The organism is Maribacter caenipelagi (assembly GCF_004364175.1).
Classification (GTDB): Bacteria; Bacteroidota; Bacteroidia; order Flavobacteriales; family Flavobacteriaceae; genus Maribacter; species Maribacter caenipelagi.
This window is the reverse complement of record NZ_SNZW01000015.1, coordinates 1-115,343: the sequence shown is the minus strand read 5'-3', so window position 1 is coordinate 115,343 and position 115,343 is coordinate 1. Positions and strand designations below refer to the sequence as shown.

At 35.4% G+C, this 115,343-nt stretch carries 99 protein-coding genes (1 of these 99 running past the window's edge); 43 read left to right on the top strand and 56 right to left on the bottom strand.

The genetic code is table 11. The features are described 5' to 3' along the window. On the top strand, window positions 1–1,346 hold the 3' portion of the coding sequence (locus DFQ03_RS11030; RefSeq protein WP_133673245.1) for a xanthine dehydrogenase family protein molybdopterin-binding subunit. Its footprint begins 913 nt before the window's first position; the window shows 1,346 of its 2,259 coding nt (coding positions 914–2,259); its start codon lies beyond the left edge, outside the window; it ends in the stop codon at window positions 1,344–1,346. Window positions 1,347–1,607: 261 nt separating this feature from the next. On the opposite strand, the gene DFQ03_RS11025 is transcribed toward DFQ03_RS11030, so the two are convergent. The 5 genes from DFQ03_RS11025 to DFQ03_RS11005 form a co-directional block, all read right to left on the bottom strand. Then, window positions 1,608–2,948 carry a hypothetical protein gene (locus DFQ03_RS11025; protein ID WP_133673244.1) on the bottom strand — a complete coding sequence of 447 codons (1,341 nt, stop codon included), beginning with the start codon at window positions 2,946–2,948 and terminating at the stop codon, window positions 1,608–1,610. Further along, a complete protein-coding gene (locus tag DFQ03_RS11020; RefSeq protein WP_133673243.1) occupies window positions 2,948–9,139 on the bottom strand; it encodes a protein kinase domain-containing protein in 6,192 nt (2,063 codons plus the stop codon). Before DFQ03_RS11020 ends, DFQ03_RS11025 begins: the two co-directional genes overlap by 1 nt. Before the next feature lie 3 nt (window positions 9,140–9,142). Then, complete coding sequence (locus DFQ03_RS11015) at window positions 9,143–9,772, bottom strand: 4Fe-4S single cluster domain-containing protein (RefSeq protein WP_133673242.1); 630 nt, start codon at window positions 9,770–9,772, stop codon at window positions 9,143–9,145. A 5-nt stretch (window positions 9,773–9,777) separates the two neighbouring features. Next, a complete protein-coding gene (locus tag DFQ03_RS11010; RefSeq protein WP_133673241.1) occupies window positions 9,778–11,601 on the bottom strand; it encodes an AAA family ATPase in 1,824 nt (607 codons plus the stop codon). Between the two features lie 370 nt (window positions 11,602–11,971). Continuing rightward, entirely contained in the window at window positions 11,972–12,154 is a 183-nt protein-coding gene (locus DFQ03_RS11005; RefSeq protein ID WP_133673240.1) for a hypothetical protein, read from the bottom strand. On the opposite strand from DFQ03_RS11005, the gene DFQ03_RS11000 reads away from it, so the two are divergent. The 3 genes from DFQ03_RS11000 (at window position 12,149) to DFQ03_RS10990 (ending at window position 14,628) form a co-directional block, all read left to right on the top strand. After that, the gene (locus tag DFQ03_RS11000; RefSeq protein ID WP_262711564.1) at window positions 12,149–12,409 is read left to right on the top strand and encodes a hypothetical protein; all 261 of its coding nucleotides are present in this window, start codon (window positions 12,149–12,151) and stop codon (window positions 12,407–12,409) included. The two genes, DFQ03_RS11005 and DFQ03_RS11000, sit on opposite strands and share 6 nt — an antisense overlap. Window positions 12,410–12,522: 113 nt before the next feature. Then, entirely contained in the window at window positions 12,523–13,968 is a 1,446-nt protein-coding gene (locus DFQ03_RS10995; protein WP_133673238.1) for a tetratricopeptide repeat protein, read from the top strand. A gap of 30 nt (window positions 13,969–13,998) precedes the next feature. Beyond that, window positions 13,999–14,628, top strand: coding sequence for a sensor histidine kinase (locus DFQ03_RS10990; RefSeq protein WP_133673237.1), 630 nt, complete (start codon window positions 13,999–14,001; stop codon window positions 14,626–14,628). A gap of 357 nt (window positions 14,629–14,985) precedes the next feature. Here the strand turns inward: DFQ03_RS10990 and DFQ03_RS10985 are convergent, their stop codons facing one another. The 3 genes from DFQ03_RS10985 to DFQ03_RS10975 form a co-directional block, all read right to left on the bottom strand. After that, entirely contained in the window at window positions 14,986–16,257 is a 1,272-nt protein-coding gene (locus DFQ03_RS10985) for an MgtC/SapB family protein (RefSeq protein WP_133673236.1), read from the bottom strand. A 12-nt stretch (window positions 16,258–16,269) separates the two neighbouring features. Next, window positions 16,270–17,952 carry an ABC1 kinase family protein gene (locus tag DFQ03_RS10980; protein WP_133673235.1) on the bottom strand — a complete coding sequence of 561 codons (1,683 nt, stop codon included), beginning with the start codon at window positions 17,950–17,952 and terminating at the stop codon, window positions 16,270–16,272. A 92-nt stretch (window positions 17,953–18,044) separates the two neighbouring features. Next, window positions 18,045–18,260 carry a hypothetical protein gene (locus DFQ03_RS10975; RefSeq protein ID WP_133673234.1) on the bottom strand — a complete coding sequence of 72 codons (216 nt, stop codon included), beginning with the start codon at window positions 18,258–18,260 and terminating at the stop codon, window positions 18,045–18,047. 371 nt (window positions 18,261–18,631) lie between these two features. On the opposite strand from DFQ03_RS10975, the gene DFQ03_RS10970 reads away from it, so the two are divergent. The 5 genes from DFQ03_RS10970 (at window position 18,632) to cls (ending at window position 23,547) form a co-directional block, all read left to right on the top strand. After that, window positions 18,632–18,817: a hypothetical protein gene (locus DFQ03_RS10970; protein WP_133673233.1), complete on the top strand. Its 186-nt coding sequence runs from the start codon at window positions 18,632–18,634 to the stop codon at window positions 18,815–18,817. Window positions 18,818–19,026: 209 nt separating this feature from the next. Then, a complete protein-coding gene (locus tag DFQ03_RS10965; protein WP_133673232.1) occupies window positions 19,027–20,109 on the top strand; it encodes an efflux RND transporter periplasmic adaptor subunit in 1,083 nt (360 codons plus the stop codon). Further along, entirely contained in the window at window positions 20,106–21,368 is a 1,263-nt protein-coding gene (locus DFQ03_RS10960) for an ABC transporter permease (protein WP_133673231.1), read from the top strand. Before DFQ03_RS10965 ends, DFQ03_RS10960 begins: the two co-directional genes overlap by 4 nt. Window positions 21,369–21,378: 10 nt before the next feature. Continuing rightward, window positions 21,379–22,068 carry an ABC transporter ATP-binding protein gene (locus tag DFQ03_RS10955; RefSeq protein ID WP_133673230.1) on the top strand — a complete coding sequence of 230 codons (690 nt, stop codon included), beginning with the start codon at window positions 21,379–21,381 and terminating at the stop codon, window positions 22,066–22,068. Window positions 22,069–22,137: 69 nt separating this feature from the next. Beyond that, window positions 22,138–23,547, top strand: a complete 1,410-nt coding sequence (cls, locus tag DFQ03_RS10950; RefSeq protein WP_133673229.1) for a cardiolipin synthase — start codon at window positions 22,138–22,140, stop codon at window positions 23,545–23,547. Window positions 23,548–23,558: 11 nt separating this feature from the next. Here cls and DFQ03_RS10945 read toward each other — a convergent pair whose 3' ends face one another. The 7 genes from DFQ03_RS10945 to DFQ03_RS10915 form a co-directional block, all read right to left on the bottom strand. Next, on the bottom strand, window positions 23,559–24,197 hold the full coding sequence (locus tag DFQ03_RS10945; protein WP_073245405.1) for a hypothetical protein: 639 nt from the start codon (window positions 24,195–24,197) through the stop codon (window positions 23,559–23,561). A gap of 110 nt (window positions 24,198–24,307) precedes the next feature. Further along, window positions 24,308–25,678 (bottom strand): MBL fold metallo-hydrolase RNA specificity domain-containing protein, encoded by a 1,371-nt coding sequence (locus DFQ03_RS10940; RefSeq protein ID WP_133673228.1) that lies wholly within the window; start codon window positions 25,676–25,678, stop codon window positions 24,308–24,310. Between the two features lies 1 nt (window position 25,679). Continuing rightward, window positions 25,680–26,525: an ATP cone domain-containing protein gene (locus tag DFQ03_RS10935; protein WP_133673227.1), complete on the bottom strand. Its 846-nt coding sequence runs from the start codon at window positions 26,523–26,525 to the stop codon at window positions 25,680–25,682. Between the two features lies 1 nt (window position 26,526). Further along, window positions 26,527–27,426 carry a mechanosensitive ion channel family protein gene (locus DFQ03_RS10930; protein WP_133673226.1) on the bottom strand — a complete coding sequence of 300 codons (900 nt, stop codon included), beginning with the start codon at window positions 27,424–27,426 and terminating at the stop codon, window positions 26,527–26,529. 112 nt (window positions 27,427–27,538) lie between these two features. Further along, on the bottom strand, window positions 27,539–28,378 hold the full coding sequence (locus tag DFQ03_RS10925) for a universal stress protein (RefSeq protein WP_133673225.1): 840 nt from the start codon (window positions 28,376–28,378) through the stop codon (window positions 27,539–27,541). A gap of 64 nt (window positions 28,379–28,442) precedes the next feature. Continuing rightward, window positions 28,443–29,291 carry a universal stress protein gene (locus DFQ03_RS10920; RefSeq protein ID WP_133673224.1) on the bottom strand — a complete coding sequence of 283 codons (849 nt, stop codon included), beginning with the start codon at window positions 29,289–29,291 and terminating at the stop codon, window positions 28,443–28,445. Window positions 29,292–29,295: 4 nt separating this feature from the next. Beyond that, window positions 29,296–30,129 (bottom strand): universal stress protein, encoded by an 834-nt coding sequence (locus DFQ03_RS10915; RefSeq protein ID WP_133673223.1) that lies wholly within the window; start codon window positions 30,127–30,129, stop codon window positions 29,296–29,298. A 112-nt stretch (window positions 30,130–30,241) separates the two neighbouring features. On the opposite strand from DFQ03_RS10915, the gene DFQ03_RS10910 reads away from it, so the two are divergent. After that, window positions 30,242–30,541 carry a thioredoxin family protein gene (locus DFQ03_RS10910; RefSeq protein WP_133673222.1) on the top strand — a complete coding sequence of 100 codons (300 nt, stop codon included), beginning with the start codon at window positions 30,242–30,244 and terminating at the stop codon, window positions 30,539–30,541. A 32-nt stretch (window positions 30,542–30,573) separates the two neighbouring features. Here the strand turns inward: DFQ03_RS10910 and DFQ03_RS10905 are convergent, their stop codons facing one another. The 3 genes from DFQ03_RS10905 to DFQ03_RS10895 are packed head-to-tail and all read right to left on the bottom strand — an operon-like array spanning window position 30,574 to window position 33,150. Beyond that, window positions 30,574–31,413: a universal stress protein gene (locus DFQ03_RS10905; protein ID WP_133673221.1), complete on the bottom strand. Its 840-nt coding sequence runs from the start codon at window positions 31,411–31,413 to the stop codon at window positions 30,574–30,576. Window positions 31,414–31,445: 32 nt separating this feature from the next. Then, window positions 31,446–32,288, bottom strand: a complete 843-nt coding sequence (locus DFQ03_RS10900; RefSeq protein WP_133673220.1) for a universal stress protein — start codon at window positions 32,286–32,288, stop codon at window positions 31,446–31,448. A gap of 16 nt (window positions 32,289–32,304) precedes the next feature. Continuing rightward, window positions 32,305–33,150 carry a universal stress protein gene (locus DFQ03_RS10895; protein ID WP_133673219.1) on the bottom strand — a complete coding sequence of 282 codons (846 nt, stop codon included), beginning with the start codon at window positions 33,148–33,150 and terminating at the stop codon, window positions 32,305–32,307. Window positions 33,151–33,466: 316 nt separating this feature from the next. On the opposite strand from DFQ03_RS10895, the gene DFQ03_RS10890 reads away from it, so the two are divergent. After that, window positions 33,467–34,228, top strand: a complete 762-nt coding sequence (locus DFQ03_RS10890) for an SDR family NAD(P)-dependent oxidoreductase (protein ID WP_133673218.1) — start codon at window positions 33,467–33,469, stop codon at window positions 34,226–34,228. Between the two features lie 107 nt (window positions 34,229–34,335). Continuing rightward, window positions 34,336–34,989, top strand: coding sequence for a uracil phosphoribosyltransferase (upp, locus tag DFQ03_RS10885; protein ID WP_133673217.1), 654 nt, complete (start codon window positions 34,336–34,338; stop codon window positions 34,987–34,989). Here the strand turns inward: upp and DFQ03_RS10880 are convergent, their stop codons facing one another. Next, on the bottom strand, window positions 34,990–37,497 hold the full coding sequence (locus tag DFQ03_RS10880) for a cation-translocating P-type ATPase (protein WP_133673216.1): 2,508 nt from the start codon (window positions 37,495–37,497) through the stop codon (window positions 34,990–34,992). A gap of 152 nt (window positions 37,498–37,649) precedes the next feature. Here DFQ03_RS10880 and DFQ03_RS10875 point away from each other — a divergent pair, with 152 nt between their 5' ends. Continuing rightward, window positions 37,650–38,408, top strand: coding sequence for an RNA polymerase sigma factor (locus DFQ03_RS10875; RefSeq protein WP_133673215.1), 759 nt, complete (start codon window positions 37,650–37,652; stop codon window positions 38,406–38,408). Between the two features lie 63 nt (window positions 38,409–38,471). Here the strand turns inward: DFQ03_RS10875 and DFQ03_RS10870 are convergent, their stop codons facing one another. After that, window positions 38,472–38,933 carry a pyridoxamine 5'-phosphate oxidase family protein gene (locus DFQ03_RS10870; RefSeq protein ID WP_133673214.1) on the bottom strand — a complete coding sequence of 154 codons (462 nt, stop codon included), beginning with the start codon at window positions 38,931–38,933 and terminating at the stop codon, window positions 38,472–38,474. Between the two features lie 223 nt (window positions 38,934–39,156). Between DFQ03_RS10870 and DFQ03_RS10865 the strand changes: the two genes are divergently transcribed. From DFQ03_RS10865 to DFQ03_RS10790, 16 genes are all read left to right on the top strand, one after another. Next, entirely contained in the window at window positions 39,157–41,421 is a 2,265-nt protein-coding gene (locus tag DFQ03_RS10865; protein ID WP_243834479.1) for an alpha-L-fucosidase, read from the top strand. A gap of 275 nt (window positions 41,422–41,696) precedes the next feature. Further along, window positions 41,697–43,844 (top strand): VIT and vWA domain-containing protein, encoded by a 2,148-nt coding sequence (locus tag DFQ03_RS10860; protein WP_133673213.1) that lies wholly within the window; start codon window positions 41,697–41,699, stop codon window positions 43,842–43,844. 294 nt (window positions 43,845–44,138) lie between these two features. After that, window positions 44,139–44,702 (top strand): hypothetical protein, encoded by a 564-nt coding sequence (locus tag DFQ03_RS10855; protein ID WP_133673212.1) that lies wholly within the window; start codon window positions 44,139–44,141, stop codon window positions 44,700–44,702. A gap of 21 nt (window positions 44,703–44,723) precedes the next feature. Beyond that, window positions 44,724–45,617, top strand: coding sequence for an SH3 domain-containing protein (locus DFQ03_RS10850; RefSeq protein WP_133673211.1), 894 nt, complete (start codon window positions 44,724–44,726; stop codon window positions 45,615–45,617). A gap of 9 nt (window positions 45,618–45,626) precedes the next feature. Continuing rightward, window positions 45,627–46,658 carry a hypothetical protein gene (locus DFQ03_RS10845; RefSeq protein WP_133673210.1) on the top strand — a complete coding sequence of 344 codons (1,032 nt, stop codon included), beginning with the start codon at window positions 45,627–45,629 and terminating at the stop codon, window positions 46,656–46,658. Between the two features lie 41 nt (window positions 46,659–46,699). Next, window positions 46,700–49,732: a sensor histidine kinase gene (locus DFQ03_RS10840; RefSeq protein WP_133673209.1), complete on the top strand. Its 3,033-nt coding sequence runs from the start codon at window positions 46,700–46,702 to the stop codon at window positions 49,730–49,732. 6 nt (window positions 49,733–49,738) lie between these two features. Then, the gene (locus DFQ03_RS10835) at window positions 49,739–50,488 is read left to right on the top strand and encodes a LytR/AlgR family response regulator transcription factor (RefSeq protein WP_133673208.1); all 750 of its coding nucleotides are present in this window, start codon (window positions 49,739–49,741) and stop codon (window positions 50,486–50,488) included. Between the two features lie 123 nt (window positions 50,489–50,611). Beyond that, window positions 50,612–51,241, top strand: a complete 630-nt coding sequence (locus DFQ03_RS10830) for a hypothetical protein (protein WP_133673207.1) — start codon at window positions 50,612–50,614, stop codon at window positions 51,239–51,241. A 286-nt stretch (window positions 51,242–51,527) separates the two neighbouring features. Beyond that, entirely contained in the window at window positions 51,528–53,168 is a 1,641-nt protein-coding gene (locus DFQ03_RS10825; protein WP_133673206.1) for a TldD/PmbA family protein, read from the top strand. A 25-nt stretch (window positions 53,169–53,193) separates the two neighbouring features. Beyond that, entirely contained in the window at window positions 53,194–54,510 is a 1,317-nt protein-coding gene (locus DFQ03_RS10820; protein WP_133673205.1) for a TldD/PmbA family protein, read from the top strand. Window positions 54,511–54,603: 93 nt separating this feature from the next. Continuing rightward, a complete protein-coding gene (locus DFQ03_RS10815; protein WP_133673204.1) occupies window positions 54,604–55,224 on the top strand; it encodes a DUF4159 domain-containing protein in 621 nt (206 codons plus the stop codon). 12 nt (window positions 55,225–55,236) lie between these two features. Then, complete coding sequence (locus DFQ03_RS10810) at window positions 55,237–56,241, top strand: AAA family ATPase (RefSeq protein ID WP_133673203.1); 1,005 nt, start codon at window positions 55,237–55,239, stop codon at window positions 56,239–56,241. Window positions 56,242–56,263: 22 nt separating this feature from the next. After that, a complete protein-coding gene (locus DFQ03_RS10805) occupies window positions 56,264–57,163 on the top strand; it encodes a DUF58 domain-containing protein (protein WP_133673202.1) in 900 nt (299 codons plus the stop codon). 1 nt (window position 57,164) lies between these two features. Then, complete coding sequence (locus DFQ03_RS10800) at window positions 57,165–58,460, top strand: BatA domain-containing protein (RefSeq protein ID WP_133673201.1); 1,296 nt, start codon at window positions 57,165–57,167, stop codon at window positions 58,458–58,460. 23 nt (window positions 58,461–58,483) lie between these two features. Beyond that, window positions 58,484–60,694 (top strand): tryptophan-rich sensory protein, encoded by a 2,211-nt coding sequence (locus DFQ03_RS10795; protein WP_243834478.1) that lies wholly within the window; start codon window positions 58,484–58,486, stop codon window positions 60,692–60,694. Continuing rightward, entirely contained in the window at window positions 60,687–62,441 is a 1,755-nt protein-coding gene (locus DFQ03_RS10790; protein ID WP_133673199.1) for a hypothetical protein, read from the top strand. The genes DFQ03_RS10795 and DFQ03_RS10790 overlap by 8 nt, the downstream gene beginning before the upstream one ends. 8 nt (window positions 62,442–62,449) lie before the next feature. On the opposite strand, the gene DFQ03_RS10785 is transcribed toward DFQ03_RS10790, so the two are convergent. The 12 genes from DFQ03_RS10785 to DFQ03_RS10735 form a co-directional block, all read right to left on the bottom strand. Beyond that, complete coding sequence (locus tag DFQ03_RS10785; RefSeq protein WP_133673198.1) at window positions 62,450–62,863, bottom strand: DUF6691 family protein; 414 nt, start codon at window positions 62,861–62,863, stop codon at window positions 62,450–62,452. 1 nt (window position 62,864) lies between these two features. Continuing rightward, window positions 62,865–63,425, bottom strand: a complete 561-nt coding sequence (locus tag DFQ03_RS10780; protein WP_133673197.1) for a YeeE/YedE family protein — start codon at window positions 63,423–63,425, stop codon at window positions 62,865–62,867. Window positions 63,426–63,524: 99 nt separating this feature from the next. Next, window positions 63,525–63,710: a YgaP family membrane protein gene (locus DFQ03_RS10775; RefSeq protein WP_133673196.1), complete on the bottom strand. Its 186-nt coding sequence runs from the start codon at window positions 63,708–63,710 to the stop codon at window positions 63,525–63,527. 70 nt (window positions 63,711–63,780) lie between these two features. Then, the gene (locus DFQ03_RS10770) at window positions 63,781–67,002 is read right to left on the bottom strand and encodes an efflux RND transporter permease subunit (RefSeq protein ID WP_133673195.1); all 3,222 of its coding nucleotides are present in this window, start codon (window positions 67,000–67,002) and stop codon (window positions 63,781–63,783) included. 124 nt (window positions 67,003–67,126) lie between these two features. Continuing rightward, the gene (locus tag DFQ03_RS10765; protein WP_133673194.1) at window positions 67,127–68,209 is read right to left on the bottom strand and encodes an efflux RND transporter periplasmic adaptor subunit; all 1,083 of its coding nucleotides are present in this window, start codon (window positions 68,207–68,209) and stop codon (window positions 67,127–67,129) included. 32 nt (window positions 68,210–68,241) lie between these two features. Continuing rightward, window positions 68,242–69,546 (bottom strand): TolC family protein, encoded by a 1,305-nt coding sequence (locus tag DFQ03_RS10760; RefSeq protein ID WP_133673193.1) that lies wholly within the window; start codon window positions 69,544–69,546, stop codon window positions 68,242–68,244. Between the two features lie 1,014 nt (window positions 69,547–70,560). Beyond that, window positions 70,561–70,701 (bottom strand): hypothetical protein, encoded by a 141-nt coding sequence (locus DFQ03_RS18815; RefSeq protein WP_166637462.1) that lies wholly within the window; start codon window positions 70,699–70,701, stop codon window positions 70,561–70,563. Between the two features lie 53 nt (window positions 70,702–70,754). Next, window positions 70,755–72,209 (bottom strand): NAD(P)/FAD-dependent oxidoreductase, encoded by a 1,455-nt coding sequence (locus DFQ03_RS10755; protein ID WP_133673192.1) that lies wholly within the window; start codon window positions 72,207–72,209, stop codon window positions 70,755–70,757. Window positions 72,210–72,717: 508 nt separating this feature from the next. Next, complete coding sequence (gene cydB / locus DFQ03_RS10750) at window positions 72,718–73,755, bottom strand: cytochrome d ubiquinol oxidase subunit II (RefSeq protein ID WP_133673191.1); 1,038 nt, start codon at window positions 73,753–73,755, stop codon at window positions 72,718–72,720. 9 nt (window positions 73,756–73,764) lie between these two features. Next, window positions 73,765–75,120 (bottom strand): cytochrome ubiquinol oxidase subunit I, encoded by a 1,356-nt coding sequence (locus DFQ03_RS10745; RefSeq protein WP_133673190.1) that lies wholly within the window; start codon window positions 75,118–75,120, stop codon window positions 73,765–73,767. 216 nt (window positions 75,121–75,336) lie between these two features. Next, window positions 75,337–76,677, bottom strand: coding sequence for an MBL fold metallo-hydrolase (locus tag DFQ03_RS10740; protein ID WP_133673189.1), 1,341 nt, complete (start codon window positions 76,675–76,677; stop codon window positions 75,337–75,339). A 65-nt stretch (window positions 76,678–76,742) separates the two neighbouring features. Further along, on the bottom strand, window positions 76,743–77,408 hold the full coding sequence (locus tag DFQ03_RS10735) for a peroxiredoxin (protein ID WP_133673188.1): 666 nt from the start codon (window positions 77,406–77,408) through the stop codon (window positions 76,743–76,745). A 228-nt stretch (window positions 77,409–77,636) separates the two neighbouring features. Between DFQ03_RS10735 and DFQ03_RS10730 the strand changes: the two genes are divergently transcribed. Together DFQ03_RS10730 and DFQ03_RS10725 are read left to right on the top strand one after the other, a co-directional pair. Further along, window positions 77,637–78,014, top strand: a complete 378-nt coding sequence (locus DFQ03_RS10730) for a hypothetical protein (protein WP_133673187.1) — start codon at window positions 77,637–77,639, stop codon at window positions 78,012–78,014. A gap of 83 nt (window positions 78,015–78,097) precedes the next feature. Next, a complete protein-coding gene (locus DFQ03_RS10725; RefSeq protein WP_133673186.1) occupies window positions 78,098–80,395 on the top strand; it encodes a TonB-dependent receptor domain-containing protein in 2,298 nt (765 codons plus the stop codon). A 38-nt stretch (window positions 80,396–80,433) separates the two neighbouring features. Here the strand turns inward: DFQ03_RS10725 and DFQ03_RS10720 are convergent, their stop codons facing one another. Together DFQ03_RS10720 and DFQ03_RS10715 are read right to left on the bottom strand one after the other, a co-directional pair. After that, on the bottom strand, window positions 80,434–81,027 hold the full coding sequence (locus DFQ03_RS10720) for a class I SAM-dependent methyltransferase (protein WP_133673185.1): 594 nt from the start codon (window positions 81,025–81,027) through the stop codon (window positions 80,434–80,436). Between the two features lie 10 nt (window positions 81,028–81,037). Continuing rightward, entirely contained in the window at window positions 81,038–81,565 is a 528-nt protein-coding gene (locus DFQ03_RS10715; protein WP_133673184.1) for a DsrE family protein, read from the bottom strand. Between the two features lie 186 nt (window positions 81,566–81,751). Here DFQ03_RS10715 and DFQ03_RS10710 point away from each other — a divergent pair, with 186 nt between their 5' ends. Further along, complete coding sequence (locus DFQ03_RS10710) at window positions 81,752–82,789, top strand: c-type cytochrome (RefSeq protein ID WP_133673183.1); 1,038 nt, start codon at window positions 81,752–81,754, stop codon at window positions 82,787–82,789. A gap of 5 nt (window positions 82,790–82,794) precedes the next feature. Continuing rightward, window positions 82,795–84,129 (top strand): OprD family outer membrane porin, encoded by a 1,335-nt coding sequence (locus DFQ03_RS10705; RefSeq protein WP_133673182.1) that lies wholly within the window; start codon window positions 82,795–82,797, stop codon window positions 84,127–84,129. A 43-nt stretch (window positions 84,130–84,172) separates the two neighbouring features. Here DFQ03_RS10705 and DFQ03_RS10700 read toward each other — a convergent pair whose 3' ends face one another. Both DFQ03_RS10700 and DFQ03_RS10695 read right to left on the bottom strand, forming a co-directional pair. Further along, entirely contained in the window at window positions 84,173–85,483 is a 1,311-nt protein-coding gene (locus tag DFQ03_RS10700; protein ID WP_133673181.1) for an NAD(P)/FAD-dependent oxidoreductase, read from the bottom strand. Between the two features lie 137 nt (window positions 85,484–85,620). Further along, window positions 85,621–85,824, bottom strand: coding sequence for a YgaP family membrane protein (locus tag DFQ03_RS10695; protein ID WP_133673180.1), 204 nt, complete (start codon window positions 85,822–85,824; stop codon window positions 85,621–85,623). Between the two features lie 226 nt (window positions 85,825–86,050). On the opposite strand from DFQ03_RS10695, the gene DFQ03_RS10690 reads away from it, so the two are divergent. Next, window positions 86,051–86,926 carry a sterol desaturase family protein gene (locus DFQ03_RS10690; protein ID WP_133673179.1) on the top strand — a complete coding sequence of 292 codons (876 nt, stop codon included), beginning with the start codon at window positions 86,051–86,053 and terminating at the stop codon, window positions 86,924–86,926. Between the two features lie 37 nt (window positions 86,927–86,963). Here DFQ03_RS10690 and DFQ03_RS10685 read toward each other — a convergent pair whose 3' ends face one another. The 8 genes from DFQ03_RS10685 to DFQ03_RS10650 all read right to left on the bottom strand — a co-directional run bounded on the left by DFQ03_RS10685 (window position 86,964) and on the right by DFQ03_RS10650 (window position 93,433). Further along, window positions 86,964–87,233, bottom strand: a complete 270-nt coding sequence (locus DFQ03_RS10685) for a cation transporter (protein ID WP_133673178.1) — start codon at window positions 87,231–87,233, stop codon at window positions 86,964–86,966. Between the two features lie 3 nt (window positions 87,234–87,236). After that, the gene (locus DFQ03_RS10680) at window positions 87,237–87,866 is read right to left on the bottom strand and encodes a Tll0287-like domain-containing protein (protein WP_166637461.1); all 630 of its coding nucleotides are present in this window, start codon (window positions 87,864–87,866) and stop codon (window positions 87,237–87,239) included. Between the two features lie 97 nt (window positions 87,867–87,963). After that, entirely contained in the window at window positions 87,964–88,308 is a 345-nt protein-coding gene (locus DFQ03_RS10675; protein ID WP_133673176.1) for a rhodanese-like domain-containing protein, read from the bottom strand. 89 nt (window positions 88,309–88,397) lie between these two features. Next, window positions 88,398–89,807, bottom strand: coding sequence for an MBL fold metallo-hydrolase (locus tag DFQ03_RS10670; protein WP_133673175.1), 1,410 nt, complete (start codon window positions 89,805–89,807; stop codon window positions 88,398–88,400). 229 nt (window positions 89,808–90,036) lie between these two features. Then, window positions 90,037–91,452 (bottom strand): MBL fold metallo-hydrolase, encoded by a 1,416-nt coding sequence (locus DFQ03_RS10665; RefSeq protein WP_133673174.1) that lies wholly within the window; start codon window positions 91,450–91,452, stop codon window positions 90,037–90,039. Between the two features lie 82 nt (window positions 91,453–91,534). Continuing rightward, window positions 91,535–92,335 (bottom strand): sulfite exporter TauE/SafE family protein, encoded by an 801-nt coding sequence (locus DFQ03_RS10660; protein ID WP_133673173.1) that lies wholly within the window; start codon window positions 92,333–92,335, stop codon window positions 91,535–91,537. Window positions 92,336–92,404: 69 nt separating this feature from the next. Beyond that, entirely contained in the window at window positions 92,405–93,037 is a 633-nt protein-coding gene (locus DFQ03_RS10655; protein WP_133673172.1) for a Crp/Fnr family transcriptional regulator, read from the bottom strand. A gap of 6 nt (window positions 93,038–93,043) precedes the next feature. Beyond that, entirely contained in the window at window positions 93,044–93,433 is a 390-nt protein-coding gene (locus tag DFQ03_RS10650; RefSeq protein ID WP_133673171.1) for a DUF983 domain-containing protein, read from the bottom strand. A 186-nt stretch (window positions 93,434–93,619) separates the two neighbouring features. Between DFQ03_RS10650 and hemN the strand changes: the two genes are divergently transcribed. Both hemN and DFQ03_RS10640 read left to right on the top strand, forming a co-directional pair. After that, window positions 93,620–94,981 carry an oxygen-independent coproporphyrinogen III oxidase gene (gene hemN / locus DFQ03_RS10645; RefSeq protein ID WP_133673170.1) on the top strand — a complete coding sequence of 454 codons (1,362 nt, stop codon included), beginning with the start codon at window positions 93,620–93,622 and terminating at the stop codon, window positions 94,979–94,981. A gap of 49 nt (window positions 94,982–95,030) precedes the next feature. Next, window positions 95,031–95,852 carry a universal stress protein gene (locus DFQ03_RS10640; RefSeq protein WP_133673169.1) on the top strand — a complete coding sequence of 274 codons (822 nt, stop codon included), beginning with the start codon at window positions 95,031–95,033 and terminating at the stop codon, window positions 95,850–95,852. 88 nt (window positions 95,853–95,940) lie between these two features. On the opposite strand, the gene DFQ03_RS10635 is transcribed toward DFQ03_RS10640, so the two are convergent. From DFQ03_RS10635 to DFQ03_RS10590, 10 genes are all read right to left on the bottom strand, one after another. Then, window positions 95,941–97,395, bottom strand: a complete 1,455-nt coding sequence (locus DFQ03_RS10635) for a vanadium-dependent haloperoxidase (protein WP_133673168.1) — start codon at window positions 97,393–97,395, stop codon at window positions 95,941–95,943. 62 nt (window positions 97,396–97,457) lie between these two features. Further along, on the bottom strand, window positions 97,458–97,949 hold the full coding sequence (locus tag DFQ03_RS10630; RefSeq protein WP_133673167.1) for a GTP-binding protein: 492 nt from the start codon (window positions 97,947–97,949) through the stop codon (window positions 97,458–97,460). A 25-nt stretch (window positions 97,950–97,974) separates the two neighbouring features. Further along, the gene (locus tag DFQ03_RS10625) at window positions 97,975–98,679 is read right to left on the bottom strand and encodes a sulfite exporter TauE/SafE family protein (protein ID WP_133673166.1); all 705 of its coding nucleotides are present in this window, start codon (window positions 98,677–98,679) and stop codon (window positions 97,975–97,977) included. A gap of 2 nt (window positions 98,680–98,681) precedes the next feature. Further along, window positions 98,682–99,128: a FixH family protein gene (locus DFQ03_RS10620; RefSeq protein WP_133673165.1), complete on the bottom strand. Its 447-nt coding sequence runs from the start codon at window positions 99,126–99,128 to the stop codon at window positions 98,682–98,684. 14 nt (window positions 99,129–99,142) lie between these two features. Then, window positions 99,143–100,561: a cytochrome c oxidase accessory protein CcoG gene (gene ccoG, locus DFQ03_RS10615; protein WP_133673164.1), complete on the bottom strand. Its 1,419-nt coding sequence runs from the start codon at window positions 100,559–100,561 to the stop codon at window positions 99,143–99,145. 47 nt (window positions 100,562–100,608) lie between these two features. Further along, entirely contained in the window at window positions 100,609–101,565 is a 957-nt protein-coding gene (locus DFQ03_RS10610; RefSeq protein WP_133673163.1) for a cbb3-type cytochrome c oxidase N-terminal domain-containing protein, read from the bottom strand. After that, window positions 101,562–101,753, bottom strand: a complete 192-nt coding sequence (locus DFQ03_RS10605; protein WP_073245241.1) for a cytochrome C oxidase subunit IV — start codon at window positions 101,751–101,753, stop codon at window positions 101,562–101,564. Before DFQ03_RS10605 ends, DFQ03_RS10610 begins: the two co-directional genes overlap by 4 nt. A gap of 12 nt (window positions 101,754–101,765) precedes the next feature. Further along, window positions 101,766–103,964, bottom strand: coding sequence for a cytochrome-c oxidase, cbb3-type subunit I (gene ccoN / locus DFQ03_RS10600; protein ID WP_133673162.1), 2,199 nt, complete (start codon window positions 103,962–103,964; stop codon window positions 101,766–101,768). Window positions 103,965–103,966: 2 nt separating this feature from the next. Further along, window positions 103,967–104,176, bottom strand: a complete 210-nt coding sequence (ccoS, locus tag DFQ03_RS10595) for a cbb3-type cytochrome oxidase assembly protein CcoS (RefSeq protein ID WP_133673161.1) — start codon at window positions 104,174–104,176, stop codon at window positions 103,967–103,969. Between the two features lie 294 nt (window positions 104,177–104,470). Next, window positions 104,471–106,867, bottom strand: coding sequence for a heavy metal translocating P-type ATPase (locus tag DFQ03_RS10590; protein ID WP_133673160.1), 2,397 nt, complete (start codon window positions 106,865–106,867; stop codon window positions 104,471–104,473). A 118-nt stretch (window positions 106,868–106,985) separates the two neighbouring features. On the opposite strand from DFQ03_RS10590, the gene DFQ03_RS10585 reads away from it, so the two are divergent. The 4 genes from DFQ03_RS10585 (at window position 106,986) to DFQ03_RS10570 (ending at window position 110,156) form a co-directional block, all read left to right on the top strand. After that, the gene (locus DFQ03_RS10585) at window positions 106,986–107,675 is read left to right on the top strand and encodes a Crp/Fnr family transcriptional regulator (protein ID WP_133673159.1); all 690 of its coding nucleotides are present in this window, start codon (window positions 106,986–106,988) and stop codon (window positions 107,673–107,675) included. Window positions 107,676–107,755: 80 nt separating this feature from the next. After that, window positions 107,756–108,628 carry a universal stress protein gene (locus DFQ03_RS10580; protein WP_133673158.1) on the top strand — a complete coding sequence of 291 codons (873 nt, stop codon included), beginning with the start codon at window positions 107,756–107,758 and terminating at the stop codon, window positions 108,626–108,628. A 131-nt stretch (window positions 108,629–108,759) separates the two neighbouring features. Continuing rightward, window positions 108,760–109,437, top strand: a complete 678-nt coding sequence (gene rpiA, locus DFQ03_RS10575; RefSeq protein WP_133673157.1) for a ribose-5-phosphate isomerase RpiA — start codon at window positions 108,760–108,762, stop codon at window positions 109,435–109,437. Between the two features lie 29 nt (window positions 109,438–109,466). After that, entirely contained in the window at window positions 109,467–110,156 is a 690-nt protein-coding gene (locus DFQ03_RS10570; RefSeq protein ID WP_133673156.1) for a VIT1/CCC1 transporter family protein, read from the top strand. Window positions 110,157–110,158: 2 nt separating this feature from the next. On the opposite strand, the gene DFQ03_RS10565 is transcribed toward DFQ03_RS10570, so the two are convergent. Together DFQ03_RS10565 and DFQ03_RS10560 are read right to left on the bottom strand one after the other, a co-directional pair. Beyond that, window positions 110,159–110,629 (bottom strand): alpha/beta hydrolase family protein, encoded by a 471-nt coding sequence (locus DFQ03_RS10565; protein WP_208295909.1) that lies wholly within the window; start codon window positions 110,627–110,629, stop codon window positions 110,159–110,161. 101 nt (window positions 110,630–110,730) lie between these two features. Further along, on the bottom strand, window positions 110,731–110,997 hold the full coding sequence (locus DFQ03_RS10560) for a carboxylesterase family protein (protein WP_166637460.1): 267 nt from the start codon (window positions 110,995–110,997) through the stop codon (window positions 110,731–110,733). 520 nt (window positions 110,998–111,517) lie between these two features. Here DFQ03_RS10560 and DFQ03_RS10555 point away from each other — a divergent pair. The 3 genes from DFQ03_RS10555 to DFQ03_RS10545 all read left to right on the top strand — a co-directional run bounded on the left by DFQ03_RS10555 (window position 111,518) and on the right by DFQ03_RS10545 (window position 115,062). Continuing rightward, complete coding sequence (locus tag DFQ03_RS10555; RefSeq protein ID WP_133673153.1) at window positions 111,518–113,548, top strand: transketolase family protein; 2,031 nt, start codon at window positions 111,518–111,520, stop codon at window positions 113,546–113,548. Between the two features lie 56 nt (window positions 113,549–113,604). Further along, the gene (fsa, locus tag DFQ03_RS10550; protein WP_133673152.1) at window positions 113,605–114,258 is read left to right on the top strand and encodes a fructose-6-phosphate aldolase; all 654 of its coding nucleotides are present in this window, start codon (window positions 113,605–113,607) and stop codon (window positions 114,256–114,258) included. A 141-nt stretch (window positions 114,259–114,399) separates the two neighbouring features. Beyond that, window positions 114,400–115,062 carry a hypothetical protein gene (locus tag DFQ03_RS10545; RefSeq protein ID WP_133673151.1) on the top strand — a complete coding sequence of 221 codons (663 nt, stop codon included), beginning with the start codon at window positions 114,400–114,402 and terminating at the stop codon, window positions 115,060–115,062. The last annotated feature ends 281 nt before the right edge of the window (window positions 115,063–115,343 follow it).

Below are 115,343 nucleotides of genomic sequence, written 5' to 3'. Positions count from 1 at the left end.
AACCCATTACCGCCTATTCGGAAACAATCGCTGGGTTTGGTGGAAAACAAACGATTAACATACCCGCAGGACTGGAATCTACCACGACCCATAAATCACAAATGGAAGCACTTGCTGCAAAACCGGGAAAAGTTGTCCGAAAAGATGGAAATCCAGAAGTAGCCTTCGAAAATGCAACAACGATTTTGGAAAGAAGTTACTCGGCGCCTTTTCTTGCTCATAATAACATGGAGCCCTTGAATGCTTTTGCCCATGTAGCAGGCGATAAGGCGAAAATTGCAGCACCAATACAGATTCCGCCTTTGATCATCCCTACCATTGCTAGTAGTCTGGGAATACCGAAAGAGAATATTGAGATGGACCTTCCAAGGATGGGCGGTGGTTTTGGACGCAAGGCCTATGCCCACTTTGTAGTGGAAGCGGCCCTGATTTCACAAAAAGTCAATGCACCTATCAAGTTAGTATATAGCCGTGAAGACGATATGACCAATGGTATTTATCGCCCAACTTATCACGCAACCTATCGCGCGGCTTTTGATGAAAACAATAATTTAACGGCATTACATGTAAAGGCTGGAGGAGTGCCGGAGAGTCCATTGTTCGCCAATCGTTTTCCGGCAGGGGCCATTGATAATTATATGGCAGAAGAGTGGACCATTGATTCCAACATTTCCATAGGAGCCTTTAGAGCTCCACGATCTAATTTTATGGCCGGTGCCGAACAAGCGTTCTTGGATGAAGTTGCTGAAACTACGGGCAAGGACGCCATTCAATTTCGCTTGGACCTGCTAAAACGCGCCAAGGAAAATCCTGTAGGCGAACGGAATGATTATGATGCTGATAGGTACGCCGGAGTCTTGGAATTGGTTCGTGAAAAATCGGCTTGGAAAGAAAATGATGCAACGAAACATCGAGGAGTGTCGGCCTATTTTTGCCATAACTCCTATGCGGCGCATGTACTGGATTTAAAGATGGAGAACGGTAAACCTGTAGTTGAAAAAGTAGTTTGTGCCATTGATTGTGGAGTGGTGGTAAATCCTGATGCAGCAACAAACATGGCCGAGGGAGCCATTACCGATGGTGTAGGCAATGCCTTTTATGGGGAATTGACCTTTGAGGGTGGGGTGCCACAGAAAAACAATTTCCACCAATACCAAATGATCCGTATGAAAGAGGCACCGAAAGAAATCGACGTACATTTTGTGCAGAATGAAATCGACCCAACGGGTATGGGAGAACCTCCGTTTCCCCCTGTTTTTGGAGCGGTGGCCAATGCACTTTACAAAGCCACGGGGCAAAGGCATTATCAGCAACCTTTTAACAAGAGTCGGGAAATTGTTGGATAGATTTTATAAAAAAATATGCTCTTTTATTATTTTGAATTACTCAAATTATATCTTTACGCCATCAGAAAGTAAGTCAATTTACTTTAAGTTCATTTAAAACACCGTCAACAAATCGGTCAACAGTTTGTTTTTGTAAACGATTGGCAACAAAAAATGAAAAGGCGATGGCCTTCATCTTGTCATTTGCAATGAGGGTTCATTAGGATTATCTAAATCGTCACATCTCAGAAATTCAAATTATGATTACCTATCATTTCTAGTTTAACTCCGTCGTTTCTTCTCAATGTTTATGTTAAGAGCAGCATAGCCACTATTTAGGGGAACTTCTTTAAGTGGTATTGCTCCAGGTTCTTCCATTTTGTCAATGATGATTTCAAGATTTTCATTAGCGAATAAAGTTTTTATTTCATCAATATTATCGCACCAAATTTCTTCTTCGTTTTTGTCAAGACTTGGCGATCTTTCATTAGTACGGTTTTCGTCGGCTACTACACGCGCTTGAATACGACTTAAGTTGGTGGGACTCATTATTTCAATGCCGTAAAGCGAATGGGTAGCTTTCTTCACGACTAGGCGTCCATTTTCTACCCAAGCAGTTTGCATTGAATCGTTTATGGTGTACCCAGCTTTCTCTAGTGCAGATTTGATAGCTTTTCCTCTGGCTTCGACAATACGGTTCTCCGAAGTTGTCTCGTAAAATTTAAGTGCTTTTGCAGCTGTTTCTATTAAATCTTCAAGTGTCGAATTTTGAAGTTTCTCTTTCCACTGAGCTACAAATTTAAAGTCTTCACCTAGTGTTTCTATAAGGAGTAAGTTATTACTTAAATCTTCACGAGTCTCTCGTAGCTCTAGTTCATTTTTAGTAAAGTCTGCAGCATCAATAATAAGAGAATCTAGTTGAAGATCATAGTTTGTTTGTCTTGAATCTAGCTGACCACAACGATTTATCAATGTCTGTATTTTTTCTTGTGACATTTCGTGGACGTGCATTTCTTTTAACGTATTCTCTAGTTTTTTTAAACGTGATCTAGTTCCTTCTAACTTTACTTTCCAAGCGGTGACAGTTAACATACTATCTCCTTGAGATAACCGCTCTTGCATCGCTAGTTGTTCTTCAGATAATTCGTCAGTTTTAGAAATTGATTTTTGCAGTAGTTCGTATAAATTATCTATTTGAGCCTGATATGTTTCTAAGTTTTTATTTGTGATACTTTGCGGAGCATTAAAGGCGTCAAAAGCAATATTTTTTTCAAATGATAAGGCTTTCAATTCATTGTGGGTACTCTTAAGATTCCTAAACCTTTCCCAATCTGATGTTCGTTTGTCGGCAACTTTTTTCTTTAACTTCTTAAGTTCTACGTTTAAGAATTCAATTTGTTGTGGAACCTCGCGTTCTATTTTTAAGTAATCATTAATAGATAAATTGGCATAATGCTCATGGGTATCAGAAAGCCCTTTCTCTAAATCGTTATCTAGAAGGTTATTTTTTTTGGCATAGTCCTCTGTTCGCTTTAAGGCATGTTTGAGTTGTGAGAGCCATCTATCTTTAATTATTTGACGTTCTTGTGGTGTAACAATACGCACTACTTTAGGTCCGCTCATTAGTCTTGAATAAGTGCCATCTCAATGGCGTTTTTTAATTTTAATTGCTCCTCATGGGTGTTCTGAAGCCACTGGTAAGATGTGGTTCTGTGTATATGTGGAATAGAACGCTTTAATACTTTAGGGCGCCATAGTTCTCTATAACGAGCTTGTTTTAAAAGATTATTATAAGGTGCATCACATTCTATACCTAGTATAAATTGACCTTGCTGCTTATCTTTAATTGCTAGATCCATATAGAAAACGGAGTTGTCACTGTCTTCTACAGTCTCATATCCCAAACTTTCAACATAGGCTTTAACAATATTTTTAAATCCATCATTTCTAATCTTAGCTATTTGTTGGTGATCACTAGTGGATAAAAGGCGTAAAGTATTAGTTGCCATTGCTATCTGATTGTTTGAGTGTATTTCAGCATAATTGAGATAGGTCTGTATATAATCCCTAGGTTTAGAAGCAAGCCTTCCAGTAGATAAGATATCGGAAATCGCTTGCGTAGGCATAGAGGTCGCAATAACTACTTTGTTTCTTGCTCTCGTAATAGCAACATTCAGACGACGTTCTCCACCGCGATGTCCTAATGCTCCAAAATTACGGCGGAAGGATCCTAATGGGTTAATACCAAAAGTGGTACTGAATAAAATCATATCTCGTTCATCACCTTGAACATTTTCTACATTTTTAACAAAGAAACCCATATCTTCTCCATCTTGCTCTTTATTACGCGCAATGGTTAGGGCACGACCAAAAGTATCATCTTGTGCGGCATGTTGTTCAATGGTGTCTTCTATTAGTTCTGCTTGCTTTTTATTGAAGGTTACAATACCCGTACTTAGTCTCTCGTGCTCAGGAAGTGCCCAATGTTCAGCGAGGTAAGCTATTAAAGTATCCGCTTCGGCGGTATTGGTTTGTTCGTCATATATTCCATTTACGCGAAGTACTTCTATAGGTTTTACAACTGAAATTTCTTCTTTAGGGTGATACGCAGGTATATGTAACATACCGTCATAAAATGCATAATTTGAGTAGTTGATTAACGCCTTGTATTTTGATCTATAATGAATCTGTAGTGTAGTGGTAGGTAAGACTGTTTTTGCCAATGAAAGAAGGTCTGGACTATCCTTAACTTCTTTCTTGTTCCACGCGTCTTCATAGTTTACCAGCTCTTCTTCAGAATGATCTTCATCAAGCTCTGTTTGATCTGTGTCATCATCATCTTCTTCCAGCTTTTTTGTAAAAAATCCTGTAGGCGGCATTTGTTTTTCATCTCCACTTATGATTACCCGTTTTCCTCTATATAATGAAGGTATTGCGTGATCCACTAACATTTGTGACGCCTCATCAAAAATAATAACGTCAAACATTCCAGATTGTAGGGGCAATGCTTGAGAAACTACCTCAGGGTTCATAAGCCAAACAGGTCTCAATTCAAGTAAACCCAAGGGTTCTCCTTCAGAAATAAATTCACGAAGTTTTTTGTAATTCTTACCTCTTAATCTTGTGATGCTGTTCCATGCTGTTTGCGATTCTATATTTTCGAAATTATAGTTCAGCGCTAAAATATTTCGATTGAGGGTTTTCATCGAATTTAGATTTTCTTCTAAATCACTTATTTGTTGAAGTACTTCCCTTTCTGCCATTAGCATTGAGGGATACGATTTCTCAATACGTTGTTTCCAAGCCAGTAACCCTTCGCGATGTAGCGAAATACTTATTAAATCTGACCAATTTTCAATCGGAAAATTAGAAATTTCATGCTCATATTTTCTAAGGATAGCGAAGATTTCAATGAGTTCATCTTGTGCAGTACTATTTTGAAAGCGTATTCTAAATTTTTGATATGCGACAAAATTTACCATATCAGATATGATGGATGCGACTGTATCTAGATCGGTGTTGTTTTGTTCTACAGCATTAGTAAATGTAGTGACCGAATGTGGGGTTAGCCATTTTTCAAGTACGTTTAATTTGCTTAGAGACTGTTGTCTGTTTTGAAAACGCCTACTTGCACTCTCTAACGCTATTGAGAAATCTTTATATGCATTCTCATCACCGGTTTCTAGTATTGTTCTTGCTTCATCTTTTGCAGGACAGCTTCGTAATACACTTACTAGTGAGATTGCTTGGGCTAACTCTCGTATAGTCGACTTAATATCGACCGCTAGTCGCCTTGGCTCTTTGACCATCACATACCGAGTCTTCAATTTTAAAAGATGTTGAGCATACTCTTTTCGATAGGCTCTAAAATTATTCTCAAGGAGTACGGCTGAGTGTAGTTCACTCACGACCTTTTCATTTAATTGTAAATGATGCTCAGTAACTACTTTTTTAAGTTGAGATTTATTAATCCAGTAGAAGGGATTAATTTTTTTAAAACTAGATGTGCCCAAGTATGTAGCGCAAGCCTTATTCAATTTTAATACTTTCTCATCATCTAATGTATCAAAATAAACTGCAAATCTATTGTCTTGATAGTTAGAGATAAGTTGTTCTACTTGCTCTAATAGTTTAACTAGGTTGTCATGAATATCATCCCCAATAGATTGATTATCAAATTTATCGTAAAGTAAATTTAACCAGAGTTGATTTTTGGTTGCCTGCGATTTTGACACATTGAGCAGTGTCTCTTTATGGATAGCTAAATATTGATTATAATGGGCGGCGTTAGGCGTATCCAGTTTGCCTGAAGTCTCTTTAATAAATTGTACACGTTCTTTTTCTGTTTCGTAAAATTCGTTTAAATCTTTATTTAACGCTGTTTCGGTAGTATGGTCAAAAGAAGTGATTTGTAAGTTTTTAAGATGATTGCCTTCATACTTAGAAGGTACCCAATCTGTTATTAAATTACTTATTTCTTCGCTAAGAATATTAAGCTTGTTTTTAGTACTATTTTCAAAAAGCAATCTTAGTTCAGGAACTTCAACATACTCCTTTGATGTAATATCAATTAATTCCGAAAGTATATTTCGGTAGCTTAATCCAGAGGTATCGTCTACAAGGTGAATTTGATGCGATAGCACATCAAGATTAGTTTCTATGCGATCTATTTTTTTTCCGAGATCCTCACGTTTCTGCACCAGATTGTCTAACGTGCGTTGGTTATTTGGTTGAGAATAATAATGCGCTACCTGTTCTCGTATACCTTGTATAATGGGTTGTCTATCTCTAGATAAATCTGTAATTAGCAACGCTCTCTTTTCTAAGCCTACAGCTTGTAATCTTTTTAATATAACCTGTATTGCCGCTCTCTTTTGAGAAATTACCAAAACCTTTTCGTTTCGCCCAATGCAATCAGAAATGATATTGACAATTGTTTGGCTTTTTCCAGTTCCAGGAGGACCTTCTATTACAATGCCAGGGCTTGATCTACTTTTTAGCACCGCATTATCTTGAGAAGGATCAATAGCCATTGTGGTATAACGACCATTTTCAGGACTGATTTCTATCGTTGAATTTATTTCAGGTTCAGAAATTTTTAAAATGGGCTCCATTGACGAGCCTGAATGTGGCAATTTTTGTAAAAGACGTAAGTCTTCACTAATTGCTTGCCCCGTGAAATTCGCATTGAAAAATACGGCCGAAGCGTGAAGCTCTGTCCCAATTTCATCTCTTTTAAAATTAACGCTAGGGTGGGCGGTAAGTTCATTTGTATGGGCAGGAAAACAGGCACTAAAAGCATCAATAACTTCAGAAACGTGAAGTGATTGCCTTCCTAAAATCTCGCGAGTTATTTTTTCTAATTTCTTGTAATTATCCGGGTCTAATGTATTTACAAGTGCCGGATTAAGCCTTATTTCACCATGTGCATAATCAAAACTAAATTTAAGAGTTGTAGCCCCTCGTGAACTAAAATCAAGATTAACTGGCCATAGCAGAATAGGCATAATACGGGGCCTATGCGTCATCTTGTGCTGAGCGATCAAAAAAGGGAATCCCATAAATAGGGAATCTAAACCTGTATCTCGCTTAAAATTATCAGCTTTAAGAAGCATACGCCGTATTCGCTGTGCCAATAAGGCTTTTGTATTGAAGGCTAATGGATCAACATTTTCGGTACCAGTAGATCTTTTAAGAATGCTGTGTACAAGTTTTTCAGATGATTTTAAGCTTGTGCCTAGTTCGCTTAAATCAATACGAGACGAGTGTTTAGATATAATCAATCTTACAAGTGGACCTCTAGAAGAAGCGTAAACGACCTTTTTCTCAAAGTGTCGTAATAAGCTAGAACCATACTCGTGTTTAGGTGGTGCTACCCATTTATTTTTTGGAATAGAAAGGCAGAGAACAGATGGTATTATGGGCAATCTTTTTTCAATTCTAAAACGATCTGCCCAGCGATCAAGCGCTGCATTATTACATCTAGAAAAACCTTCTAAATGGTTATTAAGCATTTCAAATATTTCTAATCTATACTTTACCAAGCTATCTTTATAAAAAGGGAGATTGGGTTCTAGACCATTTTTTTTTGCAAGTTTTTCCGTTTTGCTTAAAAGCTCTTCAAGTGTAATAAACTGGTTGCGCCTGGCACTTAAAACCAGTATCATATCTTCTTCTGTTAAACGAAGATTACTCATAACATCAGATAGACCAGGGTTATGTGCATCTGGATAGAGACGGCGCAAGAAATCTAATTCAGATTTAAGTTTTACTCTTGAAGAACTTAGGCTGTAAATTAAAAATTTGTCGTTATCTAATTGAATATCAAGGTTCTTTGCTTTTCTGGCAATGTTTGCTTTTCTTTCTTTGAGCTGTATGAGCCACTTTTCTCGCTGTAAACTTGCCAAATAATCTGGCACATGGCCTTCTACAAGTTTTATTGCTTCCTTTGTGTTTCCCATAAGCCATGCAGGGATTATAATTTGTCCGCGCCAAGTTAATGGTAATGCCTCGTTTAAAACCATTAAAGCTAGGGGATAGCACCATTCTAGCGGAATATCCTCTTTGTTACGAAGATTGCGAACAGCAGCGGCTTTTTTGTCATTACCAAATACTTCAGTTACCCAGCTGGCAAGAGATCCAGAATTAAATAGGGAGACTCCTTCTTCCCAATGTTCTTCTTCGGCTGCGGCCAGGGCAAAGAATGCTACATTAGTGTAATCTGCTGAGCCTAGCGTAATTTTCTTTTCTTTTTTTGTTGAAGTGCTAATTTGTTCAACAGGAACCTCAACTTCTTCTTTTTTAAGCCATTTATCAACCTGCTCCCAATTCCAGCGTTTTAAAGGATCTCGGGTTAAAAGCCCCTTAAGTAAAAGTAATATGCGTGCATCAATAGAAGATGGAATGTCAACACCTCTAGTGATCAAATGAATCATAAAAGCTTTGTCGTTTATTTTTTCAAAGAAAGTTCCTTTTGTAATGTGATCTAGAACAATCATACCTAAACTCCACCAATCTGAAGCGGGACTAATTCCACCAATAATCGCTTCCGGAGCAGTATATCTTGTGAGCTCTATAGGAGTGTCGGTATCAAGATCATAATCGGACAGACGTGCCGAGCTATAGTCAATAATAACAACATCAAAACTTGCAGAATCTCTTAAAAGTAGATTTTTAGGACATATATCGCGGTGGCGGATACCTGCTTCAGAAAGTTTATGTATAGCTCTACCTACCTCATTTACCAACTTTTCAATCTTGTCTATAGGTAAGTATCCCAGTGTATCTAATGATCCATCAGAGATTAGTTCCGAGACTTCAAAAAAACGACCGTTATAATCGCCTGTTTTTATGAGCGTTGCAATATGATCGGTATCCATTTTCTCCAATACCTTGTAAATACTCTTGTCTGGCTCACTATTCTCGAAATATAAGGTTAGAAAATATTCTTTGTCGGCTGCATCTTTAACTAGAAAACATTCTTTTGTAGTGCGTTCTGCCTTAACAGATTTTATAATCTGATATTCGTCTATTTGCTGCGCTTTAGCAATTTTTTCTGGTGTTGGTAGTACTTCAATGTCAGCACCACATTCCATACACATAAAATCACCTGCCTGCACCTCATGTCCATTTGTACAGTGGCGTGCATTTTTGACTATCGGTGACTCTTCTATTTCTATTTTACCGCCCTTTGGTGTTTGGGTAACGTTCATAAGCAACCAGCTGCAGCCTGTATCATCAACGGTATTTTGACAGTACATTTCTTGAACCGGACGTTCGCTATGACAAGCTGGACAAAGTCTTACAAATTCCATAAATTATTTAGTTTTAGTCACTGCTTGACTGTGCGACAGGTCTACATTATTATCTTTCCCCGCTTGCGTAATTTCTTTCATTCCATTGATTGGTATTCCAGCCAACCATACGGTTTCTTCGGTAATATGAATGTCTAATTCTTTTTCTAAAGGTTGTTCTAGATAGGTGGCAAATTCTCTTTTGCCTAGCGGGGTTAAAAAATGGACTTGTTGATTATCACTACCTAGAAGTCGTTTTGTCTGAGTTTCTGTATGATTATAGGGTTCTGAAATCAAAACATCTATGAATCCGTTTTGCACAAGTTCTTTTTCCTTTAAGGTTTCAAAAGAAAATCCGCTATACACTAAGATGTTCGTTTTATAGGAATTTAAAAACTCAAGAAGTTCAAATAGGGCATTTTCTTGATCAAAAGGTTCTCCGCCAGAGATGGTAATTCCATCACATTGTGGTAGCCATACTTCTAAAACTTGTTTGAGGTCGTTAAGGGGTACCTTGTTAATATTAAATTGCCAAGTATCCATTGAAATACAGCCTTTACAATGAATAGTGCATCCTTGTAACCAAATACCTATGCGTTTTCCAGGTCCTAAAGTTGTTACGGGAAAATGTACACGGGATATATGAATATCCATAACGACTATTGTTTTTGTAACGTGATTGTTGTACCAGTATTATCTACGGTAATAGTTGTTGCTTTTAAAACATCTTTAGGTAATGGGTCTAGACTGAAAAGGGATCTAGAAATAGGCGTAATAAAGTGATACTCAATTTTATTACGAATACCTCGCCCACCATTACTAAGGTCTTTTAAGGCTAATGCTTTAAGGCTATTTTTTACGGTATGGTTTAGGTCTAAAGTAATATCGAGTTGCTTTTGAATAGCCTTTAAATGATTCTCTAACATCATATTAAAAATGAGTTCTCCCACGTCTAGTCTTATGTAGTCAAAAACAATGATATTATCACCAATTCGATTTAGTAGTTCTGGACGGTTTAGCTCAAACTTAAAGTAATTCTCTATTTCGTATTTTATTTTTTCTTGAATGACTTCAAAAGGATCTTCATAAGAAGTATGGGCTACACGGCCACCAGTTGCAGTTTTCTTGTAAATACCTAAGTTAGAGGTGAAAATGATAAGGGTTTCAGAAAAATATACTTTATCACCGCGTCCGCTGGTTAAAACCCCATCATCAAGGATCTGAAGAAACTTATCTAATATACGCGGATGCGCTTTTTCAATTTCATCAAAGAGAAGTACACTAAAAGGTTTTTCACGTACCGCATTGGTAAGCTCGCCACCAACATTATAACCAATATATCCTGGAGGTGCTCCTAAAAGTCGCTGATCAGAGTGTTCAGCGGTAAACTCAGACATATCAAAACGTATGTATGCATTCTCATCACCAAAAAGCAAGCTAGTAAGTGTTTTTGCTAGTTCTGTTTTACCAACACCTGTTGGTCCTGCTAAAAATACTACACCTCTAGGGCGACTATTACGTTTAGAAGAGCCTACACCTGTAATAGCTCTTTTAACAATATCCATAATATGTTGTACAGAATGATCTTGCCCTTTTACACGAGTTTTAATAAAGGTTTCTCCCTGTACAATTTTCTCTCGGTCAATATTTATCCAAGGATCTTCCGTAACTCCAACTTTGTATCTACGTACGGCATCGGCAATATGGGTAATAGGTATAGACTCTGCTCTTGTAAGCTCTATAATTGCAACAAGATCTAAAAGTAATAGACCTTCTGTTTCATTTACAAAATCGGTAACAATTTTATCTACTTCTACTTCTTCTTTTTTACTAAAGCTTTGAATAAGTGTATCTACAAGTCTTCTACGAACAATATGGTCAGGTTTTTCTATAGGGATGTGACGTATTTTTGGATTGTTTACCACCATCCAATCAGGGAGATCTCCTTCTTTGTCTACAATCCAAATTACTGTATTATAAAATGGCGAAGGTGGAGTGCCGTGAGGTCTTGTGTTTGTCGTTTGCGATAATACATTTGCAAGGCTAAAAGTATCATGTTCTGCTTTGACCAAATTTTCTGGATTCATAAGCAGTTGCGATGCAAAGTCTACAATTAATGCAATAGGGTTGTCCTTATGGTTGACTATAGATTGGAGAACGCTGTTAAAAGTCTCTAGATTATTGTAGCTAGACGGACTACCCAGAGGAATATTGAGTTGATCAAATAATACTTTCTTTTCTTCCGCATTTCCGGTAAAAAAAGGAATTTCAAATCCCTCTAATGGATTATAATAAATGACCTCTGTATAACCTAAACTTTTAAGCTCTATATCAATCGCATTCTCTAGCCTGTGCCAGCTAAAACCGTTAAAGTCATTTTTAATCAGTTGTAAATCTTTGGTATTGCCTGAAAGTATAAATTGGCTTTTAAGTGTAACAAAACGTCTTAAGTCTTGGAGCCATCTTACTTTGGTGTCTTTCATATATTATAGACTTGAATTTATAAAGATTAGTAATCACTTATTAATTGAACGATATGAGTCGTTTTATATTTCAATTAAAAAGACAATTACAACTACATGAGGTGTACTCAAATATAATTGATTCTATTTTAAAATAGTTTGTGTAACGTAGTATTTAGGTTATGTTTTAGGGAGAGTGTAAAACAGGATACCAATAGCCAATAAGAAGTATTCTACCTAATTAGGATATGAATATGAGCTTAATAAAGTATAAACTGGGGTTGAAGAAAAATACATTTTAATATGTGGTATTATTATGGAGTTTTGCTTTATTTATATAAGCGGTAAACACAAAAAGTGAGTAGGCGAATTTTGTTGCGTAATTAATTGTTTATAAGGTAATTAAGTTGAATTTTATAAGGATGATAAGTGATGTGAAAATCAATAATGATATATAACACATAGGTATTCCTAAATCAGTTTTAGGGCATTCTGCACTAGCTATAAACTGCCGTACCGATGCCAATAAAACAATAAGTAGTGCACTACCAAATGAGAAGAAAATGAGATTCAATTTTTAAGCAAATACGAAATAAAGGGAAGTATAAAACATATTAGGATAATTAAACAGGCGGGCACAGCCCCAAATTTTGGGCACCCATTAGGTATGTCAGGTACAAGAATTTTACAAGTGGCTATTAATAAATTGATTCGGTCTGGTGGACGGTATGCATTAGCTACCATGTGTGTTGTTATGGGTTATGCGACTATTCTTGAAAACTGTTTTAATAATAGAATTATATTTAATGATCTTATAATTATAATTTAAAATCAATATTAGTTAAACTACATAAATGTAGTATTTTACCTACAGAAAAGGTTTAATGGACAACTATAATTAGTATAGTCTTTAATGAATGATAGCTTTGTATAAAGTAAAAAATGAAAACACCATTCATGCTAATAGGCAAAAGTTCAGTTGAAATAAATTATTTAGGTTTAAAGATTATACTGATGCTATGTTTGTGGCTTCCGTCGATAAATTCAAATGCCCAAATTGTTTCAAATGATAGTACAAGCACAAGACTGAAAGCTTTTAGAGCAACTCCAAATTATAAACAGGATACGCTCTACATAGATTTTTTATATGAACTAGCGAGAAAAAGTGCAATCTATGATTTAGACAGTCTATCCAAGTTGGCAAAGGAGACTATTGATCTAAGCAAATCTATAAATTATACAAAGGGAGAGGCGATAGGCTATCTAAGCATGGGGTCATATTATTCAGAAACCGGGCAACGCGAAAAGGCCATTGAAAATTTCTCAAAGGCTCTTGATAAAGCTAAATCCATAAATGAAATAACACATATATTGAGGGCTAAAAACCTTCTAGCTATTGAATATGAATACCATGAAGAATATGCAAAGGCTTTACGGGAGTATTTAGAAGGTGTTGAGCTAGCAAAACAAACCAAATCTTATAGCTATCTTTCTACTTTTTATGTAAATATTTCCAATTTATACAGCAGTCAAAAGGAAATACAGCAATGTATCTATTTTTTGAAACTAGCACAGGAAAACAATAAATTAGTAAATGACGATTATATTAAAGGTTTGACCTTGGCTAATTTAGCAGCAAGCTATATTGATATCAATGATTTGGAAACCGCTGGTAGTTACGTTGATGAAAGTATTTTCATTTTTGATAAAATTAATTTAGAAAGTTGGCAAATGTATGCTTATGAATTAAAAGCTATAATTTATAACCAACAAAACCAACCCAGTTTAGCATTACAGTGGTTTAAGAAAAGTGAAAAAATTCATGAGTCCATAGATCAAACCAGATATAAAATACCGCTATATAATGGTATTGCTAAAGCTTATTTCAAATTAGAAGATTTTAAAACTTCTGAAGGTTATGCCTTAAAAGCGTTAGAAATATCAAAAACTATGAATCTTCTAGAGGATCGTGATGTAACTCTTCAAATTCTATATGATATCAATAAGACGGTTAATGCACCTATAAAGGCATTGACCTATTTAGAAGAGTTGAAAACATTATCTGACACACTAAACATCAAAAAGAACGAAAGGGAACTACGTATATTAAAATCCAATCTTGAATTTGACCAAGAAAAAGAAAGATATATTATAGAAAACGAAAAGAAAGTTGCCCAACAAAAATATTATTTCTATAGTGCTCTTTTTGTTCTTTTATCTGCATTGGTAATAATATTTATTCTTAGAAGAAATAATACTGTTCAAAATCGATTAAATAATAAACTTACCCAACAATCTGTTCAATTAAAGAAAAAAGAAACCTTCTTAAGAAATTCTAACAATACAAAAAGTAGATTATTCTCCATTATTCTCCATTATTGCCCATGATTTAAAAGGACCTATAAACTCATTTAATCTATGTTTGATTTGGTGAATTCTGGTGATATGAGTTCTTCTGATTTTATGAATTTTGCACCATCGATGTCGAAAAACATAAACAATATTTCATTTACGCTTGATAATTTACTTTCCTGGGGTCAATCTCAAATGGATGGTATGATAACCAAACAAGAAGTTACAAATATCAAATCTATAGTTGATGAAAACATTGGGTTACTTTCAAAAAGTTTTAGTCAAAAATCAATAATTGTCGAAAGTAAAATTGATAATCAGGTTTTGACATGGTCAGATAAAAATCAAATTGGAATTGTCATTAGAAATATTCTTAGTAATGCCTTAAAATTCACCCCTGAAAATGGTACGATTACGATTGGAGCTAATGATAAAAATGAATTTTGGGAAATTTGGTTTCAAGATACTGGGGTGGGTTTAACTAAAGAATCACTTCAGAAAATATTCTTTAAGGAAGAAACATTTACCACTTACGGTACTAATAACGAGAAAGGTACCGGTTTAGGGCTAATGTTATGTAAAGAAATGGTTGAAAAAAATGAAGGGAGCCTTAGGGCTGAAAGCATTGTGGGTAAGGGCACTTGCTTTTACTGTAGTATTCCAAAAGCCATCGATAAATTAAAAGATTTAGCCTAACGGAATTTTCGATTAAGTTTTTATCTAGCGTTTCATTATTCATTTCTTATTTAGTAAAATGTTAGAAAGCATGGTTAGCGTACCAGCATATCTAAAGGTCAAAACTTTCTATATAGATAAATTCAGAATCAATATATTTCTTCTTCAAATTAACTGGTTTAGTGAATTATGATTAATAGTAACACGGTATTCTTAATTCTAATAGTTATGACGATTCAATATTCATACTATCACTTAAGCCAACATTAGGGTTTTAAAAAACTTCATAAATAAAATTTGGCAGAACATTAATGTACTCTATCTACTATTTTTTTCTTGTGGTGAAACCAGACAAAATACTTCCCTAATTAGATTACATCAATTAGCAATCATAGCATATAAAACGCCGATTACAATTATACCTAGAAAAGTATAGCCTACTATTTTACCTGTGTTTTGGGACCCTTTAAAAACAGATATGACTAGTTTAACCAACATATTGCTCATTACAGCAGTGACAACGACAGACGATGCTAATTTTATTCTTTCTCCATCAGAAGCAAATTTGGCTAGGCTAATAGTAATTGCATCGGTATCGGTCAAACCAGCAATTAGCGCTGAATAGTACAAACCGCTTTCTCCAAAGAATTGATTACTGTAAAATACAGCAATTAGTATAACCACATAAATTACACCAAACCCAATTGCGTTAAGAAGGTTCATTGGGTTGCCAAGCTTAAAATTTGTATCAGGTTTATTGGTATCCTCTTTAATTAGAATGAGGGAAATAATAAGGCACATCAGGGAGAATACAGCAAAAGGTATAGCTACATACATAAATAGCGCACTATTGAATATGTAGGTCAATAATGCGAGTCGTGGAAACATTATCGCCGAGGCAATTATAATACCAGCGGCATATTTTTTAGACAGTTCTGGAGACTCAATACTACGCGATGCATAGCTCCAAGTTACGGCGGTACTTGAAATAAGTCCGCCGAGAATAGCGGTTAATAGAATTCCTTTTTTAGAGCCTACAAATTTTACCAGAAAATAACCAATGAAGTTTAAGAAAGAAACAATGACGATAATAGACCCAATTTCAAACGGATTTATCAATTCATTAGGACCGTAATTGTTATTAGGTAAAAACGGTAGAATTAATAGAGCGATGATAGAAAACTTTATTAATGCAAAAAGTTCGTCTGATGTAATATTTCTAATAACGGTATGAAAACGTGTTTTAAGAGAAAGTAATGTTACAATAATTACAGCAGTAGCAACCGCATTTCTATAATATTCTGCCGATACCATTAACCCTAATATAAGGGTTGCAATTAAAGCTATGTTGGTGGTAAAACTTCGTTCGTATGCTGCAGTCTCTTTATATAAATGATTGAATCCTAAAAAGAAAATGAAGGCACCTAAACCAATAACAGGCAGCCAAGTTGTGTAGATTTCGGTAAGGCTACCTAATGTATAACCTAAAATAGCCACTATAGGGAAAGCTCGTATACCGGCAAATCCTTTATCTTCTTTCAGGTTATTATATTCTCTTTCTAGTCCGAGAATAAGACCTATACCTAAACTGATGAGCACACCTAAAATATAGGGGTCTAAAAACTTAATTATGTTCTCAACTTCATCCATACAATATGCTACTTAAAAATGATCATTTCTGAAAATCGAAATGATAATATACAATCCTAAAAGTGCAGAAATTACAAAGCCAATAGCACCTAAAAGTGGTATTCCATTAATTAGTGGCGGCATTTTTGCCATTACTAATAATGATGACCCTATTGAAAGTGCAGCTATGATTACAGCGAAGACTAAACGGTTTACCGCTTTACTTGTAGCAGTTTGAAATTCTTTAAGACCTTTATGTTCGTGTATAATTTCTAACTTGCCATCTTTTATTTTTTTTACGATAGTGTTTATATCATCGGGCAGGGAATCTGCTAAGGCATTGATATCTTTTAAACGATTCAGGTTCTTTTTAAACAGGTATTTTAAGCTAAATCTCTTTCGCAAAATTTTCGCGGTATAAGGTTCTAGATTTTCAGTGATATTAAATTCAGGATCTAGTTTCAGTCCCACACCTTCAATAAGAACAATACCTCTTATCATCATGTATAAGTAGTGGGGTATTATAATTTGATTCTCGTATAAAACAACTTTAAACTGAGACAAGGTATCGCCGAGTTTAATGTTTTGTATGGCGGTATTACTTACACCTTCAAGTAATTGATAAAGGTCTTGCTCTAGTTTTTTATAATCAGGTATGTTAGTTCTAATGGCAATTTTCTCTAGTAAAGTGATTATTTTTTTAACGTTTTTACTTAAAAAATATAAAAGTAAGTCATTAATGGATTCTCTTTCGTTTGGTAAAATAGTGCCCATCATTCCAAAATCTAAAAAGCAAATTTGATCGCTTTCAGGAATTATAAATATGTTACCTGGGTGCGGGTCTGCATGAAAAAAGCCAAAATCCAAGATCTGTTCAATATAAAGGTCTACACCAATTTTGGCAACCGCTTTTGGGTTTATGTTAGCGGTAATCAATGCTTTTACATTAGATACTTTAATACCATCTATAAACTCTAAACAAATAATTTTATCTGAAGAAAGTTCTTTATAGACTTCTGGAACATGAATAAATTCATTACCCGCAAAATTTTGGGCAAAACGTTCGGTATTGTCTATTTCTCTTGCAAACTGAAGTTCTTCTTTTATACTGCGTTCGAAAGATTCTATAATACGAATAGGTTGAAAAGCTTTTGCCTGTGTGCTGTATTTTTCAAGACTATCTGCGACCTGCTTCATTACCATAAGATCAGCTTCAATAATCTCGGTGATATTTGGTCTTTGAATTTTTAAAATTACCTCTTCACCATTTACGAGTTGCGCTCGATGTACCTGTGCCAATGATGCTGCTGCTAAAGGCTCTAATTCAATTGTAGCAAAATACTTGAACTTTTCAATACCTAATTCTTCTTCAACAGTATTTAAAACATCGAAGTCTTTAAGTTTAGGTACATGATCTTGTAACTTTTCTAGCTCTTCTATCAACTCAATAGGAAGCATGTCTTCGCGAGTACTAAAAATTTGTCCGAGTTTTACATAGGTGGGTCCTAATTCCTCTAACACCATTCTTATGCGTTCATATTTAGAAAAGGATAGATTTGTTTTCGTCTCTGGGTGCTTTTCTAAATATTTTTTTGGAATTATTTTAAGAATGGGACTGTGTGATAACACATCTTCAAAACCGTATTTTACCAGTACATTGAATAGGGAAGCGTACCGCTTTATTTCTTTTTGAGTTGGAATTCTTAAGATGGCCATTATAGTCGTTATATTATGCTGTGTTATTTAAAACTTGGTATTTAAAAATTTAGGAATTTAAGTCTTGATAAATTTTAGGAATAAATTAAATGCTATTTAGAACTTTTATGTTCTTCTAAATAGTGACCTAACATTTGTTTTAAGCTTTCTAAATATTCTTGCATAACAACCTTGTCCATATGTGGGTGTTGACTAATTGGTAAGGTCATTGGATTTTCATCCAATGATCGGTAGAGCTCTGGGTAATTGGTTTCTATGTTGGTAGTTAGCGCTGTAATTTCGATTAATACTTTATGTAATTTTTTCATATAGTAGGATTTTATAAGTGGATTAAAATGAATCATCAGCTTACCGTATTAAGTGTTTAGACTAAGTCGATGTAACATTTTTTACATTATATTTTTAGGATAAAGTTATAGTCAGAAGCATTGAAAAATTATGACCAAAGTCATATATGGGGAGAGGTGATAATTTTTTATAAAGTTTTTACTTATATTTTTAGAGGAATAAATAGTTGCTGCAAGGTAAATTTAACAACTTAGATTAATTGGGGTTTTAGCAAATGCGAAAGGAGATAGTACAGTAAAACATTATTTTAAGTGGAAAAAGTATTACCTAAATGATAACTTTTTAAAGAGGATTTTAAATTAAATAGCGCACATATAAATTAAGTAAAAAAATGAAAGCAGAGATTAAACAGGTTACAAAATCAGCTAAGAAAGTAGAAAGTTTAAAGAGTAAGTTAAAAAAAGCGAAAAAGAAAGACGCTAAGAAAATTAAGATTAAAAAAATGAAAAGCAAGTTAAGCGCATCGGTCAAAAGATTGAAAAATAAGAAGGCTAAACTTAGAAAGGCATTAAAATAATATAGAAAAAACCGAGTTTTTGATCTCGGTTTTTTTATACGCCATATTCATCAAGTTCTCTTGAATTTAAAGAGAATATTATTTGGGTTTTTATTTGATTTTACTCCATTGTTTTATGGTGTGTATACCTAGAATCTTCTATTCATGATTTTACTCATATAATACCTAAAAGATTTCCTTTTATTTTGAATTATAATAATCTATAATTCATGCGATATCTGAACATTAGTTTGCTATTTCTACTTTTTCTTTCTTGTGGAGAGAAACAAGAAAAGGTATTTCCGCAAAAATCTGAACTTATATCATCTGTTTATGCGTCTGCCACTATTCAACCAGATAGCATATATCAAGTTTATGCCGTTGTAGCAGGTATTTTAGATGATAATCTAGTAGAAGAAGGAGATTTGGTTAAGAAAGGAGACCCTATTTTACAGGTTAATAACCGCACTCCTAAATTAAATTCAGAAAATGCGTATTTGACCTTGCAGCAGTCCAAAGAAAATTTTCAAGGAAATGCAGCCATTTTAAAAAGTATTGAAGATGACATTTATGCAGCAGAATTAAAGTTCAACAATGACTCCATTAATTTTGCGAGACAACAACGACTTTGGGAGCAGAATATAGGATCAAAAGCAGAGTTCGACACCCAAAAGTTGGCTTATGAACTTTCAAAAAATCAACTACGTCAGCAAAAATCTAGCTACGCAAGAACAAAGAATGATTTAGAGACTGCTTTACAACAGGCTAAAAACAGTTATTCGTCCTCAAGAATAATAGCAGAAGATTATACCATTAACAGCAAGATCAATGGTAAGGTCTATGCTTTGTTTAAAGAACCTGGTGAGTTAATTAATACTTTAGAACCATTAGGGGCAATTGGTAGCGCAACCGATTTTAAAATAGAAATGTTGATAGATGAGGTAGATATCATTAAAATCAAAATAGGTCAGACAACATTAGTAACCTTAGATGCTTATCCTAAGGTGGTTTTTACGGCTACGGTAAGTAAAATATATCCCAAAAAAGACGAGACATCACAAACATTTAAGATAGAGGCCATCTTTGATAGTCCGCCAAAGGTATTATACCCTGGTCTTGCGGGCGAAGGTAATATTGTAATTTCTAAGAAAGAAGAGGCACTTACTATACCAAGAGAATATTTAGTTGAGGGCAATAAAGTTATTACGGAAGACGATACGATAATTGTTAAAGTAGGTGCTGAAAATTTAGAAAGGATAGAAATTATTTCAGGGATTACAGAAAATGATATGATTTTAAAGCCAATTAAATAATGAATTGGCCAGTAATACTAAATATTGCCAAAACACATCTTCTGACCAAGATGAAATCTACCGCAACGGCAGCGTTAGGTGTAACCTTTGGTATTGGAGCTTATATTACCATGGTAAGTTTTATGACCGGTCTAAATGAAATGTTAGATGATTTAGTATTGAACCAAACACCACATATTCATTTATATAATGAAATAGAACCTACAATAGATCAGCCAATTTCACTTTATGAGCAGTTTAATAATTCTGTTCAAATGATCAGCTCTATAAAACCGAAAAGCGGACAAAAAAAGATTCATAATGCGCTTCCTATTTTAGACCATTTAAAACAAATGGAAGAGGTAAAAGGAGCTACGGCACAAGTACGCGCACAAATATTTTATTTATCCGGTTCTATTGAATTATCTGGTAATCTGACAGGGGTAGACATTATGGAAGAAACTAGACTGTCTAACATGCGCGATTACATCATTGAGGGCTCGCCAGAAGCTTTAGATAATATGGTTAACGGAATTTTATTGGGTTCAGGTCTAGCCAGTAAAATGTCACTGAAAGTTGGCGATAGAGTACAGATAAGTACTGTACGTGGTACAGTTTTTCCATTGAAAATAGTTGGTATTTACCAAAGTGGAGTTGCAGATATCGATAACACTCAAAGCTATTGTAACTTGAAAACGGTACAGCGTATTTTAGGAGAGGCGCAAAATTATATTACCGACATAAATATAAAGTTGAACAATATTAAAAATGCCCCAATATTGGCCAAAGGTTTCGAAAAACAGTTTGAGGTTACCGCAACTGATATTAACGAGGCAAATGCCCAATTTGAGACCGGCACCAATATTCGTAATTTAATTACCTATGCCGTTTCAATTACGCTTTTAATTGTAGCAGGCTTCGGAATATATAATATTCTTAACATGCTTATTTATGAAAAGATGAAGGATATAGCCATCTTAAAAGCTACCGGTTTTTCTGGTAAAGATGTACAATACATTTTTATGAGTCAAGCAATGATAATAGGCATGGTAGGTGGTGTTTTGGGCTTGGTTTTAGGTTTTGTTTTATCAGTTATTATAGATGGAGTTCCTTTTGAAACAGATGCTTTACCTACAATGACGACTTATCCGGTTAATTTTAATTTTATATATTATGTTATAGGTATTGTCTTCGCGTTGATTTCAACTTTTATAGCAGGGTGGCTTCCCTCGAATAAAGCAAAGCATATTGATCCGGTAAAAATTATTAGAGGTACTTAAGCAGCAGTAAATGGATATTGTATTAGAAGCAAAAAATATCAATAAGCACTTTCATAAACCTAAAGATTTTCATGTCTTAAAAGATATTTCCTTTAAAATATTTAATGGGGAATTTGCTTCTATCATGGGTAAATCTGGCTCTGGTAAATCTACGTTGCTTTATATTTTGTCAACGATGGATACAGAATATACTGGCGAGTTATTTTTGAACAATAAATTAGTAACCGGTTTGTCTGCAACTGAATTGTCGCTTTTAAGAAATGAAAATATTGGCTTTGTATTCCAGTTTCATTATTTGTTATCTGAATTTAGTGTTATTGAAAATATAATGTTGCCGGCAAAAAAGTTAGCTCGAAAGAGTCACCAAGAAATTGAGCATGACGCTATTCAGAAATTAAAAATGTTGGGCATAGAGTCGTTGGCAAAACAAAAGGCGTCACGTATTTCTGGTGGAGAAAAACAGCGTGTAGCTATTGCTAGGGCACTAATTAACAACCCATCAATACTTATGGGAGATGAACCGACCGGAAATCTGGATAGTTATAATGCTGACAATGTGTTTAATATTTTTAAGCAACTAAAAGAAGAAGAAGGGCTATCATTGCTAGTTGTTACACATGATGAGGACTTTGCTAAAAGAACGGATTACATCATTCAAATGGAAGATGGGCGTATTGTAGGTAAATCGAGTAACTTGTAACAAATCACATTTAAATTCTTTTTTATTTTTACAATTAGAGCGTAATATGATTTCTTGAACACGAACTTTATGTGGACTTCAATTTTTATTGGTATTTACGTTATAATAGCCTTGGCAATTGTGCTTTCGATTTTATTATATGGAGCAAAACCTACCAAAAGTCTGGCATGGCTTTTAGCGATTTTTGCACTACCTGTTGGTGGTATTTTCCTTTACTTATTATTGGGTAGAAATAGAAGAAGGTATAAGCTTATTGAGCATCAAAAAGACCTGTTTAGCAAACTACCCAAGCCAAATACCGAGCAGATCAATGTTTTTGACGGCAAGTATGGTAAATTAATGACGCTTAGTTATAAGAATTCTCATTTTCCGCCAACTTCAGGTAATGATCTTAAAATATTAAAAGACGGGAAATCAACTTTTGAAACCATATTTCGTGCTTTAGAGGGAGCGACCAAGCGTATTCATATTCAGTATTACATTTTTGAAGATGGAGATTTGGCGACCAGATTACTAAATTTATTTGAGCAAAAGATAGCCCATGGAGTGGTCGTAAGATTAATATATGACGGTATAGGTAGTTTCTCATTAAGCAAAAAATATCTAAAGAAACTTTTAGAAATAGGGGTTGAAGTATATTCATTTCTACCCTTTAAATTCGGTAGGTATTTTTATTCATTGAATTTTAGGAATCATCGTAAAATTATAGTGGTTGACGGTGCAATTGCTTTTACAGGCGGTATTAATGTATCAGATAAGTATTTGAAAGGTCAGGTTGGTTTAGGTAAATGGCATGATATGCATTTAAGACTTATAGGACCAGCAGCCACGCAGTTAGATCAAGTATTTATGACCGATTGGTATTTGGTAAGTACAAAATTACTGGAAGCTATAGAACAACCCAAGAGTTACGCAAAACAACCTGTCTCCAATGAATTGGTCCAAATTGTTGCTGGCGGACCAGATGATGATTTTCCGGTGTTGGAGCAAACCTATTTTTCAATGATCAACATGGCAAAAGACTATATTTATATTACCAACCCATATATAGTACCAGGTCAGGCATTGATAAGGGCATTACAAACGGCAGCATTAAGTGGGGTAGATGTTAGGTTACTTGTTTCAGAAAAGGCGGACAACCAAGTGGTAAGTTGGTCAGTTCATTCTTATTTTGAGTTGTTCTTGAAAGCAGGAATTAAAATATATCTTTTCCCAGACGGCTTTCTACACAGTAAAATAATGGTGAGTGACGATGCCATATCTTCTATTGGCACGGCAAATCTAGATGACCGAAGTTTTGAACAGAACTATGAGGTAAATGCCATTATGTACCATACACAGATAGCCAAACAGTTAAAAGAAGATTTTCTTTACGACTGTAAAATCAGTAATGAACTGGTTTATGATGATTTTATACAAAGACCATGGAGCAAAAAGCTAAAAGAAGGTGTGGGCAGAGTGCTTAGTCCGTTGTTTTAATAATATTCCTTTTATTCTATTTGAGAAGTAAATACCAAATCTTGATCTTCCATAGCAACAATAATCATTTTTACATAATCTTTAATAGCTTTATTAATATTGTCAGGTTCGGTTATTTCAATGATTCCCCTCCAAATCATAGCTCTTTCTTTACCTTCACAAATGCAGTATAATGTAGTCTCTGCATGATATATGGTATACTTATCGTAATAGTTGTCATCGTAATAAATACCTTGGTGTTCTAAATAATCATCGTTGAATCTAGATTGGTGATCATCCCATCTTGTAATAGATTTTACAAAGTTCTCTCGACTTTCAGAACCTATGATCTTCGTAAGCAAAATGGCGTCAAAATCTTTGTCTAAAAGGCTTTGTTCCACATCGTCTAGTTCTTGTTCGGTCTTGCGAGAATCGGTTAGCGAAATATCGAAAATATCTATACTACGCCATGCTTCAACATCTCTATTTGTAAATTCTTTTTGTAGTTTACTTTCAAAGTTTTCTCGTGTGTCATCATTTTGTGCCATACCAACAATAAGAACTTTATTTGCGTTGAAAATAACGATATCGGGGTTTTTCCAGTTTTCAACTAAACTAATAGAAGAACAACCCATGAATATCAATGAGAATAGCAGAATCAACTTTTTCATAGGGCAGGTGTATTTATTTCTTATATATGTCGAAGATACTATATTGAAAATGTCGTAAATATGACGATTGTCAGTTTATAAGAAAAGTACAATTTGACAAAAAAAGCCGATTATAAATACAGATCTATAGTTTCTTCCAATTTTGGAATATGACAGTTCCATCCTTTGGTATCTCTTATTTTTACTTTAAAGGCATCTAAAGCACCCGGTTCACCATGAATTAAAAATACATTTTCCGGGGTATTTTTAATACCATCTATAAAATGAAGAAGTTCTGCTTGGTCTGCGTGTGCAGAAAGGCTTTCTATAAAATGAATACTCGCTTTTACGGGGTAGTATTTTCCAAATAACTTTAACTCATGTGTACCATCTAATAATTGTCTGCCCCGAGTACCCTCAGCTTGATAACCAACGAGCAAAATTCTTGTTTTTGATTGGTCTATTAATTGTTTTAAATAGGTAAGTACACGACCGCCTGTAACCATACCGCTACCTGCAATAACAATTTTGGGTCTAGGGTCGTCTATAGTTTTCCAAGTATCTGCGTATGATGTTGTAATGGTAAAGTGATCGCACATGGCTTTGAAGTCGCCTTGGCTTAGTTTATGCCAATCTGTAAATTGCTCAAATACATCAAGAACGTTACTGCCCATAGGGCTATCTATGAAAATGGGTATGTTGGGTATTTTGTTTTTTTTATATAAGTTCCAAAATAAAAACATAAGCAATTGTAGCCTTTCAACCGCAAAAGAAGGTATGATCAATGTACCTCTATCATTAATGGTTTTATGAACCAAATCGCTTAAAATATCTACAATATTTTCTTTTGGGTGTAGTTTGTTGCCATAGGTGCTTTCTAAAAACAAATAGTCTGCCCACTTAGGTCTTTCAGGGGCCATTAAAAGTTCATCGTTCAACCTGCCAACATCTCCTGAGAAAACAAAGATTTTACCGAACATATCTAATTCTATAAAGGTTGATCCAATAATATGTCCATTGTATTTAAATTTTAATTTAATGTTTTCTGAAAGTTGGATCCACTCATCTTTTTTGCATCCAGAAAATAATCTAATGGTTTTTTCAGCTTCTAAAATATTATAAAAAGGTAAAGCTACAGGGTGTTTTGAATAACCTTCCTCATTTGCTTTTTTTGCCTGTTCTTCGTGAATTTTTGCACTATCCAGTAAAATAACACGGGCTACCGCCAAAGTGGGGTAGGTGCCAATAATATTACCATTAAAACCTTCTTTCACCAACCTGGGCAAGTAACCGGTATGGTCAAGGTGACCATGTGTTAAAATAACAACATCTAATTTACTAGCATCTATAGACAGCGGTTCCCAATTTTTTTCACGTAATTCTTTAAGGCCTTGAAACATGCCACAATCTATCATGATGTTCAGTTCGGGAGTTTCTATATAAAACTTAGAACCGGTAACCGTACCTGAGGCACCTAAAAATTTTAATCTTACCTTTTTCATCTTAATGATTATTACAGAGTTGTGATATTTCGTCTAGAATTTTTGTTTTACGTGTGTTAGAAACACCAAGATGGTCTAAGTAAAACTTGTCTTTTATGAGTTGTCTGCACAGTACTACATTTCTACTTAAAAGAAATTGTTTTTCTCTATTAGAGAGTAAGCTAGAGACCGTAATAGGGTAGAGTCCAAGCCGATCTATTCTATCTTTTAGTCCGTCATTTTTTGGATAATCCCAACTTAAAAGATAGAGGTCTGCACATTTGCCATAGTCTATGGCATCTTGTGTAAATCTAGTATTGGTTACCACCCAACCTTTATTTAATGGTCTATTATTTTTATTTGTTACCCAATGCGCTTTTACATCATTATATCTAGAATGTATATAAAGCGGAATCTTAACATTGCAATTACGCCCTTCTTCGTTGTGAAATTTACATTCTATAATCGTAACGGTATCATTTTTTTCTGCTACAACATCAATTTCGTGGGTAACACAGTCACCGTTTAAAATAACACCAACTTTAACCCCGTAACCTGAGTATTTTAGTATTTCGGCAATAAAACGTTCAAATGGGAAACCGGTTGGACCCAATTCATAGATTGCCTTTTTGAGTTTGTATTTCGAGGCGAATACGGTTTTATGTTTTTTAAGTAAAGCATACGCTCTATTATAGATCTCATTAGTGGTAATGCCTTCAAAAAGCTCATCATTAACCCTACTGACAATTTCTTCTACAAGTTCATGATTTGCACCACTATGTTTTAGAGAGTTACGTAGTTTGTCTAAGGAGAACTTCATTTTTTGCCCTGAAGATTTTATAATGTCAATAGATTTTGTAGTGTCCATATTACTTTTTTAGATTAACATTAAGTGGTGGTACTTCTAGTAATTGTAATGTTGTAGACGCTAAAGTAACCTTGCCGTCTGTCTTTGAAATAGTCTGTTCTATATGTTGAAATAGTGCGTGTTTGGTATTTCTTCTTTTTTTGTAATCGGTGATATAGCGTAGGTTCAACTGAATCCAATTATCGGTTAGGTTAATAGCTATAGTTGGCTCTATTGTTGCATCTTCAATATAATAGCGGGCAACCATTTGATGCCATTTGGCTTTAGATTTTTCGGTATAATCAGATAATAGCTCATTAGCTGTATTAAGCATAATATTCTTGGCAAGTTCGGTATCAGAACCATATGTAATTAGAATGTTGAGTTCATCCCAAACAAAGGGAAAATCCATCGAATAATTTTTTATAGGACCCTTAAATACAAAGGCGTTACTAATTTTTACAATCCTACCAGAATAGTTGTCGCTACTTATCCATTCTCCCATTTCCATAATTGTGGTATAAATACTATCAATATCTATAACATCTCCCTTTATGTTGTTGATTTCAATTCGATCACCAGGTTTATATACACGAACAAAAAAAATATAGAACGACCCCGCAATACTTAGAATCAGCTCTTGAAGTGTAAAGGTGATACCTGCGGTAAACAAGCCAATAATTATGGTATAATCTTTTACGCTATCAACAGTAAAGGCCATTAACACCAAGAAGATTATAAGCACATAACCCAAAATTTCAACACCTTTTTGTGCTTTGTACCTAATAGAAATATCTTCAATTCTTTTTTTAAGAGTTTTTCTTATAAAACTTATGATAAAGACTATAAATAGTATCCAAGCAACTAGTTTAACAATCTTGATGAGTGTTGTATTTTCTAATAAGGTCGAAAATGTATCCATATATTATATTTAAAAAAACCGCCAAAGAATACATTTCGTTGACGGTTCTAATTTTAGACATCAACCAACTAAAAATGCCTAAAAATTGTCTTATCGTAATACTAACTAGTAATCAATGTAATGCCAAAATTGGTACATCGCTATCATAGCCAATTTCTTTAATTAACGGTCTTGAGAAAACATTACCAAAAAAGAAATGCTTGCGGTTAATAAACGACACCATATCACTTTCTCTACTTTCAATAAAAGTCTGAATACCTTTACCCAAATTCTTTTCGGTAAGTGTGTGAAATTGGTGTGCAGTCTCACTTAATATTGATGATAATAATTTTTTATTACTTAATTGAGCTTCAGTAAGTTCTTTATTCTTTTCTAGATGTAAAATGGCAATTTCGGCATTGTGCATTTTAGCCAATTCAATGAGATATCTAAATTCTGACCGCTTATAAACATCTTTGTAATCAGTTGGAAAAACAATTTCTTTCGGCGACATAAAAGAAACATGCTCAGGTATAGCGAGTACAGGGCATTCTCTAATCTTTTCCATAGCCATTACGGTATTACTGCCAAATAGAACACCTTTAGATCCTGTAGCTCCCTTGGTACCCATTGCAACTAGATCAATATCTTTTTCGGCAATCAGTTTTTTAATGGCTTCTGATAGATAATTAGATGTAGATTCGGTATAATAATTATGTTTCAGGTTTTCAGGGTGTAAGGCCAAGGTATCTAATAGTTTTACAAAGTTTTTTTCAGAATCCTCTTTGGCTTGTTCATATGCAGCACTACCTTCTTCGGGTATATTTAAACTATTGGTCGTATACTTTTCAAAACTGAAAACATTTAAAAAATAGAAATCGCAATTTAATTTGGCATAAAGATCAATTGTATAGCGAATTGCGTTTAAGGCGTTTTTAGAAAAATCAGTAGGTATTAGAATACGCTTGTTCATTATAAAATGATTTAGATTGTTCAATAAATATATAGTCTAGGCAATAGAATTACTATGATAAATATCAGTCCTGTACTGGTAGAATTAGAAACGGAATTGTTGCATAAATACTCAAGTCCATAATTACTGGTTCATGTAAAAAACGCTCAAAGAATTTTCTTCTATGGTATGACATTGCCAACATGTTGATTTCTCTTTCAGCTATAAAATCTTGAATGACATTAGCTTTATCGGCATAGTTCCAAATTTCATCATAACTATGCGGCGTTTGCACTAAACATTTATCTAATAGTTTTTGATTGGATACCTGTTTAGGTGTCATTATTTCTTCTTCATTAATATGCAGAACCGCTATAGATGCATCTGTTATATTGGCAATATTCAATAACATTGAAATTGTTGATTTTGTACACCCTTTTTTATAGTCGGTCACAAAAGCTATTTCTTCTATTGGTTTAAAGGCAATCTCTTTTGGTATGGCCAGTATGGGGCATGTGGTAATGGTATTAGCAATTTGAATTGTGTTACTGCCCATAAATAACTCTTTGGCACCTGTTTTACCTTTATTTCCCAAAACTACGAGGTCTATTTCATGGCTCTCAATAGTTTTTGAAATGACCGATGGCAAACTACCTTTAACAGAAATAGTATTGAATTTATGTAATTTGTTTCCCGTGTCAAGTACTATTTTGTGTACAGTTTTGGTCAAGTTATCTTGAGATGTAGTTTGTAATTTTTCTAACTCTTTCTGCCCTGTGAATAAAACATTCTTAGCATTTACAATCATATCGTCATATGCATGTATTATGTGAAAAGTACATTGCTTTGACGCAAAAATTTGGGTAGCATAATAGAGCGCATTATAAGCTTCATTCGAAAAATCTGTAGCGACTAATATATTTTTGATATTCATAATTTTATTGTGGAATTACTAAGAATGGAACAGTAACGTGAAAGCCAATTTTCTTGATTACAGGTTCAATGAACAAACGTTCTAAAAAGGTGTGTTTATTTTGTACCATAACCAACATGTTTATTTTTTGTTTTACCTGAAAATCATTGATTGCTGCGATAATTTCATTGCTGGATACTTCGTGAAAAAATCCATTTTTTGATAATACCTGGGCTAATTTTTCTTTATTTTTTTGTTGAACAGGGGTTAGGACATCGCCTGTATAAACATGCATTACGTTAACTTGAGATACATGAGAATTTACAATTTTTAAAAGCTGAGACAAGCTGTTTTTATCTAGTGATACTTCAAAATCATTCGGAAAAAGTATTTGCTCTGGAGTTTCATATTCAAATTTTGAAGGAATCACCAAAACGGGGCATTTAGAATTCTTAATGACATGTACCGTATTGGTGCCCAATAATATTTCTTTAGCACCGGTAGCGCCCTGGGTACCCATAACAACGATATCTATATCTTCAGCCTCTACCGTTCTGCTTACCTCGCTAGAAAGAACATTTAATGCAGAATGGGTAATAAAGGTATGTAAAGGATTATCAAATTCTTTTAATAATTGCTCTTTGAGGTTTTTAAGATTGTCTTGCGAGTTTTGCTGTACAATATCTCCAAGACCTATTTGCGCCGGACTCCCCATCAAATATTCTGTATGGTATACGGGTGGCATATAACTGTTTAATAGATAATAGGTACATTTTAAATCTTTGTACAATTTAAGTGCGTAACTTATTGCTGTAAAAGAGTTTTCAGAAAAATCTGTGGGTAGTAGAATACGGGTCATAATACTATAATTTGATACTTTAAAATTAAGTACGCTGAGTAATAAATAGTATGACATTCGTCATCTCGGTTCTATTAATTATTTATTATTCTTAAGTAATAAAAGCATATCTATGAAGAAGAAATTTAAAAAGAGCATAGCGTCAGATACTCCTACATTGGTTTATTTTTATGCGCCATGGTGTGCACCCTGCAAATTATTGAGGCCTGTAATAGAACAGGTAATAGAGGAGTTTGGAGAAGCAATAAAAAGCATTGAAATAGATGTAGAGGTGAAACTAGGTATAGTTAAAAGATATAAAATTAAAGGGGTGCCGACTTTAATACTTTTTAAAAACGGTACGCCTCTTTGGAGGCATACCGGTGTAATGCCGATCGAAGATATAAGAACAGTCATAAAAGAGCATATTTAAGACAATAATCAATTTTAATTGACTTTTAAATATTATTCATGAATGACCAAAAATGGCACTTTTGTATGATAGCTAATTTTCTCGACAGTAGGTCTAAACAGAATACGCTCTAAAAAATTAAGGTTTTTGGCGACCATTATCAGCATATCTAGATCTCTACTTTCTGTAAAACATTGAACGGATTCATCTAGGTTTTTTCCTGTAACTTCATGAAATGTGCATTCGTTTTCTTTATAATAATCAAGTAATAAATTTTTAATTTTTATTTGATTGGCATTTAGTTCTTCCCCTTTACTAGAAACATATAATAATCGTAGAGCAGATTTTTTTAGTAGTATAATATCCTTAATGGTGTCTAGTATTTTTACATCATAGAATAAATTTAAATCAGACGGAAAGCCTATTTCTGATATTTTTTCATAAGTAGCGTCTTCAGGTACGGCCAATAACGTGCAAGGTACTTTTGTTATAACATTACCGGTGTTACTACCTATAGACACAGATTTAAGACCAGAAGCTCCTTTTGTTCCCATAATTATAAGTTCAATGCTCTTATTCTTGACGAACTCTTTAAGCTGATCTGTGAAAAAGCCATAAATAGCTTTAAAGTGAAATTCGTGCTTAACGTTTAACGGTAGCTGTTCTATTTTTTTACTAAGAGCCTTAAGTTTTTCTTTACTTTCTGCTAGTATCGTTTTTTCTAAAATATCTGGAGAGACATACATGGCAGCTTCTCCACTCGCATTGGTGTTAATAGAATTTATGTGTACAATATGAAAGGTACAATGTGTCTTTTTAAAGAAAGAAATACCATATACTAATGCATTCCATGCATTATCTGAGAAATCTGTAGGTATTAATATATTTTTCATTAGAATAGTTTAATTATTAGAATAGTGTAATGTTATTGAGGTAAAAATAAGACCGGTATCTTAGAGTGAAATGCTACCTTTTTTACGACTGCTTCACCAATTACTTTCTCCCAAAAAGTATGCTGATGTCTTAGAATGCTTAAGAAGCTAGACTCTTTGTCTTTGGCATAAATGTCAATACTCTTAGAAATATTATTTTCAAAAGTTATATTCTTAAATTTAATATCGAACCCAGATAAACGTTCTTTTAATACTTCTTTATGGGCATCTTGGTTATCGTTCAAATTAAACTCTATGGCTACATGAACTACTTCAATGCCGGCATTCCAAATTTTGCTAAGTTCAATAATGGGATCAAATAGATTTTTCTTGTAAGAATCACTAAAATCAGTGGCGAAAAGTATGGATTTCAAACTTTGAAAATTGTAACCTGTAGGTACTACAAGAATTGGAATATTTTTTATTTGGTTCAATACTTTTACCGTATTACTGCCTAAGAAAACTTCTTTGGCACCGGTTGCACCTTGTGTACCCATGATCAATAAGTCGATATCATTTTCGTTTATGGCCGATGCTACAGAATCTTCAATGTTTCCTGGTTTAGAAAGTGTAGTAAAATGATGTTTTGTGTTTTTATGATTTATTTTAAGATATGAAAGCACCTCTTCTAGCTCTTGTACCGAATATTTTGAAAGCGAATCATAGATTACACCAAGTCTTTGTTGACTTTTAGAGCCCATTAAATTTAATGGGGAAGGTTCATAGGCATGCAGTAAATAAAATTGACAATCTACTTCTGCATAAATTTTTAATGCCGTAAAAATGGCGTTCCAGGCATTTTCTGAGAAATCTGTAGTAATCAATATTTTCTTCATGGTACAGTGATTTTAGTTAGCGAGGTAGATTTTGCATTACCAAAAACGGAATGGTAGGTGAAAGACCAATTTCATCAATGGTAGACCGGTAAAGCATATCTTCTAAAAAAGAGTGTCTTGAATTTACCATGACCAGAAGATCCATTTTGTTCTCATTGAAGTAAGTTGTTATTGCTTTAGACCTATTTTCAACACCTGTTCTAACAAATGATAATCTAGCATTAGGTAAAGATTCTTCCAAGAATTTTTTGTTATCCAATTGTCTAAGGCTCAAATCTTCAAAATCAGAAATATATAGACTATGAATTTCTGCCTTGAATTCTGCAGCCATATTATCTAGCAGTTTCAATTCTCGACGTTTATAGGGAAGCATATAGTTGCTTGGAAAAAGTATTTTTTTTGGCTGATTGTAGTCATATTGGTCAGGAACTGCTAAAACCGGACATTTTACATATTTAAAAACTTGTACCGTGTTGCTGCCAAAAGTAATTTTAGAATTAGCGGTTTTACCCTTGGTGCCCATTATTATCAAATCAATATTTTTTGAGTCTGCAAAGTCATTAATGGCATCTACTAAAGATTCAAATGAGGATACAGCTTCGTATGTGTGTAGCGGATTATGAGTTTTTGTTTGTGTATCTGTTATAAGCTTGTTTAATTTATTCTCAGAATCTTTGGCAATACTATTCTTTTGTTTATCAAAAGTTTCTTTATCCACATTATGATAAGGACCATATACTTCATCTGCATATGCATGCACAAAGAAAAAATTGGAACGCTCACATTTAAATACATTTAGGGCGTATGATATAGCGTGGTCTGCATTTTCTGAAAAGTCAGTAGGTATGAGAATATTTTTCATGGCTTATCTTTTTAATCACTCTAAAAGTATTAGACCATGTAAAAAAATCCTATGATAATTATCATGCGGTAAATAGACAAAAGCTGTATATCTGGTTAAATCTTGAAGTAAAGACATCGTATATAGGTGAATTGTAGATTAAACACTTCAGTTTTGGTTATTTGACCAATAAGAGGTGTTTTTTGGTCTATCTCTTTGACTGAGCTCACATTAAAACCCTTCAATACTGATATTCGTCATAGCCATTGTTTTTTACTGAGCGTACATTCGTAAAGCATTTTAAATATAGGATCTAAAAACAGTAAAATATCGAGCTATGAAAAGATTAGAAAATAAAGTTGCAGTTATTACCGGAGGAACCGGAGGAATTGGTCTTGCAACGGCCCACCTTTTTTTAGAACAAGGGGCAAAGGTTGTTTTAGTTGATATTGATGCAGAAGCCATTGATAAAGCCCGCACTAAATTTAATGACAAGAATATATCTTTTTTTCAAGCCGATGTTTCAAAGAAAGAGGATACCATAAAGTTTTTAAATCATACCTTAAAGACTTTTGACAAAATAGATATCTTCTTTGCCAATGCCGGTATAGAGGGTATATCAAGTCCTATTTCAGATTACCCAGAAGATATTTTCGATAAAGTAATAGCGGTAAACTTGAAAGGGGTATGGTTGGGTTGTCAATATCTTCTTCCGAAGATGGAAGCTGGTGGTAGTGTCATCATTACTTCATCGGTTGCAGGCTTAAAAGGTTTTGCGGGGTTGGGAGCATATGTTGCTACAAAGCATGCCGTTGTTGGGATAATGAAAGTTGCAGCCATAGAGAACGCAGCTCGAAAAATTCGTGTAAATACCATACATCCCGGTCCTGTTGACAATGAAATGATGCGTAGAATAGAAAGAGATATGTCACCAGATAGTCCTCATGAGGTTAAAGATAGTTTTATAGCGACAGTTCCTTTTGATCGTTACGCTACCTCAAAAGAAATAGGTGAACTTGCCTTGTTTTTAGCTTCAGATGAAAGTAAATTCATTACAGGTTGTACACATGTTGTTGATGGAGGTATGGTAAATGCATAATTTGTAATAGAATATTTTTTTGTAAAACTTGATTTTGTAAATGACAACCTTTATAATTTCAAGTTTTATTTTTGAAAGCAGTACCTTAGAAAATAAAACTAGTATAAATGACCATTCATAATTTAGGAGACGAAAATTCAATTCTCAATCAGTTTATTTCAGAAATACGAGACTCACAGATTCAAAAAGATGCTATGCGTTTTCGTAGAAATATAGAAAGAATAGGGGAGGTTTTAGGTTATGAATTTAGTAGGACTCTTTCATACAGCTCTAAAAATGTAGAAACTCCGCTTGGAGTTAAGTCTATGGATTTAATTCAAGATCAAGTGGTTATATGTTCTATCTTAAGAGCAGGTTTACCTTTGCATCAAGGACTCTTAAATTATTTTGATACTGCAGAAAACGGATTCATATCCGCATTTAGAAAACATGAAGACAACAAAGATGATTTTGAGGTCATCGTCAACTACTTTGCAGCACCATCTTTAGAAGGTAAGATTTTAGTACTTTCAGATCCAATGCTGGCAACAGGTAAAACTTTAGAAAATGTTTTAAAAGCCTTAAAAGAACATGGCAAACCCAAACAAATTCATATTGTTTCTGTTATAGGATCAAAGCAAGGCATTGACTTTGTTGAAAAAATCTTTCCAGAGCAAACACATTTATGGATCGCTGCAATAGATCCAGAATTGAATGCCCGCGGATATATTCTACCAGGTATTGGCGATGCCGGAGATTTAGCATATGGCGAAAAGCTATAATTATGACTTTTTCTTAGAACGTTTTATTCCTTTTACAAGTTCATACCAAAGTACACAAATAGCACCTATAAGTATAGTGGTGCCTAGTTGAGGTATAGATAAACGTTCAAATTCAAAAAATTGGGTTAAGGTTGGTATATAAAGCATTGCAAGCGAAAGTATGATGGTTAGACCTATGATCAATGGCACCAAATTATTTTTGTATTTCAAAGTGGTGAAAATTGAATAATAAAAAGATCGGTTTACCAAGGTTAAAAATATATTTGCCACGATCAACACCATAAATACCATGGTACGAGTACTATTTTCAGAGAACCCTTCGGTTACCGAATATTGATAAGCAGCTAGTGCACCTATAGTTATGGCTAATCCTTGTATGATACTGGTAGTCAGTTCTTTGTAATTGAAAAAAGTTGTTGTAAAAGGTCTTGGTTTTTTTATCATTAAATTTTTCTCAATCGGTTCGTTTTCAAATATAATAGAGCAGGTAGGACCCATTATCAGCTCCAAAATAATTACATGTGAAGGCGAGAATATATTTGGATAAATCCAACGTAGCGCCAATGGTATAAAAACGGTGAGGATGATGGGTATATGAATAGAGATGATATACTGAATTGCCTTTTTAAGATTGGTATAAATTTTTCTACCCATAGCAACGGCGTCTACCATTCTTGAAAGGTCATCATCAACTAAGATTAATGAAGCGGCTTGTTTGGCAATTTCAGTACCTTTTTTACCCATAGCAATACCAATGTGAGAAGCTTTTAAAGCAGGGCCGTCGTTTACGCCATCACCCGTCATTGCAACGACCTCATTATTCTTCTTCAACGCATTTACAATTCTCAGTTTCGCATCGGGGAACATTCTAGAAAATACATTGATATCTTTTACTTTTTCTTGTAGTTCAGCATCTGTAAGTTGCATTAATTCATCACCCGAAATACATTTTTCATATCCTATAAAATCAATTTGCTTGGCAATTGCCATCGCGGTATTTGCATTATCGCCAGTTACCAGTTTAACTTCAATACCAGCGCTCTCAAAATCTTTGAGTACTTGCGGAATATTCTCTTTTGGCGGATCGTAAAAGGCTATGATTCCCTTAAAATCAAATGTAAAATCTTGCTGCTTTTTCGGATAATTTTCTCCTTCAAAATTCGCTTTGCCAACCGCAAGCATTCTAAAGCCATCTTTACCTAGGTCGTCAAGTGTATTCTGAATAGTTTCAATTTCAGTAGTTGTTAGATTGGATACTGCAATTATTGCCTCTGGAGCTCCTTTTGCGGCAATAATTTGTTTGCCTTCTTTATTCTGAAAGATGTGGGTCATCATAGGCGGCTTACCACCTAAAGGGTATTCATGAACCATTTTATAATTTGGTCGCTCATCATTATCGCTCAATTTTTCGTATAAATTATGAATCGCAATTTCCATAGGATTAAAGGGTATAGGTTCACTGGCCCACATAGAAATGTCAATTAACTCTTTTTCATTAGCCCCTAAAATATCGTCAGTATTTACTATGGTGCCGGTCTTTACTGTAAACAATTTGGCCAAAGCCATTTTATTCTGTGTAATTGTACCGGTCTTATCAGTGCAGATAACAGTAGCACTACCTAGTGTTTCAACAGTTTTCATTTGCTTGACCACAATACCCATTTTCATAAGGCGCCATGCACCCAAAGCCATAAATGTGGTAAATGCTACAGGTATTTCTTCCGGTAGAATACTCATTGCCAAGGTCAATGCTTTTAATAAGCTGTCTAATACAATACCAGAACGCAGGTAATTTATACCCCATACCAATAGAAATATGATCCCTCCCCAAATAGACATTAGTTTTACGAAGTTGAAAATCTTGAGCTCAAGCGGTGTTTTTTCTTCGGTAATATCGTCAAGGCTTTTTCCTATTTTTCCAAGCTTTGTTGAGTTGCCTATTGCGGTAATTTGGGCAATGGCCAACCCACTACCTACCGTGGTTCCTGTAAAAATAAGATTGTCAGTACTTGTAGCATCTTTATAAACAGAAAGTGACTCGCCGGTTAAAATAGATTCGTTCACAGAAAAATCATTAGAATGAACAATAATACCATCCGCAGAAATGGTTGAGCCTTCTTCTACAATGATATAGTCGCCTAATACTACATCTTGACTATCAATTTCTACAACATTGCCGTTACGTATGACCTTACTTTTTGGGTGCGTTAATTTTTTTAGATTCTCTAACGCTTTTCTACTTCTTGAATCTTGAAATAACGATATAGATCCAACAAGAACAATGGCAATAGCTAAGAAAACACCATCACCAAAATTCCCCGTAATAAAATAAATTGACGAAGCAATTAATAGTAAAATAACCATGGGCTCTTTGGCGATACTCTTTAGAGCTTCTATAAAGCTATTTTCTTTTTTATAGTAGAAAGAATTGATGCCATGTTCTTTTCTAGAAGCATCGACCTGTTCATTGGTGAGTCCGGTAATTCCAAAGTCTGTAGCGTTCGTCATGAACTTATTTTGATTTTTCTTTACTGATTTTGAACATACAATAAGGTACTAAAGTATTTGAAATCTTTAGCTAACTCACTGATATTTATCATATTATTTTAATCGAAAAATGTGCAAATTTATATAACTAATAATCTTAGAATACTATTCATATGGAAAACGTAGTTAATGATGTTCGCATAATTATGAAAGAAACTTACGCTAAGTTGGTTTCTTTTAAACGCAAAGAAAATAGGGGATCTTTTAATAGTGAATTATTAAAGGTATTGCCCCAAATATATAGATACGTTTCTAAAAGACTTAATAGTGCAGTTGCCAATGGTAAATTAAATAAGGGTATGTTTGACCCAAATGATTTTACCGACCAGTTATTTATTGAAGTGTATGACAATATAGACGATATAAAGACTGAAAATGAATTACATATTTTCTTGTTTAAAAAAGTGGATGAATTGTTGGAAGACAGTTTGATAGAAGAAGAGTTTGATCATGTGTTTTTTGATAATATAGATTCCTATTCTAAGCAGGAATGGGATGCAATGGAAGAAAATTATACTCAAGATGCTGATGGCGATTTCTTGTTATTAGAAGAGTTAGATGATACATTTTTAGATAAAAGCAACTATTCACTTAGTCACGTTTTTATAACGGAAGAAGAAAAACAATTGGCAGACAAGCTCGATGCCTCTTTGAATAAAGAACGCATTTATCGTCATATTCAGTTAGTGCTCAACAAAATGAATATGCCCATGAGAACTGTTTTTGAGCTCTTTACAAATGAAGGTTTGACGACAAAAGAAATAGCTGAAATACGTAAAACAACAATTACCCAAGTAGAAGAATTATTGACTTCTGCAAGGCAACTATTAAAAGATAGTTTTGAAAAAAGGTTTTTGTTTGAAAGTAATTAAAAAAGAAAAAGCTCTCTTTAAAAATGAGAGTTTTTTTATGCAATTTCAAAAGTTATTTAATGATCAGTAGTTCGTAACTCTTATTTTTCCGTTTAGTTCAGTGATGTTTATTCTAAAAACTATTGGAGCATCTTCTGCATCAATTTTAGCGGAAAACTCGCTTATATATTTAGGATTCTCACCGTACTTATTTGATATTACTTTTTTCACTCCTTCTGAAAATTCATGTAGCATATGTTTGGCATCTATTCGGGCAAGTTCTTCAAAAGTACCATGCAGCAATACCGATTTCCAATTGGCTATAGAGGCAATTTCGTCTACGGCAAGACAAACGGTGGTGTTTTTTCTCATTTCCCGAATTTTATGTCCCTGAGAAGAATAACTTGTTATAGTGTTAGTATCCAAATCGTAGAAGTAGGTAATGGGTACAATGTGTGGACATTCGCCAGAAATATATGCAAGCCTGCCAATGTAGTTTTGCTCTAACAATGCTACACATTCTTTTACGTTCAAATTTCTTCTCATGACCTATTGTTGTTTATTAATTTTATAAATGTATACATCATTGAAATAGTTGCACATGATATTGGTCATTTATAGTTTGTTGCTATAGTTTCACTTGCAATTTTCAAAGGGGGCTTTTTTAAGGATATTCGCAAATGTGAGCCATTATTACCCTTATTTAAAATTTAGATTTGAAATTTTTAAGGTTATTTTTAATGACCAAACAACAATCAAAATTTAATCAATGACTAAATCAACATTAAAAAAAGTACCATCAATTTTAAAATTATTAATGCTCCTGTTTTTAGTAGCTTCATGTAGAGAGGAAACCACAAAAAATTTAATCTATACTACACAAAATACGATTAAAATAGATGAAGATGATTCTAGGGACTCTATAATTTTAAAGGCTGCCCATGTAGTTCCTTCAAAAAATCAAATGAATGCTTTAAAAGACGAATTTATAGCATTTGTACATTTTGGACCAAATACATTTACAAAACTTGAGTGGGGCAATGGTATGGAAGACCCTTCGGTGTTTAATCTGAAAAATCTAGATACCGATCAATGGTGTAGGGCAATGAAAGATGCGGGTATGAAAAAGGTAATCATTACTGCTAAACATCATGATGGCTTTGTATTATGGCAAAGCAGATATACAAAACATGGCGTTATGTCTTCGCCCTTTCAAAACGGTGAAGGAGATATTCTCAAAGAACTATCCAAATCATGCGAAAAATATGGCATTAAGCTAGGTGTTTATTTATCGCCTGCAGATTTATATCAGATAGAAAATAAAGATGGCTTGTACGGTAATTTAAGTGAGTATACTGTACGAACTATTCCAAGAGCAGTAGAAGGAAGACCATTTGAAAATAAAACAACTTTTGAATTTGAAGTTGATGATTATAATGAATACTTTTTAAATCAACTATTTGAATTGCTAACCGAATACGGACCAATAGATGAAGTTTGGTTTGATGGTGCTCACCCTAAGCGAAAAGGCGGACAACAATATAAATATAGAGATTGGAAAAAGCTTATCACAGCTTTAGCTCCCGACGCGGTGGTATTCGGTAAAGAAGGAACGCGATGGTGCGGCAATGAAGCCGGAGCAACGAGAGAAACAGAGTGGAATATAATACCATACGCTGAAGACCCTAGAACAATGAACTTGTTTGCCGATATTACGGGTGAAGATGTTGCAAGTGTCGATAAGCTTATGAAAGGTAAATACTTGCATTACCAGCCAGCAGAAACAAATACCTCAATTAGAGAGGGTTGGTTCTATAGAAATGAAGACGAGCAGAAAGTAAGAAATACAGATGATGTTTTTGATATCTACGAAAGGTCCGTTGGTGGCAATTCAATTTTCTTATTGAATATTCCTCCAAACAGAGAAGGGAAATTTTCAGATAAAGATGTAAAAGTTTTAAAAGAAACGGGTATTCGTATTAATGAAACCTATGGTATTGATTTATTGGAAAATGCTGATGGTCCGGCAGAATTATTGGATACCGATGAAGACTCTTTTTTAGTATTGGATAATGATAAATTAATACTCGAATTTACACTGCCAAAAGAGGTAAAGATCAATAGGTTTACAATTCAAGAAGATGTGAAGAGGCACGGTGAACGTGTATCTCGTCATGCCTTGGATGCATGGGTGGATGGCTCATGGCAAGAATTGGTTTTAAGCACGAATATTGGGTATAAAAGAATTCTTAGATTTCCGGAAGTAGCAACTAATAAGTTGCGATTACGTATACTTGATTTTAGAGCTATTCCCGTGCTTCAGAATGTATCTGCCCATTTTTACAAAAGTAGACCTCCTGTTTTAGATATTCATAGATCAGAAGCGGGCTTGGTTGATATAGCTCCTAAAATGGCAGATTTCAAATGGAAACCTCATGGTGAAAACGCAAGTGGTAATTTAACTAAGGGTATGAAAATTGTTTATACCACCAATGGTGAAGAGCCCAACGAGTCATCTACAATTTTTAGTAAACCATTTTCATTTGCCAATGGTACGGTTAAAGCATTGGCAATTATAAACCAAGATTTGGGCAGTGTTGCTCAATTGAGTCTTGGGTTGCAAAAAAATAATTGGAAGGCTGTTAAAGCCAGTAGTAATTATGAAGATCACCATGTCAATTTGTTGTTTGATGAGAATAAAGATTCGTATTGGCTATCTAAAGAAGGTGTTGACGAAGACCATTATGTTACTTTAGATTTAGGGGATGAAACTGAAATCAGCGCTTTTAAATATACACCGACTTCTACAATTTCGACAGGAATGATTGAAAAAGGAATTATTTATAGCAGTATGGACGGTATTCATTGGCAAGCTGAAGAAACATTTGAATTTGGTAATCTGATCAATGATCCAACGGGTAGACTGTTTAAGTTTAAAAAATCATTTTCTACGAGGTATGTAAAACTACAGGTAGTAGAAATTGCGGGAGGTAATTCTTCTGCAGCAATAGCTGAATTAGATTTTTTTAAGTAGTGCTATTAAGATATTCTAAAAAGGATTCTACTTCCACTTAAAAGGTAGAATCCTTTTTTAGTTATAGATAAACTATTGTGAATATAGGCTTACGGTTATTTCTCACGTACCTGTTAAATCAAAACCATAGAAGATAATCGCTAAATTTTCATATCCGGAATAACGGTTCTTCAACGAATTCTAGATAATACCCAACGAATTCTAAAAGCACCCAAAATTACCGTTCGTACCCCTTTAGATTTGACTTTAAATAGTAATAATCTAAAACTACGATCATGAAACCACTTTACACCCTTTTACTTTGCATTACCTGTTTTATAGGTTTTTCCCAAGACGGGGATAGTCCGTATTTACTGGTCGCTACCGAGAATGCCAATATACCTTTAAAATCTTCAATTACAGAAGTCAATATAGCTGGCACCATTGCCCATGTGCGGGTTACACAAGTCTATCAAAATAAGGGTGCAGAGGCAATTGAAGCCAAATATGTGTTTCCGCTTTCTACACAAGCAGCGGTTCATAAAATGCATATGATTGTTGATGAGCGACTTGTTATTGCTAAAATATTTGAAAAGCAAGAGGCACAAAAGGTGTATGATTCCGCATTGCAAGAAGGCAAACGTGCTGCTAAATTAGACCAGCACAGACCCAATGTATTTCAAATGAACGTTGGTAATATTATGCCCGGCGATGAAATTACGTTGGACATTTATTATACTGAAATTCTGGTGCCTGTAAATGGCGAATATCAGTTTGTAGCGCCAGCGGTTGTGGGACCCAGATTTACAGGTGAAAATACGGATAACGAAGAAAGTTTCAATATGCCGTATACCGCTAAAGGAATAGCAAATACGTTTAATTATGATATTTCGGTGAGGTTGAATGCGGGAATGATCATTCAAAATGTCACTAGTGCATCACACCACATAGCCGTCGATTATCCTGATGCAAAAACAGCCGAGATTATATTGTCCGAAGAAAATAAAAATCCGTCGAACAGAGATTTTATCCTAAACTATAATTTAAGGGGCAATCAAATACAAACCGGACTTTTAATGTACGAGGGTGAAGATGAAAATTTCTTTACGTTTCAAATGGAACCCAATATTAATGTGGTGTTAGATGATATTCCGGCACGTGAATATTTGTTCATCGTAGATGTATCGGGCTCTATGAACGGTTATCCATTAGAGGTGTCAAGAACATTGATGCGTAATCTTCTATGCGGATTGCGAATGACCGATACGTTCAACGTTCAGTTATTTGCATCAAGTTCAACCATTTTTAGTCCCACCCCTGTAGAAATTAACGAACAGAATATTGAAGCCGCCATTCGGTTCTTATCCGAAGGTCAAGGTGGTGGCGGTACCCAGTTATTAAGTGCACTTCAAACAGCATACAAATTACCCAGGAAAGACATGAGCGTTGCAAGGTCTATGGTGGTAATTACAGACGGTTATGTTAGCGTGGAAAAAGAAGCTTTTGAGCTTATTGCAAATAACCTGGATCAAGCTAATGTCTTCACATTTGGCATTGGTTCTAGCGTCAATAGGTATTTAATTGAAGGTGTGGCAAAGGTGTCTAATAGCGAATCTTTCATTGCCACTACCTCAGAAGAGGCTGCGGAAGTAGCCAAAGACTTTGCAAATTATATAGCAACACCATTATTGACACGGGTAAAAGTAGAGGCTAGAGGATTTGATATGTACGACCTTGCCCAAAAGAGTATACCAGATGTTTTCGCGGCAAGACCAGTTGTTGTACACGGAAAATATAGGGGTAAGGCAGAGGGTAAAATTATAATAACCGGTTACCAAGGCAAGAAACGTTTTAGGGAGGTTTATAATGTTTCTGATGGTAGTGTCAGCAAAACGAACAGGGCATTGGGCTACTTGTGGGCTAGAAAGAAAATAGCGGAGTTAGACGATTACAAAAAGTTATTTAATGAAGATGTGAAAGCTGAGGTGGTTGCACTAGGACTCAAATATAACCTGCTGACCAACTACACCTCTTTCGTAGCAGTAGATGAAACTATAGTCAATAAAGATGGTACGCTTAAGAACGTAAAGCAACCCTTGCCAATGTCTGAAAATGTAAATAATTCAGCCGTAGGTGCAGAAGCAGAGGTAAAGGAAAGTAGCAAATTCAAACGCACGTTTACCATAGATTTTGATAATGAAATTGAGAAGAATGTAAAAAGACAATTGACAATGGAGTTTAAGGTGATGTACAGCAAACTTGTGACGGACTATTTAAAAAAGTATGACAGTCTGCGCATAAAATTCAATGCAGAAGGAAAAGTGGTTTGTGTAGAAAAACTTGAAAATGGTATCTGGACGATAGATGAAACCATACAATTGGAATTGGAGAAAATCAGTTTAAAATCCGTTAAAAAAGAAATGACGTTAACCCTTAAAAAGTAGACAGAATCAGTTTTCGTTAAGCAGTTTTAATAAAAACGTCTTTGCGAGGCACGAAACAATCTGTATCAAGTTGATAGCGATTGCTTCGTGCCTTTTTATAATATCTAATGTTTGCTTTCTAAATGGTCTCTTTTTCTTTATTGAAATATCAAGTAAGAACATATAGCATCTGAATAAATACGGGTATTTCAACGAATTCTAGAGGAACAGCTACGAATACTAGAACACCCCTTTAAAAGCCCTAACTCTACTTTAATTTAGAAGTGTAGAAACAAAACAACTAAAAATAACAGTATGAAAAATTTAATCCTATTCGCCTTTTTATTCGGCATTTGTATCATCAATGCACAGGAGTTTCAATTAACGGATACCTACGATATCACGAACCAAAGAAATAGTGGTCAAGAAGAGGAAGATACATGGTTGGTAGATATTATAGTAACAAACAACCCAGAAAGTCATGTTGCGACATTGTCTATTCCAGATTTTGGTTTGTTAGATGGAATACGAATTTCGGTTTTAAGCAATCCTTATTTAGAGGATATCAATGAAATTTTAAAAGTAACGGTAGCGTATAATGCTTGCTGTTCAAGTAAGGAAGAGTACTATTATTTGGTCACCAATAAAAATGATTTTATCGCCTTGCCAAGTATAAAAAATGAGTATGCCTACGAACCAATTACAGATATACACTACATTTTTCCTAATCAGTTATTTGGCAAGGAAGGAACCATATTAAGAGCCGCGGTACAATACACACAAACAGCTACAATCAAAGATATTAAAGTACTTAGAAGCATTGCTTGGAACGATGATGACTTTGATACAGAAGACGCTATAACAGCAATTAATTATTAATAACCCTTAAAATTTAGAATTATGAAAAATTTGAAGAAAAGTGCCTTATTCCTATGCTTATTTGCATTTGTAAACATGTTCGCCCAAAGTGTAGAACAAGTAGAATTTGAAGTGATGGATAAAGATATTCCTGCAGAAGAATTAACGTATGAGTATTTATTGGCCCACAAAGTATTTCTTCGTGAAAAGCCATCGGTACGCAGTAAAAAAGTAACGCTATTGGATATTGGAACTAAAATGGTATTGTGGGAAAAGAGCTTGTACGTCAAAGAAATAGATGGTATTAAAAGTCACTGGTACCGTGTAACAACGGGTGACCAAACTGGCTGGGTATGGGGCGGAATGATCGCTCAGAAATCCTTTGGGAGTATTGCAGACAACCAAGTAAAGTTTGTGTACGGTTATGAAAGTAGTACCAAAAATGCATCCGGCGTTACGGAAACAACATACCAACTACGAGCCTTTAAAAATGGACAACAATTGGATAAAATGGTGTTAGATAGTTTGGCTGCGATTCCGGTTCATATTGAAAACCACGGTAGTTTAGGTCTGTTCAATGTAGAAGATGTGATTACAGTAGATTTAGCTGATAAAGACACAGGTTACCAAGTAGGTAAGAGCTACCTGTTTTGGAATAATGGTAGATTCAAGAAAGTGGCGGACTTAATAGATTATGCCGATACCAATTATTTAAAAACGGAGCATTTTGTTTTTCCGTCGGATATGCAAGGGGTAAAGAGTACCATTTTGTTGAAGACGACCATTACAAAGAATATTAAATCCTTAGATGATGCATTGGCTCAAGATAATGTAGAATTCATTACAACACCTTATGTGTGGAACGGTTCTAAGCTGATTAAAAAGGAAGATGTTCGTGAAATTAAGGATGATGCAGTAGTGAGTACTAATTTTTAAAGAACAGTTATGAATAAGTGTTTCATTTTAGTATTGGTTAGTGTGCTAATGCTTGGAAGTAAGAAGCCGTTTTCGCCACAGTCGGAAACGGCTCTTGCTTACCCGTTAGAAAAAGAACGAATAGTAGAATCCATCGTTTTTATTGCTGGTATTGATGAAGGTGATAACACCTATTATAACAATGCAAAACGGTATTTTGAAAAGCAAGGAATGCCAATTGTAGATAGCTTATGTACTATTGACGAGATCATAGCCTATGTAAACAAAGCAGGAGAGCAGCATATAAAATTTCAGGAAATTAACATTGTAAGCCATAGTAATGCCTGGCTGGGTATGTCTTTGAAAACTACAGTAAATGGCGAGCGTATTACGGTAAAAAGTTTACAACGTGCCATGGCTACCAATAGCATCGCATCTATTCGCGATGAGTTTATGAACGATACCAAGGTTATTTTTCACTCCTGTGGGTTAGGGAAAAACAAACAATTGTTAGAAGAATTGAAGCATGTCTTAGCGGCAGAACAAGTAATTGCTTCTCCTTATTTTAATGTTTTCGGCGGTAAGTATGCCGAACATTATTTGGCAAAACCCTACTACGGTTACTATCCAACGGCAGAGTCTAAAGGTCCGGCATACCTTGCTAAAGAGTTTGAGCAAGAATATCCCAATGTAGCAATCGAGTGGTTTACCGCGTTAAAGACCAGGCAAGAGTCTTCTTTTGGAGAAGCGTATAGTTTTAAATTCAATATTCCGGTTGAATGGGAATTTACTTTTGATTCCGTTACCGATATACCTACTTTAGAAGACAAAGAAGCTATTATGGATTGGATTTCGGAATCCCCTGAAATGGCTGAAGTGATTTATAAATTACAAATTCCGATAGAGAAATTCCGTTGGAGAAGTACGGTGAAAGGGAATAAGTTGATAATAAAAGGTAAAACAACCGTGCTGTGCATATTGGCACCTATTTTGCAGTCCAATGATGTAAATGAGTACCAAAATGCCACGGTAGAAGACCCTTCACTTTATCAAATATTATAGAGATAAAGGCGTTAATCTAAAACCTAAAATAAATCCATTTTTTGAAGTTATCTGTAAAATATGTGTTGATTGTTTTTTGTTTCTTCGGAACAATACAGTTGTTCGCGCAAAACAGTCAGCTACGCGCATATACCATTGCAGATGGTTTGCCACAGTCTCAGGTATATGATATGGTACAAGATGATATGGGTTACTTGTGGTTGGGTACACAAGGTGGCGGATTGGCAAATTTTGATGGAAATGCCTTTGAGGTATGGAATGAAAGTGATGGACTACTCTCCAACTACATAGACGCATTATACACCTCCAATGACTCGGTTTTTGTGGGTACTACGAAAGGACTTTCCATTAAAGTCAAGAATCAATTCGTCAATTTTGATGCTCCTCAAATACTTCAAATATATCCCGAGAAGCAAGTGCTGTATATTGGTACGAAAAGAGGAGTGTATACCTATACTAAGCGCAAAAAACTCAATAAAATATCCATCCATCCAGAGATAGATAAAAGTGAAATCAATTCAATTTTTTTTGATGGAAAAAACTACTGGCTAGCGACCAATAAGGCGCTATGGAAACTAAATGACTTAAACGATGCTGCCACCAAAATAAAGAAAGTTGAGGTCAATAACTTTAAGTCCGTTATTGTACATCAAAACAAAATTCTTGCGGCTACTTTTGATGATGGGGTATTTATCATCGATCAAGATAATAACGATGACCGGTTTCTAATGCCAGAACCATCACGCATAAATTCCATGTCAATTCAGAATGAAGATGAGTTGTGGATAACCACTGACAATGAAGGAATTACCGTTGTGGAAACCAATAAATTTTCAGAGATAAAAAGGTTGAATACCGCTAACGGTTTGGCTACTCCGCATATTAGAAAAGTAATTAACGACAATAATGGCAATATCTGGATTGCGACATCTGGTGGTGGTTTCTACAAATACTTTCAGAATAATTTTAAGCATTACAATCAGCGAACGGGTTTAAGGGGAAATAGAATTTACGCCGTACATAATGCTGCGGACGGACTATGGTTTTCAACTTCGGAAGCTGGTTTGGCAAAAATTGATTCTGCAGGAATACACGCCATACCTAACGAAGGTTCATTTTTTGATGTTAAAATCAAAACCATCACTAGCGATTCTAAAGGCAATATTTGGGCAGGATCAGATAACCGAGGGGTGTTGTTTAGGGAGACTAAAATGGTAGATAGTCTGGTATTCTCATCAAGCGAGACCTATTTAATACAGATAGATACGGTTGCGGTTAAAAAGACCATCAATCATATTATTGATGAAAGTAAAGGTTTTCCGTCCGATTGGGTACGAACCGTTATTGCAGCAGATGATTACGTATGGGCAGCAACCTATGCAGAGGGAATAGTGAAATTCAACTATTATTCCGATAAGGATAGCCTGGTCATAAAAAAGAAATTTACCACCCGTGATGGAATTACGGATATGCTCATCAAAGATTTCAAAAAAGACGTACAGGGTAAATTATGGTACGCTACACAAAACGGACATTTAGGTACTATTGAAAATAATAAGGTAACAAGTATTGCCACAGGTTTGGAGCAACAAACTGCAATTAATAGCATATTATTTCATGAAGATTACATTTTTCTAGGTACATCGGGTAAAGGGATTTGGTATGCGAACAGCACCAATCCTGTAAATTTTCAACAATTGAAAGGAGCTAAAAACGTATCGTCTAATAACATTTATCAGCTCATATTTGATGATCAAGGCTTTCTTTGGGCAGGTTCCGAACGGGGAGCGGATAAAATAGAATTGAGCACCGAAAATGAAATTGTAGATGTCTATCACTTTGGAAGAAATGACGGATTTTTAGGCATAGAAACGTGTTTAAATGCAGTAGATAAAGATGAAGACGGCAATTTGTGGTTTGGGGCAATTTATGGGTTAACAAAACATATTCCCAGTGAAAGCAAGAAAACGGCAGCGCCACCAACAGTATATTTTACAGGAGTAGAAGAGCGGTATAGGAATATTGATACTTTAGTTTTAAAAGATTGGACAAACAGCAACAAAGTTTTACAGTTATCTCCCGAGCAGACACAATTAGGTTTTTCCTTTAGAACGGTAGATGTAGACCACCCAAATGAGGTGGAATACAGAACAAAATTAGATGAAACGGAGTGGAGTCCGTGGGTTAAGGAGAACAAGCAGAATTTCGCTGGTCTGGCTTATGGATCTCATACTTTTCAAGTACAATCTAGAAATTACAGATGGCAAGAAAGCAAACCCATAAGATTTGGTTTTTTTATTGATAGTCCGCTATACCAAAAAGACTGGTTTCAATGGTCGATATTGGCGTTGGCGGTATTGCTGTTATTGGGAATAGGGATTTTTTATATCCGTAAAATCAAGGCAAAGAATAGAGCGGAACAAGAACGGTTAAAAACACAGAATTACTTACTTACTTTGGAGCAGAAAGCTCTGCAATTACAAATGAATCCCCATTTTATTTTTAATGTCTTGAACGGGGTAAAAGCTATGGCGGGTACCAAACCGGACAAGATGGATGCTACGATCAACAGCTTTGCCATTTTGTTGAGAGAAACTTTACAGAATTCAAGAAAAGAACACATAAGTCTAGACCAAGAAATAAAGGCGATACGACATTATATAGAAGTGGAAAAGTTGATGGCTCAAAAGCCTTTTAAATATACGGTTAATGTAGCAACCACTCCTGATGCAGAAGAGATTTTGATTCCCCCTATGTTGATTCAGCCCTTTGTGGAAAATGCCATTAGACATGGTATTTTAAAAGGCGAAAGACCTGGTAAATTGGAGATTACCTTTTCCACTACAAAAACTCATTTGCAATGTAGTATTGTTGATAACGGATTAGGTATTTTTAAATCGCAAAGCGAAAAACAAAAAACAGACCATCAATCAATGGCATTAACGGTGACCAAAGAAAGACTAGAATCAATTGCAGGTAAAAACAGCTTGCATATCAGTGAAATCAAAAATGAAGATGGTAGTATTGAAGGTACCAAGATTACCTTTAAAATACCTTTACTAACAGATTATTAAAAACCTATGCATACAGCGATAATAGTAGAAGATATGATTGACGCGTTAACCCTTTTAAAGAAGGATATTGAGACGCAACACCCAGAAATTGAAATTATCGCCACGGCGCAGAGTGTAGTGGAAGCCGCCAAGGTGCTACGTAAAAATCAGCCAGATATTCTATTTTTAGATATTATGTTGGGTGATGGTACGGGCTTTGATATTTTAGAGATTTTTCCAGACCTGAAGTCGAAAATAATCTTTGTAACCGCAAGTGATGAATTTGCCATACGCGCTTTTAAGTTTGCTGCAATCGACTATGTATTAAAACCTTATTCAAATGCCGATTTAAGTTTAGCCATTTCACGAGCAAAAGAGCAGTTGCAACCCAATAAAGAGCGTTTGCAGATTTTGAAGGAAACTATAGCAGCGCCAGAGAAAAAGCCGAACAAGATTTCGCTACATACGCTAGATCAAATTATCATTGTCAGTTTAGATGATATTATCAGATGTGAATCTGATAGTAATAATACTATTTTCCACCTTCAAGATAAACGCAAGATATTCGTAACAAAGACTTTAAAGTACTTTGCAGACCTTTTAAGTAGTCACGATTTCGTTCGTGTGCACCAAAGTCACTTGGTCAACCTACAATGCATTAGCGCCTATATAAAAACTGATGGCGGTTATTTAATGTTGAAGAATGGAGAAAATGTACCTGTATCTGTCCGCAAAAAAACCGAGATTATTGAGATTTTAGATAAGATGCATAGGTAGATTGGAAATTTGTAATAACATATTGATTTTTTCAGAATTAAAACATAATAACCACAGTTTTTCGAAGGACTTCCTGGGCAGTTAATTGTTGACACATAATTATATTTGATCAACTCTTGAATTATGGATATCCAAAAAAGTATTTTTTTCTTTGTCATTACATCACTTACCACTTTATCAATCTATTCTCAGAATAATGATGTGTCTTATTTAGAATTTATGTTCGGTAGAAGTACACATGGTTCTGCAGATATACCTGGCTATCATTACGGAATTAATTACGGTCAAGAATTAGCCAATAAACTATATTGGCAATTAGGTTTTGAAGGTACCTTAAATGATACTCCTGATTATTTTTTAACTTATGAAGATTCACAGGGTAATGAATATGATGGTTCTCTTCATACTGTAACTGCAGGATATCAATTGGTTTTGGGATTTAGGTATAATTTTATTGAATTAAATCGTCATCAATTTGGTACTTCTGTACTTTCAATGTTTAGATATCAAGCTACTTCACTTAGCGATTTTTATATTACCCTTTATCCGGCAGCTACAAATTTACCCATACCTGTAAGGGATATTACTAGATTAGAATCAGGACGTACCTTTGCTTTTGGCGGATCTTTGCGTTTGCATTATAGTTATGAAATTGCCAATTCATATTATGTTGGAGTCTTAGGAGCATTTCAAACCGATACTACTGGCGATACAGTTCCACACTATTCTTTAAAAATTGGGAGAAATTTTTAAAAAAAGAATACTGATATCAGAATATTAGTTTCTGTTTAACCCTTCCGAAGATCAAAATATCATCCCCATATTTTTACATAATTCTCAAAAGCATCAAATTAAGTTATATTTTATGTTAAGGTTAACATAATTGTTTCAAAAGCCTGTCTATTTTTAGGGAGCTAGAATTTACGGCAGAAAATTACCTACCAACTTTCTAGAAAATCGGACATTGTAAGAACTCACTATATATGTTATTCTTTAGAGTTTCATATGGTATTATAAAGAACCAATTTAAAACTAACACATGAAAAGAAGAGATTTTGTACAGTACGCCGGGTTGGGTGCCGGAGCACTAATGATGCCATCATTATTGCTAGGAAATGACATCCCCACAGAGGCTTTACTAGAACCTGGTATGGATACCTTGGTAAAAAAGAGAATGGCAGATGTGGCATTGAACACTGCCAAATCTTTAGGAGCAACATATGCAGATACCAGAATTGGTAGGTATCTGAACCAATATGTATTCACTAGGGAAGATAAAGTACAGAATGTAGTAAATACAGAATCTTTCGGTATTGGTATTCGTGTTATTGCTAATGGAACCTGGGGTTTTGCCTCTACCAATAGCGTTACCGAAGACGGTATTAAAAAAGCTACCGAGCAGGCAGTTGCCATTGCAAAAGCAAACTCTAAAATTCAAAAAGAACCGGTAAAGTTAGCTCCTGTTAAAGCATATGGAGAGGTGTCTTGGAAAACACCGATCAAAAAAGATTTTAAAGAAGTTCCTGTTTCAGAAAAGGTAGACCTATTATTAAGTGCAAATGCCGCCGCTTTGGATAATGGAGCAAACTTTGTGAACTCCGCCTTATTTATGGTTAACGAGCAAAAATACTTTGCATCGACCGATGGTTCTTACATAGATCAAGACATTCACCGTTTATGGCCTACTTTGAGAGTTACCGCAGTTGATAAATCTGCAGGTACTTTTAAAACTAGGGAAAATATGAGTGCTCCCGTAGGTATGGGCTATGAGTATCTAGACGGATTAGAATCTGAAAAACTTGAAGGTCCTGCAGGTTTACGCTTATACAGAAATAGCTACGATATGGTAGAAGATGCTACTATGGCAGCAAAACAAGCTAAAGAAAAATTAACCGCAAAATCTGTTGATGCCGGTAAATATGATTTGGTTTTAGAGCCAAATCACCTTGGGTTGACTATTCACGAATCTGTGGGTCACCCATTAGAATTAGATCGAGTATTAGGTTACGAAGCAAATTATGCCGGTACTAGTTTCGCCTCTTTAGATAAATTGAAATCGGGCAATTTTAAATATGGCAGCGATATTGTAAACCTTGTTGCAGATAAGACCCAAGTTGGTTCTTTAGGCGCTGTTGGATATGATGATGAAGGAGTGAAAGCTAAGAAATGGGATTTAGTTCGAAACGGAGTATTGACAAATTTCCAAGCCATACGTGACCAAGCACATATGATCGGAGAAGAGGAATCTCACGGTTGTTGCTATGCACAAAGTTGGGACGATGTTCAGTTTCAACGTATGCCAAACGTATCATTAGAGCCGGGCAAGGAAAAGTATTCAATTGCCGAAATGATTAAAGATGTGGAAAAAGGTATTTACATAGCAGGTCGTGGATCGTACTCTATAGATCAGCAACGTTACAATTTCCAATTTGGTGGTACTGTATTTTATGAAATCAAAAATGGTGAAATAGTAGGTATGTTAGAAGACGTAGCCTACCAAAGCAACACTCAAGAGTTTTGGAATTCATGTGTTAAGATTTGCGATAAAGATGATTACCGTTTATTCGGTACATTCTTCGATGGTAAAGGGCAGCCTTCTCAGGTAAGCGCTGTATCCCATGGTAGTTCAACTGCCAGGTTCAATGATGTAAACGTAATTAACACTGGTAGAAACATTTAATTGGTTCACCTAAAAAAGGACAACAATGGCAATTTATACAAAAGAAGAAGCAAAAAAAATATTGGAGAAGGCGTTGAGCTTTTCCAAAGCCGATACCTGCGAGATAAATCTAAGCGGTTATAATAGCGGAAATATTAGGTATGCACGTAATACAGTATCTACGGCAGGATTCAGTTCTAACCAAAGTCTGGCGGTACAGTCTAGTTTTGGTAAAAAATCAGGAACGGCAACTATAGACGAGTTTGATGATGCGTCACTTGAAAAAGTAGTGAGAAGAGCAGAAGAACTTGCACAATTATCTCCAGAGAATCCTGAGTTTATGGAGCCTTTAGGTCCGCAAGAGTATGATGAGGCAATAACGTTTAGTGAATCTACCGCCAATATAACTCCAGAATACAGAGCTGAGGTAGCAAGTAGCAGTATTGTTCCTGCAGATGCAAAAGATGTTACTGCAGCAGGATTTTTAAATGACTCGGCAGGGTTTAGCGCAATGATCAATTCTAAGGGTTTGTTCGCTTACAATAAATCTACGGATGTAGATTTTACCGTAACCATGCGCACCAATGACGGTACAGGATCTGGTTGGGTATCAAGGGATTTTAACGATGTTGATAAGTTCGATGCTGATGAAGCTGCAAAAACGGCAATCGACAAGGCAGTACTTTCTAGAGAAGCGAAAGCTATTGAGCCTGGTAAGTATACGGTAATATTAGAGCCAGCTGCATCGGCAGATTTGTTACGTAATATGTTCCGTTCTTTGAATGCCCGTTCAGCTGATGAAGGCAGAAGCTTTATGTCTGCTGCAGATGGTAAAAATAAAATAGGTCAAAAAATAGTTGACGAACGCGTTAATATTTATTCTGACCCGTTGAATCCAGAAGTACCTACAGCGACTTGGAACGGACAAGGGCAACCTTTAAAAAAGACAAGTTGGATTGAAAACGGAGTCGTTAAAAACTTGGCGTATGATCGTTTTTGGGCAAAGGAGAAAGGTGTTGATCCGGTTCCTTTTCCATCGAATGCGATTATGACCGGTGGCGATGCAAGTTTAGAAGACTTGATCAAGAGTACTAAAAAAGGAATTCTAGTAACACGTTTGTGGTACATACGTAGTGTGGATCCACAGACCTTATTATATACGGGACTAACAAGGGACGGAACGTTTTACATAGAAAACGGAGAAATTAAATATCCTGTAAAAAACTTCAGGTTTAATGAGAGTCCGATCATTATGTTGAACAATCTAGAAACCCTTGGGAAACAAGTACGTATCAATGGTAATTTAATACCCTATATGAAAGTGCGCGACTTTACGTTTACCAGTCTTTCAGATGCGGTTTAATCAATAATAATACATTAGAAACTGGTTGTTTGTGACACTTCACAACAACCAGTTTTCTTTTTTAAGCGGAATAAAAACACTAATTACTTGCCCTTGAGCAACGAATTTTTCTTTACGAGATTACAGTATGAATCCGGCGATTGGGATGTGGATCAGCGTATGCCATCCAACTTGTTAAATTCATTGGTGGAGTATACAATCTTGAAAGTTGACACCCAAGAAAAGATAATCACCCTCGCCAGCGATGATATTTTTAAGAGTCCGTTTTGCTATATCTCAGGACATAAATTGGTGGAGTTTACCAAAAAGGAACAAGAGAATTTTGAGAAATATGTCCGCAACGGAGGATTTGTTTTCGCAGATGATTGTAATCATGATATAGACGGGTTGTTCGCCAAGTCTTTCGAGCGGCAAATGGAAGAAATATTTGGTCCGTCCGCATTAAAAAAAATACCCAACGACCACGAAATCTATACCATATTCTTTGACTTTGAAGACGGTCCGCCGACCACGTCACAAGAGCTGAACGGCTGGGGAGATGATCTGGTGCACGATTATTTAAAGGCAATTGTCATCAATGGAAGAATAGGGGTATTGTACAGTAACAAAGATTACGGTTGCGAGTGGGATTATGATTTTAGAAATAAACGTTGGTACAAAATAGACAATACACGGTTTGGGGTCAACATCGTCATGTATGCCCTAACCTCATAAACACATTTTTGAATGGATAAAGAATTACAACGCATTGCAGATGAGGTAGAAATGCTTTCCGGTAAATTGAGCGCCCTAAAGCTGGAAATTGGAAAAGTAATTATTGGTCAAGAAGAAACCGTATCGCAGTTACTGATTACGTTTTTGGCCGGTGGTCATGCTTTGTTAGAAGGGGTTCCCGGTTTGGCAAAAACCTTAATGATCAGAACTTTGGCAAATGCAATCGATTTAAAGTTTAAAAGAATACAGTTTACGCCCGATCTAATGCCTTCGGATATTATCGGTACCGAAATTTTGGAGGAAGATCATACTACAGGTAAAAAGTTCTTCAAATTCAACAAGGGACCTATATTTTCCAATATTATCCTGGCGGATGAAATTAACCGTACTCCACCAAAAACACAGGCTGCCTTGCTGGAAGCTATGCAGGAGTTTGAGGTAACCTACGGAGATAAAACCTATCCGCTAGATAAACCGTTCTTTATTCTAGCAACACAAAACCCAATTGAACAGTCAGGTACATTTGTACTGCCGGAAGCTCAGCAAGACAGGTTTTTACTGTACATCAAAATTGGATATCCTACGCAGAAGGACGAAGAAGCCATCCTAAAAGCGACAACGGGTACCTTTAAAAAGAAGCTAAATAGAGTTATTTCAGGCGAAGATATCGTACGGTTGCAAGCATTGGTACGTGAAGTATCGATCAGTGATGCCCTTATTAGTTTTGTGAGTGATATTATTCGGGCAACACGTCCAGAAACCACTACGGATTCTTATGTGAAAGACTGGGTAGACTGGGGGGCAGGACCGCGTGCAGGTCAAGCAATGATCTTAACGGCAAAGGCTAACGCATTGTTAGAAGGTAGGTTAGCGGTAACTCTAAATGATATTAAAGCAGTGGCATTGCCAGTACTTCGCCATAGGGTGTTGGTCAATTTTAGAGCAGAAGCAGAAGGCATAACATCAGATAAAGTGGCTACACATTTATTGAATGCTATTGAAATAAAAGGCAAGTAAACAACGCTCCATTATCGAGTACATGGCAAAACAGGATTATCACGATTTATTAAAACCAGAGGTCATCAATACGGTTGAGGGACTTTCCTTGATATCCAGAATTGTGGTCGAGGGTTTTACCTCTGGTTTAAATAGAAGTGCCAGTGTGGGTCCTGGTATGGAGTTTAGTCAATACAGAGGTTACGAACCTGGTGACGATTTACGTTTGTTAGACTGGAAAATGTTAGCGCGTTCTGGCAGGTACTATATTAAACAGTCCGAAATTGAGAGTCAGGTAACCATTAAGTTCATTGTCGATACCAGTGCTTCAATGCTGCATAAAGAAAAAGACTTATCGAAGGTTGATTTTGTACGCGTGTTGGTGGCTACATTAGCATACATGGCTCATAAGCAAGGTGACGCTCTTGGACTTTTTGCTTTAAATGAAAGTGATGTGGTCAGTATTTACCCCAAGGCAGATAAAAAGCATTATAACAGATTGCTGCTAGAACTCATCAATCTCTCAAATACCGGCAAGTGGCCCGAAACCCATATTTCAAATAAACGCATACCCAACAGAGGAGGGAAGGAACTGATTTTTTTCCTGACGGATATGTATGAAACCAGCGAGGAGATTTCAAAGTTTATAAAAGGATTGAAATCTGCCAGAAATGAGGTAGTGGTGTTGCAAGTTATGGGTGCCGCGGAGATGGATTTTAGTTATAGATCCAACATCACCTTTGAAGATTGGGAAACAGGCGCAAGAATAAAGGTGGATACGCAGCAGGCTAAAACCGATTATTTAAATGCGCTGGAGATAAGGCTAAAAAAAATCAAGGAAGAATTGCTGTCTAACGGAATAGATCACCATGTTTTTAGAATGGATACACCATTAGGGGAAGCGCTTCAACTATTTTTAAAACAACGAAAAAGACTCGGTTAATATGTCATTCGCACATCCTTCTTATTTATGGGCTTTATTGGGACTTTTGGTTCCAATAGCAATTCATTTATGGAGTAAGAAAGAGGCAAAGACCATAAAAATTGGTAGCGTTCAATTGTTATCAGAATCAAAATCGAAGCAATCTAGTAGCATTCAATTGAATGAGTGGTGGTTATTATTGTTGCGCATAGGTATTATTTCGCTGTTGGTTGTATTGTTGGCAAAGCCACAATGGTATTCAAAAGTGAGTAACAAAACCCTCACCTATATAGTAGAACCCAAACTTGCGCAGCACTTGTCTTTTACGTCCCGTTTTAATGAATTAGATGAAAGTCAGGAAATAAGACTTTTTAAAAATGGTTTACCACTCATAGAAAACGAAGAGCAAACAATAAATGAACATGATGTACAAGACTATTGGGCATTAGCATCTGAAATGGATGGTTTACATACCGATAGCATTGTTGTTTTTACAACCGGATTGGCAAGCGGATTAAAAGGAGCAAGACCAGAAACCAAACATCATATTAATTGGATAGTAATCGACTACGCCTTATCAAAAGATCAACCATTATTAGCTTATAAAAAGGATGACGGATTACAATTGTATACGGCAAGGAGCGCTTCTGAAGAAACGAAAATCAGTAATAAGTTAATAACGCTAGGAAATGAATATGCGCTAAACGGGCAAGGCGATAGTCTTTTGATTTCTAAGGATGGAGCTAGTAAATCCGTCCCAGTGTTTACGCAAGACCCAATCGAAGTATCTATAGTTTATTCTGATAGTTTAACAGCCGATAAAACATATGTAGAAGCAGCCTTAAAAGCACTTTCTGTTTACTTGGATAGGGAAATTATGGTGGAAACGAAGTCAGATATTGAAGATTTTATAAAAGAAGAAGCCGATGTAGTTATTTGGTTGAGTAATAAGTACTATCCAAAAACTGATCAGAAGCTTTTTGTTTGGAAAGAAGATGCAATGGCGCAATCTATCATAACTGTTGGGGAAGATGATAGTCGATTTTATTTGACCAAACATATCAACTCAGAAAATGCAGTATCAGAACGGTTAACGGAGAAGTTGCTGGGTGTTTTAGATGTAAACAGCGAGGTAGAACGGCTATTGGAAGAAGTAGATCATAGATCTGTAACGGCATCAGAATTGGAAACCACTTTTACACCCAGTAAAGAGAAGCAAAAACAATTGGCAAGCTGGAATGTGAATCCGTATTTATGGTTGGTCTTATTTGTATTGTTATTGGTAGAACGCTTTGTGGCATATAAACGTAAACAGTAATGGAGCAGGGCAAAATACACTTGATGAAATTTCAGAAGCGATGGCAGTTGTTGTCATATGCTGAGGTTCTATTGTATGCCTTGGGCTTAGCGGTGCTTTGTTATTTTATTGCCAAAAATGTAGTGATTAGCTTAGTTGTTTTCCTCATTGGTTTGTTACTTTTTATACTGATAAAAAAGCCTTGGCAACATAACTTATTTTCCACAAGTACATATGTTGATGCACATGTTTCAGAAGCGTCTTTTAGTAGTGGACTCCTATTACAACCCGAAGATTCGTTATCCAATCTAGCCAAATTACAACGTTATAAAGTTGCTCAAGAGCTTTCGGTTAAGTTAGGCTTGTTGACTCCTCCCAACGCCATAAAACAAGCGCTATTAGTATTGTTAGGCTGTATAATACTTGGGTTCGTAATTGATAAGTTACAAGTATTCAGTGGGGTTGACCAAATATTGAATAATCCCAATAATTCAGAACAAATTCAATTTATAGCGACAGATAGTTTAAAAGGAAAAAGCCTAGTTCCAAAAATAGAAACACAAGAAATTAAAGTGCTTTATCCCTCTTATACCAGATTGGGCGGTACAACTACAACAGATCCCAATATTAAGGCGGTAAAAGGTTCAACAGTACAATGGAAACTTCACTTTGATCATCCGGTCAATGACCCGGTATTGGATATAATGGGAGAATTAAAGCCTTTACGGAAAGTCGGCTTAGGGTACCAAATTCAATTACCATTAACAACTTCGGGTTTTTACAGCTTTAAATTTAAAAATGAAGAAGGAACGGCGTTTACGTCCGATTTATTCTCGTTGGAAGCGATACCTGATAATCCGCCTGAAATAGAGATTCTTGGGTTGGTGCAGTACACGTATTTTGATTTTTCAGACAAAAAGGTTGTCGAACTACAAAGTGCAATTACCGATGATTTTGGAATTGATGAAAGCTACATCATCGCTACGGTAAGTAAAGGAACGGGAGAGTCTGTAAAATTTAGGGAAGAGAAATTAAGTTTTAAGGAAACCATTTCAAAAGGAACGAAATCAATGCGAGCAACAAAATCATTGGATTTAGATGCCTTAAAAATGGAAATGGGCGACGAGCTGTATTTTTATATAGAAGCGTTTGATGAAAAACAGCCCAAACGAAATGTAGCACGTAGCGAAACTTATTTTGCGGTAATAAAAGATACCGTTGGCGAGCAATTTGGTGTGGAAGGAACTTTAGGCGTAGACCAAATGCCAGATTATTTTAGAAGTCAGCGACAACTGATTATAGACACGGAGAAATTAATAAAGGATAAACCCACCATTTCAATTCAAGAATTTAAGTCGAGAAGTAATGAACTCGGGTTTGACCAAAAAGCGTTGCGTTTAAAATATGGTCAGTTCATGGGCGATGAATCTGAGATGGAGGAAGCACCTGCCGAGATCGAAAGTCATGAAGAAGGTGAAGACCATGATCATGCTGAAGATCAAGAAAGTATGTTAAAAGAATTTATGCACGACCATGATGGTGATAACGAGCATAATTTGGTAGAACAACATGAGCACGAAAATGAAAACGATTCAGAACCTGAAGATCCGTTGCACGATTACCTTCATAATCATGATGATCCAGAAGAATCTACCTTGTTTGAAGAATCACTAAAAACAAAACTGCGAAAGGCATTAAGCATTATGTGGGATGCCGAACTGTATTTAAGGTTATATGAGCCCGAAAAGTCCTTGCCATTTCAGTATGATGCTTTAAAATTTATACAAGAAATAAAAAATAGTGCCCGTATTTATGTACATCGCATAGGTTTTGATCCACCACCTATAAAAGAAGATAGTAGGTTAACCGGTGAAATAAAGGATATTAAAAATTACAATAAGAACGAGTCTAAAGAGGCAGAACAACCTTTTGAAGCCATCGAAGAAGCAGTTAGAAGACTTGAACAATTGGTGCATAAAGAAAGCGATTACAAAGAGAATGATACCGCCCTTTTTACTGCTGCAGGCAATGAGCTGGCACAATTGGCAATAGACAATCCTGGTAAGCATTTACAGGTGTTACAAGGGTTAAAAAGTATTGAGAACAATACAGGGAGAACCCTCGAGAATTATCGGTTTGTGCAAAAAGGCTTGTTATTGGCTTTACCGGATTCACCACAAAAACCCGGTGCGAAAAAAATGTATGTAGACAAAATCAATTCACTATTTCTAAAACAATTGGAAGTGTATGATTGATGGTTTCTCATTTTTGCAGCAAGAATTGTTGATACCCGTTATTTTGGGTAGTCTATTGGTATTTTTAGCTTTCGTTTTCAAGGAATGGAATACAAGAAGCAGTGGCAGATTTTTATTAAATAGTGTCGTTGCATTCGTAACTGTGCTTGCTTTAATGTGTATTGTATTAGAGCCTACGAAAGAGGTGGAAATGCAGCACCAACAAGGACTTCTTTTAACTAGTGGATTTGCAAAAGAGGAACAGGACAGCTTAGAGCGAGTTTATAAAGGCTTGGAAATACTGGAATATAATCCTAAGAAATCGATTCGTGCGAGTTTAGATTCCTTAACTAGTGTATTGGTTATTGGAAATGGTCTGGAAGAATTTGATTTTTATAAGTTGGATAGTATCCCAACAACCTATTTGCCTAATGAAGTACCATCGGGAATTACAAGGTTAAAATTCACCCAGCAGTTGAATTTAGGTGAAGACCTGATTATGGAGGGCAAATACGACCAACCCAAAAAAAGTTCTTTCTTGGTACTGCAAGACTCGAGAGGAAATGGGCTGGATTCTCTTCAGTTTAGTGATGCTTCTATACTTGATTTTTCATTGAAAGCCGTGCCCAAGGTCAGTGGTAATTTTGTATATCAATTAGCGGAAAAAGATAGTTTAGGAAATAGGATTGAGACCAACCCAATACCCATAACTATTAAAGAAAAGGAACCGGTGCGTATCTTGATTTTAAACACTTTCCCTACGTTCGAAACAAAATATCTAAAGAACTTTTTGGCTGATGAGGGCTACAAAGTAACTGTGCGTAGTCAGCTCACCAAAGGCAAGTATAAATTTGAATATTTTAACACGAAGGCATCACCGATATATCAATTTTCATTGGAATCTTTAAAGCAATATGATGCGTTAATAGTAGATACGGAAACCTATTTTAATTTTGGAAAATCCGTCAAGAGCAACTTTGAAAATAGCATTCGTGAAAACGGATTGGGATTGTTTATACAGCCAAGTGAGAAGCTTTTTAATTTAGGGGCTAAAACTTCTTATTTTAGTTTTAAAAGAGATGGTAGAAATGTATTTCAATTGCCGAATGCTAACATAACCGTGGAAAAATATCCATTTCGCTTCAATGATGCATTTGCTGTACATCCTATCAATGCTCATGAATCTGGTAATTTATCCTATTACAAACAATTGGGCTTAGGTAGAGTTGCAAGTACAACATTGCTAAATAGTTATCAGTTGCTTTTAAAAGGAGAAGAGCAAGCATATGCGAAAATATGGACCCAAATTTTAGATAAAATTGTAAAGCAAAAAGAACAAGCGGTCGATTGGGAATCACAAACTGAATTTCCCAAAGAAGGTGAGCCTTTTAATTTTGAATTACGGACAAATTTAGAAGAACTGTCGGTGGTAAATAATGAAGGTAATTGTGTTCCTTTGCTTCAGAATTCAACGGTACCTTTTAAATATTCGGCAACGACATATCCGAAGAAAAAAGGATGGAATACTTTAGCAGTGGAGGGTGATAGCACTACATCATTTTCTTATTATGTGTATGATGCCAACAGTTGGCAATCTTTAAGTGCTTCCATAAAAATAGCTGCGAACAAAAAACAATTTGGTAATGATCCTAAAGAAAATAGGACGGTTATGGTTAACCGTCCTATTTCTCTTATTCTATTCTATTTACTGTTTTTATTAGGGGCAGGGTGGTTATGGCTATCACCAAAATTATCCGCCGAAAATTAAAACGGTTATTAATGTGGTAGTTTATCTTTTAAAACGCCATATACGAAAGTGCCTAAAATAGCACTGGCAATAACGATTAAGATGGATAGGTAGCCAGCTCCGGCAAGTACATACATAGGTCCTGGGCACGCACCTGCCAAAGCCCATCCTAAACCAAAAATGATTCCGCCTATCAAATAATTGGTAACACCTTTTCTTTTTGGGTGCAAGTTCATTTCTTTTCCACCAATGGCTTTGATGTTATATTTTTTTATAACCTGAACACCAATTACCCCTAAAACAAGAGCAGAGCCAATGATTCCGTACATGTGAAAAGATCCAAATTGGAACATCTCATAAATTCGAAACCATGATGCAGCTTCTGATTTGTACATGATAATACCGAAAAATATACCTATGGTCAAATAACTTAAATATTTCATACTAACTAAAAATTAGGGGGAATAAAAGGTGAATCATAACCAAGCCGCCAATAAAGAAACCGATCACGGCAATTAAAGAAGGCAGTTGTAAATTACTTAGTCCGGATATCGCATGTCCGCTGGTACAGCCACCTGCATAACGGGCACCAAAGCCAACCATGAATCCGCCTAAAATCAACACGGCCAAAACAAAAGGATCTGAAAGGTTTTCAGTTGCAAAAAGTTCTGGAGGCAAATAAGCCTCGCCGGCACTTTCAATTCCGTAGTCCGTTGAAAGCTGTTGGGCAACATCGGGATTTATCTTTACGGTATTGTTAGACATGAATTCAGAAGCTATGAATCCGCCTATAACAGCACCTGCTACAACAACAAGGTTCCAACGTTGAGACTTCCAATCGAATTTGAAAAAATCAGCATATTTTGCACCACCACCAATAGAGCACATAGTTCTAAGGTTGGATGACATACCGAATTGCTTACCTATATAAAGTAGTACAAACATGGTAAGTGCAATTAAAGGTCCGGCTACATACCATGGCCAGGGATCGTAAATTAGATTCATTATATCGTTAATTTATTTTCAAAACTGCTAAAGGAAGTGCAAAGAAAATGAATCTTAAGTAACTTTTGTTACATAAGATTTTAATTAACGGTAAATCTATTATTTTTTCACGCCTAGTTTTTGAAGAATAGTTTCTAATAAGCACCATTTCGTAAAAGCCGACTGTATGAGATTTACACCTATGAATACTGTAAGCCAGAGCCAGTTTAAATTTACATATGCTGTTAGTACAACGCTCAGTAAAACCATTGTACCTACGATAACTCTAAAGTATGTATTTAACATGTTTGTTTTTTTTAATTGAGATTAATAATTTTCAACAGCACCAAAATAGTACTGTTGATTATAGCAGTATTTATTCAGTTATCTCATAACTTTCAGTTTCTGGATAATTTTTCTTTTCTATCATATAATAAACCAATGGAACAACCAGTAAAGTAAGCACAGTAGATACAATAGTACCGCCCATTAAAGAGATAGCCAGACCTTGAAAAATGGGGTCGAATAAGATAACGAAGGCTCCAATTACTACAGTGCCTGCAGTTAACAGAATAGGGGTTGTACGTACCGCACCAGCTTCAATGGCAGCTTGTTTAATTGGTACACCTTCAGCCAAACGTAGATTAATGAAATCTATCAACAATACTGAATTTCGTACCATAATACCTGCAAGCGCGATCATACCAATAAAAGAGGTTGCGGTAAAGAATGCACCCATAATCCAGTGACCTAAAACAATACCGATCAATGATAATGGTATGGCTACCATCATTACAATTGGAGCTTTAAAATTTTGAAACCAGCCAACTATCAATATATAAATCAAGATAATGGCACCAAGAAAGGCAATTCCTAAATCTCGGAAAACTTCAAGCGTTATTTGCCATTCACCATCCCATTTAACGGTATAGTCATCTTCGAAATCAGGCTGACCTAAATACATCTCAGTAATTTGATATCCTTTAGGCAAAGCAATTTCTTTCAACTTTTCTTCCATGCCTAATATGGCGTAGGCCGGACTCTCTAATTCACCTGCCATATCTGCCATTACATATACTACACGCTTTTGGTTCTTACGGTATATGCTCTTTGCGCTTATAGTTTCTTTAATATCTACTAAATCGGCAATAGGCACCATGTTTCCCTGCTTAGAGGTAACCTTCAATTGTGAAATATCTGTAATAGTCGACTTTTCTTTTTCATCTAATGCCAGTACCAAACCAACTTGGTCAATTGCGTTTTCATCATATAAATTTGTAATTGCTCTATTTGATAAAGCCATATTCATGGTATAGGCGATCTGCTGTGGTGCCACACCGTAAAGCATTGCTTTTTCTTTATTGATTTCGAATTTATATTCGGTTTGGTCAGCCTCTACAAGCCAATCGATATCAACTACATCATCAGTGTTTTTCAAGATATCTTGTACACTATTCGCAATTTTAATCTGTTCCTCATAATCAGGTCCATATACTTCTGCTACAATTGTAGAAAGTACAGGAGGTCCTGGCGGAACTTCTACCAATTTAACATTAGCGTTATACTTTGCCGCTATTTTTTGAATATCTGGCCGCAGTAAACTTGCAATATCATGACTTTGGGCAGAGCGTTCACCTTTATCCACAAGGTTTACTTGAATATCGGCCATATTACTACCGCCACGTAAATCGTAATGACGTACCAAACCGTTAAAGGTTATAGGGGCAGAGGTACCTACATAGTTCTGATAATTTACAACCTCTGGTCTGGTAGATAAATATTGAGCAATTTCTTGAGCAACTACACCTGTGCGCTCAAGTGTTGTGCCTTCTGGCATATCAATGACCACTTGAAACTCGTTTTTGTTATCAAATGGTAGCATTTTCACAGCAACAGATTTAGTAAAGAACAATACCATTGACCCCATTAATAAAAGAAAAGTCAAACCTAAAAACAACCAGCGTTTACTCTTGTTCTCAATAAGCGGACGTTCAAATCTGTTGTACACCTTGTAGATATAGGTGTTTTCTAAAGGTTTCTGCTCTTTCTCAGCTTCTCCTTTTTTGTCTTTTTCTCTTAAGAAAATATAGCCTAAATATGGTGTAATGGTCAATGCAACAAAAAGTGAAAGGATCATTGCAATAGAAGCCCCAATAGGCATAGGTGCCATATATGGTCCCATAAGTCCAGATACGAACGCCATGGGTAATACAGATGCAATTACGGTAAACGTTGCTAAAATAGTTGGGTTACCTACTTCATTAATGGCATAAAGTGCCGCCTGTTTAAATGGTAGGCGTTTCATTTTAAAATGCCGGTGCATATTCTCGGCTATAATAATGGAATCATCTACCACAATACCAGTAACGAATACCAAAGCAAAAAGGGTAATTCTGTTCAAGGTGTAGTCAAGCATATAGTAGCTCAACAATGTTAAGGCAAAAGTTATGGGTACAGATAAGAAGACCACCAAGCCACCACGCCAGCCCATAGCTAGCATTACTACAAGCGTTACCGCTATAATAGAACCAATTAAGTGTAATAAAAGTTCAGACACTTTATGAGAAGCCGTTTCACCATAATTTCGAGTGATTTCTACATGTACATCATCAGGAATTAAGGTGGTACGTAAATGATCAACTTTTTCAATAACGATGTCGGCAATTTTCATTGCATCGGCACCTTTTCTTTTTGCTACAGAGATAGTCACTGCAGGGTATTCAGATTTGTAATCTGCTACTTTATCACTTGCCTGTCCAAATCCCAAGGAAACATAACTTTGAGGAATTTCTGGTCCGTCGATAATATTTGCAATTTGCTTTAAATAAATGGGCTGATTTTGTTGAACACCGACAACAAGATTTTCAACATCGGTAACAGAGGCTAAAAAATTTCCTGTATTTACTAAGAACTCCGTATCATTTTTATCAAAACTACCAGAACTCAATTGGGCATTATTAGCCTTAATCATCTCAGAAACTGATAAGAAATCCAATCCGCTAGCGGCCAATTTATCTTTATCTAAGACAACACGTAATTGACGGTCTTGATTTCCTATTTTATGGGTAATAGCAACATCGTTGACCTTTTTAATCTCATTTTCCAGTTCTTGTGCCATTTGGCTTAACTGGTAACCATCATAGTTTTCGCTCCATAAGGTAAGACCCAACATAGGTACATCATCAATAGCACGGGTTTTCACCAAAGGGAAGGTTACGCCCTGCGGCATAATATCCATATGCTTGTTGATTTCATTGTATAACTTCACAAAAGAACGCTCAATATCTTCGCCTACATAAAATTGTACGATGACCATACCTTGTTCTTTCATTGATGTAGAATACACATATTCAACGCCTTTAATGTTAGAAATTAACTTCTCTAAAGGTTTGATGACCCGCGATTCTACTTCAGCAGGACTTGCACCTGGGTAACCTACAAAAATGTCTGCCATAGGCACATCTATCTGTGGTTCTTCTTCCCTTGGAATCAAAAACGAACTGTACACCCCAATGACCATGAATACGATCATTAAAAGTACCGTTAACTTACTGCCTATAAATAATTTGGCAATTTTACCTGCTAAACCTTCCTTCATTATTTCTATATTTTATTTGTGTGTTACCACCTGCCGGTTAGCAGGTGGTCGGGCTTTACGCTCATACTCCTCGGCACAAAAAGTGCCTGTGGGGTAACCGCTTCAATCCCTAACCCAGACTCGTTTATTGATTGGAGATTTTTGCTCCGTTAAATAATTTTCCTTCCGCAGAAACAATGTATTGCTCATCTGCTGAAAGTCCCGATAATACTTCAATTTGATCACCAAAAGTTCTCCCTAGTCGTAACCAGCGTAATAAGGCAGTATTACTTTGGCTTACGGTGTAAACTCCAGATAACTGACCTTTAGTAACAATAGCTTCTTCAGGAATCATTATAGCAGAACTTGTTGTTTTTCTTGTAATAGGAAATTGTACGGTTGCGTACATACCAGATAGTATTTGTACATCTGTTTTATCTAAAATTACCTTAACCAAATATTGACCACCTGTATTTTTTGATGATGTACTTACTTCGGCTACTTTTCCTTTTATATTTTTATTCAATACTTTGATTTGTACGCTAACTTCAGTATCATTTTTAACAGCAAGAATTTCAGATTCGGGCACCATAGCAAGTACTTGGTAGGTACCAGGAGATTCTACTTCCATTAAAGGCATACCTGGGTTAGCCATATCACCTGCATTAATGAATTTATTGGTTACTACACCGCTAAAGGGAGCACGAATATTTGCATAACCCATTTGAGCGTTGACACCGTTTTTCATCTGTTTTGCCGATTCTAACCTGGCTTTTGCCATATTATAATTGGCGGTAATATCATCTAGCTCTTTCTGTGAGGCACTATTTTGTTGAAATAATGCAGTGAACCGGTTAAAGTCTTTTTCAGCATTGGTGTAAGCAGCTTCAGCTTCGGTAATACTTGCATTAACTTGTGCTAATTGTGCAGAAACATCTGCATTGTTGACGCTCATTAATAATTGACCTTTATTGACCTTATCACCAACACCAACGTATATTTTATCTACGTATCCCATCATTCTAGTGCTAATATTTGCACTCTTGGCAGCTTCAATTTTACCGCTTACAGTTAAAAAAGGTCTACTACTATCTTCGGAAACTGTTTTTGTTTGAACGGCAATAGCAGGTGAATTATCAACTACTGCTTTTTTATCATCGCTGCCACAACTAGTGAGCAAGATTGTTGCGCCTAAAATAGCTGTGATTATATATTTTTTATTTTTCATCTTTAAGAATGGTATTTAGTGATTGTAGAATTTTATTCTTTTGTTAAAAACTGTACATACGCCAAGGCGTAATTATGTTGAAAAATTGTTGCGTAATATTCTAATTGCTTTTGAGAATATTGCGTTTCGGACATTAGCAAATCTGTAGTTTTTTCTAAACCCTGTTTGAACCTGTTGGTGCGTATACGCAATGATTCTTCAGATTGTTCTAGTGCCAGTTTTGTAAGCTTTAATTTATTTTTAGCATCTTTAAAACCTCTTTTAGCCTTATTGAGTTCTAATTGACTTTCAGACTTATACTGCTCTAATTGTAGTTTAGATTTGTCATATTCAGCCTTGCTTTTTTGAGATTTTCCAAAACGCTTACTACCTTCAAAAAGATTCCATTTTAATTCTGCACCAAATAAATACCCTTGAGCCTGCCCTTGAAAAATATCATCGTCATGTAGCTCATAAGTACCGAAAGCATTTAAGCGAGGTAAGAAAGCCATTTGGTCTGCTTTATGCATTTGTCTGTATGCTTCGGTAGCAGAATTCATAGCCAATATATCTTTTCTGTTTTCAGATAAGTCTACGGTAGTTGTAGTATTAAACGTGGTAATGGAAAGTGAATCAGAAGGTATTAAAATTTCACTTTCATCGGTATTCATTAATACCGATAAATAGTTACTGGCATTAAGAACATTACTCTTAGCATATTGTAACTGGTTGTTAATTTCTGTAACTCTGACTTCTACTGAAAGGACATCAGATTTTTGTAAATAACCTTGCTTATAACTATTGTCGGCAATACGTTTATTTTCTAAAGCAGTTTCTTGGGCTTTCTCTAAAACCGTTACCGTTTTGTATGCTAGCTGTAATTGCATATAAGCTTTTTCAACTTCAAGAGCTAGGTAGTCTTCTGTTCTATCAGACTGCAGTTCAGTGGCTGTCAGTTTAGCTTTTGCAGCTTTTCTTTGATAAATACCATCGAAATTTATTAGTGGTTGTTGCACTTCTACACGAGTGGCATAATCTTCTATTTGGCTTGGGTCGTTTAACAAATCTGGGTTAAAATCTGCAGCAGTTAAAATTTCTTGGTTCAGTTTAGACCCAAATGCCATTAATGGGTTGGTGGTAGCTATACCTGTATGGGAGACGCTAATATTGGGTAATAAAATAGCATTGGTCTGATTGAAATCACCCTTGGCGGACAATACATCTTGCTGTGCCATTTTCAGTGTGTTATTATTTTCTTTTACTTTAGTAAGTACTTCATCTTTCGTAATAGATTTTACTTCTTGTGATAGGCCAGAATAAAAGACGAACAACACTATCAATACTAATTTATATTTCATGGTATTCATTTATTTAAGGCAAAATTAGTGTGGTAAAATATGTTACACAGTAACAAATGTTACCGATGAACGGTTAAAGCCCTTGGGAGCCAACAGAATATTCATCTTTGCCAATTATTCCTTGAGAAACAAATATATAGGGGTGTTCTTTGGCTGTAAATGACGACCATCATGCAACCTTGGTTTTTATCAAGTTTTTACTTTAGGTCGGTGATAATTATCGTATAATAAGACCTTGCCAATGTCGAAGTGTATTTTACTACCCACGGCGAATCATATACTCTATGCCCTTTAATCAGAACCTAGAAGGTGAGATGTTGAGGCATCCACCTTAAACCCAGACGTATCAAAGCTGCATATAGAAAGGAATATATAAGATGCTATTATTGAATCGCAACTTCGCAAAAAAAAACTGCTACTCTAACGTAACTGACATCCATTAAAACATAGAACTAATCATTAAAAGATTTTTCTTTTTTGACTATTGATTGTTTTGTAAAACAACACTTCTTTTAGAAATAAATACATTAAGTAAAAATCTTGTTGTCATGACTATTACTGATTAAATAATAATAAGGGTCTTTAGTCTAACTGAGATGACAAAGACCCTTTACATTGCTATTTAGAGAACTTTTGCCATTCTTCTTTTTTACAGAAGGATTTTTAGCGCCTTTTTTAATTATTTTGTTCGCCTTCGTATTTTTTTAAACTTTACAGCATTAATATTTCTATATACTCTGTCTTGAAGACAATAGCAATACCCATTTCTAGTTGTATGTGACCCGTACGAGTTTGGAAGACAGCCATCATTTAGTGTTAATGAATCTTAAAATTAAATTTGAAGTATATCACCATCCATTTATATTAACTGGTCTTGATCTCTTCTTTGATTTTGAGGGGGTTAAAAGTTATAGAGAAAGTACCATTTAGGCGGCCGATTTCAGAATACTATGTTTAAACGGCATTAACACCGCTGACTATCTTATAGTGGTTTAGAAGAGTGTTTTTTATTTATTAATTATTTACCTTTCTGGTACCACCATGACCACCGGCAACAACTAGCATTATTTTTATGCTCAACCAGATGAACTTAAAAAATTGAACTATTGGGTTCATCATATAAAAGCGCTTAGATTTCGATATTCTTTGTGTCATTTTTTAGATTTTAAGTATTATTCTATCAAGTATTAAAGATGAAAAACCTGAAATTATTCAGGTATTAGCCACCAAAAAGGTTTCATTTTTGCTTTATAGATGAATGCATAATGAAGTGCCAATTTCAACCAGTGACCCGCTAAACCGATTTCTCCAAAAGTCTTGCCTAATTGTCTTCCCTGGGTATCAGGATACTTGTTGTAATCTGGCACAATAGGGTAGGTGGTTATACTAACACCACTTCCTTTTGTCATGCCATAACCAGCAGATGCAATACAAGCAGCACCCATATTACCTAAAGAACCTTTATGGTGTACATCTTTTTTACCATTAATGATATCAATAATATTATCTGCCACTAATTTTGCTGTTATACCAGATGGCATTCCTGTACGAGGTGGGGCAGGAGATATAGCTGTTCCATTTTTATTTACTCTTGGTTTTGAAATTGCATGCGGTGGTGCAAAGGCTATACCGGGCGCAAATATGTTTTTGTATGAAGGATTTTGATAGGTTTCGGGCCAGTCTTGAACACTCCATTCTTCATAGGGTTTAGGTGTGTAATCTGCATCAACAAGCATGAAACCTTTAAAGAGCTTTTCTGTAATTTCTGTATTGTTTTTATCAAAGGCTTTGAAACCATGCCCAGAGAACGCAGGTATTAACATGGCAAAATCGTACGTTTCAGATTTATACTCACCATCTAACGTTTCATAATGTGCAATGCCATCTTCAATTTTATTAACGCCGGCACCAATTATCCATTTTATACCACGGTCTTCAAAAACCATCTCTACCATTTCGCTAGACTTCATAATATTATTGCCGTAACTAAGAAGCATACCATCCATACCAAAATCACCTAATTTATATTCGTTGGCGATCCAAATGACTTCAGCCTTATCACGTACGTTATGTCTTCTTAACTCTTGCTCAACATTTAAAATGTACTCGAAAGCTGCACCTTGGCAAGTAGATTTTGCGTGTCCGGTTCCAATTAAAATTTTGGCTTTTTTGCCCTGTTTCATTTGCTGAATCAAGTCGTTCAAGGCATGCCATGCATGTTCGGCATGGCTATAGGTACAAACCGAATAAGCTTTGTTGGTACCAGGGTTTAGACCTTGGGTCATATCAAAAGCTAATTTGGGTCCTGTGGCATTAATAAGATAGTCATAAGTTACTTTTTCTGTCTTACCTTTTAATTCGCCATTAACGTATTTGATATTTACATATGGTTTTGTTGATTCAGTATTACCCTCTGGGTGAAAGGTAGTGACGAGAGCCTGCTTATAACCAATATTTTTTTTCTTGTATAGTGGAGCCAAAGGAAATAGTATTTCTTCAGATTTCATACGACCTATACCTACCCAAATATTAGAAGGTATCCATTGGTAATTACTATTTGGAGAAACAACCAAAACCTCATGTTGTTTTGACAATTTTCTGCGAAGATGAGATGCAGCTACATGACCTGAAATACCAGCACCTAATATTACTATTTTCGACATTATATTGAGCTTTAAATTATAAGCTAAGATCTTTTTTTTAAGTAAGTCTTACAGCAACTTTTGTTACATAAAAAGGCTTATTGCACTAGATGTAAGAGTACTTTTAGTAAATAGCTAATAATTTTTGCAAGAGCTGATATTATGTATAATATGTTTGTTTTATTTTGGGTAGTTATAATGCTTTATTAGTAAATAAATATGGGTTAGTTGATTGATATCATATTTTATTTTGGGAGGTATTTATAGTTTTACCCAAGGTTTATAAATACATAAATTATGAGGGGAAATTCTAATACCATAATCTACATAGTTGCCGGTATTATACTACTTCATTTTGTTGTAGGTTTTGTGTGGCTTATTTACAAAATGAGCAAAAAAAGGATAAAGAAGAATAGACGATAGTTCTTCTCTGGAAAGATAAATTACTTTACAATTTCTAATAGCCAAGGGTTGAATTTGAAGAAATAGTAATTTATTAATTACATAGATTTAAGTGCCTATTAAAATTTTAATAGCTAGTATCATCTAATTTTACTTTCCCGTTAAATGTTTTGTATAGAAAAATAAGATATCCTGCTAAAAGAGGCGCACCTATTACCACCATAGTTAACATTATACCTAAAGATTTTTGAGAAGATGCGGCATTATAGATAGTAACACTATAACTAGGGTCTATAGTTGAAAATAATAAAACTGGATAGAGCTGAAATGCAACAAGCATTAACAAAAAAGCCATGGTTAAGGAAGAAAAAACGATAGCTTGAAAATACTTTTTCTTGGATACCAAACGGGGCACGTTTGCAACAGCAAGAAATGCTAATATCGGTAACGCAAAAAATATAGGTTGCTCTTTGAAACTATCAGTAACTCCAGGAATAAATACAAGAGTATACATTGAGGTAACCCCAAAACTGATGATAAAAAAGATCATTCCTTTTTTTAATAAAAAAGTCAATCGCGCATGTAGTCTACCTTCTGTTTTCAATAATAAGAATATAGCTCCTTGGGTCATAAATAAAGAGAGCGTTGTAAAGCCGGTCATAATTGCATAGGGGCTAAGAAAATCAAAGATAACACCACCTTTGTAACTAAAATTTTCATGTAGTTCAAATCCTTGTAAAATGTTGCCAAGAACAACGCCTAATAAAAATGCGATTAAGGTATTAGATGCGAAGTAGATAATATCCCAAGTATTGCGCCACCATTTCATATCTTCAGAACTTCTGAATTTTATAGCTGAAGAACGTAGAACAAGCAACATTAAAAATATCATGAACGGAATGTACATAGCCGATAACATCGTTGCATACATAACAGGAAAACCAGCAAATAGCGCCCCACCACCAATTATGAGCCAAACTTGATTTGCATCCCAAATAGGACCAATGGCATTAATTGCAATACGTCTGCTCAAATCTTTTTTGAAAAACAAATGCCATGCACCTGCGCCATAGTCAAAGCCTTCTAGAATAGCGTAACCAGAAAATAATAAGCCTACAACTAAATACCAAAGCGTTGGATAGTCAATACCTAAGAATGTTTCCATATTTGTCAATTAAACGTATTTTAAAAATTCATCTGGATTCTCAGCTTCGTCATATGGCCCATGTTTTATCTTTTTATTTACTGAATAAATAAACAAAAGAAAAAGTACGGTGTAGACCACTAAGAACATTATTAGTGAAAATAAGATCTGATTGGATGAAACTTCTTGTGAAAAGCCTTCATCAGTTCTTAAATGACCATAAACGATCCATGGTTGTCTTCCCATTTCTGCCGCAAACCAGCCTACTTGATTGGCAATTTGGGGTAACAGTACGGAGAATGCAAAAATCTTTAAGAGCCATTTCTTTTCGAACAAAGTTCCACGCCACCAAAGATAACTTGCGTATAAGGTTAAACAGATCAAAAATATCCCTATTGATACCATGATATGGTAAAATTGAAAAACAGCATTTACCTGTCCGGGTCTTTCATCTTCAGGGAAGGCATTTAGCCCCGTTATAGGTTCTTCGAAATCTTGATGTACAAGAAAAGACAGTCCTTTTGGTATTTTAATTCCTGTCACTTCTTGTGTTTCATTATTGACCCAACCAAATAAATACATATCTGCAGGTGCAGATTTCTCATAATGACCTTCCATAGCTGCGAGCTTGGCAGGTTGGTTTACGGCAACACCGTCTGCAGAACTATGCCCCGATAATAACTGCGTTAACGAAACTATAGTTGCTACCGCGAGAGATATTTTAAATGCTTTAATAGAAATATCTACATATCTATTTTTTAATAAATAGTATGCATGAACGCTAAGTACCAAGAAAGTTCCTGCTAGAAACGCACCTTGCCAAACATGTATAATTCTATCAACACTAGAAGGGTTGAATACCATTGCCCAAAAATCGGTTACTTCTGCTCTTGCATTAAAGCCTTCTCCGACAATATGGTATCCGGCGGGCGTTTGCTGCCAGCTATTTGCTACTACTATCCATACGGCCGAGAACATAGAGCCAAAGAAAACCATGATGGTAGAAAAGAAATGAACTTTTGGGGAAACACGATTCCAGCCAAAAAGTAATATTCCTAAAAAGGTACTTTCTAAACCAAATGCAAATAGGCCTTCAGCTGCTAGGGCACTTCCGAATATATCACCAACATAGCGAGAATAAACAGCCCAATTTGTGCCAAATTCAAATTCCATTATAATTCCCGTAGCTACACCAATTCCGAAGGTTATGGCGAATATTTTTAACCAAAAACGAGTTAAAATTTCATATTGTTTATTTCCTGTTTTTAAATATAGACCTTCCATAATCATCATGATTAACCCAATTCCTATACTTAAAGGCGGGTATATATAGTGGAAAGCAATGGTAAAGGCGAATTGTATACGGGCTAGAATTTCAACATCCATAACAGGTGGGTTTTTACGAAATTATTTAATTTCTACTAATTGATGGGTAACATTGGTTACAAATAAAAAATATAGTTTTAATAGAGCATATTCATTGAATTTGCCTTTAAAAAATCCCTAAAACATAAAATTAATTATAGGGATTTTAGATGAATAATGTTCGTGTTATCTAAATTGAATTTAAGGTTGAAAGCATTTTATTTTTTGTTTTCTAGTTTACTTGTAATTATTGATTTTTTCGCCTAAATCGTACACTTTAGCGTTCTCGATTTCCTTAGAAACTATACTGGATCCTGCAGCACTTCTATAACCACCGGCACAATGAACTACAATTGGTTTATCTGTAGGTATTTCATTTATATGATCTCGTAATTGGTTTAGAGGTATATTGATAGCATCATCAAAGAACTTTGTTTCGTTGAATTCACTTTTATTCCTAATATCTACAATGGTATAATTTGCCTTATTCTTATCAAAATCAGTATAAACAAATTCATCAGAATGTTCTAAGTCAATAAATGGCATAGTTATTATACCCTTTATTTGACTTTCATACCCAATTTTAGCGATACGAGCTATTATTTCTTGTCTTTTACTAATGCTAGAAATAACCAGATAAAATGGTTCTTTAGGTTCAACGATAGAACCTAACCAAGTTTCAATTTTATCATCATTGTTTCTTGCCATAATATTGATCGCATTAGGCAGATGATTATTTTTAAATACTTCTTGGTCTCGTGTATCTATGATTAAAATATCCTCTTCAACTTTTGAAGAATGCATATGAAAGGGTATATCTGCGATACTACTTTCAAATTTTACCGCACCATTTTTATTAATATCAACGTCAAATCCAAAATAAGAAGGAATAAAAGGTTGGTCTTTTAGAATATGCGCTACAAATTCTTCTTCGGTCAAGTTTTTAAAAGCCCAATTGCCAATACGTTCATTTCCTAGCGTACTAGATGAATCACTACTCATATTCTTACCACATAAAGAACCTGCACCATGTGCAGGGTAAACTAAAGTGTCATCTGAGAGATGATTAAATTTGTTTTGCATTGTATGGTACATATCTTTTGCCAATTGCTCGCGTTTAGCTTTCATATTACCAGCTTTTTCCCTTAAATCTGGTCTGCCAACATCACCAATAAACAAAGTATCACCTGTAAATATTGCTTGTTTAGAATTTTTATCTTTTGCAACGATGGTAATACCATCTGGTGAATGTCCAGGGGTGTTTATAGCAGTGAAGGTTACATTGTTCATATTTAATTCATCGCCGTCATCAAATGTTACATGAGGATAATCGGCAACAACTAACTTACTCACATAAATAACAGCATCGGTTTCTTTATGAATCTGTAAATGTCCACTAACGAAATCGGCATGAGGGTGCGTTTCAAATATTGCGACAATTTTAGCTTTGTTTTCCTCGGCAAATTTATAATAGGGTAAAGGGTCTCTAGACGGATCAACAAGTGCTATTTTATTTTCGCTTAAAATGGCGTAAGAATAATGAGCTAAAGGTTTATCTTCAAATTGTTTAATGATCATAACTAAAGGTTTTATGATTAAAAATACATCGGTTCTATACTCTTAATAGAACCGATGTTATAAAGTTAAATAGATTTTTTGGCAAGGTACCAATCTACTTTTTCTAAAGTATCGTCTTCTAATCTAGCATTAAGCTCGTCTAGTGTTTTTGGAGGGGAAACAATAACTTTATCGCCTCTTTTCCAATCTAACGGCATCGCAACTTTATGTTTGTCAGACGTTTGTAGCGCATCTAAAGCACGTAATATTTCATCCATGTTTCTACCAACATTTAAAGGATAGTACATTACTAAACGTATTTTTTTCTTTGGATCAATAAAGAATACTGCTCTCACAGCAGCTGTCTCGCTCTCATTAGGTTGTAGCATTCCATAAGCCTTTGAAACCTTCATGTCAAGATCTGCAATAATAGGAAAGTCAAAGTAAATTCCGGTATTTTCCCTTACATTCTGTACCCATCCTAAGTGAGCATGTACACTGTCAATACTTAAGCCTAATAGTTCAGTGTTTAATTCGTCAAATTCACTTTTTCGTGATGCGAATCCGCTCATTTCTGTAGTACATACAGGGGTGAAATCAGCAGGATGTGAAAACATTACAATCCATTTGTCTTTTGCAAAATCAGACATTTTAATTTTACCTTTAGTAGTAACTGCTGTAAAATCAGGAGCTGTATCGCCAATTCTAGGCATTGAAATTGTTTTTTCGGATAAAAGATTTTCGTTATTCATAATAAGTAATATTTATAGTTTTATAATTTTTGATAAAATTAAATTATGAAAAAGGTTTACAATGTAACCCTGGTTACACACCTTAATTTTTAACATTTTTTTACGAAAAGAAGCGAGTTATAACCTTAAAGTATAGCTTTGGAAAATAGTATTCAGTAATGTCAAGATTAAATTAGTTATGTGACTTTAGTCACATTTTAAACCAGTTAGGGCATTTAATTTTGCAGTATGAAGTTGTCAAGCTTTATCATATCATATTTGTTTATACTTATTTCTTTGGGCAGTAGTTTTAAGACTGCTACAGTCATAGGGTATTATGCTTTATTTACAGATGATTTTGTAGAACGTTTCTGTGAGAATAAAGAGAGACCAGAATTAAAATGTGATGGTAAATGTGCCTTGTCACAAATGTTGTCAAAAGAAGCTGATAACGAGAAAACTCCAATTAATTTAGACTTCTTAAAAAACGAAACCATATTGTTTATTGGTACGTTGACTACATTTAAGTTTGTGCAACAAACTATTAAAGAGTCGCATAACTTATGGTATAGTATATTTTATGACTTCCATTTTTTGGCACGTATAATACATCCTCCGAGATTTTAGAAATTTTTATTTCCGTTTTAATTCATCCAATACCTAAACTTTAAGGTATTGGTCTGTATTTCAATTAATTAAAAATTTTAAAGATGATTATAAAATATCTTTGGGTGCTAACGGTATTCATATCGGTGCCCTTAATACATGCACAAAATTTAACAGGAAAAATAATATCGGCAAGTAACCAAGAGCCACTTAACGGTGCTCACATTTTGACTAATAACGGATCAGCAACATATACTAATTTAGATGGTGATTTTGTTTTGAAAAATGTTGAAGAAAATGTGGTGTTGACCATCTCTCACGTAGGGTATAGAACAGTACAACGACAGGTATCGCTTGTTGATGAACACATACTGATTGCTTTACAAGAAGCCCCCATTGCCATAAATGGAGTGTTGGTGACAGGGAATATGAAAATTGACCCAGTACTTACAATAGAGACCAATGATTATGTTAAGAAAATTGTACAGCCTAGAAATGTAGCAGATTTGTTTAATGATGTTAATGGATTTTCGTTAATTAAAAGAGGTAATTATGCAATTGACCCTAGTTTTAGAGCAACGCAATATGAACAGTTAAATGTGCAGTTTGATGGTGGTACTAAAGCAATGCACGCCTGTCCAAATCGTATGGACCCTATTACGACCCATGTTATTCCGGAAGAAATTGAAAAAATAGAGATTATAAAAGGACCTTATACGGTAAGATATGGTGCCACTTTTGGCGGTATCGTCAATATGGTAACACAAAAACCAATTGTTGAAGATTATGGCTTACACGGTAGTTTAAGTGGCGGCTATGAAAGTAATGGGAATTCTTTGGTATCAATGGCCAGATTGCAACAAGCAACTGAGAAATATGATATAGCTGCTAACGTAGGTATTCGTGATTTTGGTAATTATGAAGATGGTGATGGTATAGAAATTCCATCTTCATTTAGAAGTTTGGACTATGGAATTAAAGCTGGAGTTAATTTTACTGAAAACCAACGGCTACAAGCACATTGGCGACAATCTTTCGGGCGCGATGTTTTGCACGCAGGTTTACCTATGGACACCGAAGAGGATAATAGTAGTGTTCTCTCTTTAGATTATAAATTAGGGAGTATGCCAGGTCTTGTTGAAAGCATAGATTCTAAAATTTATTACAGCTATGTAGATCATATAATGACTAATTACAATAGGCCAACCTTTATGATGACATCTGCCATTTCTGCAATTGACGCTACTACGGCAGGTGGTAAAGTAGAATTAAAATTAAAACCAACAGACAATCTAGCCCTATTTACAGGTATTGATGTTTTGCATATTGCACGAGATGGCAATAGAACACGATTAGTGAAAAGAAATGCTATGGGAGTTTTAGACACACCCTTAACATTTGAAGATAAGGTGTGGCAAGATTCATATATAAATGATATTGGATTATTTGCAGAAGGTAAATACCCCTTAACAGAAAAAGCAATGTTAACTGCGGGTGTACGTTATGACAATGTTACATCTGAAGCAAAAGATCCAGAAGCTGATTTTGCCGCTTTATACACTGATTTAGATAACAGAACAGAACATAATTTTAGTGGTACAGCTTCAATTAAATATGTGTATTCTCCACAATTTATTATGGAAGTGGCGTATGGTCGTGGTGTTAGATCAGCAAATATGATAGAACGTTTTATTAATCATTTCAGCGTAGGTCAAGACGCGTATGAATATGTTGGTAATCCTAATTTAGAGGCAGAAGTAAATAATCAGTTTGAGGTAGGTTTTAAAGGAAAGATGCCTATTTCAGAAAACACTTCAGATATGTTTAGGTATAGTACTTCTTTCTATTACTCGCTTTACGAAAATTATATAGTTGCTGTAATAGACGAAACGCAAATAAGAAAATTCATGCCAATGAACCAACCATCTAATGCAAAGGTTTTTAGAAATTTAGATGATGCATACAAGACAGGTTTTGAAATTGTGGCAGGTGTAGACTTCTGTACTAATTTCAACTTCACAACCGAACTTGCTTATGTATATGCTAAGAATAATGATTTAAATGAGTCATTACCTTTGGTACCACCTTTAGTTACAAGATTTAAATTGGGCTATGAAAAAGAAAAATTTTGGTTAAATGCTGAATATAGGCTTACTACCGAGCAAGATAATATTGCATATTCTTTTGGTGAGCAGGTTACACCAGGTTATGAAATAATGGATTTACGTTTGGGTGTAATACCAATGAAGAACCTAACCTTAGGCATTGCGGCATTAAATGTTTTCGATAAAACGTATAGTAATCACCTCAATTTCGCATTTAACAATCAGGCAGAATTTGGAACGGAACCCATCAATGACCCTGGTAGAAATCTATCGGTTTTTGTTCAATATGAATTTTAATAAATGGAGATATAAAAAGGGACCAAATTTGGTCCTTTTTATATTTTAGTACCTGTAAAGCGAATAACCGAAGCATTGCCAATATGGTATAGTCCTTCGTTCAATTCTATTTCTGCCTCTTCTAAAATCTCAAAATTAATTTCATTAAACTCATCTTCAACTTCATCAATAGCATAGAGCATGTCTGTATTTTTAGGTCCACCAGAAGATTTTCCAAGTTGATTTTTAGAGAATGCCTCAAAAATGATATGTCCGTTGGGTTTTAATGATTTTAAAAGATGTTGGTTTGCTTTCTTTCTAATAGCTGCAGGAAAATGTGCATAACAGAAGGCGATTACATCAAACTTTTTAGAACTTTTAAATTTAAGAGCGTCAATTATTTGATATTCAATATTAAAGCCATTTTTTAATGCAAGTTCTTGAGCTTTGATTTTAGCAGATTCGCTAAAGTCGAAAGCCAATACTTTCCATCCTTTAGAAAGTGCATAAACGGCATTTCTGCCTTCACCTTCGGCAGGCAGTAAAATAGAACCTACTTTTAATTTATCTAGCTGTTGTTTAAAGAATTCATTTGGTGAGTTTCCGTAAGCATAGCTTTCTTCGTTGTAACGCTCGTTCCAAAAGTCTTTCATGGGTAATTATTTATGGCATAAAAGTATACCCGTCCATTTGATAATTGGCAAGAACCATCATAGCAGATAAACCTAATTCGGTATTTGGGTTTAGATCTTCAGCTCCAATACCTCTTGCTGCCGTTGCTTGTGCACAAACATAGAATTTTACTCCGTAGTCCTTTAATAATTTAATAACGGCTGCATCGGGGTTTTCTTTTTCAAATTTTTCTTGATATTTGGCATCATTTAAAGCAGTAAAAGTGGCACCACCATGCACGGCGGCTATTATGTTTACGTTATCGGCAGATACACCACCTGCACCTAGCATATTTATCATCCTGGCAATTTTAAAATAGCCTACGTTAATGCCATCCAACTCACGGTCATCTTTAAGGTCAAATACAAGATTATATTCTTTTGTAGGGTCTGCCTTAATAGCAACATCCTCAAATTCCTTTATTTTTCCATAGCCATCAATGATAGGTGTGGTCCAATCTTGGGCATTTATTGTTTGTATTCCCATAAGTACTGTTGCAATTAGAAGTGCTTTTTTCATGTATTCGTAGAATTTAAAATAGGTAGTCTTGGTTTAAATTTAGTTGTTATTTCTCTCTAATGTCCGTTATTTTTAAAAGGAATAAAAGTAAATTAAAGTTTTTAACGTAACTGTAACCTTGGTTACTTCCATAATGAAGGTTAAATTATAGATTCGTTATTTAAATTAGCCTAACATTATATTTCTATGAATGAAGTACGGGTATTGGCAAAACAACTCTTTAAGCTATTTGTAATAGTCTTTATTTTGGTAGGCATTGTATTTATATGGTTAATGACTTATGAACCAAGTTCTAAAGAGAAAATATTCAATGAAACTGAAGTTACGGTTTCTACTAACGATTGGAAACCTAAAGATGCTTTAACAGAGTTGCCAAATATGCCCAAGAAGGTTAAGGAAGGGTATTATTTAATTGCTGAGACCTCAAAGTATATGGGCCCTAATGCAGAGAATGCTGAAGATAGATTTAGCGGAAACAATTTAGCGTGTGCAAACTGTCATTTACAAAAGGGAGCACAGGCAGGTTCTGGTTCTTGGGTAGGTGTTTTGGAGCGATTTCCTCAATTTGCAGGCCGTGGCAATAAAATAGGCACTATTGAAGATCGTATTAATGGCTGTATGGAGCGTAGCATGAATGGTAGAATGCTTCCGCCAGGTTCAGATAAACTTGTGGCTATTGTTGCCTATATGGATTGGCTCAGTGAAGGATTGCCCAAAGAGAGGAAAGCTGAATTCAAGGGATATCCAAAAATTAAGATTCCTACTGTTGCGGTGAACTTGGAAATAGGGAAACAGGTATACCAAAAGGAATGCATTATTTGTCATGGAGAAAATGGAGCTGGCGTTCTTAATGCGGTCGATGGTAAAAGCTATACGTATCCGCCATTATGGGGTCCAGATAGTTATAATGATGGTGCAGGTATGAACAGGGTGATAACATCGGCAGAGTTTATAAAAAGTAACATGCCTTACTTGCAGGCCACTTGGGACAACCCTAAACTTACGGATGAAGAAGCATATCATGTTGCAGGATATATCAACAGTTTTACCAGACCACATAAATTAAATACCGAAAACGATTATCCAGATAAAAAGCTAAAACCGGTATCTACGCCGTACGGACCTTGGGTAGATGATTTTACGCCCGAGCAGCATAAATACGGACCTTTTCCACCAATAATGGATTTCTATAAAGAGAAATACGGAATTACCAAAACGAAATAACCTACATGCGATTACTATATCTGTTCATTTTTTGTTTGCCTATTTTTTCGATTTCCCAAGATTCTGTAGTTACTCAGAAAAGGGGAGCTTTTTCTGGTCAATGGCGAACATATTATATGATGACTTCTAATAAAGGGGAATTAAAAGACTTTAATGCTTTAGCAACAGGAGGTAAATTAAAATACCAGTATAATCTTTTAGAAAACTTAGAAGTAGGTGCAGCATTATATAATTCTACGAATTTAGGGCTACAAGATTTAACTATGCCAGATGCGATAACGGGAAGAATTAGTAGATATGAAGAAGGATTGTTTGATAGGTTGGATCTAGAAAACGATGCGGTATTTTTATTAGGGGAATTGTATGCGAAATATCATTTAAAACAACATTCTTTAACCCTGGGTAGAATCAAGATAAATACACCACTGATTAACCCTGAAGACGGAAGAATGATACCTACTTTAGTACAAGGTTTATGGTACAATTTTAATTCGGAGAAGTCAAAATTTCAATTGGGTGTATTAAATGAAATAGCGCCGAGGTCAACAGGAAAGTTTTATGGTATTGGGGAGAGCATTGGAACATACCCTGTGGGTAGAAATAAAAATGGGGATGCTTCTCAATATACCAATAATACAGCATCTGATTATGTTATAATGGCGAATGCAAATTTTAAAATAACACAAGACTTAAAATTGAATATATGGAATCAATTTGTAGACAATATATACAATTCGTTCTACATTAAACCCTCTTATAGGTTATCTGAGTCTGTACAAATAGAAGGGGAGTGGCTACATCAAAATAAAGTGGGCAATGGCGGTAATAGAATTGATTCTCTTCGTTATTTTAATCAAAACACTGCAGATGTTTTAGGATTGAAAATGTCGTATAAAAGTGAAGCAGGGCTAATTTCTTTAAGTTATAATAGAATTTTACCGAACGGTCAATTTCTATCGCCAAGAGAATGGGGTAGAGAAGATTTATTCAGTTTTCAAAAGCGAGAACGTAGCGAAGGTTCAGCTGATAATCATGCTTTAGTATTCAATTATAAAAAAGACCTTACCCTTTCAAAAGATCTAAATCTTATGTCAATCATAAGTATTGGAAAGCATTGGAAACCAGATGTAACCAATGCTACTTTCAATAAATATGCAATGCCAAATTACACCCATATTAATTTAGATATTTTCTTTAAAATGAAGAAACTTAAAAATCTACGACCAGAGCTATTGCTTACCTCTAAAATTGGGAATGGAGATATACCTGATAACCCTAATTTCATCTTTAACAAGGTAAATATGTTTCACTTAGATTTAATTATTAACTATAACTTTTAATAGCATAAAAAAATCCCTATTACAATAGGGATTTTTCTTTGTCTTAAACATCTTTACCTTTCATCATTTTATTCCAATATAAGTAGGGTAGACCATATTTTTTAAGCATCCATAATCTCCAATGTTCTTTAGAAGAATCGCTTATGAGCATTCTTTTCAATTTAGGATCCGGAGTAAAATTATTGTCATAATCAAATTCCGCTAACACCATTTTTCCATAGTCCGTTACCAATGGGCAAGAAGAATATCCGTTATAAGATTTAGTTCCCATTTTATGACTATTAATTAAAAGGTTTAAGTTGTCAACTACGATAGGCACCTGTTTACGGATTGCGGCTCCTGTTTTAGCAGTAGGTAAGGCAGCGACATCTCCTAAGCCAAAAATATTGGCATAGCTATTATGTTGCATAGTTTGATGGTTAACATCCAACCAACCCGCAGCGTTAACTAATGTTGAATCCTTTACAAATTTAGGAGCTACAGAAGGTGGAGCGGTATGCATCATATCATAATGAATTCCATAACGGTTGCCATCAACGCTAACTTTTACGTCCTTATAATTATATTGAAATTTTTCGTCTAATTTTAAGTCATCGACCTTGTTGCTAGAGATAACCACACAACCACCAGCGGTAATTTCTTGACCCATTTCATACCAGGCAATTTGTTTATCACCATCAACAGCCACAAGTTTGTGATGAAACCTAAGGTTAATATCCTTTCGGTCAACTACCTCCATTAAGGTTTTGGCTATTTTCTTTACACCAAAAATAACAGTACCACCAGTAGCGAAAATGACATCGGTTTTTTTACGGATTCCACTTTTTCTAAAATGACTTTCTGCCAAGTACATTATTTTTTGGGGTGCTCCACCACATTTAATAGGGGTTGTTGGTTGCGTAAAAAGTGCGGTACCGCCTTTGAAATTTTTAATAACATCCCAAGTATGTTTAGGGTTTGTATAATTACTGCATACAACACCTTTATCTATAGCTTTGCCTAAGCCAGGTACTAAACTGAAATCATATGCAAGACCTGGTGCAACTACTAAATAATCGTACGTGATATCTCCTTTAGATGCTGTGTGTACGATATTGTTTTCGGGGTCGAAACCAGTAGCCTTATCTTTTATCCAAGTAGCATTTTTAGGTATAACCGATGACATTGGTCGAGCCGTTTTGTCAAAGTCATATGTACCAGCACCTACCAGGGTCCATGCAGGTTGGTAATAATGAGTATCTGCGGGTTCGATAATTGCAACGTCTTTTGCTCTCTTTTGGGTAAGAAGTTGGGCTGCTACCATGATACCTGCAGTACCTCCCCCAATAATCAATACCTGATGATGTGATTTCATTTTGCTATTATTTTTATGAATATGATAAATATAAATGATGCAAAATAAATATAATGTAACAAATGTTACATAGAGTCATGAAGGTTATAATTCATGTCGATGTATTCGTTAATAAAAAGTATGGTATGTTAGCCTTACTATTTTATTTTACACGTATTAGCGCCGAATAAAGTATATAGAGGGCAAAAACTAACAAATGAAGTTAAGATGAAAATGGCTGCTATTGCTAATGCCACATAACCTAAAATTCCAGTAACTGCACCTGTAAAAAATGCAATCAAAAGTGCTGCGGCAATTATGAATCTTATGAATTTATCTGTGGTTCCCATATTCTTTTTCATGATACTAATTTTTAAATGTTATTTGTAATGTTGACACTATATAGTAGACATAATCAATAGTTATTGTACTTGATACATCTTATACTTTGCCAAAGTACTATAAACTAAGAAAGTGACATATGACATTGGTCAGCTCAAAACTAATGGACAACCGTGGTTTTTAATGTAACTTTAGTTACAGCAAGGCCATAATTATTACATTATTTTTGCAAAAAGCGTTACAGGAATGGAAGCATATATAGATGCGTTTTTAAATGCGATAACAGGCACATTAAGTTGGACATGGAAATCAATCATTTTTCAAGTGCCCTGGTATTTAAATTACTTTTGGGGCTTAATTTCTATATCGCTTATAGTTTGGTTCTTGGAAATTGTTTTTCCTTGGAGAAGACAACAAGGGGTATTTAGAAAAGACTTTTGGTTAGACGGCTTTTACATGTTCTTCAATTTCTTTCTATTTGCCATTGCCATAAGTGGTATTTATAAATTACTACAAGTGTTTTTTATTGATATTGGTATAAAAGCAAATAGTTTGGCTATTATAGATATATCTGGTTGGCCAATGTGGGGTCAACTGTTATTATTTTTCATCGTATTAGATTTTGTGCAATGGTTTACACATACATTATTACACAAATACGCCTTTCTTTGGAATTTTCATAAAGTACACCATAGTGTAAAAGAAATGGGCTTTGCAGCGCATTTACGTTATCATTGGATGGAGAATATTTTGTATAAACCGTTGAAGACCTTCGGCGTAATGATTTTAGGAGGTTTTGAGCCAGAACAAGCCTACATCGTACATTTTGTTGCCATAGCAATAGGGCATCTAAACCATTCTAACATAAAAATTACCTGGGGGCCTTTGAAGTATATTTTAAACAACCCGGTAATGCATTTGTACCATCATGCCTATGATTTGCCAGAAGGAACATACGGTGTAAATTTCGGAATTAGTTTAAGTCTGTGGGATTATCTATTTAAGACCAATTACATACCAGAAGATAGTGGTGATGTAAGATTAGGTTACCCAGGAGATGAGAATATGCCACAAGATTTTTTAGGGCAGATTACTCATGGGTTTAAAACAAAGAAGAAGTAATACAATGCATAATTACTTCTTCTTTATATTCTTAAAATTAGTCAGATAGTTTGCCTGTTGCACAACTTACAAAAGACTTAGCTTTAGATAGCACTGAATTTTCTTCATCGAGACTTGGGTAACCAATGGCCTTTAATTTAATTTTTGCACTAGCAATACCTTCTTGCTTTAAAGCATCAAAAGAAACTGATGATGACTCGACCGATACCGATACATTAGTTATGGTAGGTATCTCTTCTAATTTGGAAATAATTGTTTTGGCACAGCCGCCACATTTTAAATTTTGAATAGGAATTACTGATGTCATATTTTATTTATTTTGTTCGTCTTTAAAACGTATACTCCAAATACCTCTTACCTCGTTTTCTTTATAGCCAATAGCCTCGTCATAGGGGTATTTATCGATCAAAAGTTGTGTAACCTTTGGGTCGATATTTGTTTCTGGCACACCATGGCAGTTTAGGCACATGGTATTGGTTACAATAGGGGAATAGAAATTAGTTACTCCATTCTCATTCGTTAGTATAGGTTCGTAAGACTCGTTGTTATTAATTTTTGATTTAAAAAACTCAATATATTCAAGCTCTTTTTTACTTGCTTTATTATTTTGATTTCTTGGCTTATCGCTTACCCTTTTTATTTTAGCATGATGAACAATAGCCATACTATCTGTTAGAGGATATGCCTTTTCATTACAAAACGCTACAGCACCTAATGGACCATTTTTTTGAATGTTGAGCATAAGATTCTTACCTAAAACTTTTTGGGTAGTTTGGGCATACATTTTACCTTTTTCTAAAAGTAGGCTATCGTTTATTTTAGTATCTATTTCAGACAAAGAGGTACTGTCGGTATTTTCTAGAACTTCTTGCTTAACCTTTGGAGAATCTTTACAACCAATTGCAAAAATAATCGTTAACATTAAAAAGATATTTTTCATAAGTATGGAATTTAAAATATATTGATTGGCTTTGAAATAAACCATCATAACTAGATAAACCTACCAAAAGCTACCTATTAAAAGATAGCTTTTGATTTTAATTCCAAGAAGTATACCCTCCTTTAAGATCATATACTTGTGTAAAGCCCATTTTTAATAGTTTACGAGCTGCTTTTTGGCTTCTTGCACCTGATCTACAATATACATATACCGGTTTTTCTTTATTTACTTTTTCAAAGTAAGCGTTAAAGTTCCCACCGTTAAAAAAATCAACGTTTATAGCGTTTTTAATGTGACCGCCATTATATTCTGACGGTGTTCTTACATCAATTGGTTTGATATTGTTAGTTACGATTTGCGAGGCATATTCATTCTTGTTCAGTATAGTAATATTACCTGCGGTTTCTTCTTTTTTACCAAAGAGTGTACTTAAAAATGACATAATATTTTATTTAAAATTAATATTCAATAATAGAAAGAAACGGTAGTGGTGTATGACCGTTTCCTTCAATAACCAATCAATAAAAAAACTTATAATGTAGTAGGACAAACAAATTCAGTAACCGGTATACCAGCTTCTTTAATATCTTTAAATCCGCCTTTTACATCTATTAGATTATGAATACCTCTACTTTTTAAAATAGATGATGCAATCATACTTCTGTAACCACCTGCGCAATGCACGTAGAATGATTTTTTGTTTGGGAACTCGGCTAAATGATCATTTAAGAAATCTAGGGGTGTGTTTTTGGCATCAATTATATGTTCAGAAAGGTATTCAGATTCTTTACGAACATCGAATACAGGTACATGATCGGTTTCAATAACTTTCTTAAGCTCATCTGCATCAACCTGACTAACGGTATCATATTCCATTGCAGCTTTTTTCCAAGCATCGAAACCGCCTTTTAAATATCCTAGCGTACCATCAAAACCAACTCTTGATAATCGAGTTACCGCTTCTTCTTCCATTCCAATTGGGGTTACCAATAAAATAGGTTGTTTTACATCTGCAATTAAAGCACCTACCCATGGGGCAAAACTACCATCGAGGCCTATAAAAATGGATCGTGGAATATGGCCTTTGGCAAAATCGTCTTGATGACGAACATCTAAAACTATCGCGCCCGTTTCATTTGCGGCTGCTTCAAAAGCCTTTGAAGATAGTGCTCTTGTGCCACGTACCAATACCTCTTTTATATCTTCGTAACCTTCTTTATTGAGCTTTACGTTTAAGGGAAAATATTGAGGCGGTGGTAGTAAGCCATCGATTACTTCATCAATAAATTCTTCTTTCGTCATATCTGAACGTAAGGCATAATTCATTTTCTTTTGGTTGCCCAAGGTATCTACCGTTTCTTTCATCATATTCTTACCACATGCAGAACCGGCACCATGAGCAGGGTAAACGATAACGTCATCTGCTAAAGGCATAATTTTTTCACGTAGACTGTCAAATAAAAATCCGGCAAGGTCACGCTCTGTTAATTCGCCCATTTTCTGAGCAAGATCAGGTCTGCCGACATCACCTAAAAATAAAGTGTCGCCACTAAAAACAGCATAGTCTTTACCTGAAGCATCTCTTAATAAATAGGTGGTACTTTCCATCGTATGACCAGGTGTATGTAAAGCAGTGATGGTAATATCACCTAATTTGAACTCTTGATTATCTTTAGCAATAATAGCTTCGAAAGACGGATTCGCATTAGGTCCGTATATGATATCAGCACCAGTTTCTTTGGCCAAGGTTACATGACCACTAACAAAATCGGCATGAAAATGAGTTTCAAAAATATATTTGATTTTAGCATTATCTGCCGCAGCTTTTTTTATGTAAGGCTGTACTTCTCGTAGAGGATCAATAATGGCGACTTCTCCATTGCTTTCAATGTAGTAAGCACCTTGCGCAAGACAACCAGTATATATTTGTTCTACTTTCATAAGTTAATATTTATTATTGGCTCAAAATTACACTTGTAAAAGGTACTGCACAGTAACATAGGTTACATTTAGTCGATAATCGAAATTTAAATGCTCAGACGCTTACATTGAAATAATAATTATGTTTTCAATTCAATGCCACGGGGCTTTCCACGAAAATTATTTACTATTAGAAATGAAAAAGCCTTGCTGTATAACAAGGCTTTTTAATAATTTGAATATTAAAATTCTATAATAGGGTAGAAGGGCAAACATATTCCGTTTTAGGAAGATTCGTTTTTGAAATAACCTCAAATCCGCCTCTGACATCTGTAAAGTCCTTCCATCCTCTTTGCTTTAAAATAGAAGCGGCGATCATACTTCTGTAACCACCTGCACAATGTAAAACAAAAGGTTTGTCTTTTGGAAATTGAGCTAAATGCTGGTTAATTTCATTTAATGGAACGTTTATGGCGTCTATTACATGTTCAGAATCAAACTCGCTCTTTTTTCTAACATCGATGATCAAGGGTTTATCTTTAGAATATGCAGCTTCTAAATAGGGTGCATCTATTCTTTCTATTGTTTCAAAATCTTTTCCTGAATTCTTCCATGTATCAAAACCACCATCTAAAAAACCTACGGTATGATCATAACCAACTCTTGCCAAGCGGGTAATAGCCTCTTCTTGTTTGTCTTGATAGGTTACCAATAAAATTTCTTGTTTAATATCTGGTATCATTTCTCCTACCCATTGTGCAAAACTACCTTCTAAACCAATGTTGATACTATTAGGAATAAACCCTTTAGCAAAATCTTCGGCATTTCTAGTATCTAAAACTAAAGCGCCAGTTTCATTGGCAACAGCCTCAAAAGCTTCAGGAGTGTATGGGGTAGAGGCACGGTTCATAATCTTGTCTAAACTTTCGTAGCCTTGAATGTTCATTAAAACATTTTTAGGGAAATACCCTGGAGGAGTGGTCAGACCTGTCAATAGTTCTTTGATGAACTCCTCTTTGGTCATATCTGGTCTTAACGCATAGTTTACTTTCTTTTGATGCCCTAAGGTATCTGTAGTTTCTTTGCTCATCATTTTACCACAGGCAGAACCTGCGCCATGATTTGGATAAACGATCAGATCATCGCTTAAAGGCATAATTTTATTACGAAGAGAATCGAACAAATGTCCGGCAAGTTTTTCTTCGGTTAAATCTGCAACTACATGTTGTGCAAGATCAGGTCTACCTACATCGCCAATAAATAGGGTATCTCCAGTAATAATACCATGTTCCTGGTCTTTCTCATCAATTAAAAGGTAGGTGGTACTCTCCATCGTATGTCCTGGAGTATGAATTACTTTTACCTTATAATCGCCTACTTCAAATATTTGATTGTCTTTAGCCGTAGTTGCTTTATAAGCAGGTTTTGCCCCAGGACCAAATACTATTTCAGCTCCCACTTTTTTCTGTAAGTCTAAATGACCACTTACAAAGTCGGCATGAAAATGAGTTTCAAAAACGTACTTAATTTTTGCGTTATCTTTTTCAGCACGATCTATATAAGGTTGTACTTCTCGTAACGGGTCAAAAACCGCAGCTACGCCATTACTTTCTATATAATAGGCTGCATGTGCCAAACATCCGGTATAAATTTGTTCTACTTTCATGTTGTTGTATGTTTTGATTAATAACATAAAATTAGCCCCTCTTTGAAACGTGTACAGTGACATTAGTTACACAAGCGAAATTTTATTTGAAGAATTCCATATAGAAAATAAAGGCAGCCATAACAAGAATAAAATAGCCGAAACCTTTCTTGAGCTTTTTACCATCTATGAAGTTGCTGAGGTAACTACCAATAAAAATACCCACAAAAGATAGTGATGTGAAAATGGCAAGAAACTTCCAATCAATGACCATGGTCATCGCATCGCCTAAAAAGAAACCCATTAAAGATTTAATGGCAATTATGATTAAAGAGGTACCCACGGCAACTTTCATATCAACATTCGCCAATATGACCAAAGCGGGAATAATCAAAAATCCGCCACCAGCGCCAATTAATCCGGTGATGCTACCAACTAATAATCCTTCTATTAAAATTAATGGATAATTATAAGAAACATTTCCGCCTTTAATAACACTTTTTTCTTTTTTAAGCATAGCATATGCAGCGGGTATCATTAAAACAGCGAACAGACCGAACATTGCCATTCTACGTGTAAATTGAAAGTGTTCAACTTGAAATAATACATCGGGCATTGCAGGTACCACATAATGTCTAACCAGTGTAACACCAATAATTGCAGGTATACCAAAAACAATGGCAGTACGCCAATCTACGTAACCTTTTAGATGCTGTTGCCAACCACCGACCAATGCACTTGCACCAACAACAAAGAGGGAGTACGCGGTTGCAGCTTTTTCATTAATTGAAAACAGGTAGGCTAAAACAGGTACGGCCAATATAGAACCACCGCCTCCAATAAGACCTAATGAAATACCGATAACTAAGGCACTGATATAACCAAGAATTTGCAAAATTTCCATGTGATGTATTTGATATCACAAAAGTAGAACGGTGTGGAAACCTTCGCAGTAACATTGGTTACAGAGGTATTATAAATCTAATAATTCTAAATAATTGCGGTGAAGTTTAATTTTGCCCATTTCTTCAAGCTTCTTTAAAAGCCTAGAAATTACGACTCTAGAACTATGCAGGTCGTAGGCAATATCTTGATGGGTACTATGAATTATATTGTCTTTAGTTACCCTTGCTTTTTCCTTTAGATAGCCAATTAGGCGTTCATCCATCTTTTGAAAAGCGATATTATCTAAAGTGCTTAAAAGCTCATTTAGCCTAACATGATAACTATTGAAAACGAAATTTCTCCAAGATTTATATTTACCGGTCCATTCTTCCATTTTCTGAATAGGTACCATAATAAGTTTGGCATCTGTTTCGGCTATGGCCCTGATCTCACTTTTTTTGTCGCCCATACAACATGCCATGGTCATAGAGCAGGTATCACCTTTTTCTAGATAGTACAGTAATAACTCATCGCCATCTTCATCTTCTCTTAAAATTTTAATGACTCCAGATATCAATAATGGCATACCTCTAATGTAGTCGCCTATCTCCATGAATTTATAACCCTCGGGTACTTCTTTAAAAGTACCTACCTGTACGATTTCATTAATGAGCTCTTCTTCGAAGATATTTCCGTATTCTTCCTTTAAGTCTTGAATCATTCTTGGCTAATTAATTTTTTGTGCTATTTCTTTATCAAATTTAAAAAAAATATTCGCCCAAATAGATTTTGATACGGCAGCTATCCATGGCATTGTTAACACTAGCGAAGTTACGATAACAACAAACAAAGTACCTATGGACAGTTGAAGCCCGAATAGTAATGTTAATACATACGCAGCAACTGCCACGGCTATACCTACGCCGTAAGAAACGTACATTGATCCCGTATAAAAACTAGGTTCAATACTATATTTTAAATCGCACTTTGGGCAACGTTCTTTGACCTTATTAAAGTTACTTAATTTATAAGGGTTGGCTTCAAAAAATTCGCCTTTATGACATCTAGGGCATTTTAAAAATATAATACTGTACAACTTAGAACCTTTAGGTAGCATACTTCTGAATTTAAATACAAAATTATTCGATTCTGATTATTTAAAAGGTAACATAGGTTACATAACAGATTACCAAAGTCCTTTAATTTATGAAGAAAGATATTTTTTTTCAATGATTTTTAACCTGATAAAAATCATATTATATGCTGGCATAGTCATGTATGTTTGTTATCAAATTAAAAATTTATGTGTTCGCTTGTTCAAAAGTATAATGTACCAGGACCTAGGTATACTAGTTACCCCACAGTTCCTTTTTGGGATATTGACACCTTTTCAGGAAAAAAATGGGAAGCATCGGTAAAAAAGAGTTTTCACGTTAGCAACTCTGTATCGGGTATAAGTTTGTATATACACTTACCTTTTTGTGAGAGTATGTGCACTTTCTGCGGATGTCATAAGCGTATAACAAAACGACACGATTTAGAGATGCCATATATAAAATCTGTTTTAAAAGAATGGAAATTATATAGCGCAATATTTGATGAAAAACCAATTATAAAAGAGCTACACTTAGGTGGGGGTACACCAACATTTTTTACTCCAGAACACTTAAAGTATTTAATTGATGGTATTCTAAGAAAAGCCGATAAGGCCAATGATGCCGAGTTCAGTTTTGAAGGGCACCCCAACAATACGACCAAAGAACATTTACAAGCATTATACGATGTTGGTTTTAGAAGAGTAAGCTTTGGTGTGCAAGATTATAATGAAACGGTACAGAAGGCAATTAATAGAATTCAGCCTTTTGAAAATGTAAAAAATGTAACCAAGTGGGCTCGTGAAATTGGGTATAATTCTGTAAGTCACGATATCATATTCGGTCTACCTCACCAGAAGCTAGAACATGTCATTAATACGATAGAAAAGACCAAAGAATTAAAACCAGACCGTATTGCCTTTTACAGCTATGCACATGTGCCATGGTTGGCCGGTAATGGTCAACGCGGTTATAATGACGCAGATTTACCTGCAGGTGATGAAAAAAGAACTCAGTATGAAGTAGGTAAAGAGTTGCTCTTGAATTATGGGTATCATGAAATAGGAATGGATCACTTTGCCTTAGAGAGTGACAGATTGCTCAAAGCTATGCAGAATGGAGATTTGCATAGAAATTTTATGGGCTATACCAGCTCTAATACCCATTTAATGATTGGGTTAGGGGCTTCAAGTATAAGTGATAGCTGGTACGGTTTTGCACAGAATGTAAAAAATGTTGAAGAATATCAGAACCTTGTGGAAAATGATATTATTCCGCTTTATAGAGGACATATTTTATCAGAAGAAGATCAAATTATAAGAAGACATATCTTAAATTTAATGTGCCAGTTTAAAACATCTTGGAGCGACTTTAAATTGCATCTACCACAAATAGATAGTATACTAAATAGGTTAAAAGAAATGGAGGAAGATGGTTTAGTGACCATAACCGAAGGTAGTCTTCGAATTAATGAAAAGGGTAGACCGTTCGTTAGAAATGTGTGTATGGCTTTTGATTTGCCATTGCAAAAGAAGTCACCTGACACCAAACTTTTTTCAATGACTGTTTAATATTAAAAAAAGAAGTTCCTTATCTTAATAATAGCTAAATAAAATTTCCATGAAAAAAATAATCGTACTTACAGATTTTTCAAAACAGTCAGAACAAGCACTTAAGGCAGCTGCAGACTTGGCTAAAAAACATAAAGTAGAACTATTGGTAGTTCATATGTTAGAACTAAATCAAGCAATACTTTCATCGCCTGATGGTATGTACATTGAACAAACGGTTTTCTTAGTGAAATTGGCAGAAAAGAATTTAAAAGAGTTCTTAGAAAAGCCTTATTTAGAAGGTGTTTCGGTAACTCCGGTAATTAAGCATTATAAAGTATTCAGTGAGCTAGATGCCATAGCAAAAGAGCATGACGCAGACTTAATAGTAATGGGTTCTAATGGAGCAAGCGGATTGGAAGAAATGTTTATTGGATCTAATGCAGAAAAAGTGGTTCGTAACGCTACTGTACCAGTTTTAGTAATAAAGGGAGAGATAACCAATTTAAGTTTAGATCGTTTTGTGTTCGCATGCGATTTTAACGATGATAATTTACCAGCTTTTCAAAAAGCTAAGGAGTTTGCAGCGATGTTAGATGCTAACATGGAAGTTGTTTTTATTAACACGCCAAACGATGAATTTATGAGCAATAGAGATGCCTATCAAAAAATAAATAAGTTTTTAAACAAAGCTAATTCTGCACAGCAAGTTGAGATTTACAATGATTATAGCGTAGAACAAGGAATACTAAATTATGGCAATACCATATTGGCAGATGCCATAGCGATGCCAACACACGGTCGTAAAGGTATTTCGCATTTGTTTAATGGAAGCATTGGCGAAGATGTCGTAAACCATTCTCAAATACCGGTAATTACCTTTAAAATATAAATACTAACTTTTTCTATAAACAAGAATAAACCCAAGGTGAAAGCCTTGGGTTTATTTGTTTTTCAGATATCTAAAAAGTAAAGAATTTTTAGTTGCCTAAATGCTCATTGTAAAATTCCCATGCTTGTGCAGCCACATCTCTGCCTAATTGCAGTCCGGCAACATTATCAGCTTGAATGTGATAACCACCCATAACTCTAGACATACCAGCCATATTTGCTGATTCTGTAAATGTAGGAAAAGTTATAGTTACAGGTTTTCCATAGAAAGCAGAATCAATTTCAGTTAATGTGCCAGGCATTAATTCTACCGATTCACCAAAGTATTCATCGCCTGTAAACAAACGCAATACTTCTGCACAACCACCACTAATGGTACTATGCCCTGAAGTGTAGCTAGGAAATGGCGGACATAAAAAGATATCCGGTGAATAAGGTCTCCATTCTTGTCCTTTCATTTCAATTACGCCTTTACCAGGTCCGCCCCAAGCTTTAATAGTTTTATCTTTATAATATTCATGAACTAGTGCATATGGTCTGGCATAATCATAGAACATTTTAGAATCCCAAGAAGCAATAAAGGCATCCATAGCGGTTATTTCGGTTAAGAAATACATTTTTACATCTTGATCTAGGTTGTGGTTATCACGGCGAGAAACATCTTGGGCAAACTTTAACCAATGTCCTGCTTGTTGTACAGATTGTGGTCCGTCACGCATGAATTCAACCAATGCCTTATCTTCATCAGAAAGGTTGGCTTGCAGATCAACTACTTCTTTTACTTCTTTCTTCAATTGCTCAGAACCGTACATAGGTGGCGGTCCTGGTCTAAACTGGTCAGCCGATATCATGGTTATCGGTGTTACTTTTTGCCAGTAAGGCGTAAGACAACCTGGCGCGTATTGACCGCCATTTCCATCAGAAAAGTATTTAGGTTGCCAACGATTAATATCGGTGCTTTCATCTGCAGTATTTACGGGACTGTAGTTGGTATAATCAAAATATGGTTTTCCGTCAGAGCCTGCAATATCACCATATTGGTTGCTTCCATCATTTTTTCTAGCTTCTATTGTTGCCATAGCGGCTAAATTTCCTATACCTTCAGGAGTCGTTGGGTCCATAGAAGTATTATTGGGGTCTAAACCTAATTCCATCATGAATTTTCTAAACATTTCTGTATCAGAATAGTAGTATTCTTTCATAGCGCCAAAAGCGGCGTAGCTAATGGCAATTTCTTTGTTAGATAGCGTTTGTTCGTCTATAGGCCTTCTATCAATAGCTTTTAAGTAAACGGGAATAGCATTTTCGTCGTACCTAGACCATGCATCAAAAATGGAGGTGAATATCAATCCTAAATAACGAGAAGTAATCGTTGGTCTTGGTTTAAATTTTTCTGTATCTGAAGCCGTAGCATCCAATGCCATTTTCCCCCATTTATAGGCGACATTATCAACACCTTTTGGTTCTTCACTTTTATGTTGGGCAATAGTAGTTTCTACACTAAAAAATGTTAGTGTTATAACTAAAAGTAATATATGTTTCATTCGTTTATTCGTTGGTTGTTCTGTGATTTTAAATATAGTGAGGACTTTAAAAAAAATAAAATTTATGTTGTAAGAACATTCTTCATAAAATCATGTAATTGGTGCATTTGGGGCTTCCCTTTTTTCTTACCACTTCTACCGGCAAAATATAAAACGAACCATAGTGCTATTAGCATAATCATGATACCTATTTGAATATGGTAGTCTTTCCCTAAAGATGCACTTGAATATGCCCATATACCTATAACTATAAAAAGTGTTGCAATTACAAAGTGTATGAACATAAAGAATGTCCATAGGGTAGGGTTAGGTCCAAAAACTCCATGTAGGCGGCAATTGAATTTATCTACCTCGTCTATCTCTAAATGTAACTGTGGTGACCAAAAGTGATGTTCTTCTTTATTGAATTTGATGAAGATATGCTCATCTAATCTTTTGACCAAAAAAGGGGATTGTGCAGCAATTTCAAATTTAGATAGAACAGCTTCTTTAGATTGTTCCACATTCATTTGAAACCTAGGGCGAAGAACTATTTCGTTTGGTAATGGTTTCATATGATGTTTAATTAGGCCAAAGCCATTAGTTATGACACTCTATTGCACTTGAAGCTAATTGGTTAACAGGGGCAGGCGATACGTAGGGAATGCCTAAACCAAGACCTCGAAGTATAAAAAGCACACCTATAATAACTATAAATACCGGAATTGCCTTTTGTACTTTTTGACGTATACCGCCTTTTAGTAAATTACTGAAATATATGGCAGCGGTCATTAGGGGTAACGTACCCACGCCGAAAAGCATCATATATAGACTACCTTGTAAAGCATCGCCCATAGCTATAGATCCAAAAAGTGCCATATATACTAGTCCGCAGGGTAAAAATCCGTTTAAGAATCCGATTGTTAAAAACGTATCGGGCGACTTTTTCTTTAGTTCTTTACCCAGTTGGTTCTTGACTTTTGAGATGATTTTATAGATGGGTTTAGAGAGATTGTATTTGTTGAAAGTTTTATACGGAATTAGAACAATTATGATCATTAAGATACCAATACCTATAGATAATTTTTGTTGTATTCCGAAAATAGAAAGCCCTTTACCTAATAGTCCGAATATTAGACCTATGATTCCATAAGCCATTAAACGACCAAAGTGATAAATAAAAATCTGTCCGAATTTCTTGTAATTATTTGATTGATCTACTGGAAGCATAAAGGCAATGGGTCCGCACATACCAACGCAGTGCAAACTTCCCATAAGACCTAAAATGAGGGCAGATAGTAGCATATTTAAAAGATAATACTTTCTTTATGAAGAAACTCTTTTCCTTCGTGTTCCCAGGTTATTTTAATGTCCCAGCGACCATCCAACAATTGATTGTCAGGTATGAGCAAATGTGAATTGGATAAACTAATGGGCAAATTAAAATCCAAATTCTTGTTGGATGGTCTGTATAGGGACACTATACCTTTTACATTGGTATCATCATATCCACTAGGGAAAATTACGAGTAAACCCTCTGTAGATTTTTTTATTTCTATTTGTGAAGATGCATTATTTGCATTTTTTTCGGCATCTATTTCTTTTTGATAGCCCAGCTCGGCCTTGTAATACTCTTCGGTAACTAAATCATGATTAGCATCATGACTTGTAGTCATTTTAAAGACGAAAAACATAATAAAACAAATGAATGAAACTATGGCTATTACAATACCGGTACCCCAATTAATTTTCATGTTACTATGTTTATTTATTTATAACTACGTGGTGCCAAAAAGCGAGCCGTAGTGGTCTCTATTAATTTGTCATTGCTATACACCCCAATTTTAAGATTGTTCTTATCACCACTTAAAGCAGATTGGTTGATTTCAATGAACAAGGTCCCTTCTGCCAACGCTTCTGGGGCAACATCAAAATTCTCATGACGTACTAGTATAATCTCTCCTTTAGGTGAAATCAATTCAAAATGAACATCTTCTACAGCTTTGGTCGTTTTGTTCAATAATTTATAGGTGTACACATTACTAATAATATTCCCTTCTTTGTGTTCATATAATTGACCAGGTAATCTTAAAATATTTGCCTCCAAGTCATTTCTCAAAAACATCATGCCTACAAGAACACCCGTTAATATTACCAGTACAGCGGTATACCCTTTTAGGCGGGGAGTAAATTTGAATTTTTCTTTTTTGGTAATCTCATCTTCACTTGCGTAGCGAATCAAGCCTTTAGGTAGATTCACTTTTTCCATAATAGTGTCACACTCATCAATACATGCAGTACAGTTTACACATTCTAGCTGCGTTCCGTTTCTAATATCAATTCCCGTTGGGCAGACATTCACACACTGGTTACAATCAATACAATCACCATTACCTAATGCTTCACGGTCCTCATTCTTACGCCACTTCTTCCTTCCGTTTTCAGCTTCACCTCTTTCGTAATCATAGGCAACTACGATAGATTTATTATCAAGTAAAACCCCTTGCATACGACCATAAGGGCAGGCAATGATACAAACTTGCTCTCTAAACCATGCAAAAACAAAATAGAATACACCTGTAAAAATAAGAAGCGATATCATAGTACTTATATGCTGAGCTGGACCGTCGGTGATGTATTGAATTAAACGGTCACTTCCAATTAAGTACGCAAGAAAAACATTGGCGATAATGAACGAAATAATAAAAAAGATAAACCATTTTAAAGCCCGTTTTCTAATCTTTTCAGCATTCCATTCTTGTCTGTCCAATCGCATTTGAGCTCCACGATCACCATCTATCCAATACTCTATTCTACGAAAAACCATTTCCATAAAAATGGTTTGCGGGCACATCCATCCGCAGAAAATACGTCCGAAAGCAACTGTAAAAAGGGCGATAAATACTACCCCGATAATCATTGAGATTACAAAGAGGTGAAAATCTTGAGGGTAAAAAGGAAATCCGAATATATTGAAACGTCTTTCCAACACATTGAACATCAAGAACTGATTACCGTTTATTTTAACAAAAGGAGAAGCGATCAAGAAAGTAAGCAGTACATAACTTACATATTTACGATACTCGTAAAGCTTGCCACTTGGCTTTTTAGGAAATACCCAAGCTCGTTTACCATCTTCCTTAATGGTGCCGATGGAATCTCTAAAATTATCTTGATCTTGTGACATTTTATCTCTCTTTATAGGCTTTGAGAGATTTTAACCTCTCACTTTACTTAGTTCATGGTAACCGATGCAGAATCTATTTCTATTGTTGGTACTGTTTGCTCTGCTGGCGTTTCTTGTGCCGGCGCATTTGGGTCTACCCAAATATCACCCTCGGCATCTTTTGGGTTGGCAGGTGTTGTTCCTTGAAAACTTAGCACATAACTAGCTACTTGAGCCATTTCTAAGGGTTTTAAGTTTTGTTTCCAAGCAATCATACCTTTACCGTCACGACCACCTTCAGAAATGGTATTGAAAACGTTCTTGATACCACCGCCAAGAATCCAGTTTTGATCCGTAAGGTTAGGTCCGATACCTCCACCACCATCTGCCATATGGCAAGCAACACAGTTACTTTCAAAAATACCTTTACCGGCATTAATGTCTGATGCATCGGTCAACAGTTCAACCGTATTGGCATCAACAAGACCTTTAGCTGTTTTCTTGTATGCTTCAATTTCTAACTGTGCAGCAGCAACTTCTTGTTCGTATTCTAATTTTTGGTCGTAGTCGTTAAATACATGAAAACGTAGTAGGTAGACCACGCCAAATACGATAGAAGCATAGAACAAGTATACCCACCATGGTGGTAAATTGTTATCTAGCTCACGAATACCGTCATAGTTGTGGTCAAGGATGATTTCACCCTCAGCTTCCATAGGCTTACTGCCCAACATTTTGTTGTACATTTTCTTGCCCCAAGTCCATTCCCATTTATCTTCTTTGGCAGCTAGATAGCGCACCTTAGCTTCTTCGTCGAGTGTATTATAGAGTACATTTTCAATAGCTTGTACAATAAAGGCAATCGCTATTAAAAGCAATAAAATGAGTGCCATAAAGCCAAACATCATTGTAGGGTAGACCAAAAACGCCGGTTGATCACCACTATCGATATAAATTTCCATAAGTACAATGACCAAGAAAAAGGCTACTGTTATTCTTAACCACCAGGCTGTATTGTTTTTCATAATTGGTTGTTTAGTTGGTTATCTTCTTCTAAGGGCAATTCGCTAACTTCTTTGATGTATGATTTTGAGGCTGTAATTACCCACCAAAATAATAATGTGAAAAACACAAAGAAGATTAGTAATGATATCATGGGGTAGGTTGCTACGCCCTCTATAGTTTCCATGTAACCTTTTACAAATTTGAACATGATTTTTTAGTTTTATTTATCAGATAATAATTCACCAGTTTCTTTGATCTTAATGTCTGTGCCTAAACGTTGTAGGTAAGCAATCATAGATACAATTTCACGGTCTCTCATTTCTATGAATTCTTCTCCATTTTCAGCGGCATATTTTTTATCTGCCTCATAAGAGTTTGCAAAATCGGGATCACTATATAAATTCTTCTCGATCTTCTCTGCCTGAGCATCCATTAATTCGTATGCATTTGCAATGTCATCTTCGGTGTAAGGAACACCTAGGGTTACCATTGCTTCCATTTTCGTTTGAATATTACTGCGGTCATGCTCATCGCGAACAAGCCAAGAATATGAAGGCATTATAGAACCAGAAGATGTACTTTGAGGATCGTACATATGATTTAAGTGCCAGTTGTCAGAGTATTTACCACCAACTCTTAATAAATCTGGACCAGTACGCTTGCTACCCCAAAGGAATGGGTGATCGTAAACGAATTCACCTGCTTTGGCATATTCACCATAACGTTCAACCTCACTTCTAAACGGACGAACCATTTGTGAGTGACAGCTAACACATCCTTCACGTATGTATAGATCACGACCTTCTAATTCTAAAGGTGTATATGGTTTAACACTGGTAATAGTTGGGATGTTAGATTTCACCAATATAGTTGGTACAATTTGTATAATACCACCGATTAAGATAGCTACAGTAGCTAAAATTGTCAATTGAATAGGCTTACGCTCTAACCAAGTATGAAAAGTTTCACCTGCGGTTCTACGTTTAGAAACTGTAGTAAGTGCAGCTGCTTCTGCTAATTCATCTTCTATAGTACTACCAGATTTAATGGTGCGAACTACATTATAAATCATTACACATGCACCAACAATATAAAGGCTGCCACCAATGGCACGCATCCAATACATTGGCATAATCTCATTTACGGTTTCTAGGAAGTTACCGTAAACCAAAGTACCATCTGGATTAAAATCTTTCCACATTAAAGCTTGAGTGAAACCAGCAACGTACATTGGTAAAGTATAAAGTATAATACCTAAAGTGCCGATCCAGAAGTGGAAATTTGCTAACCCAATAGAGAATAATTTGTTCTTGGTCATTTTAGGTACCAAGTAGTAGATCATACCAAAGGTTAAGAATCCGTTCCAAGCTAATGCCCCAACGTGAACGTGCGCAATAATCCAATCACTAAAGTGGGCAATTGCGTTTACGTTTTTAAGAGAAAGCATTGGTCCTTCAAAAGTTGCCATACCATAACCGGTAATTGCAACTACCATAAATTTTAAAACAGGATCGGTACGTACTTTATCCCAAGCCCCACGAAGTGTTAGAAGTCCGTTGATCATACCGCCCCAAGATGGAGCTAAAAGCATAATTGAGAAGGCAACTCCTAAATTCTGTGCCCAATCTGGCAATGCAGAATATAATAAATGGTGAGGTCCTGCCCAGATATATATAAAAATCAACGACCAGAAGTGAACAATAGATAATCTATACGAGTATACCGGTCTGTTCGCTGCTTTGGGTACAAAATAGTACATAAGCCCTAAGAACGGAGTAGTCAAGAAAAATGCAACCGCATTATGACCGTACCACCATTGCACCAATGCATCTTGTACACCGGCGTATACCGAGTAACTTTTAAATGCACTTACAGGTAATTCTAAACTATTGAAAATATGAAGAACTGCTACCGTAACAAAAGTCGCCAGATAAAACCAGATGGCCACATATAGGTGACGTTGTCTTCTTTTAATCATGGTACCAATAAGGTTTACACCAAATGCAACCCATACAACAGCAATAGCTAAATCTATAGGCCATTCAAGTTCGGCATATTCTTTAGAGCTAGTATAGCCTAACGGTAAGGTAATTGCTGCTGCAACGATGATTAGCTGCCAACCCCAAAAGTTAAACTTACTAAGAAAATCGCTGTACATACGTGCCTTTAACAGGCGTTGTGTGGAGTAATATACTCCCGCATAGATAGCATTACCTACGAATGCAAAAATTACCGCGTTGGTGTGCAACGGGCGTAAGCGACCAAAACTTAACCATGATATGCCATCGGTTACGTTAGGGAACATGAACATGAAGGCTAACAATAAGCCTACAGACATACCCACGATACCCCAGAACATGGTTGCATAAAGGAAATTTTTCACGATTTTGTTATCGTAATAAAACTGCTGTACTTCCATAATTATACTTGTTTATTTAGTTGGATTTTCTCTTGTTTAAACTCTTTGGTGCTGGTTTTTTTAGGCTTGACCAATTCATCTTCAAAAAGCATTCGAACGGAAGGAGTGTAAGAATCATCGTATTGTCCTTGTTTGACAGATACAATAAAGGCGACAAAAAAGATAATTGCCACCACAAGGCTTATCGCCAATAAAATATAAATAACACTCATACCTACCTGAATTATGGTGTAAAAATAAGTGGGTTGCAAACCTTAGAAAATGACAATTGTCATACTTTAAAAATTTTCTTAAAAAAGGTAAAAATTTTGACATTTAATGAATTGATATGGCAATGGTGATGTATTTATTTTATTAGCTTTAGGGAGAGTTTTGAACAATATTTCTAATAGATTCTTTGTAAAAAAGAGTGCAAGAAGTATAGCTGAGCAACTTCATCATTTCCAGAACATTCAAGTCGATAAAAAGCGAATGTTCTGTTTAAAAATTATTTTTATTGTCGAGTTTTAAGATAGCTTTCTACCAATGAGGTTTGTCATTACAGTAGTGAAAATAACGATGCTTATAGAGCTTAAGGGCATTAGAATTGCTGCTATCACCGGTTCTAACTGACCAGAAATAGCAAAATAGAGTCCTACACAATTATAAAGTAATGATAATATAAAACTCATTTTAATAATACGCATGGCTTTTTTAGATGCTAAGATATAGCTGTAGAGTTGCTTAAATTTAGAGGCATCTAAGATGGCATCGCAAGCTGGGGAGAAGACATTGATGTTTTCGGAAATGGCAATACCTACGTTACTTTGAGCAAGTGCACCTGCATCGTTTAATCCGTCGCCTACCATCAATACTTTTTTACCTTGATCTTGCAACGATTTTATGAACTCCAGTTTCGTTTCGGGTTTTTGATTGAAGTACAGCGGAGTCAATTTTGGCAGTAATGCCTCTAATCGTTCTTTTTCCCCTTCATTATCACCAGAAAGTATCGCCAGATTAAGCGTCTCCGACATGTTTTGAAACACTGTTGAGAGTCCGTCACGATATTGATTTTGAAAAACGTATCTGCCTTTATAAGCGTTGTTGGAGCTTATATAAATAGAAGTATCCAATAGATTATCTTTCTTGGTCTTACCTACAAAATTGGCAGAACCAATTTTCATATTTATATCATCTTTAGAGCTTTCCAAGCCTTTTCCTATATGCTCTTCGTACTCGTCTAAGGTGATGATATTCTGCTCTTTAAGTAGATCATATAAAGATCTGCTTAAAGGGTGGTTAGAAGCTCTAATAGTATTTTTTAAGATAGACTCTTCTTCAGAAGTCAATGGCATACCTTCATAATGCGCCGTACTTTTTTGTGTTGTAGTGATAGTACCGGTTTTATCGAAAATGGCGGTATCAATTTTAGCCAAACGCTCAATAGTTTGTGTGTCTTTAATATAAAATTTCTTTTTGCCGAAAATGCGCAGCATATTCCCTAAGGTAAATGGTGAAGCTAAAGCTATGGCACAAGGACAGGCGATGATCAGAATAGCTGTAAATACGTTCATTGCTTTAGACGGGTCATAGTAAAGCCAAAAAGCGGTAGCAATAAATGCAATTGAAAGTACGGCAATAGTAAAACGTTTACCAATGCTATCGGTAAGGTTTTGAAAAGCAGTAACCTTATCTGTCTTAAATACAGCATTGCCCCATAATTGGGTCAAGTAACTTTGAGAGACCGATTTTAAGGCGATCATTTCAATAACACCATTCAGTTGTTTTCCGCCGGCAAATACTTGTTCTCCAATATCTTTTGCGACAGGTTCAGATTCACCTGATACAAAACTATAATCTATTTGTGCATTACCGTACACCAATGTACCGTCAACGGGAATCATCTCTTCGTTTCTAATCAAAATTCTATCTCCCTTTTCAATTTCTTGAACAGGCACGGTTTCCTCTTTTCCCTTTAGGCTCAATCTCGTAATTGCTATAGGAAAGTATGATTTGTAATCGCGCTCAAACGATAAAAAGCCATAGGTTTTTTGTTGAAAGAATTTGCCCAGTAGTAGAAAGAATACGAGACCGGTGAGGGAATCAAAAAATCCGCTACCTAAATTAAAGGCAATATCATAAGTACTTCTTAGAAATAGTACGAGTATACCAAGCGCAATGGGCACATCAATATTTAAAAGCTTAGCTCGCAGTCCTTTAAATGCAGATACGAAATAATCCCACCCTGCATAGAAGACAACAGGTAAAGAGAAGATGAACATCATCCATCTAAATAAGTCTTGGTATTTGTTCAGCCAATATTCACCACCAGAAGCGGCACTTGAATTTAAGTCAAAATATTCAGGAAAAGATAAAAACATCACATTGCCAAAAGCAAAGCCGCCAACCCCAAGTTTATAAATAAGGCTTCGGTCAGAAACTTTCTTTTTTCCCTCAAAATCTTCTAGTGAAATATAAGGTTCATATCCAATTTTTGCCAAAAGCAAGACTAAGTTTTTTAAGCTGAAATCCTCAATTTTAAAAGTAACCCTAATGGTTTTCTTAGGAAAATCAACTTGAGAATTCGTAACATTCTTATTCAGCTTGTTCAAATTCTCTAAAATCCAAATACATGAACTACAGTGAATAGTTGGTATGTATAGATTTATGATTTGTATGTTGCCATCATTGAATTCGGTTAGTTTAGATATGATTTCTTCATTATCTAGAAAATCATATTTCCCTTCAATAGCTTTAGGTGTAGAACCAGCTGCTGCTTGTAACTCATAGTAATGAGACAGATCGTTTGAAGAAAAAATTTCGTAAACGGTCTTGCAACCAGTACAACAGAATGACTTTTCGTCAAATGTTATAAGCTGCCTTTCACATGAATCTCCGCAATGAAAACATTTTTTTGTCTGCATATTTATAAACTAATATAGTATGCAAAGTTTAGAATGAAACACTTTTTAATATATGATATATATCAGTTATTACAATTATCGGCTTGTTTAGTTTTGCATCATATAAAATTTCAAAACCATGGAAAATAGATGTGAGAATTGTATAATACGACAGTTTAATTCACTCCGTGCGTTAAATAAAGACGAATTAAAAAAAGTATCCGACTCTAAAATCTCAAAAAAGATAAAAAGGGGAGAAGCTTTATTTATAGAGGGGCAGAAGCTTGATGGTGTGTTTTGTGTACGAGAAGGTGTTTCTAAATTATCTAAATTAAGTAGCAACGGTAAAGAGCAGATTGTAAAATTGACCAATAGAGGTGAGATTATGGGGCAACGCTCTGTCATTGCTGAAGATTTTACCAATTTAAGTGCTACGGCCATAAATGATATGGAAGTTTGTTTTATACCTAAAGAAATCATTACAAATACCTTAAATTCAAATCCTTACTTTTCTTTGGAGGTATTACGCCATATGGCGCATGATTTAAAAGAGGCAGATGATGTTATTGTAAACATGTCTCAAAAAACAGTGAAACAGCGTTTAGCTGAGGCATTTGTTTATTTAAAGAAAAACTATGGAGATGATGAGGAAGGGTTTTTATCATTAACACTTAGTAGAGATGATTATGCAAATATTGTAGGTGCCGCTACCGAGTCTCTAATTCGCATGATTTCTGAGTTTAAGAAAAAAGGACTTATTAAAACCGAAGGCAAAAAAATAGGTATAGTTGAAGAAGAAACGTTACAAGAACTAGCAGACGGATTTTAAATAATTTCTGGTTCTGACAAATGTCATTGTTTCAGTTCTGAAGCGATACTAAATTTATCATCAAATGATGAGTCTCATCTATGAAAAATATACTAATACCGACAGATTTTTCACCCGCTGCATGGAATGCTATACAGTATGCCTTGCTATTGTTTGCAGATTCTGAATGTATATTATACTTTTTAAATGCCTACATACCAGAAATACACAGTAATCGCTTAATGGCGGGTAATGTGCCAGATACCATCAGGGGCTGCTCAGCTCAGACGGCTTCAGAAAAAGGGTTGAGAAAAACGATAAATCGTATAAAAAAGGAGTATAAAAATCCGCTACATAGGTATACATCTATCTCTAGCTTTTCAATGTTAATTGATGAAGTTAAAGAGGTGGTAGAAGTTAAGCACATTGATTTTATTATCATGAGTGCCAGTGGAGGTGCAGATAATGAATCTATTTTCTTAGGTAGAAATACGGTAAGAATATTAAACCATGTCTATACATGTCCTGTAATGGTAATACCGCCATGGGCGGCTTTTGAAAATTTACATTCCATTTCGGTAATATCAGAATACAATCATTTATTAAAGGGCAATGAATTAAACCCTGTGGTAAACTTGGCACGGTACTTTAATAGCACGGTACAAATTGCATGCATACAAAATGCTACGCCTCAGCTGAAAGAATTACATCAGATAAATCATGAGATTATAGCAGAAAAGATGGGGTCTATTTATCATGATTTCTACAAATTAGATACTGAAGGTTCTTTAACATCCACTTTAAAAAGCTACATTGATCAAGCTAATTGCCAACTACTTGTTATGTCTAATAATACAAATAGTTATTTAAGAAACTTATGTCATGATTATATTGTAGGCAGGTCTACATTTTGTTGTCATGTGCCACTTTTATCTTTACAATTAAGTGAGGAAAACATCAGTATCAGCAGTTAAAACCTTTCTTGTTAGGGTATTTTAAAAAGGATTTATCACAAAATTTTGAATATTACTTTATACTTAGGGTAATGCTATCGATTAATTCTAAATATCTTTAGTGCCAAATAACCATAATACAACCAAAAAAAGTGAACGCGGTAAACGAGAAAAAAGTAGCAGCATTAGAAGCGGTAAAATATGTTAAGTCAGGAATGACAGTTGGACTAGGAACAGGTTCTACAGCATTTTTTATGATAGAAGCAATTGGTGAAATGGTACAAAACGGAATGGATATTAAAGCCGTGGCTACTTCTAATGAAACTGAGAAACTCGCAACCAAATTAGGTATTAATGTAATCACCTTGGCTGAAGCAAAAAGATTGGATGTTACTATTGATGGTGCCGATGAGGTAGATGAAGATTTTCAATTGATCAAAGGCGGGGGTGGGGCATTACTGCGTGAAAAAATCGTTGCCCATAATTCTGTTTTGAATATTATAATTGCAGATTCTTCTAAGAGTGTTGCTAAACTGGGTAAGTTTAAGTTGCCAATAGAAACAATTCCGTTTGCTACGCAATTGATCATTGAAGAATTGAGAGGTATGGGGCTGAGTCCGGTACAACGAAAGAAAGATGATGCGGATTATAAGACCGATGAGAATAACGATATTGTTGATATTGATATTTGGGATACGGATATAAAACTGACCGATTTGGAGCAACAATTAAAAACAATACCCGGCATTGTAGAGACCGGACTGTTTTTGACCACAACCAATTTGGTTATTATTGGTAATGGGGAGAAGGCTATAGTAAAGAAGCGATAGTAATTATCTGCAGTAAAACCATCAAAATTATGCAAAACGAAAAACATTATGGTACGCGAAGTAATTGGTTAAGAGCGGCAGTACTTGGCGCTAATGATGGTATTCTGTCTACAGCTAGTTTGGTCATTGGTGTCGCTGCAGCAAGCACAACTAGAGAGCCTGTAATTTTAGCAGGTGTTGCCGGTTTGGTAGCAGGTGCCTTGTCTATGGCGGCAGGTGAATATGTATCTGTAAGTTCGCAAGAAGATTTAGAAAAAGCAGATCTAGCTCGAGAAATGAAAGAGCTAGAAGAAATGCCAGAGGAAGAGCTGAAAGAACTAGCTCAAATTTATGAAGATCGAGGCTTAGATCCTAATTTGGCATTGCAGGTAGCTAAGCAATTAACCGCCCATGATGCCTTGGGTGCACATGCTAGGGATGAGTTGGGCATTAATGATATTACACAAGCCAACCCTTTATTAGCGGCATTATCGTCTGGCGGAGCTTTTGTTTTCGGCGGATTACTACCTGTACTGGTCGCTTATTTTGGGCCCTTGGAGCAAATGGAGTATGTACAATATGCTTTTGCCGTGGTGTTTTTGGCTGTTTTGGGAGCCGTTGCAGCCAAAGCAGGTGGTTCTAATATTTGGTTAGCCGTTTTAAGAATTAGCTTTTGGGGAACCGTAGCTATGGTGATCACTGCATTGATAGGTCATTTGTTCGGGGTAAATGTAGCGTAGTGCTATTGCTTACTATCTATGGGAGATGTAATCGATTCAAATTCTTTCATAGTAGCATCACCATGTAAAACGTCCGTTAAAAATTGATGTATCAAATCAGGAAATTTAAATCCGAGAGACGCCCATTCGTGTTCACCTTCGGCATTGTAAAAAACTTTATAATAGCCATCGATTTTAGAAAGGCGTTCGGCAATAGCTTTGGGTCCGTTAATTTGTAAATAGCCAACATCCTTAGAACTACAAAATCTATGCGGATTCGTATCATAGGGAACAACAGAATCTTTAGTTCCATGAAAAAATAATAACGGAGTTTTATTTGTAGCATCAATATAATTTTCATCTAACACAGCACCAGACAGACTTACTACTCCGGCAACGTGAGCATTAGGGTAGGGCAGTCTTTTAAAACGATAATCGTATCGCATAAATTGAAAGTTCAAAACAGTCTCGGCACCGGCACTACTACCGATCAAAAATATTTTTTTAGGATCAGCTTTAAAGGGCAATGAATCTTTCGTTAAGTAATTAATAGCCTTGGAAAGATCTGCAACCGCTTCAACGTAAGTATCGATTTTTATAGAAGTTGGGCAATCGCAGCCAAAAGATTTCCCCTTTCTAGAAAGCCTATTCCCTTTCTTGAAAGCCTATAATTTATAGAGGCCACATTAAACCCTTTGGTTGCCAGGTATGTGCTTAGTCCTTTTTCATCACCACCATTACGTTGTCCCGCTGTAAATCCACCACCATGCATTAACACGACTGTTGGTTTTAGTACCATGTCATTGGACGGAATACTATATAAATCGAGTTGTAGCGTATCGGCGTAATTATAGGTTTTCATTTGCACGGCATCCGATTTGGAGTTTGAACTTTGAGCTAACACGGGGCTTACAATAGAAATGAAACAAAGCAATATGATGAAGTACTTGAAAATATACAAAGTTGTTCTTGAGGTCATATGCGAAATTGTAGTCTTTAGAGGTACATTCGAAGTAAACAGAATAACACTAAAACGTTACATATCATAGGTTATAGTACTGCTGAAACAATGGTTTTACTAATCAACATATTAAAATCGATTTGTCGGTAAATTGAACAGCGCGTGCAAATGTAGGTTGTAAGTAACTAACTTCTAGTAATTAAAGCTGTATTGAGTCAAAAAATGTTTCATGGAAAGTTTTCGAAAACCCTTTCGCAACAATATAAATGCGAAACTAGTGGAGAATGAGGGCTTATGACTTGAATTCTATAGAATTATGTTGGTCGAAATATTTTAATTAGCGCCTTATATAAAGTATCTTTGTGGAGATTTTAGTAGATATTAAAATAAACACGAACCTGAAAAATAATCTAATAATATAATGAACAACGAACTAGATCAATTAGCAGCCGACAATATAAGGGCACTAGCTGTAGCGATGGTAGAAAAGGCAAACTCTGGACACCCAGGTGGGCCAATGGGAGGAGCAGACTACATGCACATTTTATATTCTGAATTTTTCAATTACGATCCTTCTGATATGAAGTGGCCGTTTCGTGATCGTTTTTTCATGGATGCTGGGCACTTATCTACTTTAATGTACGCTCAGTATTACCTATTGGGTAATTACTCTAAAGATGATGTTTCTAATTTTAGACAATGGGGATCGGTAACTCCGGGCCACCCAGAGGTAGATGTTGCTAGAGGAATTGAAAATACATCTGGACCATTAGGTCAAGGTCATACAATGGGTGTTGGTGCTGCAGTTGCGGCCAACTTTTTGAAGGCACGTTTTGGAGATTGGATGAACCATAAAATTTATGGTTTTATTTCTGATGGTGGTGTTCAAGAAGAAATTTCACAAGGTGCAGGTAGAATTGCAGGTCACTTAGGTTTGAGCAATTTTATCATGTTCTACGATTCTAACGATGTTCAATTATCATCTAAAACAGATGAGGTAACTTCAGAAGATACTGCTAAGAAATATGAAGCATGGGGATGGAAAGTCGTTACTATTGATGGTCATGATCATGATCAAATTAGAAAAGCATTAACAGATGCCAATGCAGAAACAGAAAAGCCAACTTTAATAATCGGTGAAACGATTATGGGTAAAGGTTGTGTAACTGCAGATGGTACTCCGTACGAAGGGTATACAGAACTACACGGTAAGCCAATTGGCGATACAGGTGCAGATTATGAAAAGACTTTATTGAACTTAGGTGCCGATGTAGCTAACCCTTTTGACATTTATTCAAAAGTAGAAGAGTACTACGAAGGTATTATCAATAAAAAGAAAGACGAAGCACAAGCTAAGAAAAGAGAGATTGATGCATGGCGTTCAGAAAATGCTGAGCTGTCTGCAAAATTAGACGGTTTCTTAGAAGGTAAACTGCCAAACCTAGACTTTAGTTCTATAGCACAGAAAGAAGGTCAGGCAACACGTGCAGCTTCATCTAACGTTTTAGCGTATTTGGCGCAGAATGTAGAGAATATGATCGTATCGTCTGCAGATTTATCTAACAGTGATAAAACAGACGGTTTTTTAAAGAAAACTAGCGTTTTAAAGAAAGGTGATTTTTCTGGGGCATTTTTACAGGCTGGGGTTGCAGAATTAACAATGGCGACTATGGCAAACGGTATTGCGCTACACGGCGGGGTAATGGCAGTAGTGGCAACATTCTTTGTATTCTCAGATTATATGAAGCCAGCTATTCGTTTAAGCTGTATTCAAGAATTACCCGTAAAGTTTGTTTGGACACATGATGCCTTTAGAGTAGGTGAGGACGGACCAACACACCAACCAATTGAGCAAGAAGCTCAAATACGTTTGTTAGAGAAATTAAAGAACCATAGCCACGAGCAAAGTTTCGTAGCATTGCGTCCGGCAGATTCTCAAGAAACAAATGTAGCTTGGAAAATGGCAATGGAAAACCAAAAAACACCTACGGGACTTATTTTATCTCGTCAAGGGATAAAAGATCTTCCTGCGAAGAGCGGTAACCGTTATGAAGAAGCATTAGGAGCAGAAAAAGGTGGTTACTTGGTACAAGAAGTAGCCGATCCAGATGTAATCTTGATCGCTAATGGTTCTGAAGTTGCCACATTGGTAGCGGCAACAAAATTATTAGAAGAAAAAGAAGGTTTAAAAGTGAACATCGCTTCTATACCATCAGAAGGTATATTTAGACAACAGTCAGAGGCTTACCAAGAAGCAGTGATTCCGCCAAACAAACCAGTTTTCGGACTTACGGCAGGTTTACCAGTAAACTTAGAAGGCTTAGCAGGACCAAACGGTAAAGTGTTCGGTTTAGAGCATTTCGGTTATTCGGCACCAGCAACGGTACTTGATGAAAAATTCGGATTCACCGGTGATCAAGTATACCAACAAGTAGTAGATTTTTTAAAGTAAACGATCTTTAGGGGGTGCCCAAAAGACATTCATAATAAATTTAAAATTAGAAAAAGATGAAATTTTTTATAGATACAGCGAATTTAGACGAAATCAAAGAAGCTCAAGATATGGGTATTTTAGATGGTGTTACAACTAACCCGTCTTTAATGGCAAAAGAAGGAATTACTGGTGCAGACAACATTTTGGCGCATTACAAGAAAATATGTGATGTAGTTGACGGTGATGTTAGTGCTGAGGTTATTTCTACAGATTACGAAGGTATGATCGCAGAAGGCGAGAAGTTGGTTAAAATAAGCCCACAGATTGTAATTAAAGTGCCTATGATCAAAGAAGGTGTAAAAGCAATTAAATATTTCTCAGATAAAGGGTATAGAACAAACTGTACGTTGGTATTTTCTTCTGGTCAAGCATTATTGGCTGCTAAAGCGGGTGCAACATATGTATCGCCTTTCATAGGTCGTTTAGATGATATCTCTACAGATGGTTTAGGCTTAATTGCTGATATTCGTTTAATCTATGATAACTACGGTTACCAAACAGAAATATTAGCAGCATCTGTACGTCACGTAATGCATATTATCGACTGTGCTAAAATTGGTGCTGATGTTATGACTGGTGGTTTAAGTTCAATTGTTGGACTATTGAAGCACCCATTAACGGATAGCGGTTTAGAGAAGTTTTTAGCTGATTACAAAAAAGGAAACTAAGTCGTAAGATTTAGCCTATTTAATATAGAAACCATCACTGAAAAGTGATGGTTTTTTTTGTGTTATATTAGTAGGGATATAAAAGATGTAAAGTAACTTGTTACCTTATACAATTGTTAGCATACATTTAAAAAAACCATATTGAATATCAAAAACATTTTCAAAAAAAAGAAGAACTTAACTGAGGACGAAAAAGCGGAAAGGTTCTGGAGTTGGTTTCAAAAAAGCCAAAATCGGTTTTTGTTTCTATCAGATATTGACGGAGAGGAAAAAGAAAATTTACTGGACGAATTTCTGACTGAAATACATAAGTTCAATGAAAATGTTTACTTCGAAATTGGAGGACATAAGGACGATGAAAAAGTGGAACTAATAATTTCCGCAGAAGGTGATATAGATTATTTTCCAGCAGTAGAGAAATTAACAGAACTAGCACCAAATTTCAAAAACTGGAAGGTTATTGCTTTTAAACCCGCAATGGGAACTGGATTTAGTTTGGACTATAGAGATAAAAAATTTGACCCAGAAAAAATAATTTTCATTCCATTAAACTCTAAATCGAATCCCGAATCAGTTGGACTAAATGTTTGCTATCCTGATTTCGAAGAATCTGACGAAGAAATTTTCGTTAACGGAACTTATCTAATTTTGGACACGATTCTTGGAGAAAAATCGACTACAATGGATATTGATTATCTTAAAGTTATAAAAACGCCTGAAAATATAGCGGACTATAATTTTGGACATCTTTCTGATATAGCTGAACATATTGCGGAGAAAAAAACGTATGCTAACAATGGCTAAACGTAATGCGGACTTAAGGGCAAAACCGAAAGGTCTGTGTATATTTATTGTGTCGCTAAATCTTATGGATTTAGCTTTGGACAAGAAAAAATAAAACTAAACAATAAGCTTTAGCTTAGTGTGCAGACGGAAACGAAAAGTTTCCTTGCCTCCGCACTACGCTTAGCCCAACCGTTGTAGCTAATTTGGTACGATATACAAACATCCTTTACAGAGTTATAGAAACATCGTTTACACTTTTTAAGTTGCATTTGAAACCAAAATTCAGATGCTATGCCTTG

What these genes read in the sequence shown, in the direction of transcription:
- DFQ03_RS10980 (WP_133673235.1), bottom strand. Translation starts at nt 17,952, where the DNA reads ATGGCCATCTTAAGAATTCCAACTCAAAAAGAAATAAAGCGGTACGCT.
- hemN (WP_133673170.1), top strand. Translation starts at nt 93,620, where the DNA reads ATGTGTTCGCTTGTTCAAAAGTATAATGTACCAGGACCTAGGTATACT.
- DFQ03_RS10610 (WP_133673163.1), bottom strand. Translation starts at nt 101,565, where the DNA reads ATGAAAAACAATACAGCCTGGTGGTTAAGAATAACAGTAGCCTTTTTC.
- DFQ03_RS10930 (WP_133673226.1), bottom strand. Translation starts at nt 27,426, where the DNA reads ATGGATACATTTTCGACCTTATTAGAAAATACAACACTCATCAAGATT.
- DFQ03_RS10920 (WP_133673224.1), bottom strand. Translation starts at nt 29,291, where the DNA reads ATGAATATCAAAAATATATTAGTCGCTACAGATTTTTCGAATGAAGCT.
- DFQ03_RS10895 (WP_133673219.1), bottom strand. Translation starts at nt 33,150, where the DNA reads ATGAAAAATATTCTCATACCTACTGACTTTTCAGAAAATGCAGACCAC.
- DFQ03_RS10830 (WP_133673207.1), top strand. Translation starts at nt 50,612, where the DNA reads ATGGATATCCAAAAAAGTATTTTTTTCTTTGTCATTACATCACTTACC.
- DFQ03_RS10680 (WP_166637461.1), bottom strand. Translation starts at nt 87,866, where the DNA reads ATGAAAAATATCTTTTTAATGTTAACGATTATTTTTGCAATTGGTTGT.
- DFQ03_RS10640 (WP_133673169.1), top strand. Translation starts at nt 95,031, where the DNA reads ATGAAAAAAATAATCGTACTTACAGATTTTTCAAAACAGTCAGAACAA.
- DFQ03_RS10910 (WP_133673222.1), top strand. Translation starts at nt 30,242, where the DNA reads ATGAAGAAGAAATTTAAAAAGAGCATAGCGTCAGATACTCCTACATTG.
- DFQ03_RS10655 (WP_133673172.1), bottom strand. Translation starts at nt 93,037, where the DNA reads ATGATTCAAGACTTAAAGGAAGAATACGGAAATATCTTCGAAGAAGAG.
- upp (WP_133673217.1), top strand. Translation starts at nt 34,336, where the DNA reads ATGACCATTCATAATTTAGGAGACGAAAATTCAATTCTCAATCAGTTT.
- DFQ03_RS10660 (WP_133673173.1), bottom strand. Translation starts at nt 92,335, where the DNA reads ATGGAAATTTTGCAAATTCTTGGTTATATCAGTGCCTTAGTTATCGGT.
- DFQ03_RS10880 (WP_133673216.1), bottom strand. Translation starts at nt 37,497, where the DNA reads ATGACGAACGCTACAGACTTTGGAATTACCGGACTCACCAATGAACAG.
- DFQ03_RS10590 (WP_133673160.1), bottom strand. Translation starts at nt 106,867, where the DNA reads ATGCAGACAAAAAAATGTTTTCATTGCGGAGATTCATGTGAAAGGCAG.
- DFQ03_RS10720 (WP_133673185.1), bottom strand. Translation starts at nt 81,027, where the DNA reads ATGAAAGACTTTTGGAACGAGCGTTACAACGAAGAAAGCTATGCTTAC.
- DFQ03_RS10820 (WP_133673205.1), top strand. Translation starts at nt 53,194, where the DNA reads ATGGCAATTTATACAAAAGAAGAAGCAAAAAAAATATTGGAGAAGGCG.
- DFQ03_RS10620 (WP_133673165.1), bottom strand. Translation starts at nt 99,128, where the DNA reads ATGAAAATTAATTGGGGTACCGGTATTGTAATAGCCATAGTTTCATTC.
- DFQ03_RS10945 (WP_073245405.1), bottom strand. Translation starts at nt 24,197, where the DNA reads ATGAAAAAGTTGATTCTGCTATTCTCATTGATATTCATGGGTTGTTCT.
- DFQ03_RS10825 (WP_133673206.1), top strand. Translation starts at nt 51,528, where the DNA reads ATGAAAAGAAGAGATTTTGTACAGTACGCCGGGTTGGGTGCCGGAGCA.
- DFQ03_RS10705 (WP_133673182.1), top strand. Translation starts at nt 82,795, where the DNA reads ATGCGATTACTATATCTGTTCATTTTTTGTTTGCCTATTTTTTCGATT.
- DFQ03_RS10805 (WP_133673202.1), top strand. Translation starts at nt 56,264, where the DNA reads ATGGCAAAACAGGATTATCACGATTTATTAAAACCAGAGGTCATCAAT.
- DFQ03_RS10870 (WP_133673214.1), bottom strand. Translation starts at nt 38,933, where the DNA reads ATGAGAAGAAATTTGAACGTAAAAGAATGTGTAGCATTGTTAGAGCAA.
- DFQ03_RS10935 (WP_133673227.1), bottom strand. Translation starts at nt 26,525, where the DNA reads ATGGACACTACAAAATCTATTGACATTATAAAATCTTCAGGGCAAAAA.
- DFQ03_RS10845 (WP_133673210.1), top strand. Translation starts at nt 45,627, where the DNA reads ATGAATAAGTGTTTCATTTTAGTATTGGTTAGTGTGCTAATGCTTGGA.
- DFQ03_RS10860 (WP_133673213.1), top strand. Translation starts at nt 41,697, where the DNA reads ATGAAACCACTTTACACCCTTTTACTTTGCATTACCTGTTTTATAGGT.
- DFQ03_RS10965 (WP_133673232.1), top strand. Translation starts at nt 19,027, where the DNA reads ATGCGATATCTGAACATTAGTTTGCTATTTCTACTTTTTCTTTCTTGT.
- DFQ03_RS10905 (WP_133673221.1), bottom strand. Translation starts at nt 31,413, where the DNA reads ATGAAAAATATATTAATACCTACAGATTTCTCAGATAATGCATGGAAT.
- ccoG (WP_133673164.1), bottom strand. Translation starts at nt 100,561, where the DNA reads ATGTCACAAGATCAAGATAATTTTAGAGATTCCATCGGCACCATTAAG.
- DFQ03_RS10765 (WP_133673194.1), bottom strand. Translation starts at nt 68,209, where the DNA reads ATGAAAAATAAAAAATATATAATCACAGCTATTTTAGGCGCAACAATC.
- DFQ03_RS10915 (WP_133673223.1), bottom strand. Translation starts at nt 30,129, where the DNA reads ATGACCCGTATTCTACTACCCACAGATTTTTCTGAAAACTCTTTTACA.
- DFQ03_RS10760 (WP_133673193.1), bottom strand. Translation starts at nt 69,546, where the DNA reads ATGAAATATAAATTAGTATTGATAGTGTTGTTCGTCTTTTATTCTGGC.
- DFQ03_RS10730 (WP_133673187.1), top strand. Translation starts at nt 77,637, where the DNA reads ATGAAGTTGTCAAGCTTTATCATATCATATTTGTTTATACTTATTTCT.
- DFQ03_RS10740 (WP_133673189.1), bottom strand. Translation starts at nt 76,677, where the DNA reads ATGATCATTAAACAATTTGAAGATAAACCTTTAGCTCATTATTCTTAC.
- DFQ03_RS11015 (WP_133673242.1), bottom strand. Translation starts at nt 9,772, where the DNA reads ATGGATATTCATATATCCCGTGTACATTTTCCCGTAACAACTTTAGGA.
- DFQ03_RS10795 (WP_243834478.1), top strand. Translation starts at nt 58,484, where the DNA reads ATGAAATTTCAGAAGCGATGGCAGTTGTTGTCATATGCTGAGGTTCTA.
- DFQ03_RS10675 (WP_133673176.1), bottom strand. Translation starts at nt 88,308, where the DNA reads ATGTCATTTTTAAGTACACTCTTTGGTAAAAAAGAAGAAACCGCAGGT.
- DFQ03_RS10855 (WP_133673212.1), top strand. Translation starts at nt 44,139, where the DNA reads ATGAAAAATTTAATCCTATTCGCCTTTTTATTCGGCATTTGTATCATC.
- DFQ03_RS10890 (WP_133673218.1), top strand. Translation starts at nt 33,467, where the DNA reads ATGAAAAGATTAGAAAATAAAGTTGCAGTTATTACCGGAGGAACCGGA.
- DFQ03_RS10995 (WP_133673238.1), top strand. Translation starts at nt 12,523, where the DNA reads ATGAAAACACCATTCATGCTAATAGGCAAAAGTTCAGTTGAAATAAAT.
- DFQ03_RS11010 (WP_133673241.1), bottom strand. Translation starts at nt 11,601, where the DNA reads ATGAAAGACACCAAAGTAAGATGGCTCCAAGACTTAAGACGTTTTGTT.
- DFQ03_RS10775 (WP_133673196.1), bottom strand. Translation starts at nt 63,710, where the DNA reads ATGTTAAATACATACTTTAGAGTTATCGTAGGTACAATGGTTTTACTG.
- DFQ03_RS10745 (WP_133673190.1), bottom strand. Translation starts at nt 75,120, where the DNA reads ATGGATGTTGAAATTCTAGCCCGTATACAATTCGCCTTTACCATTGCT.
- DFQ03_RS10685 (WP_133673178.1), bottom strand. Translation starts at nt 87,233, where the DNA reads ATGACATCAGTAATTCCTATTCAAAATTTAAAATGTGGCGGCTGTGCC.
- DFQ03_RS10690 (WP_133673179.1), top strand. Translation starts at nt 86,051, where the DNA reads ATGGAAGCATATATAGATGCGTTTTTAAATGCGATAACAGGCACATTA.
- DFQ03_RS10605 (WP_073245241.1), bottom strand. Translation starts at nt 101,753, where the DNA reads ATGTTCAAATTTGTAAAAGGTTACATGGAAACTATAGAGGGCGTAGCA.
- DFQ03_RS10875 (WP_133673215.1), top strand. Translation starts at nt 37,650, where the DNA reads ATGGAAAACGTAGTTAATGATGTTCGCATAATTATGAAAGAAACTTAC.
- DFQ03_RS11025 (WP_133673244.1), bottom strand. Translation starts at nt 2,948, where the DNA reads ATGAGCGGACCTAAAGTAGTGCGTATTGTTACACCACAAGAACGTCAA.
- cydB (WP_133673191.1), bottom strand. Translation starts at nt 73,755, where the DNA reads ATGGAAACATTCTTAGGTATTGACTATCCAACGCTTTGGTATTTAGTT.
- DFQ03_RS10560 (WP_166637460.1), bottom strand. Translation starts at nt 110,997, where the DNA reads ATGAAAACCTATAATTACGCCGATACGCTACAACTCGATTTATATAGT.
- DFQ03_RS10810 (WP_133673203.1), top strand. Translation starts at nt 55,237, where the DNA reads ATGGATAAAGAATTACAACGCATTGCAGATGAGGTAGAAATGCTTTCC.
- DFQ03_RS10725 (WP_133673186.1), top strand. Translation starts at nt 78,098, where the DNA reads ATGATTATAAAATATCTTTGGGTGCTAACGGTATTCATATCGGTGCCC.
- DFQ03_RS10635 (WP_133673168.1), bottom strand. Translation starts at nt 97,395, where the DNA reads ATGAAACATATATTACTTTTAGTTATAACACTAACATTTTTTAGTGTA.
- DFQ03_RS10900 (WP_133673220.1), bottom strand. Translation starts at nt 32,288, where the DNA reads ATGAAGAAAATATTGATTACTACAGATTTCTCAGAAAATGCCTGGAAC.
- DFQ03_RS10580 (WP_133673158.1), top strand. Translation starts at nt 107,756, where the DNA reads ATGAAAAATATACTAATACCGACAGATTTTTCACCCGCTGCATGGAAT.
- DFQ03_RS10990 (WP_133673237.1), top strand. Translation starts at nt 13,999, where the DNA reads ATGTTTGATTTGGTGAATTCTGGTGATATGAGTTCTTCTGATTTTATG.
- DFQ03_RS10755 (WP_133673192.1), bottom strand. Translation starts at nt 72,209, where the DNA reads ATGTCGAAAATAGTAATATTAGGTGCTGGTATTTCAGGTCATGTAGCT.
- DFQ03_RS10780 (WP_133673197.1), bottom strand. Translation starts at nt 63,425, where the DNA reads ATGAATCTAATTTACGATCCCTGGCCATGGTATGTAGCCGGACCTTTA.
- DFQ03_RS10975 (WP_133673234.1), bottom strand. Translation starts at nt 18,260, where the DNA reads ATGAAAAAATTACATAAAGTATTAATCGAAATTACAGCGCTAACTACC.
- DFQ03_RS10800 (WP_133673201.1), top strand. Translation starts at nt 57,165, where the DNA reads ATGTCATTCGCACATCCTTCTTATTTATGGGCTTTATTGGGACTTTTG.
- DFQ03_RS10585 (WP_133673159.1), top strand. Translation starts at nt 106,986, where the DNA reads ATGGAAAATAGATGTGAGAATTGTATAATACGACAGTTTAATTCACTC.
- DFQ03_RS10630 (WP_133673167.1), bottom strand. Translation starts at nt 97,949, where the DNA reads ATGAAACCATTACCAAACGAAATAGTTCTTCGCCCTAGGTTTCAAATG.
- ccoN (WP_133673162.1), bottom strand. Translation starts at nt 103,964, where the DNA reads ATGGAAGTACAGCAGTTTTATTACGATAACAAAATCGTGAAAAATTTC.
- DFQ03_RS10785 (WP_133673198.1), bottom strand. Translation starts at nt 62,863, where the DNA reads ATGAAATATTTAAGTTATTTGACCATAGGTATATTTTTCGGTATTATC.
- DFQ03_RS10970 (WP_133673233.1), top strand. Translation starts at nt 18,632, where the DNA reads ATGAAAGCAGAGATTAAACAGGTTACAAAATCAGCTAAGAAAGTAGAA.
- ccoS (WP_133673161.1), bottom strand. Translation starts at nt 104,176, where the DNA reads ATGAGTGTTATTTATATTTTATTGGCGATAAGCCTTGTGGTGGCAATT.
- DFQ03_RS10770 (WP_133673195.1), bottom strand. Translation starts at nt 67,002, where the DNA reads ATGAAGGAAGGTTTAGCAGGTAAAATTGCCAAATTATTTATAGGCAGT.
- DFQ03_RS10710 (WP_133673183.1), top strand. Translation starts at nt 81,752, where the DNA reads ATGAATGAAGTACGGGTATTGGCAAAACAACTCTTTAAGCTATTTGTA.
- DFQ03_RS10670 (WP_133673175.1), bottom strand. Translation starts at nt 89,807, where the DNA reads ATGAAAGTAGAACAAATATATACTGGTTGTCTTGCGCAAGGTGCTTAC.
- DFQ03_RS10700 (WP_133673181.1), bottom strand. Translation starts at nt 85,483, where the DNA reads ATGAAATCACATCATCAGGTATTGATTATTGGGGGAGGTACTGCAGGT.
- DFQ03_RS10735 (WP_133673188.1), bottom strand. Translation starts at nt 77,408, where the DNA reads ATGAATAACGAAAATCTTTTATCCGAAAAAACAATTTCAATGCCTAGA.
- DFQ03_RS18815 (WP_166637462.1), bottom strand. Translation starts at nt 70,701, where the DNA reads ATGACACAAAGAATATCGAAATCTAAGCGCTTTTATATGATGAACCCA.
- DFQ03_RS10695 (WP_133673180.1), bottom strand. Translation starts at nt 85,824, where the DNA reads ATGAAAAAGAATATGGGAACCACAGATAAATTCATAAGATTCATAATT.
- fsa (WP_133673152.1), top strand. Translation starts at nt 113,605, where the DNA reads ATGAAATTTTTTATAGATACAGCGAATTTAGACGAAATCAAAGAAGCT.
- DFQ03_RS10625 (WP_133673166.1), bottom strand. Translation starts at nt 98,679, where the DNA reads ATGCTACTATCTGCCCTCATTTTAGGTCTTATGGGAAGTTTGCACTGC.
- cls (WP_133673229.1), top strand. Translation starts at nt 22,138, where the DNA reads ATGTGGACTTCAATTTTTATTGGTATTTACGTTATAATAGCCTTGGCA.
- DFQ03_RS10555 (WP_133673153.1), top strand. Translation starts at nt 111,518, where the DNA reads ATGAACAACGAACTAGATCAATTAGCAGCCGACAATATAAGGGCACTA.
- DFQ03_RS10665 (WP_133673174.1), bottom strand. Translation starts at nt 91,452, where the DNA reads ATGAAAGTAGAACAAATTTATACCGGATGTTTGGCACATGCAGCCTAT.
- DFQ03_RS10570 (WP_133673156.1), top strand. Translation starts at nt 109,467, where the DNA reads ATGCAAAACGAAAAACATTATGGTACGCGAAGTAATTGGTTAAGAGCG.
- DFQ03_RS10835 (WP_133673208.1), top strand. Translation starts at nt 49,739, where the DNA reads ATGCATACAGCGATAATAGTAGAAGATATGATTGACGCGTTAACCCTT.
- DFQ03_RS10650 (WP_133673171.1), bottom strand. Translation starts at nt 93,433, where the DNA reads ATGCTACCTAAAGGTTCTAAGTTGTACAGTATTATATTTTTAAAATGC.
- DFQ03_RS11020 (WP_133673243.1), bottom strand. Translation starts at nt 9,139, where the DNA reads ATGGAATTTGTAAGACTTTGTCCAGCTTGTCATAGCGAACGTCCGGTT.
- DFQ03_RS10925 (WP_133673225.1), bottom strand. Translation starts at nt 28,378, where the DNA reads ATGAACAAGCGTATTCTAATACCTACTGATTTTTCTAAAAACGCCTTA.
- DFQ03_RS10715 (WP_133673184.1), bottom strand. Translation starts at nt 81,565, where the DNA reads ATGAAAAAAGCACTTCTAATTGCAACAGTACTTATGGGAATACAAACA.
- DFQ03_RS10865 (WP_243834479.1), top strand. Translation starts at nt 39,157, where the DNA reads ATGACTAAATCAACATTAAAAAAAGTACCATCAATTTTAAAATTATTA.
- DFQ03_RS10985 (WP_133673236.1), bottom strand. Translation starts at nt 16,257, where the DNA reads ATGGATGAAGTTGAGAACATAATTAAGTTTTTAGACCCCTATATTTTA.
- DFQ03_RS10955 (WP_133673230.1), top strand. Translation starts at nt 21,379, where the DNA reads ATGGATATTGTATTAGAAGCAAAAAATATCAATAAGCACTTTCATAAA.
- DFQ03_RS10850 (WP_133673211.1), top strand. Translation starts at nt 44,724, where the DNA reads ATGAAAAATTTGAAGAAAAGTGCCTTATTCCTATGCTTATTTGCATTT.
- DFQ03_RS10790 (WP_133673199.1), top strand. Translation starts at nt 60,687, where the DNA reads ATGATTGATGGTTTCTCATTTTTGCAGCAAGAATTGTTGATACCCGTT.
- DFQ03_RS10940 (WP_133673228.1), bottom strand. Translation starts at nt 25,678, where the DNA reads ATGAAAAAGGTAAGATTAAAATTTTTAGGTGCCTCAGGTACGGTTACC.